Source organism: Echinicola salinicaeni, from assembly GCF_014280965.1.
In the GTDB taxonomy this organism is placed as follows: Bacteria; Bacteroidota; Bacteroidia; order Cytophagales; family Cyclobacteriaceae; genus Echinicola; species Echinicola salinicaeni.
Map to the genome: position 1 here is coordinate 692,058 of NZ_JACODZ010000001.1, position 115,343 is coordinate 807,400.

105 protein-coding genes and 1 other RNA gene (2 of these 106 cut by a window edge) are annotated in these 115,343 nt (G+C 39.1%); 57 read left to right on the forward strand and 49 right to left on the reverse strand.

Going from position 1 to position 115,343, the window contains the following annotated elements:
* Window positions 1-1,034 carry the 5' portion of a beta-N-acetylhexosaminidase gene (locus H7U17_RS02900; RefSeq protein WP_186754627.1) on the reverse strand. Its footprint begins 886 nt before the window's first position, so only the first 1,034 of its 1,920 coding nucleotides appear in the window; it begins with the start codon at window positions 1,032-1,034; the stop codon falls past the left edge of the window.
* Between the two features lie 281 nt (window positions 1,035-1,315).
* Window positions 1,316-2,197, reverse strand: a complete 882-nt coding sequence (locus H7U17_RS02905) for a LysR substrate-binding domain-containing protein (RefSeq protein ID WP_186754629.1) — start codon at window positions 2,195-2,197, stop codon at window positions 1,316-1,318.
* A 112-nt stretch (window positions 2,198-2,309) separates the two neighbouring features.
* On the opposite strand from H7U17_RS02905, the gene hutH reads away from it, so the two are divergent.
* Genes hutH through H7U17_RS02925 form a run of 4 tightly spaced genes read left to right on the forward strand, consistent with a single transcriptional unit; the run spans window position 2,310 to window position 7,744 of the window.
* Window positions 2,310-3,839 carry a histidine ammonia-lyase gene (hutH, locus tag H7U17_RS02910; RefSeq protein WP_230981238.1) on the forward strand — a complete coding sequence of 510 codons (1,530 nt, stop codon included), beginning with the start codon at window positions 2,310-2,312 and terminating at the stop codon, window positions 3,837-3,839.
* An 11-nt stretch (window positions 3,840-3,850) separates the two neighbouring features.
* On the forward strand, window positions 3,851-5,524 hold the full coding sequence (hutU, locus tag H7U17_RS02915) for a urocanate hydratase (protein ID WP_222439128.1): 1,674 nt from the start codon (window positions 3,851-3,853) through the stop codon (window positions 5,522-5,524).
* Window positions 5,524-6,753, forward strand: coding sequence for an imidazolonepropionase (hutI, locus tag H7U17_RS02920; protein WP_186754633.1), 1,230 nt, complete (start codon window positions 5,524-5,526; stop codon window positions 6,751-6,753). The genes hutU and hutI overlap by 1 nt, the downstream gene beginning before the upstream one ends.
* A gap of 7 nt (window positions 6,754-6,760) precedes the next feature.
* On the forward strand, window positions 6,761-7,744 hold the full coding sequence (locus tag H7U17_RS02925) for a formimidoylglutamase (protein ID WP_186754635.1): 984 nt from the start codon (window positions 6,761-6,763) through the stop codon (window positions 7,742-7,744).
* Window positions 7,745-7,845: 101 nt separating this feature from the next.
* On the opposite strand, the gene ald is transcribed toward H7U17_RS02925, so the two are convergent.
* Window positions 7,846-8,964, reverse strand: coding sequence for an alanine dehydrogenase (gene ald, locus H7U17_RS02930; protein ID WP_186754637.1), 1,119 nt, complete (start codon window positions 8,962-8,964; stop codon window positions 7,846-7,848).
* Between the two features lie 430 nt (window positions 8,965-9,394).
* Between ald and H7U17_RS02935 the strand changes: the two genes are divergently transcribed.
* The gene (locus tag H7U17_RS02935; protein WP_186754640.1) at window positions 9,395-11,809 is read left to right on the forward strand and encodes an alpha-ketoacid dehydrogenase subunit alpha/beta; all 2,415 of its coding nucleotides are present in this window, start codon (window positions 9,395-9,397) and stop codon (window positions 11,807-11,809) included.
* A 53-nt stretch (window positions 11,810-11,862) separates the two neighbouring features.
* On the opposite strand, the gene H7U17_RS02940 is transcribed toward H7U17_RS02935, so the two are convergent.
* Window positions 11,863-12,534 carry a hypothetical protein gene (locus H7U17_RS02940; RefSeq protein ID WP_186754641.1) on the reverse strand — a complete coding sequence of 224 codons (672 nt, stop codon included), beginning with the start codon at window positions 12,532-12,534 and terminating at the stop codon, window positions 11,863-11,865.
* 75 nt (window positions 12,535-12,609) lie between these two features.
* Between H7U17_RS02940 and H7U17_RS02945 the strand changes: the two genes are divergently transcribed.
* On the forward strand, window positions 12,610-13,614 hold the full coding sequence (locus H7U17_RS02945; protein ID WP_186754643.1) for an acyl transferase: 1,005 nt from the start codon (window positions 12,610-12,612) through the stop codon (window positions 13,612-13,614).
* A 190-nt stretch (window positions 13,615-13,804) separates the two neighbouring features.
* Here H7U17_RS02945 and H7U17_RS02950 read toward each other — a convergent pair whose 3' ends face one another.
* Together H7U17_RS02950 and rnpB are read right to left on the reverse strand one after the other, a co-directional pair.
* Complete coding sequence (locus H7U17_RS02950) at window positions 13,805-14,962, reverse strand: sigma-54-dependent transcriptional regulator (protein ID WP_186754645.1); 1,158 nt, start codon at window positions 14,960-14,962, stop codon at window positions 13,805-13,807.
* Between the two features lie 22 nt (window positions 14,963-14,984).
* Window positions 14,985-15,398, reverse strand: an RNA gene (gene rnpB, locus H7U17_RS02955) — RNase P RNA component class A.
* 113 nt (window positions 15,399-15,511) lie between these two features.
* On the opposite strand from rnpB, the gene H7U17_RS02960 reads away from it, so the two are divergent.
* A complete protein-coding gene (locus H7U17_RS02960; protein WP_186754647.1) occupies window positions 15,512-16,084 on the forward strand; it encodes a DUF3109 family protein in 573 nt (190 codons plus the stop codon).
* Window positions 16,085-16,115: 31 nt separating this feature from the next.
* Here H7U17_RS02960 and H7U17_RS02965 read toward each other — a convergent pair whose 3' ends face one another.
* On the reverse strand, window positions 16,116-17,078 hold the full coding sequence (locus tag H7U17_RS02965) for an NAD-dependent epimerase/dehydratase family protein (protein WP_186754649.1): 963 nt from the start codon (window positions 17,076-17,078) through the stop codon (window positions 16,116-16,118).
* Window positions 17,079-17,676: 598 nt separating this feature from the next.
* Between H7U17_RS02965 and H7U17_RS02970 the strand changes: the two genes are divergently transcribed.
* Window positions 17,677-18,282 (forward strand): hypothetical protein, encoded by a 606-nt coding sequence (locus tag H7U17_RS02970; RefSeq protein WP_186754651.1) that lies wholly within the window; start codon window positions 17,677-17,679, stop codon window positions 18,280-18,282.
* Window positions 18,283-18,404: 122 nt separating this feature from the next.
* Here H7U17_RS02970 and accC read toward each other — a convergent pair whose 3' ends face one another.
* From accC to H7U17_RS03010, 8 genes are all read right to left on the reverse strand, one after another.
* Entirely contained in the window at window positions 18,405-19,754 is a 1,350-nt protein-coding gene (gene accC, locus H7U17_RS02975; RefSeq protein WP_186754653.1) for an acetyl-CoA carboxylase biotin carboxylase subunit, read from the reverse strand.
* A 30-nt stretch (window positions 19,755-19,784) separates the two neighbouring features.
* A complete protein-coding gene (gene accB / locus H7U17_RS02980) occupies window positions 19,785-20,255 on the reverse strand; it encodes an acetyl-CoA carboxylase biotin carboxyl carrier protein (RefSeq protein WP_186754654.1) in 471 nt (156 codons plus the stop codon).
* Between the two features lie 95 nt (window positions 20,256-20,350).
* The gene (gene efp, locus H7U17_RS02985) at window positions 20,351-20,914 is read right to left on the reverse strand and encodes an elongation factor P (protein WP_186754656.1); all 564 of its coding nucleotides are present in this window, start codon (window positions 20,912-20,914) and stop codon (window positions 20,351-20,353) included.
* 27 nt (window positions 20,915-20,941) lie between these two features.
* Window positions 20,942-21,940 carry a beta-ketoacyl-ACP synthase III gene (locus H7U17_RS02990; RefSeq protein ID WP_186754658.1) on the reverse strand — a complete coding sequence of 333 codons (999 nt, stop codon included), beginning with the start codon at window positions 21,938-21,940 and terminating at the stop codon, window positions 20,942-20,944.
* A gap of 307 nt (window positions 21,941-22,247) precedes the next feature.
* Window positions 22,248-22,439, reverse strand: coding sequence for a 50S ribosomal protein L32 (rpmF, locus tag H7U17_RS02995; RefSeq protein WP_015264052.1), 192 nt, complete (start codon window positions 22,437-22,439; stop codon window positions 22,248-22,250).
* Between the two features lie 18 nt (window positions 22,440-22,457).
* On the reverse strand, window positions 22,458-23,021 hold the full coding sequence (locus tag H7U17_RS03000) for a YceD family protein (RefSeq protein WP_186754660.1): 564 nt from the start codon (window positions 23,019-23,021) through the stop codon (window positions 22,458-22,460).
* Window positions 23,022-23,099: 78 nt separating this feature from the next.
* On the reverse strand, window positions 23,100-24,119 hold the full coding sequence (gene pdxA, locus H7U17_RS03005) for a 4-hydroxythreonine-4-phosphate dehydrogenase PdxA (protein ID WP_186754662.1): 1,020 nt from the start codon (window positions 24,117-24,119) through the stop codon (window positions 23,100-23,102).
* Window positions 24,120-24,125: 6 nt separating this feature from the next.
* On the reverse strand, window positions 24,126-25,562 hold the full coding sequence (locus H7U17_RS03010) for a leucyl aminopeptidase family protein (protein ID WP_186754664.1): 1,437 nt from the start codon (window positions 25,560-25,562) through the stop codon (window positions 24,126-24,128).
* 54 nt (window positions 25,563-25,616) lie between these two features.
* Between H7U17_RS03010 and rsmA the strand changes: the two genes are divergently transcribed.
* The 5 genes from rsmA (at window position 25,617) to H7U17_RS03035 (ending at window position 29,817) form a co-directional block, all read left to right on the forward strand.
* Entirely contained in the window at window positions 25,617-26,399 is a 783-nt protein-coding gene (gene rsmA / locus H7U17_RS03015; RefSeq protein WP_186754666.1) for a 16S rRNA (adenine(1518)-N(6)/adenine(1519)-N(6))-dimethyltransferase RsmA, read from the forward strand.
* Window positions 26,387-27,754, forward strand: coding sequence for a magnesium transporter (mgtE, locus tag H7U17_RS03020; protein WP_186754668.1), 1,368 nt, complete (start codon window positions 26,387-26,389; stop codon window positions 27,752-27,754). Before rsmA ends, mgtE begins: the two co-directional genes overlap by 13 nt.
* Window positions 27,755-27,804: 50 nt before the next feature.
* Window positions 27,805-28,740 carry a 2-hydroxyacid dehydrogenase gene (locus H7U17_RS03025; RefSeq protein ID WP_186754670.1) on the forward strand — a complete coding sequence of 312 codons (936 nt, stop codon included), beginning with the start codon at window positions 27,805-27,807 and terminating at the stop codon, window positions 28,738-28,740.
* A gap of 155 nt (window positions 28,741-28,895) precedes the next feature.
* Window positions 28,896-29,369 carry a transcription elongation factor GreA gene (greA, locus tag H7U17_RS03030; RefSeq protein WP_186754672.1) on the forward strand — a complete coding sequence of 158 codons (474 nt, stop codon included), beginning with the start codon at window positions 28,896-28,898 and terminating at the stop codon, window positions 29,367-29,369.
* 49 nt (window positions 29,370-29,418) lie between these two features.
* Window positions 29,419-29,817 carry an HIT family protein gene (locus tag H7U17_RS03035; protein WP_186754674.1) on the forward strand — a complete coding sequence of 133 codons (399 nt, stop codon included), beginning with the start codon at window positions 29,419-29,421 and terminating at the stop codon, window positions 29,815-29,817.
* Between the two features lie 62 nt (window positions 29,818-29,879).
* On the opposite strand, the gene H7U17_RS03040 is transcribed toward H7U17_RS03035, so the two are convergent.
* Together H7U17_RS03040 and rlmD are read right to left on the reverse strand one after the other, a co-directional pair.
* Window positions 29,880-30,257 carry a hypothetical protein gene (locus H7U17_RS03040; protein ID WP_186754676.1) on the reverse strand — a complete coding sequence of 126 codons (378 nt, stop codon included), beginning with the start codon at window positions 30,255-30,257 and terminating at the stop codon, window positions 29,880-29,882.
* Window positions 30,254-31,663 (reverse strand): 23S rRNA (uracil(1939)-C(5))-methyltransferase RlmD, encoded by a 1,410-nt coding sequence (rlmD, locus tag H7U17_RS03045; protein ID WP_186754677.1) that lies wholly within the window; start codon window positions 31,661-31,663, stop codon window positions 30,254-30,256. Before rlmD ends, H7U17_RS03040 begins: the two co-directional genes overlap by 4 nt.
* A 200-nt stretch (window positions 31,664-31,863) precedes the next feature.
* Here rlmD and H7U17_RS03050 point away from each other — a divergent pair, with 200 nt between their 5' ends.
* Both H7U17_RS03050 and H7U17_RS03055 read left to right on the forward strand, forming a co-directional pair.
* Window positions 31,864-32,676, forward strand: a complete 813-nt coding sequence (locus tag H7U17_RS03050; RefSeq protein WP_186754679.1) for an SDR family oxidoreductase — start codon at window positions 31,864-31,866, stop codon at window positions 32,674-32,676.
* Between the two features lie 6 nt (window positions 32,677-32,682).
* Window positions 32,683-36,663 (forward strand): AAA domain-containing protein, encoded by a 3,981-nt coding sequence (locus tag H7U17_RS03055; protein ID WP_186754681.1) that lies wholly within the window; start codon window positions 32,683-32,685, stop codon window positions 36,661-36,663.
* 6 nt (window positions 36,664-36,669) lie between these two features.
* Here the strand turns inward: H7U17_RS03055 and H7U17_RS03060 are convergent, their stop codons facing one another.
* From H7U17_RS03060 to recQ, 4 genes are all read right to left on the reverse strand, one after another.
* On the reverse strand, window positions 36,670-37,146 hold the full coding sequence (locus H7U17_RS03060) for a gliding motility lipoprotein GldH (RefSeq protein WP_186754683.1): 477 nt from the start codon (window positions 37,144-37,146) through the stop codon (window positions 36,670-36,672).
* Window positions 37,139-38,509 carry a PSP1 domain-containing protein gene (locus H7U17_RS03065; RefSeq protein ID WP_262891694.1) on the reverse strand — a complete coding sequence of 457 codons (1,371 nt, stop codon included), beginning with the start codon at window positions 38,507-38,509 and terminating at the stop codon, window positions 37,139-37,141. Before H7U17_RS03065 ends, H7U17_RS03060 begins: the two co-directional genes overlap by 8 nt.
* A 145-nt stretch (window positions 38,510-38,654) precedes the next feature.
* Window positions 38,655-39,947, reverse strand: coding sequence for a phosphoribosylamine--glycine ligase (gene purD / locus H7U17_RS03070; RefSeq protein WP_186754687.1), 1,293 nt, complete (start codon window positions 39,945-39,947; stop codon window positions 38,655-38,657).
* Window positions 39,948-39,962: 15 nt separating this feature from the next.
* On the reverse strand, window positions 39,963-42,140 hold the full coding sequence (gene recQ / locus H7U17_RS03075) for a DNA helicase RecQ (protein ID WP_186754689.1): 2,178 nt from the start codon (window positions 42,138-42,140) through the stop codon (window positions 39,963-39,965).
* A 99-nt stretch (window positions 42,141-42,239) separates the two neighbouring features.
* Between recQ and H7U17_RS03080 the strand changes: the two genes are divergently transcribed.
* Window positions 42,240-43,208: a KpsF/GutQ family sugar-phosphate isomerase gene (locus H7U17_RS03080; protein ID WP_186754690.1), complete on the forward strand. Its 969-nt coding sequence runs from the start codon at window positions 42,240-42,242 to the stop codon at window positions 43,206-43,208.
* An 8-nt stretch (window positions 43,209-43,216) separates the two neighbouring features.
* Window positions 43,217-44,293, forward strand: coding sequence for a mannose-1-phosphate guanylyltransferase (locus tag H7U17_RS03085; RefSeq protein ID WP_186754692.1), 1,077 nt, complete (start codon window positions 43,217-43,219; stop codon window positions 44,291-44,293).
* A gap of 171 nt (window positions 44,294-44,464) precedes the next feature.
* Here the strand turns inward: H7U17_RS03085 and H7U17_RS03090 are convergent, their stop codons facing one another.
* From H7U17_RS03090 to H7U17_RS03100, 3 genes are all read right to left on the reverse strand, one after another.
* Complete coding sequence (locus tag H7U17_RS03090; protein ID WP_186754694.1) at window positions 44,465-44,959, reverse strand: OsmC family protein; 495 nt, start codon at window positions 44,957-44,959, stop codon at window positions 44,465-44,467.
* Between the two features lie 128 nt (window positions 44,960-45,087).
* On the reverse strand, window positions 45,088-46,164 hold the full coding sequence (locus tag H7U17_RS03095) for an Ldh family oxidoreductase (RefSeq protein WP_186754698.1): 1,077 nt from the start codon (window positions 46,162-46,164) through the stop codon (window positions 45,088-45,090).
* A 64-nt stretch (window positions 46,165-46,228) separates the two neighbouring features.
* On the reverse strand, window positions 46,229-47,185 hold the full coding sequence (locus H7U17_RS03100) for a Ppx/GppA phosphatase family protein (protein WP_186754699.1): 957 nt from the start codon (window positions 47,183-47,185) through the stop codon (window positions 46,229-46,231).
* Between the two features lie 192 nt (window positions 47,186-47,377).
* Between H7U17_RS03100 and H7U17_RS03105 the strand changes: the two genes are divergently transcribed.
* The 12 genes from H7U17_RS03105 to hemL all read left to right on the forward strand — a co-directional run bounded on the left by H7U17_RS03105 (window position 47,378) and on the right by hemL (window position 62,210).
* Window positions 47,378-48,961 carry an acyl-CoA carboxylase subunit beta gene (locus H7U17_RS03105; protein WP_186754700.1) on the forward strand — a complete coding sequence of 528 codons (1,584 nt, stop codon included), beginning with the start codon at window positions 47,378-47,380 and terminating at the stop codon, window positions 48,959-48,961.
* Between the two features lie 56 nt (window positions 48,962-49,017).
* Window positions 49,018-49,401, forward strand: coding sequence for a four helix bundle protein (locus tag H7U17_RS03110; protein WP_186754701.1), 384 nt, complete (start codon window positions 49,018-49,020; stop codon window positions 49,399-49,401).
* A gap of 57 nt (window positions 49,402-49,458) precedes the next feature.
* Window positions 49,459-50,526: a zinc-binding metallopeptidase family protein gene (locus tag H7U17_RS03115; RefSeq protein ID WP_186754702.1), complete on the forward strand. Its 1,068-nt coding sequence runs from the start codon at window positions 49,459-49,461 to the stop codon at window positions 50,524-50,526.
* A gap of 473 nt (window positions 50,527-50,999) precedes the next feature.
* A complete protein-coding gene (locus tag H7U17_RS03120; RefSeq protein ID WP_186754704.1) occupies window positions 51,000-52,169 on the forward strand; it encodes an SIS domain-containing protein in 1,170 nt (389 codons plus the stop codon).
* Window positions 52,170-52,175: 6 nt separating this feature from the next.
* Window positions 52,176-53,099, forward strand: a complete 924-nt coding sequence (locus tag H7U17_RS03125) for a 1-phosphofructokinase family hexose kinase (RefSeq protein ID WP_186754706.1) — start codon at window positions 52,176-52,178, stop codon at window positions 53,097-53,099.
* Complete coding sequence (locus H7U17_RS03130) at window positions 53,092-54,036, forward strand: carbohydrate kinase family protein (RefSeq protein WP_186754708.1); 945 nt, start codon at window positions 53,092-53,094, stop codon at window positions 54,034-54,036. Before H7U17_RS03125 ends, H7U17_RS03130 begins: the two co-directional genes overlap by 8 nt.
* Window positions 54,037-54,044: 8 nt before the next feature.
* On the forward strand, window positions 54,045-54,869 hold the full coding sequence (locus H7U17_RS03135; protein ID WP_186754710.1) for a class II fructose-bisphosphate aldolase: 825 nt from the start codon (window positions 54,045-54,047) through the stop codon (window positions 54,867-54,869).
* Between the two features lie 57 nt (window positions 54,870-54,926).
* Window positions 54,927-55,856: an amidohydrolase family protein gene (locus H7U17_RS03140; RefSeq protein WP_230981240.1), complete on the forward strand. Its 930-nt coding sequence runs from the start codon at window positions 54,927-54,929 to the stop codon at window positions 55,854-55,856.
* A 75-nt stretch (window positions 55,857-55,931) separates the two neighbouring features.
* A complete protein-coding gene (locus H7U17_RS03145; RefSeq protein WP_186754714.1) occupies window positions 55,932-57,338 on the forward strand; it encodes a Gfo/Idh/MocA family protein in 1,407 nt (468 codons plus the stop codon).
* Between the two features lie 168 nt (window positions 57,339-57,506).
* Window positions 57,507-59,036 (forward strand): glutamine-hydrolyzing GMP synthase, encoded by a 1,530-nt coding sequence (gene guaA, locus H7U17_RS03150; protein ID WP_186754715.1) that lies wholly within the window; start codon window positions 57,507-57,509, stop codon window positions 59,034-59,036.
* 208 nt (window positions 59,037-59,244) lie between these two features.
* A complete protein-coding gene (locus tag H7U17_RS03155) occupies window positions 59,245-60,909 on the forward strand; it encodes an ABC transporter substrate-binding protein (RefSeq protein WP_186754717.1) in 1,665 nt (554 codons plus the stop codon).
* Between the two features lie 8 nt (window positions 60,910-60,917).
* A complete protein-coding gene (gene hemL / locus H7U17_RS03160) occupies window positions 60,918-62,210 on the forward strand; it encodes a glutamate-1-semialdehyde 2,1-aminomutase (protein ID WP_186754719.1) in 1,293 nt (430 codons plus the stop codon).
* 34 nt (window positions 62,211-62,244) lie between these two features.
* Here hemL and H7U17_RS03165 read toward each other — a convergent pair whose 3' ends face one another.
* Window positions 62,245-63,288, reverse strand: a complete 1,044-nt coding sequence (locus tag H7U17_RS03165) for a DUF3667 domain-containing protein (RefSeq protein WP_186754721.1) — start codon at window positions 63,286-63,288, stop codon at window positions 62,245-62,247.
* A gap of 143 nt (window positions 63,289-63,431) precedes the next feature.
* On the opposite strand from H7U17_RS03165, the gene H7U17_RS03170 reads away from it, so the two are divergent.
* The gene (locus H7U17_RS03170; protein ID WP_186754728.1) at window positions 63,432-63,788 is read left to right on the forward strand and encodes a Spx/MgsR family RNA polymerase-binding regulatory protein; all 357 of its coding nucleotides are present in this window, start codon (window positions 63,432-63,434) and stop codon (window positions 63,786-63,788) included.
* An 18-nt stretch (window positions 63,789-63,806) separates the two neighbouring features.
* Here H7U17_RS03170 and H7U17_RS03175 read toward each other — a convergent pair whose 3' ends face one another.
* Window positions 63,807-64,298 (reverse strand): copper resistance protein NlpE N-terminal domain-containing protein, encoded by a 492-nt coding sequence (locus tag H7U17_RS03175; protein WP_186754730.1) that lies wholly within the window; start codon window positions 64,296-64,298, stop codon window positions 63,807-63,809.
* Window positions 64,299-64,305: 7 nt separating this feature from the next.
* On the reverse strand, window positions 64,306-65,262 hold the full coding sequence (locus tag H7U17_RS03180) for an NAD-dependent epimerase/dehydratase family protein (RefSeq protein ID WP_186754732.1): 957 nt from the start codon (window positions 65,260-65,262) through the stop codon (window positions 64,306-64,308).
* A 168-nt stretch (window positions 65,263-65,430) separates the two neighbouring features.
* Here H7U17_RS03180 and kbl point away from each other — a divergent pair, with 168 nt between their 5' ends.
* Window positions 65,431-66,627: a glycine C-acetyltransferase gene (kbl, locus tag H7U17_RS03185; protein ID WP_186754734.1), complete on the forward strand. Its 1,197-nt coding sequence runs from the start codon at window positions 65,431-65,433 to the stop codon at window positions 66,625-66,627.
* A gap of 40 nt (window positions 66,628-66,667) precedes the next feature.
* Here the strand turns inward: kbl and cdaA are convergent, their stop codons facing one another.
* A complete protein-coding gene (gene cdaA / locus H7U17_RS03190; protein ID WP_186754736.1) occupies window positions 66,668-67,534 on the reverse strand; it encodes a diadenylate cyclase CdaA in 867 nt (288 codons plus the stop codon).
* The gene (gene folP, locus H7U17_RS03195) at window positions 67,531-68,415 is read right to left on the reverse strand and encodes a dihydropteroate synthase (RefSeq protein ID WP_186754738.1); all 885 of its coding nucleotides are present in this window, start codon (window positions 68,413-68,415) and stop codon (window positions 67,531-67,533) included. The genes cdaA and folP overlap by 4 nt, the downstream gene beginning before the upstream one ends.
* A gap of 15 nt (window positions 68,416-68,430) precedes the next feature.
* On the opposite strand from folP, the gene H7U17_RS03200 reads away from it, so the two are divergent.
* From H7U17_RS03200 to H7U17_RS03210, 3 genes are read left to right on the forward strand one after another with little or no spacing between them, the layout of a single operon-like run.
* Window positions 68,431-68,982, forward strand: coding sequence for a DUF1599 domain-containing protein (locus H7U17_RS03200; RefSeq protein WP_186754740.1), 552 nt, complete (start codon window positions 68,431-68,433; stop codon window positions 68,980-68,982).
* Complete coding sequence (locus H7U17_RS03205; RefSeq protein ID WP_186754742.1) at window positions 68,975-70,072, forward strand: BT_3928 family protein; 1,098 nt, start codon at window positions 68,975-68,977, stop codon at window positions 70,070-70,072. The genes H7U17_RS03200 and H7U17_RS03205 overlap by 8 nt, the downstream gene beginning before the upstream one ends.
* A complete protein-coding gene (locus H7U17_RS03210; RefSeq protein ID WP_186754744.1) occupies window positions 70,069-70,599 on the forward strand; it encodes a shikimate kinase in 531 nt (176 codons plus the stop codon). The genes H7U17_RS03205 and H7U17_RS03210 overlap by 4 nt, the downstream gene beginning before the upstream one ends.
* Here H7U17_RS03210 and H7U17_RS03215 read toward each other — a convergent pair.
* Together H7U17_RS03215 and H7U17_RS03220 are read right to left on the reverse strand one after the other, a co-directional pair.
* The gene (locus H7U17_RS03215; protein WP_186754746.1) at window positions 70,589-72,070 is read right to left on the reverse strand and encodes an OmpP1/FadL family transporter; all 1,482 of its coding nucleotides are present in this window, start codon (window positions 72,068-72,070) and stop codon (window positions 70,589-70,591) included. The genes H7U17_RS03210 and H7U17_RS03215 overlap by 11 nt on opposite strands.
* Before the next feature lie 112 nt (window positions 72,071-72,182).
* The gene (locus H7U17_RS03220) at window positions 72,183-73,475 is read right to left on the reverse strand and encodes a hypothetical protein (RefSeq protein ID WP_186754747.1); all 1,293 of its coding nucleotides are present in this window, start codon (window positions 73,473-73,475) and stop codon (window positions 72,183-72,185) included.
* A 132-nt stretch (window positions 73,476-73,607) separates the two neighbouring features.
* Here H7U17_RS03220 and proS point away from each other — a divergent pair, with 132 nt between their 5' ends.
* The 3 genes from proS to floA all read left to right on the forward strand — a co-directional run bounded on the left by proS (window position 73,608) and on the right by floA (window position 76,751).
* Entirely contained in the window at window positions 73,608-75,089 is a 1,482-nt protein-coding gene (proS, locus tag H7U17_RS03225) for a proline--tRNA ligase (RefSeq protein ID WP_186754748.1), read from the forward strand.
* A 189-nt stretch (window positions 75,090-75,278) separates the two neighbouring features.
* Entirely contained in the window at window positions 75,279-75,740 is a 462-nt protein-coding gene (locus H7U17_RS03230; protein ID WP_186754749.1) for an NfeD family protein, read from the forward strand.
* A 3-nt stretch (window positions 75,741-75,743) separates the two neighbouring features.
* Window positions 75,744-76,751, forward strand: a complete 1,008-nt coding sequence (floA, locus tag H7U17_RS03235; protein ID WP_186754750.1) for a flotillin-like protein FloA — start codon at window positions 75,744-75,746, stop codon at window positions 76,749-76,751.
* A 70-nt stretch (window positions 76,752-76,821) separates the two neighbouring features.
* Here floA and H7U17_RS03240 read toward each other — a convergent pair whose 3' ends face one another.
* Window positions 76,822-78,387, reverse strand: a complete 1,566-nt coding sequence (locus H7U17_RS03240; RefSeq protein WP_186754751.1) for a WG repeat-containing protein — start codon at window positions 78,385-78,387, stop codon at window positions 76,822-76,824.
* A gap of 157 nt (window positions 78,388-78,544) precedes the next feature.
* The gene (gene hemA, locus H7U17_RS03245) at window positions 78,545-79,816 is read right to left on the reverse strand and encodes a glutamyl-tRNA reductase (RefSeq protein ID WP_186754752.1); all 1,272 of its coding nucleotides are present in this window, start codon (window positions 79,814-79,816) and stop codon (window positions 78,545-78,547) included.
* A 250-nt stretch (window positions 79,817-80,066) separates the two neighbouring features.
* Between hemA and H7U17_RS03250 the strand changes: the two genes are divergently transcribed.
* Entirely contained in the window at window positions 80,067-80,783 is a 717-nt protein-coding gene (locus H7U17_RS03250; protein ID WP_186754753.1) for a ComEA family DNA-binding protein, read from the forward strand.
* 9 nt (window positions 80,784-80,792) lie between these two features.
* Here H7U17_RS03250 and H7U17_RS03255 read toward each other — a convergent pair whose 3' ends face one another.
* On the reverse strand, window positions 80,793-82,430 hold the full coding sequence (locus H7U17_RS03255; RefSeq protein ID WP_186754755.1) for an amidohydrolase: 1,638 nt from the start codon (window positions 82,428-82,430) through the stop codon (window positions 80,793-80,795).
* 92 nt (window positions 82,431-82,522) lie between these two features.
* On the opposite strand from H7U17_RS03255, the gene H7U17_RS03260 reads away from it, so the two are divergent.
* Together H7U17_RS03260 and H7U17_RS03265 are read left to right on the forward strand one after the other, a co-directional pair.
* The gene (locus H7U17_RS03260) at window positions 82,523-82,951 is read left to right on the forward strand and encodes a type I restriction enzyme HsdR N-terminal domain-containing protein (protein WP_394353710.1); all 429 of its coding nucleotides are present in this window, start codon (window positions 82,523-82,525) and stop codon (window positions 82,949-82,951) included.
* Window positions 82,952-83,465: 514 nt separating this feature from the next.
* Window positions 83,466-84,248 (forward strand): ABC transporter substrate-binding protein, encoded by a 783-nt coding sequence (locus H7U17_RS03265; RefSeq protein ID WP_186754759.1) that lies wholly within the window; start codon window positions 83,466-83,468, stop codon window positions 84,246-84,248.
* Here H7U17_RS03265 and H7U17_RS03270 read toward each other — a convergent pair.
* The 6 genes from H7U17_RS03270 to H7U17_RS03295 all read right to left on the reverse strand — a co-directional run bounded on the left by H7U17_RS03270 (window position 84,245) and on the right by H7U17_RS03295 (window position 90,651).
* Window positions 84,245-85,093, reverse strand: coding sequence for a prephenate dehydrogenase (locus H7U17_RS03270; protein ID WP_186754761.1), 849 nt, complete (start codon window positions 85,091-85,093; stop codon window positions 84,245-84,247). The two genes, H7U17_RS03265 and H7U17_RS03270, sit on opposite strands and share 4 nt — an antisense overlap.
* Before the next feature lie 10 nt (window positions 85,094-85,103).
* Window positions 85,104-86,264, reverse strand: a complete 1,161-nt coding sequence (locus tag H7U17_RS03275) for a pyridoxal phosphate-dependent aminotransferase (protein WP_186754763.1) — start codon at window positions 86,262-86,264, stop codon at window positions 85,104-85,106.
* A gap of 2 nt (window positions 86,265-86,266) precedes the next feature.
* Complete coding sequence (locus tag H7U17_RS03280; protein ID WP_186754765.1) at window positions 86,267-87,106, reverse strand: prephenate dehydratase; 840 nt, start codon at window positions 87,104-87,106, stop codon at window positions 86,267-86,269.
* Between the two features lie 159 nt (window positions 87,107-87,265).
* Window positions 87,266-88,483: a 3-phosphoshikimate 1-carboxyvinyltransferase gene (locus H7U17_RS03285; protein WP_186754767.1), complete on the reverse strand. Its 1,218-nt coding sequence runs from the start codon at window positions 88,481-88,483 to the stop codon at window positions 87,266-87,268.
* Complete coding sequence (aroB, locus tag H7U17_RS03290; RefSeq protein ID WP_186754769.1) at window positions 88,480-89,517, reverse strand: 3-dehydroquinate synthase; 1,038 nt, start codon at window positions 89,515-89,517, stop codon at window positions 88,480-88,482. The genes H7U17_RS03285 and aroB overlap by 4 nt, the downstream gene beginning before the upstream one ends.
* 30 nt (window positions 89,518-89,547) lie before the next feature.
* Entirely contained in the window at window positions 89,548-90,651 is a 1,104-nt protein-coding gene (locus H7U17_RS03295; RefSeq protein WP_186754771.1) for a chorismate mutase, read from the reverse strand.
* 545 nt (window positions 90,652-91,196) lie between these two features.
* Between H7U17_RS03295 and H7U17_RS03300 the strand changes: the two genes are divergently transcribed.
* The 3 genes from H7U17_RS03300 (at window position 91,197) to H7U17_RS03310 (ending at window position 95,576) form a co-directional block, all read left to right on the forward strand.
* Window positions 91,197-92,384, forward strand: a complete 1,188-nt coding sequence (locus tag H7U17_RS03300) for a proline dehydrogenase family protein (protein WP_186754930.1) — start codon at window positions 91,197-91,199, stop codon at window positions 92,382-92,384.
* 19 nt (window positions 92,385-92,403) lie between these two features.
* Window positions 92,404-94,122, forward strand: coding sequence for a lysine--tRNA ligase (gene lysS / locus H7U17_RS03305; RefSeq protein ID WP_186754773.1), 1,719 nt, complete (start codon window positions 92,404-92,406; stop codon window positions 94,120-94,122).
* A 239-nt stretch (window positions 94,123-94,361) separates the two neighbouring features.
* The gene (locus H7U17_RS03310; protein WP_186754932.1) at window positions 94,362-95,576 is read left to right on the forward strand and encodes an arginine deiminase; all 1,215 of its coding nucleotides are present in this window, start codon (window positions 94,362-94,364) and stop codon (window positions 95,574-95,576) included.
* Window positions 95,577-95,602: 26 nt separating this feature from the next.
* On the opposite strand, the gene H7U17_RS03315 is transcribed toward H7U17_RS03310, so the two are convergent.
* Window positions 95,603-98,359 carry a putative LPS assembly protein LptD gene (locus H7U17_RS03315; protein WP_186754775.1) on the reverse strand — a complete coding sequence of 919 codons (2,757 nt, stop codon included), beginning with the start codon at window positions 98,357-98,359 and terminating at the stop codon, window positions 95,603-95,605.
* A 64-nt stretch (window positions 98,360-98,423) separates the two neighbouring features.
* Here H7U17_RS03315 and H7U17_RS03320 point away from each other — a divergent pair, with 64 nt between their 5' ends.
* The 3 genes from H7U17_RS03320 (at window position 98,424) to H7U17_RS03330 (ending at window position 101,944) form a co-directional block, all read left to right on the forward strand.
* A complete protein-coding gene (locus H7U17_RS03320; RefSeq protein WP_186754777.1) occupies window positions 98,424-99,224 on the forward strand; it encodes an N-acetylmuramoyl-L-alanine amidase family protein in 801 nt (266 codons plus the stop codon).
* A gap of 181 nt (window positions 99,225-99,405) precedes the next feature.
* The gene (locus tag H7U17_RS03325; RefSeq protein WP_186754779.1) at window positions 99,406-101,031 is read left to right on the forward strand and encodes an acyl-CoA carboxylase subunit beta; all 1,626 of its coding nucleotides are present in this window, start codon (window positions 99,406-99,408) and stop codon (window positions 101,029-101,031) included.
* Between the two features lie 67 nt (window positions 101,032-101,098).
* Window positions 101,099-101,944 (forward strand): transglutaminase-like domain-containing protein, encoded by an 846-nt coding sequence (locus H7U17_RS03330; protein WP_186754781.1) that lies wholly within the window; start codon window positions 101,099-101,101, stop codon window positions 101,942-101,944.
* On the opposite strand, the gene H7U17_RS03335 is transcribed toward H7U17_RS03330, so the two are convergent.
* Together H7U17_RS03335 and H7U17_RS03340 are read right to left on the reverse strand one after the other, a co-directional pair.
* Window positions 101,941-102,525, reverse strand: coding sequence for a redoxin domain-containing protein (locus H7U17_RS03335; protein ID WP_186754783.1), 585 nt, complete (start codon window positions 102,523-102,525; stop codon window positions 101,941-101,943). The two genes, H7U17_RS03330 and H7U17_RS03335, sit on opposite strands and share 4 nt — an antisense overlap.
* Before the next feature lie 49 nt (window positions 102,526-102,574).
* The gene (locus tag H7U17_RS03340) at window positions 102,575-103,204 is read right to left on the reverse strand and encodes a 4'-phosphopantetheinyl transferase family protein (protein WP_186754789.1); all 630 of its coding nucleotides are present in this window, start codon (window positions 103,202-103,204) and stop codon (window positions 102,575-102,577) included.
* A gap of 39 nt (window positions 103,205-103,243) precedes the next feature.
* Between H7U17_RS03340 and H7U17_RS03345 the strand changes: the two genes are divergently transcribed.
* Genes H7U17_RS03345 through H7U17_RS03360 form a run of 4 tightly spaced genes read left to right on the forward strand, consistent with a single transcriptional unit; the run spans window position 103,244 to window position 105,917 of the window.
* On the forward strand, window positions 103,244-104,152 hold the full coding sequence (locus tag H7U17_RS03345) for a WD40 repeat domain-containing protein (RefSeq protein ID WP_186754792.1): 909 nt from the start codon (window positions 103,244-103,246) through the stop codon (window positions 104,150-104,152).
* A 2-nt stretch (window positions 104,153-104,154) separates the two neighbouring features.
* Window positions 104,155-105,090 carry a DivIVA domain-containing protein gene (locus H7U17_RS03350; RefSeq protein WP_230981241.1) on the forward strand — a complete coding sequence of 312 codons (936 nt, stop codon included), beginning with the start codon at window positions 104,155-104,157 and terminating at the stop codon, window positions 105,088-105,090.
* Entirely contained in the window at window positions 105,090-105,455 is a 366-nt protein-coding gene (gene folB, locus H7U17_RS03355) for a dihydroneopterin aldolase (RefSeq protein ID WP_186754794.1), read from the forward strand. Before H7U17_RS03350 ends, folB begins: the two co-directional genes overlap by 1 nt.
* Complete coding sequence (locus H7U17_RS03360; protein ID WP_186754796.1) at window positions 105,456-105,917, forward strand: DUF4268 domain-containing protein; 462 nt, start codon at window positions 105,456-105,458, stop codon at window positions 105,915-105,917.
* Here H7U17_RS03360 and H7U17_RS03365 read toward each other — a convergent pair.
* Both H7U17_RS03365 and H7U17_RS03370 read right to left on the reverse strand, forming a co-directional pair.
* Window positions 105,912-106,412 (reverse strand): DUF6265 family protein, encoded by a 501-nt coding sequence (locus H7U17_RS03365; RefSeq protein WP_230981242.1) that lies wholly within the window; start codon window positions 106,410-106,412, stop codon window positions 105,912-105,914. The genes H7U17_RS03360 and H7U17_RS03365 overlap by 6 nt on opposite strands.
* Window positions 106,413-106,421: 9 nt before the next feature.
* On the reverse strand, window positions 106,422-106,742 hold the full coding sequence (locus H7U17_RS03370; protein WP_186754798.1) for a HesB/IscA family protein: 321 nt from the start codon (window positions 106,740-106,742) through the stop codon (window positions 106,422-106,424).
* A 104-nt stretch (window positions 106,743-106,846) separates the two neighbouring features.
* On the opposite strand from H7U17_RS03370, the gene H7U17_RS03375 reads away from it, so the two are divergent.
* From H7U17_RS03375 to H7U17_RS03390, 4 genes are read left to right on the forward strand one after another with little or no spacing between them, the layout of a single operon-like run.
* On the forward strand, window positions 106,847-107,368 hold the full coding sequence (locus H7U17_RS03375; protein WP_186754799.1) for a DUF7935 family protein: 522 nt from the start codon (window positions 106,847-106,849) through the stop codon (window positions 107,366-107,368).
* An 8-nt stretch (window positions 107,369-107,376) separates the two neighbouring features.
* On the forward strand, window positions 107,377-107,796 hold the full coding sequence (locus H7U17_RS03380) for a YkvA family protein (protein WP_186754801.1): 420 nt from the start codon (window positions 107,377-107,379) through the stop codon (window positions 107,794-107,796).
* A gap of 36 nt (window positions 107,797-107,832) precedes the next feature.
* Window positions 107,833-108,441: a thioredoxin family protein gene (locus H7U17_RS03385; RefSeq protein WP_186754803.1), complete on the forward strand. Its 609-nt coding sequence runs from the start codon at window positions 107,833-107,835 to the stop codon at window positions 108,439-108,441.
* Between the two features lie 10 nt (window positions 108,442-108,451).
* Window positions 108,452-109,171 (forward strand): NAD-dependent epimerase/dehydratase family protein, encoded by a 720-nt coding sequence (locus H7U17_RS03390; RefSeq protein ID WP_186754805.1) that lies wholly within the window; start codon window positions 108,452-108,454, stop codon window positions 109,169-109,171.
* Between the two features lie 18 nt (window positions 109,172-109,189).
* Here H7U17_RS03390 and H7U17_RS03395 read toward each other — a convergent pair whose 3' ends face one another.
* The gene (locus H7U17_RS03395) at window positions 109,190-110,410 is read right to left on the reverse strand and encodes a hypothetical protein (protein WP_186754807.1); all 1,221 of its coding nucleotides are present in this window, start codon (window positions 110,408-110,410) and stop codon (window positions 109,190-109,192) included.
* 36 nt (window positions 110,411-110,446) lie between these two features.
* Here H7U17_RS03395 and dtd point away from each other — a divergent pair, with 36 nt between their 5' ends.
* The 3 genes from dtd to H7U17_RS03410 are packed head-to-tail and all read left to right on the forward strand — an operon-like array spanning window position 110,447 to window position 112,784.
* Window positions 110,447-110,899: a D-aminoacyl-tRNA deacylase gene (gene dtd, locus H7U17_RS03400; protein ID WP_186754809.1), complete on the forward strand. Its 453-nt coding sequence runs from the start codon at window positions 110,447-110,449 to the stop codon at window positions 110,897-110,899.
* A 4-nt stretch (window positions 110,900-110,903) separates the two neighbouring features.
* Window positions 110,904-112,409: an ATP-binding cassette domain-containing protein gene (locus H7U17_RS03405; RefSeq protein ID WP_186754816.1), complete on the forward strand. Its 1,506-nt coding sequence runs from the start codon at window positions 110,904-110,906 to the stop codon at window positions 112,407-112,409.
* A 48-nt stretch (window positions 112,410-112,457) separates the two neighbouring features.
* A complete protein-coding gene (locus tag H7U17_RS03410) occupies window positions 112,458-112,784 on the forward strand; it encodes a nucleotide pyrophosphohydrolase (RefSeq protein ID WP_186754817.1) in 327 nt (108 codons plus the stop codon).
* Window positions 112,785-112,869: 85 nt separating this feature from the next.
* Here the strand turns inward: H7U17_RS03410 and H7U17_RS03415 are convergent, their stop codons facing one another.
* The 3 genes in view from H7U17_RS03415 to H7U17_RS03425 are tightly spaced (at most 1 nt apart) and all read right to left on the reverse strand, a layout consistent with a single transcriptional unit that may run on beyond the window.
* Entirely contained in the window at window positions 112,870-114,030 is a 1,161-nt protein-coding gene (locus H7U17_RS03415) for a beta-ketoacyl-[acyl-carrier-protein] synthase family protein (RefSeq protein ID WP_186754818.1), read from the reverse strand.
* On the reverse strand, window positions 114,023-114,628 hold the full coding sequence (gene bioD / locus H7U17_RS03420) for a dethiobiotin synthase (RefSeq protein WP_186754819.1): 606 nt from the start codon (window positions 114,626-114,628) through the stop codon (window positions 114,023-114,025). Before bioD ends, H7U17_RS03415 begins: the two co-directional genes overlap by 8 nt.
* A 1-nt stretch (window position 114,629) precedes the next feature.
* Window positions 114,630-115,343 carry the 3' portion of an aminotransferase class I/II-fold pyridoxal phosphate-dependent enzyme gene (locus H7U17_RS03425; protein WP_186754820.1) on the reverse strand. It continues 408 nt past the right edge of the window, so 714 of the gene's 1,122 nt are visible here — the last part of the coding sequence; the start codon falls outside the window, past its right edge; its stop codon occupies window positions 114,630-114,632.

A 115,343-nucleotide genomic window follows, 5' to 3' on the forward strand; every position in this document is an offset into this window, starting at 1 on the left:
AATATTTCCATTACCTCTGTCAATACATCTTCAAGGAATTGGAATGTTTCATCTTTTACGCCGTATACATTATAGTGGACGCCCCAATAGCCAGGTACATTTGGGCTGAGGTCATTGTCATATGGTTCTCCATTTTCTTTCATAGCCATGACACTACCTGAAAGTGGTTTGTTGTCCTCTGGCTTGGAGTCCTCCATTTCAAAGCTTCCAAATTCAGGATAGGCTGCTAGTGCTGCTGAGCTGTGTCCAGGAAGTTCTATTTCAGGGATTACTGTAATCATTCTGTCAGCAGCGTATTTTACGATTTCCTTAGCTTCTTCTTGAGTGTAATAGCCGCCATGTTTTTCACCATCATAGATGAATGGTTGGAAGTCATAGTACTGTCCAATTATGGTAGAGTCTCTAAATGCAGCGATTTCTGTTAACTTAGGGTACTTTTTGATTTCCAGTCTCCATCCCTGGTCTTCGGTAAGGTGCCAATGCATCTTATTGAATTTGAAATAAGCCATCAAATCAATGATTTTTTTGATTTGGTCCACTGGGAAAAAGTGACGTCCTACGTCAAGCATAATTCCTCTATAGGCAAATTCTGGGTGGTCCTGGATGCTTACAGCTGGAATGGTTAAAAGTCCGGCATTTGGTTCGATTAACTGTAAGGTACTTTGAAGTCCGTAAAACAATCCTTTCTTTCCACCTGTAATTTTGATCTGTTTAGAGTCTGAATTCAGGGTATATGCTTCTGAAGCTTCAGCGTCTTCGTTTAGGATAAGTTCGATCGTGTTTCCCGGAAGGTCTAAAAGGGAAATGTTTAATTTTAATCCGTATTGTGCTTGAAGAAATTCGTTGAATAGTGTGGCTGAATTTCTGCTTTCATAATCTTTGGCGATGATGACAGTTTCTTCATTCAGAATAAACTGGCCAGGTTTGACCGTCATTTTAGCCGGTTTAGGTATTATGGATATGCTGCTTTCCTGTGCTTGCAGATTACCCATAAAAAGGAAGAGCAATAGTATTGCCCAGAATTGGTATTTCATAGTATTGATTATTTATTTTGGTAATTATTGATTTTACTCTTTCAGGTGCTGCTATGTGATATCTAGAATGAATTTGTTTAAATATTGAATTGTCAAGTTACTATTATCCGTCTGCATGGGGTGAAACCAAAGGATAAGTGGTGAAATGAATAATGCTTGTGAAAGATAATGAAAAAAAATCGAAGATTTATAAAAGGAAATTGATTTGCGTTACCAAGCTATACGCAGTGCGTAAATGGAGATTTTCATGGTTTTTTGTTGTTTTAATATTTGTGATACTATTAGGTTTTAGGGGTTTTGATATAGTTTAATAATTTTTCCAAACTGGGATTGGGATTTTCCTTATTCCATAAAGCGGTAATTTCTGCACGCTGGGAGATGTTTTTTAATTCAATGAATTTTACGGCAGCATTGGTGACATTCTGAAAGGAAGTGGGTAAAAAGGTGATCCCAAGTCCGTGTCCAACTAGGTTAAGAACAGTGTGTCCGTGAACGGTTTCGTGTGCTATTCGTGGTGAGAATCCACTGTCTTCGCAAATGCTAAGTTGGAGTCTATAATACAATTCCCCGTCTGATCTTGTAGGTAAAATGAATTCCTCCTTGGCCAGTTGATGAATACCTTCAAAATTATTTTCATTTAGGGGATGGTTTTCTGGGAGTACGAGTGCAAAAGACTCTCTAAATACGAGTCGGTGGTGAAAATGTGGTGAAGGTAAAGGGTTCCTTAAAAAGGCAATGTCCAATTCTCCATTTTGAATAGCTTCCAACTGGGTGGAAGAGGTCATTTCATTGAGGTAGGTTTGGATATAGGGATGAGCTTCATGAAGTTCGCTGAGCATGTCTGGAAGGAAAGTGTGGATGCAAGAGCCAACATAGCCAATTCTTATTTCTCCCTTTTCTCCTTCCTGTATCAATTTGGTATGGCTTTTTACCAACTCTAGTTGGTCAAGAATTGCTTTGGCTTCAGTTTTAAAGTATTTGCCAGCTTCAGTAAGCCTGACATTTCTTTTGTCTCTTTTGAGCAGTGCAATGCCTAATTCGTCTTCCAATAATTTTATTTGCTTTGAAAGTGCCGGTTGAACAATAAATAGCTTGTCAGCGGCACGATGAAAGTGTAATTCCTCTGCTAAAACCAAAAAATATCTAAGCTGACGTAATTCCATAATAATCACTTTTGGTTATTAAAAGGTGAATATAATACTATTTTTTATTATTAGTCTAATTGTGGAAATTTGTAATAGTAGAATATAAACCCTTTTAAAATCAAATACTTAAATGGTGGGAGTGGAACCTGTAAATATGCTTCATGAAATCAGTTCTGAGCAGATAAGTTTGGAGACAATTGCTGATGTAGTTACGAGTGGGAAAAAATTGTTCTTGTCCAAAGAGATGGAAAGGAAGATTCAGGAATGTAGGGCTTATTTGGATCTGAAGGTTTCTCAGGATGAAGAGGAACTTTTTTATGGTGTAAATACTGGTTTTGGCTATTTGCAGCAAGTAAGGATCGATCGTCAGGAGATAGAGCAGTTGCAGTACAATTTGCTTCAGTCTCATGCCTGTGGAGTGGGAGAGAAGGTGCCTAAGCATTTGGTGAAAATCATGCTGTTGACCAAAATCCAGTCCTTAGCCCAAGGGCATTCAGGAGTGCAGTTGGCGACTGTGCAACGTTTGGTGGATTTTTATAATCATGATGTTTTGCCAGTAGTGTATAATCAGGGTTCACTTGGAGCGTCAGGTGATTTGTCTCCACTTTCCCATTTGAGCTTGCCATTGATTGGTTTGGGAGAGGTTTATCACGAAGGAAAAATCAAAACAAGTAAAGAGGTGCTTGCTCAGTTTGGCTGGGAGCCAATTACCCTGAGGTCAAAGGAAGGGCTTTCTTTGATAAATGGGACCCAGTTTATGTTGAGTTATGGGGCCTTTGCAGTTTCTCGTGCTGAAGAATTATTTAAATGGGCTGACCTTATTTCAGTGATTTCCTTGGAGGCATTTAACGGAAATGTTCAGCCTTTTAATCATTTGATTCATGCAATTAGGCCTCATAAGGGGCAGTTGGAAACCGCAAAAGTCATCAGGGAATATTTGGAAGGAAGTGAGATTGCACAGGCAAAAGATAAGCAGGTGCAAGATCCTTATTCTTTCAGGTGTGTTCCTCAGGTGCATGGAGCATCAAAGGATAGCTTGGCATTTGTCAAGCACACTTTTAATGTGGAGGCTAATTCAGTTACGGATAACCCCAATATTTTTCCAGATGAGGATCAAATACTTTCGGGGGGCAATTTCCATGGCCAACCTTTGGCTTTAGGCTTTGATTACCTGTCGATTGCTATGGCTGAAATAGGGAGTATTTCTGAAAGGAGAACTTACCAATTGCTTTCAGGAGCAAGGGGCTTGCCGTTGTTCTTGGTCAATGATCCTGGTCTTCAGTCAGGTTTGATGATACCGCAGTATACCGCAGCAAGTGTCGTAAGTGAAAACAAACAATTATGTACTCCTTCGTCAGTTGATTCCATTGTTTCATCCAATGGGCAAGAAGACCATGTCAGTATGGGAGCCAATGGTGCTACCAAGTGTTTAAGGGTCTTAAATAATCTAGAGAAAATATTAGCTATTGAGTTGTTGACGGCAACCCAGGCTTTGGAATTTAGAAAACCGGTCAAGAGTTCTCCGATAGTTGAAAAGTTAATGGAGTTGTATAGGAAAGAGGTAAGCTTTAATACCCAGGATAGGGTGTTGGCTACTGATATTGAAAGCAGTATTCAGTTTATTAGGAGATGGAAGGTGGAGGAGATTAAATCACTTTAAAAATTGCGATGATGTCAAGTGTTATATCGAGATATTCCCAAGAGAAATATAAAACCCCAACAGGGGGAAAATTGAACTGTAAAGGTTGGGTCCAAGAGGCAGCTTTAAGGATGTTGTTAAATAATCTGGATCCTGAAGTGGCAGAGCGACCAGAAGATTTGATTGTCTATGGTGGAAGAGGAAAAGCAGCTAGGGATTTTGACGCCCTTGATAAGATAATCAAAGGACTAAAGGTTTTGGAGGAGGATGAGACTTTGCTGATTCAGTCAGGGAAGCCAGTAGCAATTGTTCCTACCCATTCCAATGCACCTAAAGTATTGATTTCTAATTCTCAATTGGTACCCAACTGGGCTACTTGGGAACATTTTGACAAGCTGGAAAAAGCTGGTTTGATGATGTACGGTCAAATGACAGCAGGTTCTTGGATATATATTGGATCCCAAGGAATTGTTCAGGGAACATTTGAAACTTATGCGGAACTGGCACGACAGCATTTTGGCGGAAGTCTCAAAGGCACTCTGAATGTAACGGCTGGCTTAGGAGGTATGGGAGGTGCGCAGCCTTTGGCCATCACCATGAATGAGGGTGTTTGTTTGGTGGCTGAAGCGGAAGAATGGCGTATCAAAAAGCGCCTGGAGACCAAGTACTTGGATTTGATGGTAAGGGATCTTGATGAGGCGATTGATACCGCTTTGGAAACCAAAAAAGAAAATAAAGCAGTTTCTATTGGAGTTCCAGTTAATGCAGTGAGTCTTTTAGAAAGGCTTATTGCTAGGGGAATTGTTCCTGATACTTTGACAGACCAAACTTCAGCCCATGATCCTTTGCTAGGTTACTATCCTCATTCAATTACGGTGGAGGAAGCGAATACATTGAGAGAAAAAGATGAAGAAAAATATATTGAGCTTGCTTATGACTCCATGTTTAGGCATGTTGAATTGATGCTGGATTTACAGGACAAGGGTGCGGTGACTTTTGATTATGGTAATAATCTGAGAGCTAGGGCCAAGGAAAAAGGTTTAGAGAATGCTTTTGATTTTCCTGGTTTTGTTCCTGCTTTTATACGTCCTCTTTTCTGTGAAGGGAAGGGGCCTTTTAGGTGGGCAGCATTATCTGGGGATCCAGAAGATATCAGAAAAACGGATGAGGTGATCCTTAAGCTGTTTCCGGAAAATGAATCATTAAAACGTTGGATTACCTTAGCTCAAGAAAAAATTTCCTTTCAGGGATTGCCTGCTAGAATTTGTTGGTTGGGCCAAGGGGAAAGAGAAAAGGCTGGCCTGGTATTTAACGAAATGGTTAAGAATGGAGAGCTTAAAGCTCCAATTGTCATAGGAAGGGATCATTTGGATACGGGTTCCGTGGCTTCTCCTAATAGAGAAACAGAAAGTATGATGGATGGTTCAGATGCAGTTGCGGACTGGCCAATTTTAAATGCCTTGATGAATACTGCCGGTGGTGCCAGCTGGGTTTCACTTCATCACGGAGGAGGGGTTGGAATGGGATATTCTATTCATGCAGGAATGGTGATTGTCGCGGATGGTACAGAAGCGGCTAATGGGCGATTGGCTAGGGTTTTGAGAAATGATCCGGGAATCGGTGTAATCCGTCATGCAGATGCTGGTTATGAAATAGCCAAGAATACAGCCAAAAAGCACGGTTTGGATTTAAATGAAAGAATTTAATGCTAATTACAAATATTAAAACCCTTTTTGGGGTCAGAGAGGAAACCAAATTTTTACGAGGCAAGGAAATGGCTAGCTTACCTGCCATTGATAATGCTTTCTTGCAAGTTGAAGAAGAGGAAATCATAAGATACGGCTCCATGGATCAGCTTGATTTGAGTGAATTTTCGGATCAGGAAAATATTGATGCTGCGGGTCAATTTGTGTTGCCAGCTTGGTGTGATTCTCATACGCATTTGGTATTTGCAGGAAGTAGGGAAAGTGAATTTGTCGATAAAATCAAAGGCTTAAGTTATGCTGAAATTGCGCAAAAGGGTGGGGGGATATTGAATTCTGCTGCCCTTCTGCGGGATACAGATGAAGAAGATTTGTTTCAGCAATCTTGGAGGAGGCTTGAAGCTGTAAGGGCTATGGGAACCGGGGCCATTGAGATAAAAAGTGGCTACGGATTAAGTGTAGAGGCAGAATTGAAAATGCTCAGGGTGGTGAAAAGGCTAAAAGAAACATCTCCTCTTCATATTAAGGCGACCTTTTTGGGAGCTCATGCCTATCCAATGGAGTATAAAGATGATCCTCAGGCTTATGTTGATTTAGTTTGCAACGAGATGTTGCCCAAAGTAGCTGAGGAAGACTTGGTCTCTTATGTGGATGTGTTTTTTGAAAAAGGTTTTTTTGATGCAAAAGCAACCAAGCAGGTAATGGATGCTGCTCAAAAGTACGGGCTTAAAGGGAAGTTGCATGCCAATCAGTTGAGTAATTCCGGCGGTGTGCAATTTGGCGTAGAAAATGGTTTGCTGTCTGTTGACCATCTAGAAACTATGGGTGAGGAGGAGATCAAGGCATTGTTGGGTAGTGAAACCATACCTACCTTATTGCCATCAGCGGCTTTTTTTCTAAGAATGGCATATCCTCCAGCCAGGGAGATGATAGATGCAGGGTTAGGAGTGGCTTTGGCTACTGATTATAATCCAGGCTCATCCCCAAGCGGAAATATACCCTTGTTGATTGCACTTTCTTGTATTCAGATGAAAATGACCCCTGAAGAAGCTATCAATGCCGTGACCATTAATGGTGCACATGCAATGGAGGTTCAGGAGGAATTGGGGAGTATTACTGTAGGTAAAAAGGCCAATTTAATATTTACTAAGCCTATGAATTCGTTGGCCTATTTACCTTATTCCTTTGGAGAGAATTTGATTGATAAAGTAATGGTTAAAGGACAGTTTTAATAAGCTTATGAATTATTTTAAGTTTTTTGATCGAAAAGATATTGATAAAAGAGTGGTAAAAAGGCCTGGGGAAACAAGGTTAGGTGAGTGTATTAAGCTTGGTTTTGAAGGTAAGTTGGGGGTGATCATTGGAATTCCTGAGTCTATTGGTGTACGAGCCAATTTAGGCAAGGGGGGGGCAGAAAGTCTCTGGCCTGCTTTTTTGAATAGTTTTTTGAATGTTCAGAGGCAGAGAAATCTACAAGGTGATGAGTTTTCCTTGCTGGGAGAATTTGATTTTTCCAGTTTGGTTCCTGAGGAAGGGGTTGGTATTGAGAAGTGGAGAAAAGCTGTTGAGCTAATTGATTCTGCTGTATTTGAGTTGATCAGGGAGGTTGTGCTTCAGGGAAAGTTACCAATAGTAATAGGTGGAGGACATAATAATTGCTATCCTATTATTAAGGGAGCAGCCAAAGGCTTAGGTACTGAAGGTGTAAATGTATTGAATTTAGATGCGCATGCTGATTTTAGAAAACTTGAAGGAAGGCACAGTGGGAATGGGTTTCGATACGCTTTTGAGGAAGGGTTTTTGGATAAATATGCGGTGGTTGGGTTGAGTGAGAATTATAATTCTCAGGAAATGCTAGCATTTATGCAAAGTCAGGATAGGGTTGATTTTGTTTTTTGGGAGGATATTTTTCTTAGGGGAAATATGAATTTTGAAGAGGCGGTCGATCGAGGTTTAGATTTTGTGGAGGGTAAGAAATTTGGGGTTGAGCTTGATTTGGATGTAGTGGGTAGGGTGTTGTCTAGTGCAATGGATCCTGTAGGTGTTTCGGGGATTCATGCGAGAAAATATGTTTTTCTCGTTGCTCAAAAGAGGTTAGAGAAGCTTGCTTATTTTCATATATGCGAGGGTGCGGTTAGGATGATAGATGGGAGAACAGACGAGGGGACGGCAAAGATGGTAAGTTATTTGGTGACGGATTTTATAAAGGAACTTGGGGCTTAACAATATTGTAAGTTCAATTCTAACTTAATTTTTACTTTTTCAGAGTATAAAAAAAGGCTGCAGATATTTCGGCAGCCTTTATCTATTTGGGTCGCTTATTCTTAAGAAACCAAATGTTTCTCAACGGGTACATATTCTAAGTCAAAAGCTTCAGCTACTGCCTTGTATACGATGTCTCCTTTGATGATATTTAGGCCTTTTGCCAATTCCTTGTTTTCTTGAGCAGCTTTTTGCCAGCCTTTTTCAGCTAACTGGATGGCATAGGGTAGGGTTGCATTTGTTAAGGCAACGGTACTTGTGTAAGGGACTGCTCCTGGCATGTTGGCTACACAGTAGTGTAAAACTTCATCAATGATATAGGTTGGATCCTCGTGTGTAGTTGGTTTGCAGGTTTCAATACATCCACCTTGGTCAACAGCCACGTCAACTAAAACAGTGCCTTTTTGCATGTCTTTAAGCATATCACGCGTGATAAGGTGTGGTGCTTTTGCTCCAGGTATAAGCACTGCTCCAATGATCAGATCAGCAGTTTTGATAAGTTCTCTGATATTAAATTCATTGGACATTCTGGTTTTTACATTGGCAGGCATCACGTCAGAAAGATAGCGCATTCTTGGAAGGGAAACGTCAAGGATAGTGACATCGGCTTTTAGTCCGGCAGCCATCCAAGCAGCCTGTGTTCCCACTATTCCTCCTCCTAGGATCAGTACTTTGGCAGGTAGTGTTCCTGGTACTCCCCCCATTAATATTCCTTTTCCACCCAAAGGTCTCTCCAGGTAATTGGCTCCCTTTTGGGTAGCCATTCTACCAGCAACTTCCGACATAGGTACTAAGAGAGGAAGTCCTCCTTCAGCTTTTTCTACTGTCTCGTAAGCCAAGCAAATGGATTTGCTTTTTGCCATTGCCTTGGTTAATGGTTCGTGTGAGGCAAAGTGGAAATAAGTAAATAATAATTGGTCTTCCCTGATTAGATCGTATTCAGGTTCAATTGGTTCCTTGACCTTTATGATCATTTCAGCAGTGGCGTATGTTTCTTCTATGCTCGGTAAGATTTTAGCGCCAGCTTGAATATACATTTCGTCAGGAAAGCCGCTACCTTCACCCGCGGTGTGTTGAATATAAACAGTATGACCTCTTTTTACGAGTTCTTGAGCTCCTGCAGGGGTAAGCGCTACCCTGTTCTCATTGTTTTTAATCTCTTTTGGAATCCCTATTATCATATTTGAAATGTTTGGGTGTGCTTTAATATTGGCAAATATAGTAAGGAGAAAGTAATTGGGTGTTAGATTCTTATAGTTTATTTGGGGTAGGTAATGAAATTAATTAAAAAACAGAATTATTATTTGTTAATAAATCAATATGTAAATATAATTCCAAAACAAGTGTTTTTTTATATTAATTATTTTGTTCGTTTTTTTAGATAAATTGATGTTTGTTTAATGATGTTGAGGGAGATTTTAAAATACGGTAATATTATTGCCTTTTTGTTATAATCGAAATATTGTTTTGTATAAATAATTTGTTAATGTTTTTTTAAAATTTTTGATGGGGTCAAAAGACTGATACTTATCAGGTATATTTGTTAAAACCCCAAAATTCTGTATTTTTGGAATACCTTGAAAAACCCAAAATTGCTTTTAATTATTAAATATGCTAGAAGTGGAGACTTTACCTAAAACAAAGGTTAATATCGGATTAGAAAAAGAACAGGTTTTATTTGACTATAGAATTGTCCAGGAGAGTCGTCAGGCTTCCTTAATGGGGAGAAAGGAGGTCTTTATGGGCAAGGCAAAATTTGGGATTTTTGGAGATGGAAAAGAGCTAGCCCAAGTGGTGATGGCGCATTATTTTAAGGATGGAGATTTTCGATCGGGATATTACCGCGATCAGACTTTTATGTTGGCGATCCAAGAGCTGAAAATTCAAGCTTATTTCGCTCAGTTGTATGCTCATGTAGATGTGGATGAAGAGCCTGCTTCAGGCGGAAGGTTGATGAATGGGCATTTTGCTACAAGGTCCTTAAATGATGATGGGACCTGGAAAGATCTGCGTAAAATGAAAAACTCTGCAGGGGATATTTCATCAACTGCGGCTCAAGTGCCTAAATTGGTAGGTTTAGGTTATGCAAGTAAGCTGTTTAAAGAAAACAAGGAGCTTCAAAAACTAGAAGAATTCAAAGGTCTTGGGAAAGAGGTTGCATGGGGGACGATTGGTAATGCATCGACTGCACAGGGTATGTTCTACGAAACTATCAATGCAGCAGGTGTTTTACAGATTCCTATGATCATGTCTGTTTGGGATGACGAGTATGGTATCTCAGTAACGAATAAATATCAAACTACAAAGGAGAGTATTTCGGAAGCTTTGGCCGGATTTCAGAGGGAAAAAGATAAGCCCGGTTTTGAAATTATAGTGGTTAAGGGCTGGGATTATGAAGCTTTGCATAAGGCATACCAAAAAGCAGAGCGTCTAGCGCGGGAGGAGTTTGTTCCATGTTTGGTGCATGTGGTGGAAATGACACAGCCCCAAGGACACTCGACTTCAGGTTCTCATGAAAGATATAAATCCAAAGAGCGATTGGAATGGGAGGCTCAGCATGACTGTAACCTCAAATTCAGGGAATATATCCTGGAAAATGAGCTTGCAACAGAAGAGGAGTTAGATGTAATCGATAGAGAGGCTGTGAAGTATGTGCGTGAGCAGAAGGATAAAGCTTGGAGGTCTTTTTCAGGGGGGATCAAAGAAGAGCTGAAGGAGGTTGTTGGCTTGCTTAAAAGTTCAGCTAAAGAAAGTTCTCAAGGAAAGGCTTTGTTATTGTTGGCTGAGGATTTGTCAAAAACACTGAATCCTATTCGGAAAGATGTGATTGGCGCTGTAAGGAGGGCCTTATTTCTTATGAGGTTTGATAGTTCTAGTTTGCGATCTGACCTTAAGTTATGGTATCAAGAACATCTTAAACTGAACCAAGAAAGATATAATAGTCATTTGTATAGTGAGTCAGCGGAAAGTAGTCTGAAAATTCCAGAGATAGCTGCTGAATACAATGAAGGCTCAGCTACAGTTGATGGAAGAGAGGTCCTACAGGCTTGCTTTGATCAAATGCTTAATAGAGATCCTAGGGTCTTTGCTATTGGAGAGGATGTGGGGAAAATAGGAGATGTTAACCAGGCTTTTGCTGGACTTCAGGCGAAGTATGGTGAGCTGCGTGTAACAGATACTGGAATTAGGGAAACTACCATTATTGGTCAGGGGATTGGTGCTGCCTTGAGAGGTTTGAGGCCAATCACTGAAATCCAGTATTTGGATTATTTTTACTATGCTTTGATGACATTGACCGATGATTTGGCTTGTTTGCATTATAGGACCAAAGGCGGGCAAAAAGCTCCTTTGATTGTTAGAACCAGAGGGCATCGCTTGGAAGGGGTATGGCATTCAGGTTCTCCTATGTCCGCGATTTTAGGTAGTCTCAGGGGGATGTTGGTTTGTGTTCCTCGAAATATGACACAGGCAGCTGGGATGTATAATACCTTGTTGAAAAGTGACGAGCCAGCTTTGATGATAGAATGTTTGAATGCCTATCGACAAAAGGAGAAAATGCCAACCAATGTTGGTGAATTTACTGTTCCTGTAGGTAAGCCTGAAATATTAAGAGAAGGTACAGATGTCACAATAGTTACCTATGGAGCAATGTGTAAAATCGTGTTAGAGGCAGCTGTCGAATTGGAAGAGTACGGGGTTTCTGTGGAGGTGATAGATGTTCAGACTTTATTGCCTTTTGATATCCATCATATAATTGCTGATTCTGTCAAAAAGACCAATAGGGTTATTTTTGCAGATGAAGATGTCCCTGGTGGAGCAACAGCTTATATGATGCAACAAGTATTAGAAGAACAAAATGCATATTTCTATTTGGATTCTGAGCCTGTGACTTTGCCAGCAAAAGCTCATAGGCCGGCCTATTCTACTGATGGGGATTATTTCTCTAAACCTAGTACTGATGATGTAGTAGAAATAGCTTATAAGATCATGAATGAGGTGGACCCGAAGAGTTATCCTCTTTGGTAAATCATTTGTGATTATAGATGAAATAAAAAAAGCTTCTATATAAGAATCTTTTTTTATTTCATTATTTGATTGAGTGTAAAGTCCGGGGTCGAAATCATATTACTTTTGTTCAATGCACGATCCTGAATTTGAATGTCTAGCCGGATGGTGTCATTTCTGAAAATAGATCTCCAGCCAAGAGATTGCATGGAATATTTTATAGTCCCTTCAATGGCTCTCGGATTATCGGAAGAAAGTATCAATGGAAACCTTCCATTAAAGGTGGTGTAGTAGGGAGGATCAGACCATTTGAATTCCTGATATTCATCATTTCTTTTGATAAAAAATTGTACAAAAATATTGTTGAAGTTAGGGTTTTGTTCAACCCATACGGTATCTTTAATTTCTACATTGTCCACAACGGGGTCTACCGCCCAATCTATTGGGTTGTAATCAGGAGCACTGGAAGGACGATTGGAGTAGGTGATTAAATTTCCTTGGTTGTCTCTTAGGAATTCCAAAGGGTGAAAGGGAGGATTGATGTCCCTGGCGTCTAAACCTAAATCACCTTCAGCATCTTTAAATTTTAATGCTATGATTAAAGAGTCAGCTCCACCGTCTGTTTCTATATAAGATATATCTGAAAAGTTGATTTCAGGAACTGTGGGGAAATTATCAGGAGGAGATACACAGGCTCCCAATAAAAAAGTTAATACCAAGACATATATATAGCCCTTTGCTTTCATATTTGCTTGTAATCGTTAATTAAATATACCTAATCTTAAATTTGCTTAAATTTGTCCACTATAGATAATAAAACGATGAATTATTTCAAAAGTTTTTCAGAGCAATTAGAAAGATTGGATGCTGCTAACTTTGATGAATTGGCTTTAAGTTTGTTTGGGTTTCAGGCAAAGGAAAATTCAGTATACAAAGCTTATTTGGATGCGAGAGGGGTGAAGCCTGAAAATGTCAAAAGTTTGAGAGAAATTCCATTTTTACCAATCGGTTTTTTTAAGTCTCACCAAGTAGTTTGTGGCAATCCTGTTATTTACAATGACTTTTACTCAAGTAGCGGGACTACAGGGCAAATAACCAGCAGGCATTATATATGGTCTAGTGACTTTTATTTATATCATGCGCAAACACTTTTTGAGTCTTTTTATGGGGCGTTAAATGATTTTCATGTGTTGGCGTTATTACCTGCTTACTTAGAGCGGAAGGGGAGTTCTTTAGTGGCCATGGCCGATCATTTTATTAAAAAATCCAATTCAGGACAATCTGGATTTTATTTGTATAATTATCAAGAACTCATTGATAAGCTTAGAAGTTTAAAGGCTGCAAATGACGGTAAAAAGGTATTACTTCTGGGAGTTACTTTTGCTTTATTGGATTTGGCTGAGCAGTATGCGGAGAGATTTCCTCAAATGGACAATTTGATCGTGATGGAAACAGGAGGGATGAAAGGCCGGAGAAAAGAGATGATTCGTGAAGAGGTGCATGACCTATACAAGAAAGCCTTCAAGGTTGATGCTATTCATTCTGAATACGGGATGACAGAACTGATGTCTCAGGCGTATTCAAAAGGAGAAGGGAAATATGTCCTTCCGCCATCCATGAAGGTTTTCCTCAGAGATGTTAATGATCCTTTATCTTGGAGTGCAAAGCAGCAGGGCGGGGTTAATATTATAGATTTGGCCAATTTTCATTCCTGTGCTTTTATCGAGACTCAAGATTTAGGGAGATATAGTGGAGAGGGGATGTTGGAAATCCTAGGCCGATTTGATAATAGTGAGGTGAGAGGCTGTAATTTAATGGTCAATTAATTTTGTATTCCTTACATAAATCATAATATTTGGTTTAGATCAAATATTATTATCATGAGAAAACTAGCAGCAGTTATTTTAGCTTCTTGCCTGTTGGCATTGGGAGCATGCGCCTCAAGTAAACCTTGTCCAGCCTATGCTAAGGCAATGGATAGTCAAGAAGTAAAAGGATAAAAAAAATACGCTGATTTTAATAGTCAGCGTATTTTTTTATGTCCTCTAAGGTGATTTTTTGGTTGCACAGTATCACCAATCTCTCTACGACATTTCTCAATTCCCTGATGTTTCCCGTCCAAGGGAATTGCTGAAGTTGTTCAATGGCCTCTTTTTCAATGGATTTTTTAGAGGTGCCGTATTCTTTGGCAATATCTCCAAGAAACCTGTCGACCAATAAGGGAATGTCTTCTTTTCTGTCTTTAAGTGCTGGGACTTGAATAAGAATAACACTTAGCCTATGGTAAAGGTCTTCTCTAAAATTGTTTTCTTCTATTTCCTTTTTGAGATCTTTATTGGTAGCTGCTAGTACTCTAACGTCTACTTTAATGTCTTTGTCTCCACCAACACGGGTGATTTTATGTTCTTGAAGTGCTCTGAGTACTTTGGCTTGTGCAGAAAGACTCATATCTCCTATTTCATCCAAGAAAATAGTGCCTCCATTGGCCTGCTCAAATTTACCTTGTCGTTGTTTGTTAGCAGAGGTAAAAGCGCCTTTTTCATGTCCAAATAATTCGCTTTCGATCAACTCGGAAGGAATGGCTGCACAGTTTACGGCGATGAAAGGGGCGCTGGATCGGTTGCTTTTTTGGTGGAGCCAATGTGCTACGAGCTCTTTTCCGGTTCCATTTGGACCTGTGATAAGTACTCTCGCATCAGTAGGAGCTACTTTTTCTATAGTTTCCTGTACTTGACTGATGGCTTCGGACTCACCCACCATATCTAGTTTTTTTGAAAGTTTTTTCTTAAGGACTTTGGTCTCTGTCACTAGATTATTCTTGTCAAGTGCATTTCGTACAGTCAGTAATAATCTGTTCAAATCCGGTGGTTTGGGGATGAAGTCAAATGCGCCTTTTTTGGTGGCTTCAACTGCAGACTCAATGGACCCGTGAGCGGAAATCATGATAAACTGGGGCTGTTTATCCATTTTACTGACCTTGTCAATTACTTCAAGGCCATCCATTTTGGGCATCTTGATGTCACATAATACAAGGTCAAAGTCTTGGCTTTCGATCATTTTGAGACCTTCGACTCCATCTTGAGCTTCAAAAATTTCATAATTTTCGTATTCTAAAATTTCCTTAAGGGTCGATCTGATGACTTTTTCATCATCAATAATCAAGATTTTCTGCATACAAATTATGTTTAATAAAAGGAAAAAGTGCAAGTCTATAAGCCGGGTTCTGTAACCATCAAAAGATGGTTCTTGTCATTTATCTGGTCCTGACTTCGCAATCAGGATCTATCGATCTACCCACCTCGGTTTCTGGAAATGACAAAAGTCATCCCGGATTGAACGAGCAGCTCTTGGACCGAGGCCTATTTGATCTTTCAACCCATAAGGTTTACCATGCAACTTCGATCACCCGAAGCCCGGTGGGCTCTTACTCCACCTTTTCACCCTTACCCCGAAAAGCATCTGGGCGGTTTGTTTTCTGTGGCACTATCTGTAACAAAGCCGTCTCCAACTTTGCCCCTTCCCGTTAGGAAGTATGGCGCTCTATGTTGCCCGGACTTTCCTCCCTAATTGCCCTTTAAAAAGCAATCATGGCGACAAGTTGACTTGCACGATGCAAATTACGCGATTTCCCGTGATATTTTTGAACTTATAGCAGTAATTGTACCAATTTGAATCATAATCCCTATTAGTTTTCCTAACTTTGCGGAAGGAAAAGAGAGAGTTATGATATTAGTAGGAAACGCAGTACTTAGTGATGATCTAAAAGAACATTTCTTTGTATGTAATTTGGAGAAATGTAAAGGAGCTTGTTGTGTAGAAGGTGATGCAGGTGCTCCACTAGATGATGAAGAAACAGCCATTCTGGATGAAATATATCCAAAGGTGAAAAAATATCTTACCGAGGAAGGAAGAAAGGTGATTGAAGAGCAAGGCACTTGGGTGTATGATATGGATGGGGACAAAGGTACTCCAACAGTTGGCGAAAATAAGGAGTGTGCTTATGCAATTAAAGATGATAAAGGTATTCTTAAATGTGGAATAGAAGAAGCGCATATTAATGGAGAGACAGATTATAAAAAACCTATCAGCTGTCATCTGTATCCAGTCAGAGTAACTAAATATGATGAATATGATGCTTTGAATTACGATAGATGGGATATCTGTAGTCCTGCTTGTGGCTTAGGAAAAGAGTTGAATGTTCCCATTTATAAATTCGTAAAAGATGCCTTGATCAGGAAATATGGAGAGGCATGGTATGAGGAGTTGATTATGGATATAGAAGGTGAGAAAAAATAAACTTTATCATAAGACGATCTATTTTATTTATTTAATAGAGTAGGTCGTCTTTTTGGCTAACCTTAGCGGTGTAATCTTGTTTTATTATTCGTCTTATTCCTTCTAGATAGGAAGTGGGTTTGAAAAAGAAGAGTTCTTCAAATTTTTTACTGTCAAATATATACGGCTGCTCGTATTGATAGAGCATTTCATTTAGCTCTTTCATAAATGGAACAAAGATTTCTGAGATATTGAAAATCCATTTAGGGATTATCTGGTAATTTGGGCTTACAGCCATTTCTTTTGCCACCATATGTATCCACTCTTTTCCTGAGGGTGGATTTGACGCAGTGGGTAGGTGCCAGACTTGATTAAAAGCATCCGGTGTATTGCCTAAAAGCGCTGTTGCTTTTCCAGCGTCTGGGGTGTAAGTAAAAGAATGGGGACTGTGACTGTTTCCTAGCCACTTGGCAGTTTTGCCTTTGGAGAGGGGCTTGAAAACCATCTCAGTAATAATACTTTTTAAGGGGGTTGATGGTCCATAGAAGTCTGCAGACCTAGCTATCAGTGCATTTAGTTTTTTCTTTGCTGTTGCTTCCATTAGCATGTCTGCAATCTGTGCCCTGACTTTTCCTTTTCTACTTATGGGGAGTATAGGGGTAGATTCCGTCATGTGTCCCATGTGGTGGGCGTCGTACATGTATACATTATCAAAAAATACGAGTTTAATATTTTGCTCGGAACAGACCTTCAAAACATTATTCATGACTTTTGGCCAAGCTTCCTGCCAAACCCTGCTTTTATAAGGAAAACCAATGGTTAAGTAAGCAATAGATGAGCCGTTCAAAGCATTTTGAGTTTGTTCCAAATCTAAAAGATTGGCAGGGAAAAGTTCATCATCGGAGTTGATCACTTTGGGCTGTCTACTCACCAAGCGGATTTTACTGGTATAGGTCCTGAGTTCCTGTGCCAATAAATTTCCGATTATTCCTCCTGATCCAAGTATAGTTTGCATAGGCGGTGAGTTTTAAAGCGATGATTACTCAATATACTTTAAATATGCCAAGATTCTTTAAGAGGGCTATAAAAATATAAAATTGGTGAGGAAGAGAATACCCTGGTTTTGTTAATTAGGTGAATTTTGCTTGTAAAATACAGGTATGAAAGACTTATATCGCGGAACAACTTGCATGTGATATGTTTTACTTGTTTTAAGCATAATTTATCGGGTTTTGATTGGTTTGTTTCAAGAGGAAAAGCGTGTATTGTTTAATGTTTTTCTTTAATAAGTTCTACAAACTAGTGAGTAAAAACTACCCAATTAAATAAATGAATTATAGGATAATGGTAATGAAATATGTCGATTGAATATTAGTTGCGTTGGGTTTGTCTATTAATGAGAAATATTAAAAGTTGTCTTTTATGCTTTGGGAGTTAGATCAAAGGTGGATAACAAGTAAAATTTTAGGTTATTGATTTATTAATATTGTTTATTGGTTTACAAATTATCACCATTTGTTTTAAGATTCTTTTAAATATATAAAAATGTATTTTAAATTATTTTTTATGTAGTTTGAATTATGTAAATTCAGTTGTAATAAACTCAACTAAAGATGGAAAATTTTTATACTGCTAAGATCCTAAACAAGGTTTGGGGTTTAGCTTTGCTCACATTGATTACTGCATTTACAGCTTGTAATGAAGTGGATTCTGATGATACCGTTCCTTCTACAGGGAAAGATAAATGCTATAGTCCAGAAAGTTCTTGGGCTATAGGATTAAGGTTTAATTCTGATGGTGAACGAGTCAAATATATTGAAGTACCGGCATTTGATGTAAATAATGTTAGTGGTGCTGAAATTAAATGGGTGTATTTAGAATCGTCAGTTAAAAACAAATACATTGGAGCCGTAAAAGTTAATGAGTTACTGGATGGAGAAATACCAGATGGAGCCATGCCTGGAGATTTTATCAAACTTCGCATTAGGATAGACGTTGATGAGTGGACATATGTGCCAGATATTACAAATATTAAAATTGGAGGGTTTGATCTAGCACCCTCTGAGGATCCTTTACCAGAGGCGTTAGATACACATACAGGAACGGCAACACAAAAGACTGGAGAAGATGAATGGGAGTATTATGAAGTAGTCCTTTCTAGATATCCTTATTATTCAGTTTTAGTGGAATCTCAATTTGAGGTTCCATGCTTAGAATAGAAAAATATTTTTTTCTCCGTCTTAGTGAGGTATCCAGTTGAATTTCGGCTGGGTAGAGTTTTATGCAAGAAAAAGGCTATTCTATATTTAGAATAGCCTTTCTTTATTTCAAGTTAAGTTCTTTAACCTTTAATTACTGAAAAATCAAAGGTCTCCAGGAACTTGGTGGTGAAGTTACCTGCCTTGAATTCTTCATCATCCAACAGGGCAAGGTGGAAAGGAATTGTAGTCTTGATACCGTCGATCACAAATTCTTCCAATGCTCTTTTCATTCTTACAATAACCTCTTCTCTTGACTGGCCGCTAACGATGAGCTTGGCAATCATGGAATCGTAATTTGGTGGGATGATATATCCAGCGTAAACGTGGCTGTCCACCCTTACTCCTCTACCACCTGGAAGGTGAAGGTTGTTGATTTTTCCTGGGCTAGGACGGAATCCATTGGCTGGATCTTCAGCATTGATTCGGCATTCCATGGCATATAACTTCGGGTAGTAGTTTTGGCCAGAGATAGGTATGCCTGCGGCAACTTTGATTTGTTCTTTGATTAGGTCAAAATCAGTAACCTCTTCAGTAATTGGATGTTCTACCTGAATCCTGGTATTCATCTCCATAAAGTAGAAATTTCTGTGCTTATCAACCAAAAATTCAATTGTACCTGCACCTTCATATCCAATGGCTTCTGCGCCTTTGATGGCTGCATTACCCATGGCTTCACGAAGTTCATCCGTGATAAAAGGAGAAGGTGTTTCCTCAACTAATTTTTGGTGTCTTCTTTGTATTGAACAATCTCTCTCGGAAAGATGGCAAGCTTTGCCTTTGCTATCTCCTACAACCTGAATTTCAATATGGCGAGGTTCTTCTACAAATTTTTCCAAATAAAGTCCGTCATTGCCAAAGGCAGCTCCTGATTCCTGACGGGCATCATCCCATGCTTTTTTGAACCCACTTTCCTCATGGACAATTCTCATTCCTCGTCCACCACCGCCAGCGGTTGCTTTTAGAATAACCGGGTAACCCATTTCTCCGGCAATCTTGATGCCTTGTTCCATGGTTTCCAAAAGACCTTCAGAACCAGGTATCGTGGGTACACCAGCTTCTTTCATGGTGGCTTTAGCAGTAGCTTTGTCCCCCATTTTGTCAATCATATCCGAGCTAGCACCGATAAACTTGATGTTGTACTCTTCACAGATTTTAGAAAATTCTGCATTTTCGGATAAGAACCCATATCCTGGGTGAATGGCGTCAGCGTTGGTGATTTCTGCTGCAGCAATGATTCTTGGTATATTCAGGTAAGATTCCCTACTTGGAGCCGCTCCGATACACACGGCTTCGTCAGCAAACCTAACATGCAGACTGTCTTTGTCAGCAATGGAGTAAACCGCAACAGTCTTGATTCCCATTTCCTTGCAGGTACGGATAATCCTTAGGGCGATTTCTCCTCTATTAGCAATTAGTATTTTATTAAACACGATTGATATCTAGTTTGTATAAAAAAAGAATTATCCAGCTGGATCTACCAAGAAAAGAGGTTGGTCGTATTCCACAGGAGAAGCGTTGTCTACCAATATTTTAACGATTTTACCAGAAACTTCTGATTCGATCTCATTGAATAGTTTCATGGCTTCAATGATGCAGACCGCTTGTCCTTGCTTCACGCTGTCACCAACGGAAACAAATGGGTCAGAATCTGGGTTAGGTGTAGTGTAAAAAGTACCGATCATTGGGGACTTGATCTCTACATAATTAGCATTGTCTGCTGGCGCAGGAGCACTTTCCGCTGCCGGTGTTGCAGCAGGGGCTGGAGCTGGAGTGGCAGGCGCAGCTGCCGCTTGTTCTACAACTTTTACAGGCTGAGCTTCTGGAGCATTCTTTTTGATTGATAACTTAAACTCGTCAGTTTCGATTTTTACCTCGGCTAAGCCCGAATTGGAAATAAAATCTATTAGTTCTTGGATTTCTTTCGCTTTCATAATTTTTAGTTTTCTAAAACTCTAATATACATAGAGTTATTAATGGCCAATTAAAAACGCTAAGATACTTGTTAATAAAGTAAGTATCTTAAAAATTATTTTACTCTTTCAGAATAGGATCCGTCCCTGGTATCCACTTTTATAAGGGTATCTTGATCTACAAATAAAGGCACCATTACCGTAGCACCAGTTTCCACGGTAGCAGGTTTTAGTGCATTTGTAGCGGTATCTCCTTTGATTCCAGGTTCAGTATAAGTGATCATTAACTCGACAAATGGAGGTAGTTCCACACCTAGAGGGGTTTCTGTTTCATCATGGATCAAAATATCAACCAACTGCCCTTCTTTCATTAGGTCAGCTCTTTCTATTAATTTTTCCTGAATAGGAATTTGTTCAAAAGTAGTGGTGTCCATGAAGTGATGCCCCATGTCATCTGCATACAAAAACTGGTGTTGCCTTCTTTCTACCCTTGCTGTAGTAATTTTCTCTCCAGCATTAAAGGTCTTGTCGAGTACCTTTCCGGTAGTTAGGCTTTTCAATTTGGTCCTGACAAAAGCAGCACCTTTACCAGGTTTTACGTGCTGAAATTCTACAATGGAATAGATGTCATTGTTGAATTCCATGCAAAGACCATTTTTGAAATCTGCAGTACTAGCCATTTTGATTGTTTGATTTGTTAAATATAATTATTTAGGATCGTAGCCCCACTTTAGGTACACTGAGCCCCATGTAAATCCTCCCCCAAAGGCGGCAAGGATCAAGTTGTCACCCTTCTTAAGTTTGGATTCATAATCCCATAAACAGAGTGGAATGGTTCCGGCTGTAGTGTTTCCGTAATTTTCTATATTGATCATTACCTTTTCAGGCCCCACGTTCATTCTGTTGGCTGTGGCGTCGATGATTCTTTTGTTTGCCTGGTGAGGTACTAACCAAGCTATATCATCTCCCTTAAGATTGTTTTTCTCCATAATCTCAGCACTCACTTCAGCCATGTTTGTAACCGCAAATTTAAATACGGTAGAGCCTTCTTGGTAAGCGTAATGCTGCTTGGCCTTTACAGATTCAATGCTGGCTGGTATTTGACTTCCTCCTGCTTTAATATGCAAGAAAGGAGCTCCAGATCCATCTGAGTGGTGAATAGAGTCCATAACCCCAAGTTCTTCTGTAGTGGGCTCTAAAAGAACTGCTCCGCCACCATCTCCAAAGATGATACAGGTGGTTCTGTCCTCATAATTTACAATGGAAGACATTTTATCAGCGCCTACCACAATGACTTTTTTGTGCATGCCAGTTTCGATGAACTGACTCCCCATTGTAAGTGCATATAGAAATCCAGAACAGGCTGCAGAAATATCAAAACTGTAACTGTTTTTTGCTCCTACCTTGTCTGCAATAAGGTTTGCACAGGACGGGAAGGGCATATCAGGTGTTACAGTGGCACAGATGATCAAGTCAATGTCCTCGGGGTTGGTGTTGGTTTTTTCCAACAAACCTTTGACTGCATTGGCGCCAATTACCGAAGTGCCTTGATTTTCTCCCTTAAGGATTCTTCTTTCTTTAATGCCGGTTCTGCTGGTGATCCATTCATCACTGGTCTCCACCATTGTTTCCAGCTCTTTATTGGTGAGGATATAGTCAGGAACCCATCCATTCACTCCGGTTATAACAGCTCTAGTTTTTTCCATTTAATTTATATTTTGGCAAATGCCTTTCCGCATGGCGTGGATAATGTTGGCAGTTGCTCTTTGGATATTCCTTTTGTGACAGGATTTTGCTTTGCTGATGTCACAAATTAAATTAGGCTTCCAAAATTATTTAAAATGTGCCTTACCACCAAGTAATTTTACAAGTAGAATCCTAAAAGCCATGTTTTTAAAGCAAGTGTTTAAAATAACTGCGGTTGACGCATAAAAAAATCCATTTAGGACCACGCCCAAATGGATTTAGTTTTTTGTAATTAGCGTATTCGCAACTTACTAAAATGTTTTTAGCTTATGCAAGCACTTCTTTCTCAATGATCACCTGTCCTTTGTAGTAAAGTTTACCGTCTAGCCAGTAAGCTCTGTGAGGAAGGTGGTATTCGCCAGTTGTAGGGCATTGAGCCAAACCAGGAGCGGTCAACTTGTAATGCGTTCTTCTCTTGTCTCTTCTGGTTTTCGAAATTTTTCGTTTAGGATGTGCCATCTCTATACAATTTTTAGATTAATCTTTTTTCTTAATACTTTTTAATGCTTCCCATCTGGGATCTATTGGGTCATCAGTTTTTTCAGGTTGAGCAGCTTTGTCTGTCTCTTCCTCTTCATCCTCTGACCAATATACAAACTCGCCTGGGCCATCTATTTCATCTTCATCGTCCCTGTAGTCAGGGTGAAGTTTCTTAGCGGGCAAAGCAAGAATAATAAACTCATAAATCAATTGTGCAACATTGATACTTGGAGTGTCTCTTGTGATCATGAATATGTCTTCATTGATCTCTTTCTCCTCAAGACCGTATTTGTAGATGATTTTCTGCTCAGCTTCAAGTGTTTGGTTGAATTTTTCCAAACTTCTATCGCAGACCAGTTCTACCGTTCCTTCTATCTTATATATTGCCTCAATTAAGTTTGCTTCCTTATTAAGCAAAACCGTGACTTTTAAGTCACCTTTTTCCACCATTTCATTATCCTTGAAATGGGAGAAGAAATCATCGTTTATATCGAAGGTAAATTCATGTTTTCCTTCATTTAATTTGATGATCTCGATATCAAAAGCTCTCCAGAATTTCACTATTCCTCCTGCTAATTTAAGACCGCAAATTTAGTGAACTATTTTAGAAATATAAAATCTGTCACTAATTTATTTTTTTTACTCTTCTTCCCAATCTTCTTTTTGGGAGATTATATCCATGGCTGTATAGATGGCAGCACGCATAGAACCTTCATCAGCAACGTTTTTTCCAGCAATATTATACGCTGTTCCATGATCAGGTGATGTCCTGATAACAGGCAATCCCGCAGTAAAGTTTACCCCAGACTCGAAAGCCAATGTTTTGAAAGGAACTAGGCCTTGGTCATGGTACATGGCCAGGATTCCATCGAATTTCATTTGGTGCATCATACCAAAGAATCCATCAGCAGCATAAGGGCCAAAGATCATGTGACCCTGATCTTTGAATTCACGGATCGCAGGCTTGATGACTTCTTCTTCTTCTTTGCCCAAAAGTCCGTCCTCACCTGCGTGAGGGTTAAGGCCCAGTACGGCAATTTTTGGTTTTTGTATGCCAAAGTCCTCTTTTAGGGACTTCAACATTATTTTTAATTTCTGATTGATTTTTTTGCCGGTTACATTATTGGCGACCTCAGCCAAAGGGACATGTCCGGATACCAGGCCTACTCGCATATCTTCTGCCACCATGAACATCATACTTTCCTTGGCATCAAAGGCATTGGTCAAGTATTCTGTATGTCCTACAAAATTCAATTCTTCGGAATTGATGTTGTTTTTATTTAGCGGGGCCGTAACGATACCGTTGATTTTTTCTGCCTTGATGTCTTCTATGGCTTTGTCCAAAGCAGCTAGAGCCATTTTTCCCGATTCTTGGGTCTCTACGCCAGGCATTACCTCTGGACAGTTTTCAGTTACATTAATGACATTGATCTTTTTGGGGTGGATCTCATCGATGTTTCGGATTTGCATGAAATTGAAATCCTCCATTTTGAGCAATTTTCTGTAAAAAGTAATTGCTTTCCCGTGAGCATAAATAACAGGAGTAATTTGCTTTAAAACCCTGTTGTCCATTAGTGCCTTCATGGTTACTTCAGCACCAATGCCATTGATGTCGCCTATAGTAATGCCAATAATGGGTTTATTTTGTTTCTGATTCATGAGTGATCAATTAGAAATGTTTTTTAAAAACTGGGTGATTAACCTCACGCCAAATCCAGTTCCACCGCTTGTCTTATAGTCCTCTCCTGATTTGATGTATGCAGGTCCTGCTATATCAATATGGATCCAATTATAATCAATAAAGTGCTCAAGGAATTTACCTGCAGTAATCGCACCAGCTGTCGGGCCGCCCAAGTTAGTGATGTCTGCGATTGAAGACTTCAGTTGGTCTCCATATTCTTCCCATAAGGGAAATTCTACTAATCGCTCAAATACTTCCTGTCCGGCAATTTTAAGGAAGCTTTTTTCCTCATCATAGGCTTTGCCCATCATTACAGCCCCTTCTTTGCCCAGTGCTCCAGCTGCCGATCCTGTTAAGGTAGCAAGGTCAATGACCAATTTAGGATCGTACTTTTTAGCGTAAATCAAGGCGTCCGCCAAGATTAACCGTCCTTCAGCATCAGTGTTAAGAATTTCTACAGTTTTTCCATTGGCAAAGGTAATGATATCTCCTGGAGTTACGGCATTAAAACCTGGTCTATTATCAGTTGCAGGAATCAATCCTATTACTTCCATGGGTAACTTTAATTGGGCCACGGCACAAAGCGCTCCAATTACTGATGCAGCGCCAGCCATATCGGCTTTCATGAAGTCCATGGAGTTAGTAGTAGGTTTTAAGCTTAAGCCACCAGTGTCATAAACTACTCCCTTGCCTACGAGAACAATGGGTTTTTTGAATTTTCTACCCGTTTTCGGTTTGTAATGCAAAATGGAAAACGTTGGAGGTATTTCACTGCCTGCGTTTACCGCAATAAGGCCTGCCATCTTCAAGGCGTTGATTTGAGACCTGTCCAAAACTTCCGTATCAAAGCCGTATTTTTCTCCCAGTCGTTTAATTTCCTCACCTAATTTGAGTGCATTTAGATAAATTACTGGTTCATTGATCAAATCCCGGGCTTCAAAAGTTCCTTTAATGGTTTGCAGCTGTTCTTCGAAATTAATGTCCTCAGCAATGGGAGAATGGATTTCCAAGGTGTTGGAATGCGTTTTTTTATTGCTTTTGTATTTGTCAAATTGATAGGATGCCAAGAAGAGTCCCTCGGTAAAAGCCAAGAATAATTTTTCTGATTTTCCTAAATAAAACACCTTTCTGAGGTCATTTTCTTTAAGAAAAGCCCAACCCTTTGCACCGCATTTTCTGGCAAATTCTAATTTGTAGGCAGCTTCATTATGTGTCTTTGGCCTGATAAATAGTAGATTGTATTTATCGTCCGCAAAATTTAATGCTTGTTTTTTATTTAGAAAAAGCTGTTTTTTTATATAGCTTATCTTATCATCAGCCAAAGGGAGATTTTGTATTTCGTCTTCTTGGGAGATAAAAATAACTCCTGATTCTGAAAGAAGATTTTTTGGAGAGTCTAATAATCTTATGGCGGTTAGCATATATTGTTTTAATTTTGGTTGGCAATTTAGTATAATTTTATCAGAGAACTAAAGATGGAGAGAGTCAGAGCAAAAAAGCATTTGGGGCAGCACTTCCTTACCGACCTGGGTATTGCGGAAAAAATTGCCAAGTCCGTAACTGGACATCAGGAAGTCAGGCAGGTGTTGGAGATTGGTCCAGGTATGGGCGTACTGACAGACTTTCTTTTGGAGGAGAACTGGGATTTATTTTTGGTTGATATTGATAAGGAATCAATTGCATATTTACATAAAAAATATCCGCAATTGGGAGATCATATAATTGATGCGGATTTTTTGCAGTTTGATTTTTCCAAGGTCATTGAAGGAGAATATATTATTGCAGGGAATTTTCCTTATAATATATCTTCTCAGATATTCTTTAAAGTCCTTGCTGAGCGGAACAAGGTGATAGAAGTAGTATGTATGCTTCAGAAAGAAGTGGCCAAAAGAATAGCCTCTCCACATGGTAATAAAGACTATGGCATATTAAGTGTGCTTTTACAGGCTTATTACGATATTGAGTATTTATTTACTGTACCGCCTACAGTTTTTGATCCCCCTCCTAAAGTAGATAGCGGAGTGATCAGGCTGAAAAGGAATGATGTAAAAGTCCTTGATTGCAATGAGAAATTATTCTTTAGAGTGGTGAAGCAAGGGTTCAGTACCCGGAGAAAGACATTGAGGAATGCACTGAAGTCAATGGGCTTATCGGATGAAATGAAACAAGACCCAATTTTAGACAAGAGGGCTGAGCAGCTAAGTGTGTCATCTTTTATTTCTTTAACCAATAAACTTGAAGCATCTTGGAAAAAATAAAAGAGTTTGAATTATCCAAAGAATACCTAGAGAGCTTAAAGGAAAGTATAGAGGCAGGGAATGCTGTGTCCATACGTGAGTCGATTCATGGTGCCAATGAGGCTGATGTAGCGTCTCTCTTGGACGAGCTGGACATGGAGGAGGCCCTGTATGTACTAAGAACCCTTGATAAGGAATTCTCTGCAGATGTGCTGATAGAATTGGATGAGGAGCCTCAGTTTAAGGTAGTCCAAGAGATGGATCCTGTGGAGTTGGCAGCTTTGTTGGACAATATGGAGTCGGATGATGCTGTAGATATTCTGAACCAATTGGTAGTCAAGGATAGGGAAGAGGTAATCAGTAATATTCAGGAAAAAGAAAAGTCAGGGTATATCCAGGAATTACTTCGATATGAAGAAGGAAGTGCTGGCGCCTTGATGGCCAAGGAATTCATAAAGGCAAACCTTAATTGGACCGTGGTTCAGACGATTGAAGAGATACGTCGGCAGGCTGAAAATGTAGAGAAAATTTACTCCATCTATGTGGTAGACAATAAAGAAAGTCTGATTGGCAGGGTCGCACTTAAAAAAATCATACTTTCCTCCTCTGATACGAAAATAAAGGATATCTATGAAGAGGATATTGTTTCTGTTCCTACCTATATGGAGGAGGAGGAAATCGCTGAAATCATGCGTAGGTATGATTTGGAAGCTCTTCCAGTGGTGAATGCTAAGAATAAGCTAGTAGGCAGGATTACGGTCGATGATGTCTTGGATGTGATCCGTGACCAAGCAGAGGAAGATATGCAGGCCATGACAGGTATTTCGGATGATGTGGAAGAATCCGATTCAGTTTTTAGGCTTTCAAAAGCGAGACTTCCTTGGCTAATGATCGGTATAATAGGAGGTCTGATGGGAGCCCGGATTATTGGGATTTTTGATGAAGGTTTGAGCAAATACATTGAACTTGCTTCCTTTATTCCATTGATTACAGCTACAGGAGGAAATGTGGGGATTCAGTCCTCGTCTTTAGTAGTACAGTCTTTGGCTGCAAAATCAGTTTTTGCTGAAAGTTTAGGGAAACGTTTTGCAAAAGTGCTTTTGGTAGCTGTTTTGAATGGGATTGTGTTAGGTTTGATCGTTTTTGGAACGGTGGTGTGGGTGTATGGACGTGAAGTGAAGTTTGGTATTGTAGTAGGGCTGGCTTTGTTTAGTGTTGTCCTTTTAGCTTCATTTATGGGCACTGTTACCCCCATCGTTTTGGACAAATTTGGAATTAATCCAGCAATGGCTTCTGGTCCATTTATTACCACGGCAAATGACCTTTTGGGCTTGGCAGTCTATTTTCTAGTAGCGATGATGCTATTAAATTTATAATCTGTTTGCCAATAGCGGTTAGTCAGCCTAATAGAAATTAAATTATAAATATGAGAATCTTAATTATTGATGATATGCATGAAAGCATTATGCCTCTTTTAGAAGAGGTAGGCTTTCACGTTGATTATAGACCGGATATTACAAGGCCGGAAATAGAAAAAATTGTAGGAGCTTATGAGGGGCTGATAATTCGTTCCAAAACACCTATGGATAAACCTTTATTGGAGAAGGCCAGTAAATTGAAATTCATAGGTAGGGCTGGTGCTGGATTGGATAAAATTGATCTGGATTATATTCAGGAAATTGGCGTCAAACTTTTTCATGCGCCAGAAGGGAATCGAGATGCCGTAGGGGAACATGCGATCGGAATGCTACTGGCTCTTTTCAACCACTTTGCTAAAGCGGACAAAGAGGTTAGAAATGGCATTTGGGACAGAGAAGGTAACCGGGGAGAGGAGTTGAAAGGAAAGACCGTAGGGGTTTTTGGCTATGGAAATATGGGTAGATCTTTTGCCAAAAAGCTTAAAGGGTTTGAGGTGAACGTTTTGGCCTATGACAAGTACAAGGAAGATTATGGTGATGAGTTTGCACAAGAGGCGAGTTTTGAGGAGATTCAAGAGAAGGCAGATGTACTCAGTATTCATGTTCCTTTGACACCTGAGACCAGAGATTTCTTTAGTGTGGAGGTTTTGATGGCCTTTAAAAAACCTTTTTACTTGATCAATACAGCTAGGGGAGAGGTGATTAGTTTCGATACATTGAATAAAGTATTGTCTAATGGGAAGTTGAAGGGGGCTTTATTGGATGTGTTGGAGAATGAGAAATTGGCTACTTTGACAGAGGATCAAAAGAAGTCTTTTGAAGCCCTTTGTGAGAGGGGTGATGTGATTTTTAGCCCTCATATAGCGGGTTGGACTTTCCAGTCCTACGAGAAAATCAATCAGGTTTTAGTGGGGAAAATTCAAAGGGCTTTCCCTACAAAATAGGATTTATAGCACTAACAATCTAAACCTTAAGATTGTATTATCGTTAGGTAATGATTATATTTGCCTTACACGTAAATAAAAGCAGGATTTGAACAACGGTCTTCAGCAATGAGACCGTTCTTTTATTTTTGAAGCTTTGATAAAATAATTTGACTATGGGAAAAGTACAATATTATACTGAAGAAGGTCTTAGAAAGTTAAAAGATGAACTTCAGCATTTGAAGACGAAGGGAAGGCAGGATATTGCCAAGCAGATTGCAGAAGCCAGAGATAAGGGAGACCTCAGTGAAAATGCGGAATATGATGCAGCAAAGGATGCTCAAGGCCTCTTGGAATTGAAAATATCCAAATTGGAAGAAGTGGTGGGAAATGCACGTGTGTTGGATAATTCAAAAATGGATACTTCCAAGGTTGGTATTTTAAGTACGGTGAAAATTAAGAATGTCAAGAATGGCATGGAAGTAGCCTATACTCTTGTGTCAGAAGAAGAGGCTGATTTGAAGGCAAATAAAATTTCATTGTCTTCGCCTTTTGGCAAAGGTCTTTTAGGCAAGAAAGTAGGTGAAATAGCTCAAATCAATGCTCCAGCAGGAGTCGTTGAGTTTGAAGTATTAGAGATTAATTACTAATTATACCAATCCCGATGGAATTCCAATCGGGATTTTTTATTTTTACCCCATGGCAAGTATTTTTACAAAGATCATTAATAGAGAAATTCCCGGTCATATTGTGGCTGAGGATGATAATTATATCGCCTTCCTTGATATTATGCCCTTGGTGAAAGGTCATGTTTTGGTAGTGCCCAAGAAGGAGGTGGACTATATCTTCGATTTGGAAGATGATATATTAGCTGGGTTGCATCTGTTTTCTAAAAAGGTCGCAAAAGCTATTGACAAAACGATCAAGTGTACTCGAGTAGGTGTAGCAGTGATTGGATTAGAGGTGCCTCATGTTCATGTTCATCTGGTGCCTTTGAACAGTATGGATGACATCAATTTTACTCGTCCAAAGTTGAAGTTGGAAAATGAAGAGATGATTGCTATAGCTGAAAAAATCAAGAAGGAAGTAAAGCTATAACTTTTTAACTATTAACTGTAGAAAAGCCTTGCTATTCATTTAGCAAGGCTTTTTGTTTTTTTTTATTCATTAGGATAAGGGATATATACGAAATTGGTGAATTCCTGATCTATGACAAATAAGCAGCAATACTCGTCAGGGTCTTTATAAGACTTTTTGAAATCTTCAATGGCTTTCTCATCAATCAGTTTTCTTTGTACAAATTCATCCAAGTAGGTGATATAGTAATTCCAATCAACCTTAATGTCTTTATTCCCAATGAGCAATTGACCAATTGCCTGCTCTGTTTTGCAAACAGGAAATATGGGGTGTTCAGAGAATTTTCTGGATCGAATTTGGTAGGAAGCTTCTTTTAGGGTTTCAGCTACCTTGACAAAGTCCTTAGTAATAGTTCCTAAGTATTTGCCATTCAATTCTGGGTCATTATCGTCTCTTATCATGATGATTTTTTAGTCAGTAAAACAACATTTTCTACATGGTAAGTTTGCGGGAACATATCAACAGGCTGTACCTTATCCACTTGGTACTTTTCTCCCAAAAGGGCTACATCCCTAGCCTGGGTAGCCGGGTTACAACTTACATAAACTATTTTTGGAGCTTCTAATTTTAGTAACATATTGACCACATCCTCATGCATACCAGCTCTAGGAGGATCAGTAATGATCACATCAGGAGCAGCATGCGCTGCAATAAATTCATCATTAAGGATGTCTTTCATGTCTCCTGCATAAAAGAGTGTATTGTCGAGTTTATTTACTTTTGCATTAAGCTTAGCATCTTCGATGGCGGCATCCACATATTCAATTCCTATGACCTGCTTTGCTTTTTTTGCGACAAAATTGGCAATAGTTCCTGTTCCGGTGTACAGATCATAAACTACTTCATCACCTTTAAGATCCGCAAATTCCCTCGTGACTTTATATAGTTCGTAAGCTTGCTCAGAATTGGTTTGGTAAAAGGATTTTGGCCCAATTCTAAATTCAAGACCTTCCATTTTTTCAATGATATAGTCTCTTCCTTTGAATGTATGGATTTCTTGGTCGTGGAAGGTTTCGTTTTTCTTTAGATTGATGATATATAGTAAGGAAGTTATTTCGGGGAACCTCTCTGCTAGGAATTCCATTGTTTTTTGGATTTCCTGTGGTTGGTCTTCGCCAAATTGAACAATTACCATGGTTTCACCGATGGAACTGGTGCGAATGATCAAGTTCCTTAGTAGTCCCACTTGCTGAATCATATCGAAGAAGGTAATGCCATTCTCCAATGCAAATTTTCTCAGTTCATTTCTTACATCATTAGAAATGCCTCCCTGAAGGTAGCAATGGTTAATATCTACGATCTTATCGAATCGCTTGGGGATATGAAATCCTAGGGCATTTCTTTCAAATTCTTGTCCTGAGTCAATTTCTTCACGCGTCAACCATCTATTATTGGAGAAGGTGAAATCAAGCTTGTTCCTGTAATATTGGGTGTCAGCCGAGCCAATGATGGGCATTACCTCAGGAATGGGCACTTTTGCAATTCTACTAAATTGATCCAATACTTGTTGCCTCTTGTAGGAGAGTTGGAGCTTGTAGTCGATGTGTTGCCATTTACACCCACCACATACTCCGAAATGGGAACAGAATGGTTCTACCCTGTCTTCAGAGTATTTGTGTATTTTAATGGCCTGTCCCTCCATGAAACTGCTTTTGCCTTTTGTAATGCGGACATCCACCACATCTCCAGGTGCTACTTGTTGGACGAAAACCACTTTTCCCTCATAGTGGGTCACACATTTGCCCTCTGAGGCAATCCGCTCAATAGTAAGGTTTTCTAGAACCTTATTTTTCATCTTTCTCGACATAGGCTGCAAAATTAATCATAATCTTTGAAAAGGGATAAGGTTTTGGAGGAAGAGAATTACTTGTGTTTGTTGAGTATAGTTGATAAATAATTAAGCCCTGTATCTTAGTTGTTTGTGATCTGAGTATTGAGAACTTCTATTTCAAGAAATTCCCAAATAAGTTGAAATGATTATATTTAGGTTTAAAGTAAAGTATAGAAATGAAATTTAAGGATAAAGTTGTGATTGTTACTGGTGCCACTTCAGGGATTGGCGAGGCATGTGCTTTGGCATTTGGGAACGAAGGAGCCAAAGTTGTTATTACCGGGAGGAACCAAGAGAAGCTCGATAAAAGCCTAAAGAGTTTGACTGATGCAGGGGTGAATGCGCTGGGAATTTTGGCTGATGCAGGAGTGGAGGTAGATAATAAGAAAATGGCCAAAGAAGTGATTAATCACTTTGGAAAGATCGATATCTTGATAAATAATGCGGGTATTTCAATGAGAGCGCTTTTTGAGGAACTGGATACTGAGGTATTTCATAAAGTGATGGATACCAATTTTTGGGGAACGGTATATGCTACCAAGTATTGTTTGCCGTCCATTCTTGAAAATAAGGGTTCAGTGGTTGGTGTGTCATCAATTAATGGTTACAGAGGGACACCGGCAAGGACGGCTTATACTGCCAGCAAATATGCTATGAATGGATTTATGGAATCCTTACGTACTGAAGTGATGAAAAGAGGAGTACATATTTTAGTGGCATGTCCAGGGTTTACCTCTTCAAATATAAGGAACAATGCACTGACTGGAAATGGAAACGCTCAGGGAGAATCGCCTAGAAATGAAAATGACATGATGAGTTCTGAGGAGGTTGCCAAGCATATTGTTCATGCTACCTACAAGCGAAAGAGGGATTTGGTATTGACCAGAGAAGGTAAACTGGCTGTGTTTTTGAACAAATGGATTCCGGGTATCATGGATGGAATTGTTTATAATCATATGGCAAAGGAAAAGGATTCCCCATTTAAATAATTATATATGATTCAGGATGTCTTTAAGGTTTATATGAACAGGTTGATGGATTTATCTGCTAAAAACAGATCCATCTACCTTTCAAGGGTGATCAATTCCCAAATGATAGACCTGAAGGACCTTGAATTCTTAGAGCATAACAATGCCTTCGATTATATCCAAGAATTGCTGGGTAGGAAGAAAAAAATCCCTTTGGTTAAAATAGCAGATGCAAGGGATAAAAATACTAATCAGATATCAAGGCGTCTGAAACAAATCAGCCAATATGCAAAGCTGACAGAGGAGGAGAGCGGTGAGAAAAGCCTTTTTGTGGCTTGGCCATTTGTAGAAGGGAAATTGCCTAATGATCAGGTTATTCGATGTCCTTTACTTTTTTTTCCTGTAAAATTGATCCAAGAGGGGAATTATTGGTGCTTGCAAAAGAAATCTGGAGATCAACCTTTTATCAATAAATCATTTTTATTGGCATACGCTCATGCCCATGAGATTGGGTTTAAAAAGGAATGGTGGGAAAATGCCATAGAGAACTTTCCAAAAGATCCCAGGTCATTTTTAACTGAGCTCTATCATTATCTTAAAAAGGAACTCACGCTTAATTTTAATCAAGATTTATTTGAAGGAAAGTTGGATGTTTTAGGAGAGAGCAGCCCTAATGAAAGTGAAAGGGATTTTAAAACCGGTCTATTGAAATTAAAGCCTAATGCGGTTTTGGGACAGTTTTCCCAAAAGAGTTCTTTTCTGATTCGCGATTATGAGGAGCTAAGCGAAAAATATACTTCAGAAAATCTGGAGGCACTTTTTATGGATTGGTTTGTACAGGATGAGGAACAGACCTTGTCATTGAAGGAGGGGAATTTGTTTAATACATTTCCTATGGATGCCAGTCAGGAGGAAGTGCTCAAAACGGTCAGAGAGGGAGGTTCTTGTGTTGTGCAAGGTCCCCCAGGAACAGGCAAGTCCCAATTGATATGTAACTTGGTTACTGATTTTATATCAAGAGGGAAAAAAGTGTTGGTAGTTTCTCAAAAAAGAGCAGCCCTTGAAGTGGTGAATTCAAGGTTGGCACAGCAAGGATTTTCCGCATTTTTAGCATTGGTACATGATTTTAGAGCGGATAGAAACCGGCTCTTTAAAAAAATAAGTGATCAAATACAGTCTCTGGAGCGGTATAAAGAACTTAATAGAAGTTTGGATGCCATTCAGTTGGAACGCAATTTCAGCCAGACTGTAAGGACGATAGAAACCCATTCAGAATTTTTGGAAGATTATAGACATGCGCTTTTCAATACGGAAGAATGTGGGGTTCCCATCAAAGAATTATACATCAGTTCAAGTTTTCAGGAGGAACACTTTAATCTAACCCAATATTATAAAAATTACCATTGGAATTCACTGGATGAGTTTCTTCGTGATTTTAAAGAGTATTTTTACTATCAGCCCAGGTATGAGAGTCCTGATTCATTTTGGTTGCATAGGGTGGATTTTGCTCAGTTTACACCGAATGTAATCCATCGCTTCAAAGAAAATTTAGAAGAAATAAAAGAGTTAAAGAAAACAGCTGAAAATATTCTAGGCAACCTTCTTTATCAGCCTTTTGAGTTTCCATTGGTTTACCAGTCTTTTGAGCATCGGAATAGATTGGAGGAACTGCAGGAAATCGTTTCAAACGAAGAAATTTTTCTGACTCTCAAAAAATTAATGAATTACCCCAAAGGGGATCTTGACAGGTTATGGCTGGAGAATAAGGTGGATGTAGTGAAGAAATTGCTTTCAGAAGAGGGGATCGAATGGACGGTAAATGACAAGTATGTCGAGACAGTGTATGAAAAAGTGCTTCATGTTCTTCAGATGAAGGAATCCTGGTGGAAGTCAATTAGCCTTATTTTTTATAGAAAAGAGTATAAAGGTGTTTGGGAATTATTGAAAAGAAATGGACTTAATCGCGATAAAGAAGGCTTGAACCTACTGGTGAAAATGTTGGAAAATCGTTTGAACCTAAATCACCAATATACTTTATTAAACCGTAAGGAATGGGTAGAAATGCCCAACAAGCCATTTGACTTTACCTCATTTAATCATCAGTCGCACATTTTAAAGGAGGCCTTGAAGGCCAAATTTATATTAGAAGATCTAGGAATGCTTTCTCCTTATTTGGTTTTTGAAAAGGTAGATTTTGACCAATATAGACTGGTTCTTCAGGAATTGATAGGTATCAATGGTTTGATTGAAATGAAAACTTCCCAATGGAAGAATTATTTCAGCACCATTCAGATAAAGCATTTGCTTACTGCTTCCAATGATGAAAAGTTGGAAATGGTGAGACGTACTATCACGCAGGATTTTTCCGAAATAGTCGCCTTGGACAGGTTAAAGAGAAAATTGCGGACAGTAGATGTGGAGGTGATCAATAAGCTTATCGATACCTATCCAGACAGAAGTTTTGAAGAAATACAAGAGGTGTTTCTGAAAGGGTTGAGATTCAGTTGGATAGAGCATATTGAAGCGAAGTACCCTGTTTTGCAGGAGGTGGGGCTTCAAAAAGTGAAAAATATTCTGGAGGAATTCACTTCTTCCGTGGAGGAGAAGATCAAAATAAGCCGGTTTATCGCCGAGTTAAGATTAAGGGAGAATACTTTCAAGAAACTCGAATATAATAGACTCAATAATTTGATTACCTATCGGGACCTTTTGCATCAGGTTAGCAAGAAAAAGAGACTTTGGACCATCAAAAAACTGATAGAAGAATTCGAAACAGAAGTTTTTAAATTGGTGCCTTGCTGGTTGGCTTCACCGGAAACTGTTTCAGCGCTCTTTCCTTTGGAAAGCAGGTTTGACCTGGTAGTTTTTGATGAGTCTTCTCAGTGTTTTGCAGAGAGAGGGCTTCCTGCTATGCTCCGGGGGAAGCAAGTAGTTGTGGCTGGAGATAGCCAACAGTTACAGCCTTTTGATCTCTATAAAGTTCGTTTGGAAACAGAAGAGGAAGGAATAGAATTGGATTCCAATTCTCTTTTGGACTTGGCTTCCAATTACTTTAAAAAATATGCATTGGATGGTCATTATAGAAGTAGGAACTTATCCTTGATAGAGTTTTCCAATCGGTACTTTTATAATAATAAACTTACCATGTTGCCTGAAATGAATTCTTTAAATGAAACAGTACAGGCCTATAAGTGGATAAAAGTGGATGGTATTTGGGATAAACAATCCAATAAGGCTGAGGCTGAAACTGTCTTAAAAGAGGTAAAAGGAATTTTAAAAGATAAACCAGCGGTGGAAATAGGTGTGATTACTTTTAATTATTTCCAAATGGAGTTGATCACAGAGTATATTTCTCAGGACAATTCATTGTCTTCGGCCAAGATAAGGGTGAAGAATATAGAAAATGTCCAAGGGGACGAGTTTGATGAAGTGATTTTTTCTATAGGTTATGCCAAGAACAAAGCCGGGAAATTTACAGCGAATTTTGGTTTGCTGTCCAAAGAAGGGGGGATCAATAGGTTAAATGTGGCCGTGACTCGAGCTAGAAATAGGGTGGTGGTGGTAAGTAGTATTACTTCTAAGGACTTTAGGGATAAGCAATTACTGAATCCAGGAGTTAAAATGCTCCGTGATTATTTGGCTTATGCAGAGCAAGTTGCTGCTGGTGGAGAAGTAGAGATTCAGGAAAGTGACACTGCGGGTTTTGAAAGTTCTTGGTATTTGAAGGATAAATTACTGGGGCTTTATGGGAATCATGAATTAAAGAATAATTCCATTTCTCGATTAATGGACTTGGAGCTACTTGAGAAGGATAGATATATTGGGGCTGTGCTGACAGATGATAACCGCCTTTTTGCTTCCAAAACGGCTAAGGAGGCTTTTGTGTACCATCCACAATTGCTGAGGCAAAAAGGATGGAATGTGGTATTCATTTTTAGTAGACAATATTGGCTTGATCATGAAGATGTGTTGGAGACCAAGTTGTTGATGACAAATAAAAAGGAGTGATCAAAATCACTCCTTTTCTATTTTTAACCCTATGGATTCAATTCCTTTTAGCTCCTTGCTTCTCATATATTGGATCAACTGAACTTTTAGAGGTATCAGTTCTTCTATGTTTTTGAGAGGAAGGGTGTCCTGTTGGGTGTAAGTATTTCCAAAGCCCTCTCCCAAAGGTTTGCCCGTCTTTGGGTCAAAAAGGTTGATGTCCAATAATTGATTCTCCAAAAGACTATCAAGACTGTCTTTGAGGATATACCTGACATAGATATTATAATAATCGTAACTGTCATTGTATTTTATCCTCAAGGTAGATCTTAGGTTTTTGGCAGTTCCAGAAGGCACCTCAAATGTTAAGGTGTCCGCGACTGACCAAGAATACCCAGAAAGTCCTTGATATTCTTCATAGACCCTGTTGGAATCACAGGAAAATATTCCAGAGGTCAACAATCCTAATAAAATAAAAGGGAGAAACGAAGGTTTCTTATTCATTGTTCTTAGGACCTTTGTTTTGATTATTTCTGTTATTTTTTTTTCTTGGGGCATTTTTCCTTCTGTTGCCTCTAGATTTTTGAGCCGAACTGGCTGGGTCTTTACCCTCGTTTTTTTGGGGGGCTACAGTAGGTTTTGGATTAGCTTTGTTTTGAGCTGCACCTTTTGGTTCATTCCTTCTTTTCGCTTGACCTTGACCAGTACTTTGACCCTGCCCTTGGTTATTCCTTCTACTGTTTCGGCCTCTTGGAGGACCTTGTTTTTCTGCTGGTTTACCAGTGTTATTGCCAGGTTTGCGACCTTCTGCTTGTTTGGCGGCCTGGTTTGTATTAGGACCTTTGGCTTTGGGTTTGCGTCTTTTCTTTTTCTTGGTTTTGCTTTTGAACTTTTGATCTAGCATTTCCAGGTCCATATTGGATTTATTACGATCGTCCTCCAGATCCATCATGTCATCCATTTCAAGGCTAAATGGTTTTTTGCCTTGCTCATTCATTTCGATGATTTCCTGGACACGCTCGCAATCAATGGAATGCCAGTTGTTCTCATTATTGTAACTGAACCACATCAACTTCCTAAAGATATCCGTCTTTTGGAGTTTAGCCTGGCCAGCTTCTGTCAATAATGGTTTTTCAATATTGGGAATATCCTCCAAAGCTGACATATAAGTATCCAGCTCATAGTTTAGGCAACACTTGAGTCTCCCGCATTGCCCTGAAAGTTTGGTAGGATTGAGAGAAAGGTTTTGGTACCTGGCAGCAGAGGTGCTTACACTCTTGAATTCATGTATCCAGGTGGAGCAACATAATTCTCTGCCACACACACCTATTCCTCCAAGTCGACCTGCTTCCTGACGGAGACTGATTTGTCTCATCTCAACCCTGATTTTGAATTCAGAGGCCAATATTTTGATCAACTCTCTGAAGTCTACTCGATCATCAGCTGAGTAATAAAAGGTAGCTTTTGAATTATCTGCCTGAAATTCCACATCAGATAATTTCATATCCAATTTTACCTCATCGATGATTTGTTTGGTTCGATAAAGGGTGGGAACTTCGCGGTTTTTGGCTTCTTCCCATTTTTCGAGGTCTTTTTGATTGGCAAGTCTATAAATCTTGAGGATGTTGTCATCATTTTTGATTTTCCTCTTTTGCATTTGCAAACGTACAAGTTCACCCTGCAAAGAAACATATCCTATATGATGGCCATTGGGTACATCCAATACTACTGGGTCACCAGTAGTTAATTTGAGGTGATTGACATTGCGGTAGTAATCTTTCCTTCCCCCCTTGAACTTTATTTCTACTATATCGAAATTATCAATTGTTGGTATTCCCATATGAGATAACCAATCAAATGAATTCATTTTATTACAATCGCTCGTACCACAAGTGCCATTGTTTTGACACCCTCCGCTTTCTGAAGTGGTAGAGCAGCTACTACATCCTGCCATAAAGCTAGCTATTATTTAGGGAGACTGTAGACAGTCTCCTCGTGAATAGGTTATGGTATCATTTACCATAATTTAAAATGTCTTGACCGATATCCTTTCGGAAATAGACATCTTTCCAGGTAATTTCTTTAACTCTGGAATAGGCATTTGAAAGTGCTTCTTCTACACTGTTTCCTTTGCCGGTAATCCCCATTACTCTTCCTCCATTAGTAACTACATCACCTTGTTCATTATTAGTGGTTCCTGCATGGAAAGTGATGCTGCTTCCATTCTCAAGTTCGAGGCCGTTGATTTTATCCCCTTTGGGATAACTACCAGGGTATCCTCCAGCAACCATCACCACTGTAGTAGCAGTGAAGTCTTCCAATGCCAACTTATACTCGGATAGTTTACCTGTTCCGATGGCATATAACAAGTCTACGAAATCACTTTTGATTCGAGGAAGTACAGCTTGGGTTTCTGGGTCACCCATTCGTACATTATACTCAATTACATAAGGCTCTCCATTAGTATTCATCAAACCTATAAAGATGAAACCTTTGTAATCAATGTTTTCCTTATCTAGGCCTGCGATAGTAGGTTTAACTACCTTTTCCTCTACCTTATGCATGAAAGCATCATCCGCAAATGGTACAGGACTAACGGCTCCCATTCCACCTGTATTCAAGCCTGTGTCTTTTTCACCAATACGTTTGTAATCTTTGGCTTCAGGAAGAATTTTATAGCTTTTTCCATCAGTGGCCACAAATACAGATAGTTCTATTCCTGTAAGGAATTCTTCAATGACAACCATATCAGATGCTGCTCCAAATTTGCTCTCAAGCAACATTTCCTTGAAAGAGTTTTCTGCGTCTTCTAAAGTCTCGCAAATCAAAACTCCCTTGCCCGCAGCAAGTCCATCGGCTTTTAATACGATTGGTAGGCTTTGTGATTTTAAGTATTGCAAACCTTCTTCAACAGTTTCTTTGGTGAAGGTTGCTGAAGCAGCGGTAGGGACATTGTTTCGCTGCATGAATTGTTTAGAGAAATCTTTGCTCCCCTCAAGTGTAGCACCAAGTTTTTTAGGCCCCACGACAGGGATGTTCTTGGTCTCATCTTGATCGGCAAAATAATCTGCTACACCCTTTACCAAAGGCTCTTCTGGTCCAACAACGATCATTTCGATCTTGTTGGACAAAACAAATTCCTTAAGCGCTGGGAAGTCTGTTATGCTCAAAGCAACATTATTGGCAATAGCTGCTGTTCCTGCATTTCCAGGGGCTACGAATAATTGGTCACACTTTGGGCTGTTAACAATCTTATAAGCAAAGGCATGTTCTCTGCCTCCGCTTCCTAATAATAATATGTTCATGAAATTAAATCTATTTTAATTGGCATGGTCTGAAATAAACTTGATTCTGTACACCCGAATTTCCTCTTCGCCGAAGTCTTCGTCTTCAAGTTCGTGCAATGCCTCTCTGATATTGTCTGTTTCTGCATTCATGAAATAGTCGTGAAGGGTGTCTTCACGGTCTTCATCCATGATGTTATTTATATAATAATTGATATTTAATTTTGTGCCACTATAAATAATTTGTTCTATTTCCTGTAATAATTCCGTCATCCCAATGTTAAGATTGGAGGCAATTTCATCAAGATCCACTTTTCTGTCTACTTGTTGGATAATGGATATTTTTACCTTAGATCTGGTTCCCGCAGTTTTGACTACTACGTCAGAAGCAGTAATGATTTCATTCTCCTCAACATAATTTTCAATTAGTTTTAGGAACGGAGCTCCAAATTTAGCGACTTTTCCCATACCAACCCCATTAATTTGCGCGAGTTCTTCACGTGTGGTTGGATAAACGGTGGCCATCTCTTCCAAAGAAGGATCTTGGAAGATCACATAGGGGGGGAGCCCTTTTGATTTTGCGACTCTTTTTCTTTCTACTTTTAGTAACTCAAAGAGTTTTTCGTCATAGGCTTTTTTGGCGTTGTTAAATTCATCAGACGCCTCATTTTCTATCATTTCTTCAAAGTCATGATCCTTGCTCAAGGTTACTGTATGAGGGTTTTTGAGAAAATCTTCACTTATTGATGAAAGCTTGATGACGCCGTAATTCTCAATGTCCTTGTCCAAGAAATGTAAGATCATGGCTTGTCTGATCACAGATTTCCAATGTCGCTCATCCTTGTCCTTTCCTTGCCCGAATACGGTGAGTCCATCATGTTTATAACTCTCCATGTATTCGTTCTGTTCACCTTGGATGACTTTGACCACATGGTCGAGGTTAAATCGTTGGTTGGTTTCTTTTACAGCTTCAATAGCTATTTGTATATCCTTCTGTCCATCATATGAGTCTTTCTTTTTCTTGCAGTTATCGCAATATCCGCAGTCTTCATTAAGGCTTTCACCAAAATAGTGGAGCAATACCCTTCTACGACATACAGAACTTTCTGCATAGGCTGCCATTTCTTGCAATAAGACTTTGGCATTTTCCCTCTCATTGACTGGTTTGTCCTTGTTGAATTTTTCCAACTTGAGAATGTCGTCGAATTTGTAGAACATCAAGCAATGACCTTCCAGACCATCTCTTCCTGCTCTTCCTGTTTCTTGATAGTAACCTTCAAGGGATTTTGGTACATCATAGTGGATGACATAGCGAACATCTGGCTTGTCTATACCCATTCCGAAAGCAATGGTGGCTACGACTACCTCAATTTCTTCATTAAGGAAATCGTCTTGGTTTTTGACCCTAGTAGCTGCCTCCAAGCCAGCATGATAAGGCACGGCATTGATGCCGTTGACCCTGAGCAGTTCGGCAATTTCCTGTACCTTTTTTCTGCTTAGGCAATAGATGATTCCAGACTTACCCTTATGGGATTTTACATATTTGATGAGCTGTTTTTTGGTCTCCGTCTTGACCTTTGGGCGGACTTCATAGAAAAGATTGGTCCTGTTAAAGGAAGATTTGAAAAGATCAGCATCTTCCATGTTGAGGTTTCTCTGTATGTCTTGCTGGACCTTTGGAGTAGCTGTAGCAGTCAAAGCTATGATGGGCAGGTTTTCTCCTATCTGGCCTATGATCGACTTTATTTTTCGATATTCAGGTCTGAAATCATGTCCCCATTCTGAAATACAATGGGCTTCATCAATGGCTACAAAGCTGAGTTTGGCTGATTTCAGGAATTCTATATTCTCTTCCTTGGTAAGTGACTCAGGGGCTACATAAAGTAGTTTGGTATCACCACTTAGGACTTGCTTTTTGACTTTGTTAGTTTCAGATTTACTGAGGGTCGAATTGAGGAAGTAAGCATTTATTCCAAATGCATTCAACTGATCAACTTGATTTTTCATCAAAGCGATCAATGGAGAAATGACTATGGCTGTTCCTTCGTTTGTTACAGCGGGAAGCTGATAACAAAGCGATTTTCCCGCCCCAGTGGGCATGATGACAAAGGTATTGTTACCTTGTGAAATATTGTCAACTATTGCTTCTTGGTTCCCTCTGAATTGGTTGAAGCCAAAAATTTTCTTGAGGTTCTCTTTAATTTTTATATCCACTCCATTCTGTCTTTTTAATGATTTGCCGAATGCTTTTCATTAAATATTTAAAGTAAATAATTTTACCTTTGTACAAATTTAATAATAACCTCGGTAAAATTGAATATAATAAAAAATATTAAAAACAGTGCCATTCGTGTCCTCAAAATAGAGGCTGAAGCAGTTCAAAATTTAATTGGCCAAATTGATGATGAATTTGAAGCTTGTGTAAATGAAATATTGCTTTCTAGAGGACGAGTGGTAATTACTGGGGTTGGGAAAAGTGCTATCGTGGCAACCAAAATAGTGGCCACACTTAACTCCACAGGTACGCCGGCTTTATTTATGCATGCAGCGGATGCCATTCATGGAGATTTAGGTATGATTCAAAAGGAAGATTTTGTAATTTGTATTTCCAAAAGTGGTAATACCCCAGAAGTAAAAGTTTTAGTGCCTATGCTCAAAAAAATGGGGTCTAAGCTGGCCGCCTTGGTTAGTAATAAGGATAGTTATTTGGCCAAGCATGCAGATTTTGTTTTGGATGCCACGATTGAAAATGAAGCTTGCCCACTTAATTTAGCTCCTACCACCAGTACCACAGCTCATATGGCGCTTGGAGATGCGCTGGCTGTATGCTTGTTGGAAGCAAAGGGATTTGGAAGTGATGATTTTGCAAAGTTCCATCCTGGAGGTTCATTGGGTAAACAGTTATATCTTACAGTTGAAGATTTAGTGGTTAAGGATGCACTTCCTCTCGTTTCGGAAAATGATGACTTGGCCAAGGTGATTTTAGAAATTAGTGGAAAAAGGCTAGGCGCGACTGCTGTGCAAAATGAGGAGGGAAAGTTGGTCGGGATTGTGACTGATGGTGATTTGAGACGGATGTTGGAACAAAAGCAGGATCTGTCTACAGTTAAGGCGATGGATATTATGACCAAAGGGCCTAAGACCATAGAGGTGGGGGAATATGCCATTCGTGCCTTGAATAAGATGAAAGAATACAACATAACCCAATTGGTCGTTATGAATAATGAGAAGATCATAGGCTTTATCCATATTCATGACTTGATGAAAGAGGGGATTGTTTAAAACGAATCATGCAAAAACAACCATATATTGTAGTACTCGCTGGAGGAATTGGATCCAAATTTTGGCCATACAGTAGAAATAACTATCCAAAACAATTTTTGGATATTTTAGGCACTGGAAGAACCTTGCTCCAAATGACTTTTGATCGGTTTGTGAAATTATCAGACCCTAAAAACTTTTTGGTCGTCACCAATCAAATGTATGTTGATATTGTAAGGGAGCAGCTTCCTGAAATTTCAGCATGCCAGATTCTTGCAGAGCCACTGAGAAGAAATACAGCAACTTGCGTCGCTTATGCCAGCTATAGAATTCAAAGTGAAGATCCAAATGCAAGGGTGATTTTGACTCCTTCGGATCATTTGATATTGGATGAATTAGCTTTTCAGAAAAAAATCAATGAGGGTTTAAAAGAAGCTGAGAATCATCACCGATTGATTGCTATTGGTATTGAACCTAACCGTCCAGAAACGGGATATGGATATATACAGTACAAGGAAAACCCAAGTGGAGGGGCTTTAAAAAAGGTAAAGACGTTTACTGAAAAGCCGGATGAAAAACTGGCAGAGACTTTTTTGGAAAGCGGTGATTTCCTTTGGAACAGCGGTATGTTCGTCTGGAAAAACTCCTCCATTATTCAAGCATTTGAAAAGCAAATGCCTGAGGTTGCCGAAGTATTTGAAGAGGGGGATGGTTTTTATGGTTCTGAGAATGAATATGATTTTGTTAAAAAGGCTTATTCTCTAGTGAAAAACGTCTCTTTGGATTATGGTATCATGGAGAAATCTGAGGATGTATTTGTACTTAAAAGTAACTTCGGTTGGTCTGATTTGGGGTCATGGATGAGTGTGCATCAGATAAAAGAAAGGGATGCAGATAATAACGTAGTTGATGCTAACGCGGTGCTTTACGATACCACCAATAGTTATATCAAGGTTTCTCCTAAAAAACTGGTTGTTGTCCATGGTTTGGATAATTACCTTATTAATGAGACTGAAAACGTTATTCTTATTTGTAAGCTAGATGCGGAGAAAAAATTCAAAGAATTTGTTTCCGATGCGAAGAATAAAGGAGAAGGTTTTATTTAAGGTTTTCAGGCTGTCCATCTTCTTGCCAAAAAAAAGGATGGACATAGGAGGTTAGTAATTACTGAATTGATTTTTTTTCAGAATTTGAATTTGCAGAGACTTAAGGTCTCTTTTTGAAAGAGATGTACCAAAAAATAAAATTATTCAAAACAATAGAAACATGGCCTTGAGCTAATATTGTGCTGAAGCATTTTTTTTGGATAACCTTATTACCGGTTTGTGTCTGATAGGAAAGTTACAGCTGTTGGCTATGAAGCAATGCTTCCTTGCTTCTTCATGTAATTGCATGGCCTTTGTTTTCATAGCTTCTGTTTCAACAGTTACCACAGGATAAAGAATAACTTCGTTGAACTGCCCTGATCCATTTTTGTTTTCATGCATAATACCCTCTGCATGGTCTTCGTAGGCCACTACACTTACGCCTGCTTCTGCACAGAGATGGAGATACCATAACATATGGCAAGAGCTGATGCTTGCCAAGAACATCTCTTCGGGATTGTGACGGGTTTTGTCTCCCCTGAAACAGGGGTCTGCACTTCCAAGCAGGTGAGGTTTTCCCTCAGTGATGATTTCAAAGTTTCTTTGATAGGCAAGATAGCCACGAGTTCCCATGCCGGAATTTCCGGTCCACTCTAAGACGGTTTGGTAATGATGGAATTTTGACATGAGAATAAGATAAAAAAAATAGCTTGAAATTTCTACGGATCAGAAGGTCTTGTCAGAAAAATTCTGAAAAATCAATAAAAAACCCAAGCCAAAAGATGGATTGGGTTTGGGATAATTTTTTGGTGAAATTATATATTGAAAGGAACTTCTAGTTTCTTTCCGAGTTCTCGAAGATCATCTTGAACTGGTTTTAGTAAAGGAATACCATTTTTGATTCTTTCCTTTTCAAGTTCCCTTTCTGGATCACCGGGAATCAATACTTTTTCATTACCAGGGGTGGTTTGGGCTTCTCGGAATCTGCCGATCCAATTGTCCATATGGTCTTTGAATTCATCCGCAGGCCTAAAAGCATCCACTCTCATGGCCCCGAAGAAGTGCCCAATTCCTTCTCCAACGGGGTTTGGGTCTGGCTGTAAAAATGCTACAAAAGGCGGTACCCATGGGCCGTAATTGGCCCCAGAAAGTACGGCAGAGAAGATATCAACGATAGATCCCAGTGCATAACCTTTGTGTGAGCCGTGTTCCCTGTCTCCTCCCAAAGGAAGCAAAGCTCCGCCTTCTTTCACTCCATAAGGATTTGTGGTGGGCTTGCCTTCTTTATCTTGGATCCAGCCAGAAGGAGCTTCTTCTTCTTTTCTTTGTAAAATTTCCAGTTTTCCATTTGCAGCGGTAGTGGTAGCCATATCGGCAACAAAAGCAGGTTGTTTATTGGCTGGGATAGCTACAGCGATAGGGTTGGTACCCAACAGTCTTTCTTTGGAAAATGTGGGGCTAACCAGTGGGCTGGCATTGGTCATAGACATGCCAATCATATCGTCCTTTAATGCTTGCATGGCGTGATGTCCTGCAATTCCATAATGGTTGGAGTTCTTGACCGAAACCCAGCCTGTACCTGCATTTTTTGCTTTCTTAATAGCGACTTTCATGGCAAAAGGAGCGACGACCAAACCAAGGCCTCCATCTCCATCTATCACCGCTGTGCTGGGGCTTTCATGGACAATCTTAATGTTTGGTTTGGTGTTGATTCTTCCTGCTTCCCAGAGCCTTACATAGCCGGAAAGACGTGCTACTCCATGTGAATCTACTCCTCTAAGATCGGCGGATAGTAAAACTTCTGTGGCTGTTTGGGCATCTTCCTCAGTACAGCCCATTTTGATGAAAATACTTTTTGTAAAGGCGAATAGCCCTTCAAAGTTAAAGTTCATGCTGATTTTATTTGAAGGTCTGAGACCTGCTGGTCTATTAGTTGAAATTATTTGGTCTGGTGTTTTACATGCCTGTACATGGCAGCATTTCGTTCTTGTTGATCAATCTGGAAATTACACCTTCCTTTAAAGCATAATTTGAACAAACTAGTTCAGATGCATCCACATATTGAAGGATAAATTCTATCAAGCAGGAAGCTACCACGATCATGTCCACTCTCATGGGGATCATGCCAGGTATTTGAAGTCTTTCTTCTTTATTCAATGTGACCAGCTTCTGGGCCAATATTTCGAATTCTGCCCTAGGGAGGTGAAATACACTTTGTCCTTGGATCTTTGAAAGCTTGGAAGAGGCATAATACATATCCGTAAGGGTGTCAAAGGTCCCGGAAGCCCCTACCAACCTTTTGGGGGTGAATTTTTCAAGGGCTGCAATTAGGTCTCCTAATTTTTCTTTGAGGTATTGGGTGAGTTTGACCACTTCTTCACCGAGGATTGGGTCATGATAATGGAAAAGGTCAAGCATTCTTTGGCCGCCAATTTCAAAGCTTTGTTTCCATAGTGCTTCTTTTTCATTGCCAATAATAAATTCAACGGAACCTCCCCCTATATCCATCATTAGGCTGTTTTCAGCATTCAAGGATCCACTAAAGTTAATCCCTTCGTAGATCAACTGAGCTTCTTGGTCTCCATCAATGACATTGACTTTAATATCAACCTGTTCTTTAATTTTCTTTACAAGTTGGCTGCCATTTCGGGCATTTCTGACTGCGCTGGTTGCAAAAGCATAAACCTGTTGGATGTCATTAGCGTCAATTTGCTTTCTGAAATGGCTCAAGGTGTCTAGGGCTCTCTTTTCAGCATCCGGATGGATATTGTTTTCACTGATTCCCTGCTGTCCAATTTTCACTGGAACCTTTTCCTTGTAGATGGTTTTGAAACCGCCTTGGTCAAATTCTACCAACAACAAATGGAATGTGTTGGTGCCCATATCAATGATGGCTGCCTTTGCATCTGTCATTACGCCCGTCTTTTAGTTGTGCGAATATAAAAAGTTTATTTAAAAAGCTTAGTGATTGCCGGACTTTATGAAAGAAAGAGTGTAAATGCCTTTTAGAGAGATGTGAATTATTCTATTGGGATAATGAAGGGGGAAATTTCATCCATAAGGCCCTGCTGATTATATTTGGTTAAAGCTACTAAACATAAACCCATGAAAAGTTCAACTAAAGGAGTATACACCCTTCCGGGAAATCAAGAGAAATTGGATTTATTGAAAAAGAAAAATGAGGAAGCCCTTGAAGGAGGAGGTAAGGATCGTATTGCTATTCAGCATAAAAAGGGCAAGTTGACTGCAAGGGAAAGAGTGGATCTATTGATGGATGAAGGGACTTTTCAAGAGATTGATAAATTTAAGATGCACCGTTGCAAGGATTTTGGGTTGGATAAGGAATATTATTTGGGTGACGGAGTGATTACAGGTTATGGAGAAGTAAACGGCAGACTAGTTTATGTGTTTTCTCAAGACTTTACAGTCTTTGGGGGCTCTTTGTCTGAAACACATGCCGAGAAAATTTGTAAAATAATGGACATGGCCATGAAGAATGGTGCTCCAGTAATAGGCTTAAATGACTCTGGTGGTGCTAGGATTCAAGAAGGGGTGAGTTCACTAGGTGGCTATGCAGATATTTTTTACAGGAATACTTTGGCTTCAGGAGTGATACCGCAGATTTCAGCTATAATGGGTCCATGTGCAGGAGGAGCGGTTTATTCTCCGGCTATAACTGATTTTATCATGATGGTGGAGGAAACTTCTTATATGTTTGTTACAGGTCCTAATGTTGTAAAAACAGTTACTCAGGAAAATGTCACTGCAGAGGAACTTGGAGGGGCAAGTGCACATAGTGTTAAAAGTGGTGTGACACATTTTTCCTGTGCAAATGAAGTGGATTGTATAAAAAACATAAAGCTTCTTTTAGGTTATGTCCCCCAAAACTGTGAGGATGACGCTCCAGTTTATCCATATGAATTGAAAAAGGATGAAACAAGAAAAATTTTGGATAATATTGTGCCGGAAAATCCGAATCATCCATATGATATGCGTGAGGTAGTTAGGGGTATAGTGGATGAAAACAGTTTTTTGGAAGTACACAAAAATTATGCAGATAATATGGTGGTTGGATTTGCCAGGATAGCAGGTAGGAGTATTGGAATAGTGGGGAATCAACCACAATCACTGGCTGGAGTTTTGGATAATCATGCTTCTATAAAGGCAGCTAGGTTTGTTCGTTTTTGTGATTGCTTTAATGTGCCTTTGCTGGTGTTGGTTGATGTGCCTGGCTTTTTGCCGGGTACGGATCAGGAATGGAATGGTATTATTTCTAATGGTGCAAAACTGCTATATGCCTTTTCAGAGGCAACAGTGCCACGAATCACTGTGATTACCCGAAAAGCTTATGGAGGAGCTTATGATGTAATGAATTCCAAGCATATCGGAGCAGACCTGAATTTTGCTTGGCCAACGGCAGAAATTGCAGTGATGGGAGCTAAGGGAGCTGCGGAAATTATTTTTAAAAAGGAAATTGCCAATTCGGAAAATCCAGAAGAAAAGCTTCAGGAAAAAATCGATGAATACACCAAAAAATTCGCTAATCCTTACAGGGCTGCACATAGGGGGTATGTGGATGAGGTGATATTGCCCTCAAATACTAGGATTAAATTAATTAAGGGTTTTAAAATGTTAGAAAACAAAGTGGATGTTCTACCTAAAAAGAAGCACGGGAATATTCCTTTATAAAATGAAGTGAATGAGGCATGGGTCATGGTTTAAGTAGTTTTTACATATTTTAATTTATGAATAGTTTTGAAGAGCTCGAAGTGTGGGAAAAAGCTAGGGACTTAAGGGTTTTTGTTTCTAGCATGATAAGTGATTTTCCAGTTGAAGAGAGATTTGTACTAATTAGTCAGGTAAAAAAGTCTTCGAGGTCTATAGGAAATAATATTGCGGAGGGTTTCGGTAGGTCCCACTTTGAGGAGAATATACAATTTTGTAGGCAAGCTAGAGGGGCGCTATTTGAAACATTGGATCATATGATTGTCGCTTATGATGAGGGTTGGATTACTTTGGAAAACTTAAAGGGTTATAGAGAGTATCATTATGATTGCCTGAAACTTTTAAATGGATATATCTCTTCATTAAAAAGGAACAAAAAAGTTGTGACAAATTCACCTAATTAACGGAGCAGTCAAAAAAATTGAATAACGAAATAATCAAATATCATTTAATTTAGTTTTATGACAAAGGAAGAACAATTTCTTTATAAATACTTGAATAATGCCTCTCCAACGGGATTTGAGGCTTCTGGCCAGCAAATTTGGTTGGATTATCTGAAACCTTTTGTAGATAAATATTTTACTGATTCTTATGGTACAGCGGTAGGGGTTATCAATCCAGAAGCATCTTTTAAGGTTGTAATAGAGGCCCATGCTGATGAAATCAGTTGGTTTGTAAACTATATTACTCCTGAGGGATATCTTTATGTGCGAAGAAATGGAGGCTCAGACCATATGATTGCTCCTTCCATGAGAGTCAATATCCATACTGATGATAAAATGATTCCAGGTGTGTTTGGTTGGCCTGCCATTCATGTCCGAAAGGGTGATAAGGAAGACAAACCAAGCTTGGAGAATATTTTTATTGATGTTGGGGCCAGGTCAAAAGATGAGGTAGAGGAGTTGGGAATTCATGTGGGTTGTGTAGTGACTTTTAGAGATGAGTTGATGGATCTCAATGGAAAATTTTATGCTGGCAGGGCATTAGATAACCGCATTGGAGGTTATATGATTGCGCAAGTGGCCAAAAAAATAAAGGATAGCGGAAAAGAATTGCCGTTTGGTTTGTACATAGTAAATGCAGTACAAGAAGAGATAGGGCTCAGAGGTGCTGAGATGATTGCTGCCAAGATCAAGCCTAATGTGGCTGTTATTACGGATGTCTGTCATGATACTACCGCTCCCATGTACAATAAAGTTAAAAGTGGAGAACAGGTAGCGGGTAATGGGCCTGTACTGACTTATGGCGCCTCTGTACATAAGAAGCTGTTGGATTTAATTATTGATTCAGCTAAGAAAAGAGATTTGCCTTTCCAAAGGGCAGCAGCTTCCAGAGGTACAGGTACTGATACGGATGCTTTTGCCTATTCCAATGATGGGGTTCCCTCGGCATTGATTTCCCTTCCTTTAAAATACATGCATACTACTGTGGAAACAGCAAGTAAAAAGGATATTGAGTCAGTGATTGATTTGATTATGGCATTTTTAGACGATCTGGATCCCGAATTCAACTTTAAATATATCGATTAATATACCATGCTTTTGTAAATAGTATGCAGGGCAGCGAATAGCTGCCTTTTTTTTTAGCATAGATACGTTTTGTCCTGATATATTATTGCTACGTAAGAAAATGAAAATAAATTATTCCAAAAAATGGTTTTTTTATTGGTTTTTGGCCGCTTAATAAAAAAGGATGAATTGAAGTGATTTTGTCTTGCTTTAAGCAATAGCGCAGGTGAATCCCCGTTTTGATTCCTTAAGTATATGGCTGGGAGGGAAGTGTAGGGGCTTGTGTCAATATTTTAAGCTTTGTTAAAAACGTATTGAAATTTTTTTGTTTCATTTTATTTCGTTTAATTTGAAGTAGTTATGAAACGAAAGCAAAATTAAATAGGGATTAATTTCTGATAGGTTTTGTAACCCAAAGATAATTAGTAGGTTCCTGTTGAAGGTATTGCTTATGTGAGGTTGCCGATTAATTTGATTTTATAGAAAAAATAGATATGATACAAACCACTTATTTGACCCTTAATACTGAGTTAGCAGAGAAAAAAGGGGCATTTCACACAGCAAAGGAAATAGCTGGGCAGCCAGAGCTATGGAGCCAAGTTTATGAACAAGTGGATCAAATGAAGGAGAAGATCCAGGATTTTGTTGATCCAATTTTTGAAAATGGTAATGCAAGGATAATATTGACTGGGGCAGGTTCATCAGCGTTTATCGGAGAATCAGCTCAGGGAATCGTTCAGCAAAAAACCGGAGTATTGACCCAGGCCATTGCGACTACCGATTTGGTGACGCATCCGGAATTATTTTTCATGGCTGGTACACCAACAGTTCTAGTTTCTTTTGCAAGGTCAGGAAATAGTCCAGAGAGTGTGGAAGCGGTAAGATTGGCAGATAAGTTTTGTGATCAAATATATCATTTGGTCATTACATGTAATGCTGAGGGGCAATTGGCGGCTTATGCAAATGAGTGTGAAGGGAATTGTTTGGCAATTGTATTGCCTGAAGCAGCAAATGACAATAGTCTTGCAATGACAGGAAGTTTTACTTCTATGTTATTGACGGTGTTGATGGTTGCGGGAATTAAAGAATTGGATAAGTTAAAACCAGCTTTTGATAATGCTGTTGCTACTGCTAATCATATTCTTCATAATCAATTGGAAGATTTTGAGGCTTTGGCAGAACGTGATTTCAAAAGAGTGATTTTCCTTGGATCGGGTTCAATGCTAGGTGTGTCAAGAGAGTGTCATTTGAAATTACAGGAGCTTACAGATGGTCAAGTGGTTTGTAAGCATGATTCTTTCTTAGGTTTCAGGCATGGACCTAGGGCAGTGGCCAATGAGGATTCTTTGGTAGTGTATTTATTTGCAAAAGATGCCCATGTCGCCAAATATGAAAATGATTTGGCTTTGAGTATCGGACAGGATAAAAGAGATATTAAAACCGTTTGTTTCGGTGGCGAAAATGTAGAAGAGTATAATTCTATTTTGAATATACCTGTTGAAGGAGCTGGTGAGGATGCCGTATTCAATGTGTTGCCTGCTACCATGGTAGGGCAGTTATTAGGTTTTTATAAATGTCTTCAATTAGGCTTGCAACCTGATAATCCTTCTGTAAGTGGAGCGATCAGCAGGGTAGTTCAAGGAGTAATTATATACAAAAAGTAAATTGACATGATCCTTTCAGTTTGTCCTAATCCTTCAGTCGATACTTATGCATGGTTGAATACGATGGAACTGGGTGTTGCCAATAGGATAACGAAACTACAGGAGTTTGCAGGAGGAAAAGGTGTTCATGTAGCCATGGCCCTTAATGAGTTTGGTGCAAAAACTGATTTATTGGGTAGTTGGGCTGGACATTCAGGTAAATGGATAAGGGAGTTTTGTGAAGAATTGGGAATGAAAAGCTTTGGGCCTGAATTGGCAGGAGCAAATAGAAAGTGTTATACCTTTCTTTCAGAGGATGAGGATTTGCATCATACAGAATTGTTGGAGCCAGGTCCTGAGTTAAATGAGGGGCAGTATCTTGCATTTATAAAAAACTTCAGCGAGCATTTGGATAATGCCGGTCTTGCAGTCCTTTCTGGGTCTTGGCCTAAAGGAAGCCCGGCATTTGCTTATGCGGAAATGACAGCTATAGCAGAAGAAAAAGGCAAAAAAGTCATTTTGGACTGTAGTGGTATACAACTTGCCAATGCGCTGGAAAGAGGTTTTTTTGGATTGCATCTCAATGAACATGAAGCAAAGGAGCTTTGTGGAAAGGATGATCCTTTGGAGGCCATGCAGGTTTTAAGTGAGAAAGTAGATTTGGTAGCACTTACCCGGGGAAAGGAAGGACTTTATCTTGGCTATTTAGGAAAGATAATTCATGCCAATGTAGTGATTGATAAGGTGGTAAGTACTGTTGGAAGTGGAGATTGTTTAACTGCTGGGATAGCCTATGGGGTGAATCAAGGGCTTTCTGTTGAGGAGATTGCTCGGCATGGAGTTGCTTTTGGAGCTGCTAATTGTCTCAGAAAGGATTTAGGAATGTTATATAGCTCTGATGTAGAGGCTTTACTTCCTAAGGTGTCAATTAAAGAATTAAGCTATGCATAAAAAAGATCTTTTAGTAGTAGGTGAATTGAATATAGATTTGATCCTAAATCAAATCAAAGGATTTCCTGAAATGGGTTCAGAAAAGGTAGCAGAAAAGATGGATGTTACTTTAGGGAGTTCTTCCGCGATATTTGCTTCCAATATTGCTACGCTTGGAATCCAAACATCCTTTTGTGGAAAAGTGGGGAATGATGATTTTGGACAATTCGTTTGTGAAACCTTAAGAAACAAGAAGGTAGGAGTTGATCATATTTCAGTGTCCAAAGCGTTCAAGACAGGCTTGACAGTAGTGATGAATTATGATCAGGACAGAGCGAATGTGACTTATTGTGGGGCTATGGAAGACTTGACCATAGAAGATATTCCTTGGGAAAAGGTATCGGAGTACAAGCATTTTCATTTGTCCAACTATTTTCTTCAAAAAGGAATTCAAAAAGATATCACGGAAATATTTAAAAAAGCAAAGGCCTCTGGGATGAGCACTTCACTGGATCTTCAAGTAGATCCGGATGACCAGTGGGATTTTGACTATAAGTCCTGTTTGCCTTATGTGGATATATTTCTACCGAATGAATCAGAGTTACTTTCTCTTACTGGAAAAACTGAGGTAGATGAAGCTTTGGAAGAACTGAAAGACCACGCCAATATTATAGCCCTAAAGATGGGGATAAAAGGCGGGTTGGTATATCATAAAGGAGAGATTATCAAGGCAGAACCTTATATCAATGATCAATTTGTTGATGCTATTGGAGCTGGAGATAGTTTCAATGCAGGTTTTATCTGTAAGTTTTTACAGGGAAATGATTGGGGAGAATGCTTGAAGTTTGCCAATCTGACCGGAGCGCTTAATACAACTGCGGCGGGAGGAACCGGTGCTTTTGATAATATGGAAAACTTAAAAAGTAGGGCCAAGAGTATTTTAAATCAAGAAATTTAATCGTCAAAATGAAAATAAAAGATCAATTAAGAGAGTTCACCACGCAGAAACGTGGGCTTTTAGCAACAAACTTCTACAACCTTGAAACGCTTCAGGGTGTTTTAAAAGCAGCTTCAGCTTTGAATGAGCCTATCATTCTTCAATTGACCCAAAGTTCAATTGACTATATGGGCTTAAATACTGCTGTAGCTATGGGTAGAGCGGCATTGGAGCAATATGGAGTGAAAGGATGGATTCACCTTGACCATGGTGGATCAGTTGATTTGGCTCAGGCTTGCTTGGATGCTGGTTTTGATTCCGTCATGATAGATGGTAGTGAATTGCCATTTGATGAGAATGTTAAAATCACTCAAGAAGTAGTTAAAAGAGCCCATAAGTATGGAGCGCATGTGGAGGCAGAATTGGGCTATGTGGCTAAATTGGGTCAATCTCATGAGCATCAGGGTTTTACTACTGCTGAAGAAGCGAGTACATTCGTTGAGCAAACGGGAGTAGATGCTTTGGCCATTTCCATTGGTACTGCCCATGGTTTCTATAAAGAAGAGCCTAAATTACAATTTGATTTGTTGACAGAAATCGCTGCAGCGACACCTTCAACTTTGGTTTTGCATGGTAGTTCAGGAGTTCCAGAAGAGCAATTGCGTGAAGCAATTTCAAAAGGTATCTGTAAGGTAAACCTTGCTACAGAAATCAAAAATATCTTCATGAAAACGCTTCAGCAATTATTGAAAGAAAATGAGGAGATTGACCTTAGAAAAGTATTCCCTAAGGCGACTGAAGCAGTTACTGGTTTGGTGACGAAGAAGTTGGAAATAATGAAAAACGATAAGTAAATGATACGCCCCTTTATTGACGCCCACGTACATCTGAACACTACTTCCACCCAAAAAATGGAAAAAGCGTTAGCGCATGGGGTATCGTTTCTTTCCATTATTACCGAAATTCCCTTCTTTGATTCTATTGAGGGACAAGAGAAGGTGATAAAGGAATTGGATAAAAAGTATCCCAATCAGATCAAATATATTACTTCCTTCTCTACGGAGAATTGGGGAGAGCCTGATTGGGCTGATAAGGCCATTGCACAAATTCAAAGAGGTCTGGACAATGGTGCCGTAGGCGTAAAAATCTGGAAAAATATCGGGATGGACTTACAGGATAAAGATGGTAGGTTTATCATGATCGATGATGAAAGTTTAGCACCCATATTCAAGTATTTGGAAGAAAATGAGATCCTTTTGATTGGTCATCAGGGAGAGCCAAGGAACTGTTGGTTGCCTCTGGAGGAAATGACCGTTGATTCAGACAGAAATTATTTTCAGGGTCATCCAGAATATCACATGTACCTTCATCCAGAATATCCTTCTTATATGGCACAAATGGATGCCAGGGATAATATGCTGGAAAAGTATCCGAAGCTTAATTTTGTGGGGCTTCACTTGCTAAGCATGGAATACAGCATTGATGAAGTAAGTAAGCGAATGGATAAATATCCTAACTTGCTCACAGACTTGGCGGAAAGAGTTTGTCATTTGCAATTGCAATCCAAAGAGAGATGGGAGGACGTGAGGAACTTCATGATCAAGTACCAGGACAGGATCATTTACGGTACAGATGTAATCGACGATGGCTCTTTTGGAGAGCAAGGTGTGGCGGATAGGTTGGAGCATTTGTGGAAATTCCACTGGGACTTCTTTGCAACGGAAAAGGAATTGGAAGCTCCTGAATTTTCAGGGACTTTTAAAGGATTAGCTTTGCCAGAGGAAGTTTTGGAAAAGATATTTTATTCCAATGCAGCCAGGGTTTACAGGTTCAGTGAATAGGGTGTTTACAATATCCTATCAATCTGAGCAAGGAAGAATTAAAAAATGAAAAATTTACACTAACCATATTATAAAATGAGCAATAATAGAAGAGACTTTCTTAAGCTGTCTGGTTTGGCAGGCATGGGGTTGGTAGGAGCAGGCATGAGTGGCTTCACTCAAGCCGAAATGGATAATGTATTACAACAAAGCAAAAGAAAAGCTAACCAGCGCTTTAATATGTCTGGTTATGCAGCTCCAAAACTAGATGTAGTTCGAGTAGGGTTCATCGGTTTGGGGATGCGTGGTCCAGGTCACGTAGAGCGTATGAGCAAAATACAAGGTGTAGAAATAAAAGGTATTTGTGATCTTGTTCCTGAAAAGGTAGACAAGATGAAGGCAAAATTAAAAGGTACAGCTCACAATCCTGATACTTATTCTGGATCTGCATACGCATGGAAAGAAATGGTAGACAGAGATGATATTGATTTGATCTTCATCCTTACTCCATGGGATTGGCACGTACCAATGGCCGTATATGCAATGGAATCAGATAAGCACGTTGCTATCGAGGTTCCAGCTGCGACTACTTTGGAAGGATGCTGGGAATTGGTGGAGACTTCTGAGCGCACTAAGAAGCACTGCATGATGATGGAGAACTGCTGCTATGACTTCTTCGAAATGATGACTTTGAATATGGCCAGAGATGGTTTCTTCGGAGATATCGTTCATGGGGAAGGCGCTTACTTGCATGATTTGCTAGGTTTGAACTTCAGCAAAACTGGCTATGAAGATATGTGGAGATTAAAGGAAAACTTCCGAAATGGTAACCTTTATGCTACTCATGGATTGGGGCCAATCTGTCAGATCATGGATATCAACAGAGGTGACCAAATGGATTATTTGACTTCTTTGTCAAGTAATGACTTCATGATGAAAAAGCATGCTCAGGAACTAGCTGAAGAGGATAATTTCTTTGCTTCTTTTGCTGAAGAGGATTATAGAGGTAATATGAATACCACTATGGTGAAAACCAAGAAAGGTCGTTCTATTATGATCCAACATGACGTGACTTCTCCAAGACCTTATTCAAGAATCCATTTGGTTAGTGGTACCAAGGGAATTGCAAGGAAATGGCCTAAGGAAGGTGTAGCTACTGGACACAGATGGTTCACTGAAGAGCAAATGAATGATCTTAAGGAAAAGTACACTCCAGAAATCACCAAAAAAGTAGGTGAGATGGCCAAGAAAATCGGTGGTCACGGAGGCATGGACTTCATGATGACTTGGAGATTGGTAGATTGCCTTAGAAATGGACTTCCATTGGATCAAGATGTTTATGATGCAGCCCTTTGGAGTGCTATTTCTCCATTGTCTGAATGGTCTGTAGCGAATAGAGCTACCTCTATTGATGTCCCAGACTTTACCGGCGGAGCATGGAAAGATAATACACCAGTAGACATCACTCTTAAAGGTGGTGGAACTACTAAAGTGGTAGTATAATCAAAATATAAAATTTTCTTTTTGATAGAGTCCTGGCTGTGTAAGCTGGGACTTTTTTGATAATTGGGCTAGGGTTTGGGTAAGTTTTTTGTCAATATAAATCCAAATATTATTTCGAAATTTCATGAAACTATTTTTTCATTTCTTTAAGTGTGGTTAACTTTGCGCATGGCAGAACAGATATTAATCCTAGATTTTGGTTCCCAGTATACGCAGCTTATAGCCAGAAGAGTAAGAGAACTCGATGTTTACTGTGAAATTCATCCATTCAATAACATCCCAGAAATTACTTCAGACATAAAAGGAGTGATTTTGTCCGGCAGCCCTTGTTCGGTTAGGGATGAAGGGGCTCCAGATTTGGACCTCGATCAATTCCGTGGAAAACTTCCTTTATTGGGAGTGTGTTATGGCTCCCAGTTATTGGCTCAGAAATATGGAGGCTCAGTAGCTCCGTCTGAGATCAGGGAATATGGTCGTGCAAATCTTAGTTATATAGATAAGCATGTGGACTTATTCCATGAAGTATCCTATGATTCCCAAGTATGGATGTCTCATGGTGATACCATTAAGGAATTACCGGAAGGGTTTGATGTCATTTCGAGCACACCGTCTGTTAAGGTGGCTGCTTTTAAAGTACAGAATGAAGAGACATATGGTATTCAATTTCACCCTGAAGTAACCCATTCTTTGGAAGGTAAAAACCTATTGAGGAATTTTGTGGTTCAAATTTGCGGATGCAGTCAGGATTGGACTTCAGACATTTTTATTGACGCTACCATTGAGGGCTTGAAAGAGAAGTTGGGGAATGATAAAGTAGTGATGGGACTGTCTGGTGGCGTAGATTCTTCAGTAGCTGCCATCTTGATTCATAAAGCCATCGGTGACCACCTTACCTGTGTTTTTGTTGATAATGGTTTGCTCAGGAAAAATGAATATGAAGAAGTTCTTGAGTCCTATAAGGACTTGGGATTGAATGTGATTGGCGTAGATGCCAAGCAACGTTTTTATGATGCTTTGAAAGGGAAGACAGATCCTGAAGATAAGCGTAAAGCCATTGGGAATACCTTTATCGAAGTGTTTGATGATGAAGCACACAAAATTGACGGTGTGAAATGGTTAGGGCAAGGTACGATCTATCCAGATGTAATAGAGTCTGTGTCTGTAAATGGTCCATCAGCTACTATCAAATCTCACCACAACGTAGGAGGTTTGCCAGACTTTATGAAATTAAAGGTGGTAGAGCCCTTGAATACCTTGTTTAAGGATGGAGTAAGGGCTGTTGGAAGGGCGTTAGAAATCCCTGAAGCAATTATCGGGAGACACCCTTTTCCAGGGCCTGGTTTGGCAATTAGGATTTTAGGTGATATAACGGAAGAGAAAGTGGCAACGCTTCAAGAAGTGGATCATATTTTTATCCAAGGTTTGAAAGACCATGGTTTGTATGACGAGGTATGGCAAGCTGGTGCTATATTGCTACCTGTACAGTCTGTAGGGGTGATGGGAGATGAAAGAACCTATGAAAAGGTGGTTGCTTTAAGGGCAGTATCTTCTGTGGATGGAATGACTGCGGATTGGGTGCATTTGCCTTATGAATTTCTTGGTTTGATTTCCAATGAAATTATAAATAAAGTAAAAGGGGTGAACAGGGTTGTTTATGACATCAGTTCTAAGCCACCTGCCACCATTGAGTGGGAATAAAATTAAAAAGCCTGGTGTAAATCAGGCTTTTTTTATCTGGTTTTGTATCAAAATCAATTAAATTCGTAAACCTTCAAAAACAGGTATAAAATTTGATTCAAGCCGTTCAGGAACAGGGCTTATTATGAGCAGCCAATTGATTTCTGCTCAAACCTTTTAAGGGAGTTTTCCTTTGGTTCCGGCAAATCATTCTAAGTTTATCTTACCCATGAAAAAACATTATTTAATATTACTTTTAGGGCTTTTTTTGCAATTACCGGCAATGGCCCAACAAAAAGGAGAGGGATATAGTAGTGCCGTACGCTTAATCGATCTTGGAAACCAAGAAGAAGCAATGGAGCAGCTCAGACCATATTTGAATTATAAAGAATATGGGAATTTGTCCTTATATGCCCGCTACCATTTTGCTAGGTCTGCTTATAAAAATAATCAATACCAATTGGCTCAGGCCACTTTGGGTGATTTGCTGGGTAATTATAACTGGGAGCGTGAAGATGATGGGTTATATTTATTGGCATTGGTTTATTTTGCCCAAAATGAGGCTTATGCTGGATTAAGTGAAATCAATAAAATTGATGGCGAGCAGCTTAAAGAGGAGGGGTTTAAGGCTAGCTATGATTATTTAAGTAATAATGCTACCACTAGTTTTTTAGCGGCTCATTGGACGGCGTTTAAGCAAAATAAAGGCTATGTATTGGCACTTAAAGAAAAGTTGCTTAGCCAATCAGTGTTGACCGGGATTGAAAAAAAGATTCTCGCTGAAATGGAGAATATTGATATGGGTGGTGGAGAAGGTAATGCTGCCAAAATTGAGAATCAAACCTTAGACATTGCGATTATATTACCATTCAATTACCAAGGAGGAACTGGAGTAAGGAACCTTGAGGGAAACAATTTTATTTTTGAATTATATCAAGGTATCAATTTGGCAATAGAAAATGCTCGCTCACAAGGTGTGGATATAATGGTCAAAACTTTTGATACGGAAAGAAAAAATGAGGTTGTAAGGAAAATATTGACTGATCCATTTTTTTTAAAGGCTGATGTTATAATAGGTCCATTATATCCGGAAGAAACTGAGATTGTTGCTGGTTTTTCTCAGGTAAATAAAATTCCATTTATCAATCCTCTTTCAAATATTACTGATGGCTTTGACGGAATGGACTATGCCTATCTTTTTAGACCTTCCACGAAAGTGATAGTAGAAAAAATATTGAACTATGGAAAAACACATATAAGTGGAAACCGTATAGCTTTAGCTTATTCTGGTTCGACGAGAGATGAGATATTGGCGAGGGAATTTGCTGCAGAGGCTTCAAGAAGGGGATATAGAGTGGTGTTCAACCAAAAGGTCAACTCCAGTAATATAAGGGATTTTATGGAAGATGTTGGGATTAGGCCTGGAGAGACCCCTAGAGTGGATGAGATTGTTATTTTCTCAGATGATCCTTATATAGCCTCACCAACACTTTCGTTATTGGAATCCCAGAATACAGCGATTCCTATTATTGTTATGGATAGTTGGTTGTATTTTAATTTTGCCAATTTTGATATGTTGGAAGGTAATGAGCTGTACTTCGTAGGAAACAACACTATTGATTTATCCAAAAAGTCAGTTGAGGATTATAGGTTCCATTTTTTTGAGCGTTACCATGTCTACCCAGGCTCCAATGCATATGTGGGTTATGATTTGATGAATTGGGTAGCTAATACTATTAACGAGCAGAGGGGCTTTGATTTTAGGGGAAATTTGAACCGAAATGGTATGGTTAAAGGAAGTTTAAGTTTTGGCTTGAATTTTAGAAACAGCCAGTCTAACCTATACGTTCCTGTATTGAAATTGAATGAAGGAAAACTGGAAGAAATTAAATAATAGATTTGATGAATATCAATAATAGTAAGACGCTTTTTGCTAACGCGCAGAATTTTATTCCTGGAGGGGTAAACTCTCCTGTAAGAGCATTTAAAGCAGTAGGTGGTGACCCATTGTTTATAAAAAAAGCTGATGGCCCGTACCTTTTTGATGAAGATGGTAATCGATTTATTGAGTTGATCAATAGCTGGGGGCCAATGATTATAGGTCATAATCATCCATTGATCAAAGAGGCAATCATTAAGGCCATGGAGGATGGAACTTCTTTTGGGGCACCTACTTCCAAGGAAATTGAGATTGCTGAACTGATCACCAAGATGGTTCCGTCTGTGGATAAGGTCAGAATGGTTAATTCCGGAACTGAGGCCACGATGTCCGCAGTTAGGCTTGCAAGGGGATACACAGGCAGAGATAAGTTTATTAAGTTTGAAGGTAATTACCATGGACATGGTGATTCATTTTTGATTGCTGCCGGTTCTGGAGCGATTACAATGGGAGAACCAAATTCCCCCGGCGTCACCAAGGGTACTGCAAAAGATACTTTATTAGCACCTTATAATGACCTTGAAGCAGTTAAAGAATTGGTTGCGGCCAATAAAAATGAAGTGGCTGCAATTATTTTGGAACCTGTTCCCGGTAATATGGGGCTTGTATTGCCTAAAGAAGGTTTCTTGGAGGGCTTGAGAAAAGTCTGTGATGAAGAGGGGATTGTATTGATTTTTGATGAAGTTATGACCGGTTTCCGTCTTGCACAAGGTGGTGCTCAAGAAGTGTTCGGCGTTACTCCTGACTTAACTACCATGGGTAAGATTATCGGTGGAGGTATGCCAGTGGGAGCTTATGGCGGCAAGAAGGAAATCATGGAGTTTGTTTCTCCTACCGGGCCAGTTTATCAAGCAGGAACGCTATCTGGAAATCCTATCGCAATGGCAGCTGGAATGGCCATGTTGCAGTATTTGCATGATACACCATCTATTTATGATGATTTGCAGGCAACGGGAGATGCCATAGTTGCCGGTGTAAAGGGAAGTTTGGACAAGCTTGGATTAGATTATTCGGTTACCCATTTGGGTAGTATGTATAGTCTGTTTTTTACAAACAAAGAGATTACGGATTTTGAATCAGCCAAGGAGTCTGATACACCACTGTTTGGGAAATATTTTCAAGCAATGTTGAAAAGAGGAGTTTATTTAGCTCCTTCGCAGTTTGAAAGTTTATTTCTCTCGACTTCTTTGAAACATGAACATATTGAACATATTATTCAGGCCAATGAGGAATCACTCAAAGAGATACATTCGTAAGGAATTTAGGCCAGTTCAATTGAACTGGCTTTTTTTATACTAATAATAAGGAAAGATAGAGTTCAGCCAAAATAGCAATGAACAGGGTGATGAAATAGAATAGCCCTAATAACCAGAATTTCAACAAGGTTCTGAACCAACCTTGTTTTTGAGTTTTAAGTAGGGATATATATGTATAGGTACTTACTGCAATAAAGCAAAACCAAAAGGTTCCTTCGCCTATTCCAGAAGTGAATTTTATCAATAATAGACCAAGACCGTAAATTAGGTAGGCAAAACTGTGCAAATGGAGGCCTTGAACTAAATGTTCTACATAGAAATTAGGGCTCCTTATGTATAAAAGCTTCATGTATAATGCAAAAAAGGGAAGCAGCACAAACATCATTAAGGGAAGGTTTTTAGCTGATTCGATAAAGAAGAGGTTGGAGTTGGCAATGAAATTTCGAATAATTGTATTGTCCAGGTCAGTCATGAAATTGTATTTGTTATGAAGCATATCCATGAAAGCACTGTCTGAGATGTCTTCATCTTGCGCTGCTACTTTTAATTCTTGCCAAGCTGACTTGCTAGGTAGTGGAGAAGATGCTAATGAATCAGGTAGATTAAGTTCCTTCGTTAGGCTGTCAGTATCTACATCTCCAAAGGTTTTATTCAACTTCTGAATTTCTTTTTGCTTTATAGAGTCTGTGATATTGATTGCTGTTGATGTTGTAGAATCAGGAGGAGAGGAATTGAGGTTAATGGCCTTGTCCATCAGGTTTTTTGGGACTAGGCTGCTGATAATGAAAAAATAGAAAAGAGATAGTATGAGGTACATTCTGATGGGATGAATGTATTTTGTTCTTTTTCCCTCGTTGAATTCAATACTCAGTCTTCCTGGTTGGCTGATAAAAATGGGAATTGTTCTGAAAAGTTTGGTTTCGAAGCTGATATAATTGGAGAAAAAGTCCTTGATAAAAAGTCCGATAGAAACATTTTTGTCCATGTTCTCCTGACCACAATGAGGGCAGTAATTGTCCTCATTGCTTAACTTTTGATTACAATTTAGGCAATGGGTTAATTTTCTGTTCTTTTTCATTCAATACAAATAAGTGCTTTGCTCAGATATTTTGATAATGATTATTCTTCAACTTATATATTGGATATTTTAATCAAATAATTGCCCGGAAATAGCTGGTCTATTACTTTTGATTAAATAATTAGCATCAAAATAGAAAATATATGCAAGAAAAGATAAAAGTATATGGTATCAAGAATTGTGATACAATGAAGAAAACTTTTAAGTTGCTCGAAGAAAATGGGATGGAGTATGACTTTTATGATTATAAAAAGGAGCAACCAACAGCTGAACTTTTAGAATCCTTTCTTTCCAAGATTCCATTGGAAGTTTTGTTGAATAAACGAGGAACTACTTATAGAAAGTTGGGTGATGAAGAAAAGGTCCAAGCAGAATCAGCCTCAAGTGCTATCCCTTTATTGTCAAAAAATAGTAGCATGATAAAAAGACCGGTAATGGTTTTTCCTGATGGTGATATCCAAGCTGGTTTTAAAAAAGATGAAATATTAAGTAAAAAATAAAACCTGGCTAGCCAGGTTTTATTTTTGTGTCAAAGTATAGTTCAAATTCGAATCAATTTTATTTTTGTCTTTGTCCAAGAGGGTAAAGTGAATACCATCTTTTTCCTGAAGAAAAGTTTTGAATTGTTGGTCATTCTCATCAATTAAGCTTATCAGCATTGCTCCAGGATCACCTTTCATGCCGTAGCTTACTTCATAAGTACCACTGGTTTCAAAACTTCTGTCGCCATCTGTAGTGCCTAAATAAGTTTCCTTTAGCCTAAATTCCCTTGAAACCTCATCAGGATTATTTTCTAATTGAAGCACCATTTTGATGCCCACGCAGTCTGCACAGGGGATGGTTCCTTCATAGGTGTACCAAGTCGAGGTTTTTTTCTCCAGAATTTTATCGGCAGTAGAAGAACTTTCTGTTTCCAAGGTGGCTTGGTTAGCTGTTTCATTGGCTGGCTGATCACAGGCAATGGTCAAGCTAAATAGCGAAATTATACTTAGCAGATGGGAACCTTTCATCTAGTTGTTATTTGAAATTGACTAAATATTCTGGTAAGTTAGTCAAAATATCCTTTGCCATTTCTTCTAAACCATAAGAATGTTTCCAACCCCAGTCTCTTTGGGCTGCACTGTCATCAATGCTGTCAGGCCATGTGTCAGCTATATTTTGTCTAAAGTCAGGATTGTAGCTTATATCAAATTTTGGTCCTTGGCTGATGATACATTCATAAAGCTCTTTTGGATTAAAGCTGATTCCTCCGAGGTTGTAACTAGACCTGATTTTGATGTTTTCGGCAGGAGCATGCATTAAATCAAGGGTAGCCTTGATTGCGTCTGGCATATACATCATAGGAAGATAAGTGTCTTCTTTTAGGAAGCATTCAAAATCCTCGCCTTCTATGGCCTTGTGGAAGATGTCAACAGCATAGTCTGTCGTACCACCGCCTGGTAATGATTTGTAGCCAATCAGCCCCGGGTACCTAATACTTCTTACATCCACATTGTATTTTTGGAAGTAGTATTCGCACCATCTTTCTCCAGCTTGTTTTGAAATGCCATAGACTGTATTGGGGTCCATGACACAGTGTTGAGGAGTATTCTGAAGAGGAGTGTTTGGTCCAAAGACAGCAATAGATGATGGCCAATAAATTTTGTTCAACTTCTGCTCTTTGGCTAATTCTAGAATTGATAACAAGCTTTCCATATTAAGTTGCCAAGCAAAAAGAGGGTTCTTTTCACTGGTGGCAGAGAGGATGGCGGCAAGATGATAGATCTGTGTGATTTTCTCACTTTTGACAATTTTAGCAAGGCCATCTCTGTCCATTACATTTAGTGGAGCAAAGTTGCAATAATCAAATTTGAGTGCTGCTGATTCATTGATGTCTGTGGCAAAGATATTCTCTCCACCATAGATATCTGCTAGTGCTTGGGTAAGTTCTGATCCCAACTGTCCGGCTGCTCCGGTAATTAATATTCTTTCCATAATATTCCTGAGCGTAGCTAAATCATTTTAGCTCAATCTCTTTTAACGTTTAGGGTTTATATTTGTGTAAAATTAATAAATTCAATTTTACCATTTATGAATAATTTCAATTACATTTAGACGAAAGATTTCTCAAAGTAATAAATAGAATTTAAATCCAAATAAAAAATGTACGAAAGTTTGAAGGAGAAATTAGAAAAGGAACTGAAAGAAATTAAAGATTCAGGGCTCTATAAGACCGAAAGAATCATTACTTCCCCTCAGGGAGCTGAGATTTCCACTGAAGATGGAAAGCAGGTTTTGAATTTTTGTGCCAATAATTATCTGGGACTCTCCAGTCATCCAAAGGTGATTCAAGCTGCCAAGGATGCAATCGATAGTCATGGGTATGGTATGTCTTCTGTTCGTTTTATTTGTGGTACACAAGATATCCACAAGGAACTGGAGAAGAAGATCAGTGAGTTTTTGGGTACTGAAGATACCATTCTCTATGCTGCGGCATTTGATGCAAATGGCGGAGTGTTTGAACCCTTATTGGGACCTGAGGATGCCATTATTTCTGATGCCTTGAATCATGCTTCTATTATAGATGGTGTTAGGCTTTGTAAGGCCATGCGCTTTAGGTATAAGCATAATGATATGGCTGATTTGGAAGAGCAGCTTAAAGCAGCCAATGAAAAAGGAGCCAAGCAAAAGGTAATAGTGACTGACGGGGCTTTCTCTATGGATGGTACTATTGCCCAAATGGATAAAATTGTTGAATTGGCCGAGCAGTATGGTGCCATAGTGATGTCTGATGAATGTCACTCAACAGGTTTTATCGGTAAGACAGGTAGAGGTGTACATGAATTGAAGGGAGTGATGGGTAAGATGGATATCATTACTGGTACACTGGGCAAGGCTCTTGGAGGAGCTTCAGGTGGATTTACCTCAGGAAGAAAAGAAATCATAGATATTTTAAGACAGAGATCAAGACCTTATTTGTTTTCGAATACACTAGCACCATCGATTACAGGTGCTTCTATCGCTGTATTCGATTTGCTTAGCAGCACGACAGAATTAAGGGATAAATTGGAGGAGAATACGCAGTATTTTAGAGAGAAAATGACTGAGGCTGGTTTTGATATTAAGCCAGGTGTTCATCCAATTGTGCCTATCATGCTATATGATGCCGTATTGTCACAAAAGATGGCGGAAAAACTATTGGAAAGAGGCGTTTATGTAATAGGTTTCTACTATCCTGTAGTTCCAAAAGGTCAGGCTAGGATCAGGGTTCAGATTTCAGCAGCTCATGAGAGAGCGCATCTAGATAAGGCTATTGAAGCGTTTATCGCTGTTGGCAGAGAACTGGATGTGATTAAATAAGAAAAAATAAAGGCAGCCTAAATAAACTGGGCTGTCTTTTTTATGCTTCAGCGGTACGCTGCTTTAATTTTTTGCTTTCAAAAGGGCTGATGTATTCGAATTTATCATCAATATCGGTTCCTGTTAGGTAAGCATTGATCATTTCCCGTACTTCCTGAAAAGAAAGATTGTGAAGTATATTTCCATTTTTGGCCATTGAAACCTGGCCAGTTTCTTCGGATACGATCAAGACCAATGTGTCGGTAGCTTCTGACATGCCGATAGCTGCTCGGTGCCTTAACCCAAAATGGGCCGGAAGTTCTTTTTCTGTCACAGGCAAAATACAACGGGCAGCTTTTACCTTTCCATTATAAATGATTGCAGCTCCATCATGTAAAGGGCTGTATTTATTGAAAATGGATATCAATAATCGCTTGGATACTACGGCATCAATAAGGTCACCGCTATCTGCATAGAATTTTAATTCTGAATTTTTTGATATGACTATTAATGCTCCGGTGCTTGTGCCTGCCAAAGACTTGGAGGCTTCAATGATCGGGGTGATATTGAAGGCCATGGTTTCCTTTTTTCTCCAGAACAATAATTCTTGCAGGACATTTTCATTGGACAGAATGGAGGTTTTACCGATGATTAGGAGGAATTTTCTTATTTCGGGTGCAAAGAGGATAATTGCCGCTATAACACCCACTCCCATAAATTGTCCCAAGATAATGGAAAGCAGTTCCATTTTAGCTGCATTGACCACTAAGTATACCAAATAAAGCGACAGGAAACCTAAAAATATTTTAATTGCAACACTTCCCCGCATCAACTTATAGACTTGATAGATCAGAACACTGACCAAGGTGATGTCTATAATGTTGACGATTGATACGTCTAAAAAACCTATTTTAAATAGTAAATTCAAGGGTAAATGTTTTTATATAATCTTATCGTTTCTTTAGCTTCTTTTACATCGTGTACTCTTAGGATCTTAGCGCCGTTAATCAGAGCAGCCATATTAAGGGCTGTGGTTCCGTTTAAGGCTTCTTCAGGAGTAATATCTAAAGTTTTATAAATCATAGATTTTCTAGAGACTCCTGCTAATATAGGGCTTTTAATAGACTTAAAATAAGATAAGTTTTTAAGAATCCTATAATTTTGCTCGATAGTTTTGGCAAAGCCAAAGCCTGGATCAATGATGATGTCATGTATACCGGCTTCCTGGCATTGGCTTATCTTTTCAATGAAAAAAAGTAGAACTTCCTTCTCAATATTATTATACTCCGTTTTGGCCTGCATGGTTTCAGGATTTCCCCGCATATGCATGCAGATATAAGGAATTTTTAATTTTCCCACTGTTGGGATCATTTTTGGGTCCAGTTCTCCGCCAGAAATATCATTGATAATATCTGCACCTACTTCGGTAGCAGCTTTTGCCACCTCGTGTCTAAATGTATCAATGGATAATAATGTATCAGGGAACCGCTGCTTAATAGCATTTACGTAAGGGACGACTCTTTGGATTTCTTCTTCAGTGTGGATGTTTACCGCACCCGGTCTACTACTATATCCTCCGATATCAAGTATTTCAGCTCCTTCTTGAATCATCTTTTCTGCTCTTTCCAGGGCTTGGGATTCATTTTGAGAGATCCTACTTTTTGCATAGAAGGAGTCTGGAGTAATATTTAGGATTCCCATTACACAAGGATCTTCCAAGAATAGGAGCTTTCCTTTGATTTGAAGTGTTATTTTTGAGGGAAATAATTTATCTTCGATTTCTAAAGAAGACTTTGGAGTATCTTTCATTAAATCAATATTGCTTTGAAAACGCAAACAGTAGGCGAATATAATCAAGTTATCACCCTTTGTAAAGAACTTTTTAAGAAGAAAACCATTGATTATGGGACAGCTTGGAGGATCCTTCGCCTTCCTTCCATAACGGATCAGATATTTATTAAGGCCCAACGAATTCGTTCCATTCAGGAAAAAGGTACGCAGATGGTTAATGACCCCATTCAGGATGAATTTATTGGGATCATCAATTATTGCATCATTGCACTTATCCAGCTGGATTTAAAGGATGATGAAAGACTTGAGTTAAGTTATGAAGAGTTGCAGCCTCTATACGATAAGTGGATTGATGCTACTCGCTCTCTTTTGGAAAATAAGAACCATGATTACGGAGAAGCATGGAGAGACATGCGTATTTCTTCCATAACTGATATCATTTTGATGAAATTATATAGGGTTAAGCAAATTGAAGATAACCTAGGTAAGACATTGGCTTCCGAAGGGGTGGATGCTAATTATCAGGATATGATCAATTATGCTGTTTTTTGTATGATAAAGTTAAAGGAAGCACAAAATGCTTAAAAAGTTGATTCTAAACTTGTTCCGTTTTTTAGTCGGAGGATTATTTATCTTTTCTGGACTTATAAAGGTAAATGACCCTGTAGGGACCTCAATTAAGCTGAAGGAGTATTTCGAGGTTTTTTCTCATGATATAGCTGCTTTCTTTAAGGTTTTTATGCCTTATGCACTGCCAATTGCTGTTTTCTTGATAGTATTGGAAGTGGTTTTGGGAGTGATGCTGATTTTTAATTTTAAGAAAAACCTGACAATAAACTTGTTATTGCTGCTTATTGTATTCTTTACATTCCTTACGTTTTATTCCGCATATTTTAATAAAGTCACAGATTGTGGTTGTTTTGGGGATGCAATCAAATTAACTCCTTGGGAATCCTTTTATAAGGATATTGTCCTATTGGTGTTGATTGGGGTGTTGTTCTTTTTTAAGAAGGATCTTTCAGAAAGTAATGGAATGGGGGCAAGAGTAGCTGTCTTAATCAGCTTCTTAGGAGCTCTATTGATATCTATTTATGCGATCAGAAATCTGCCTATTATTGACTTTAGGGCATATAAGGAGGGCGTGAATATTCCTGAAGCGATGCAGCCCTCAGGGGTACTGGAATACCGATATATAATGAGCAAAGATGGTGAGGAAGTGATATTGGATGAATATCCTTCGGATGAAAGTTATGAGTTTGTGGATATGCAGCTTAAGAACCCTGAGTTTTTGCCTAAGATTTCTGATTTTGCTGTTTGGAATGATGATGGGGATTTTACTGATTTGATACTAGAGGGGAACAAAATATTGGTTTTATTCAATAGCCTTGAGAAAATCGACAGAAACAGGTTGGACAAGATTAGCCCTTTGGTTCAAGAGTTAAAGGAAGATATCGAGGTGGTAATCATTACTGCAAGCTCGGCAGAAGAGATGGAGCTTCTTATGAATGAAAAATCTTGGGATGTCCCTTATTATTATGGGGATGCTACGGTCGTAAAAACCATGATCCGTTCAAATCCTGGCATAATGCTGATCCAAGATGGAACCATAATAAGGAAATATCATATTAAAAACACTCCTCAACCAGAGGAAGTCAAAAGTTTATTCACCCAATGATGGAGCATTCTAAAATTGTTTTAATAGGTATGCCAGGCTCTGGTAAGTCTACTCTAGGTAAGCTACTGGCTAAACTATTAAATTTTGATTTTTATGATCTTGATGAAGAAATTGTCAAGGCAGAAGGCATGGAAATTCCTAAAATATTTCTAACCAAGGGAGAAGGTTATTTTCGAAAATTGGAGACGAAGGTATTGAATATGCTATTGGAAATGGAGTCTTCATTTTTGCTATCAACGGGTGGAGGAGCTCCATGTTATAATGAAAATATGGAGGTGATCAACCAAAGGGGAATTTCAGTTTATTTAGAAGTGAGTGTAAATGAACTTTTGAAGCGTTTGACTAAAAATGAAGCAGACAAACGTCCGATGTTTCAGGGATTGGATACGGCTGAAATTTCACAAAAGCTTCAGGATTTACTGACTGAGAGAGAAGAGTTTTATCAAAAAGCAAAAATAAAACTCAGCGGAGATGATATTACCACTGAGTTTCTAATTTCGGAGTTAATGACTTATTTTAGAAATTAAAGCCTAAAGTAAGCATTCCTTTATTGCTTTTATTATCAATAGACAGAATATCCGCTCCAGGATATGGTAAATAATAGGTGTTAAACTGGCTGTGGACAAAAGCAAAGTCAATATACATTTTAGCTAGTTTTACCCCAATCCCTCCAGTATATTGGGTTTTGGTCCTGTCAAACTCCGTGTCATTGTAAGGATCGCCATAAAATGCTGTGCCTGCTCTTAATCTCAGCATGTTAAATCTGTATTCACCTCCAATTCTGTAATTCAAAACATTTCCAGCGGAATCGTCAATTTCATTATTGGCACCGTCTAATCTATAATCAGGAGATGAAAGATGCATGGAGCCATAATTCAGATAATCAATATCAGCTGTAATAAAACCATTCTTATTGATAAAGAAGGCTGCTCCAGCACTCAATTTGGAAGGAGTTCTTAGGTTAATGGCCGAGTAATAGATGTCACTTTGTGCAAACTGTTCGTCTTCTTGGAATCCATCTAAATCATAAAAGATGGCGTTGATATCAGCGTCAAAGTCTTCATCATACCTATACCAAGTCGGAGAGCTATAGGAGAGTCCAAAATTGATTTGATCAATAGGTTTGTATATTAAGCCAGCATTTAAATTAATCCCTGTACCATTATGGTATAGATTTTCTCTCATGGAGTAGTATAAAGAAGTATTATCATTATTGTCGATAAATTCTTCATTATAGGTCTTGAATGAAGAGAAATTGAATGAAGTTACTCCAATGGAGCCACCAATGAAAAGCTTGTTTTTGTAATTGGTGCCGTAAGCGAAGGTTATTTGGCTTAAACTGCCCTCATTTTCAATGATTTCATCCTGGAAAGGGTAGATTGGGTCTACAAAATCATCGGGCTCATAAGTGTAGTCGGATCGGTAAAAGCTATTGCCACTTTGACCAATAATACCAACATCCAGCGGTAAGCCTAAAGGGTCTCCTACTGGTGGAGCACCGAATTGGTTGTAATCATCCACGTAATAATCTAAAAGTGAATTTAAACCTTGGATATTGGAGAAATAGCCATAGGTATTATTGAAATTACTGATCCTGTTGATACTGATACCAAAGGAATGTCCTCTCCAGCTATCACGGTTTAATGGATCTTTTGTAGTGCTAAGTACGATGCTTACATTGGGAAGGGCAAAATTCCCCGTATTATCAGATTGTTTTTGGTCTATGAAATTGGAATTGGATTGCCAATTCTCATAAGAAGGGGTGAAGCTAAATTCGGATTTTCTAAAGAAACCTAAACCGGCTGGGTTGCCGGAAATATTAGAAACATCACCACCAAGGGCAAACTGGCTGCCACCAATCCCCATAATTCTTGCTGATCCTGTCGCATTATAGTAACTATATCGCAAGGCATCATCAAAGGTTTGGGCTTTTGATAGAGTGATGGACAAAACGCCTAATAGGGCAGTGCCTAAAATTCTTTTAATACTAAATCTCATAAATTTTTCAAATACAAATCCCATTGGCTAATTAAAAAGCCATTAAGTTTTTATTGTCTGAATACTTGAATATTTAACGAAAGGGATAGGAAAAGTGGTAAAAAAAGGGGGATTAATTTCCCCCTCTTCTTGAACCTCCTGAGCTTCTGCTCACGCTTCCTGAGCTCCTGGAAGATGATGAGCTGCTTCTTGAAGGTGTATAGCTACTAGAACTTCTAGTTCGAGTAGGTGTTGAATATGAACTTCTAGATCTACTAGGGGTACTACTTCTGTTATAAGAAGGTGAAGAACTCCTGTTATATGAAGGAGAGGAACTTCTAGTTCTGCTGCTAGGAGTAGAATAAGAAGATCTTGATCTACTAGAAGGAGCTACGGAACGATTTGTAGTGCTTCTACGTGGACTATAAGCACTTCTATTGCTTTCGCTACTGCTTGGACGTGTCATCACAGCAGAGTTGGCGGTCCTTCTGCTTGGGTTGGCAGAGGTAATTCTACTTCTACCATTGGTATAATCGTTTTGAGATCTGTTGAAATCCGTCGCAGCTCTTCTGCTACTTGCATCTACTCTATTCACAACGTTTCTTCTTGCATCAGTTCTAGATGCAGCAGGAGATATAGCTCTTCGAGTGTTGGATGTGGTAACGGAACCACCTCTACGGCTACTTGCGGCTCTTACAATTCTTCTGCTTTCATTTGAATAGATATTGTTGATGATAACAGGTCTGCCATAATAACCGCCATAATATCCACCACCATAGGCATAACTTGGTCCCCAGAAAGGATCATAGAATGGACTGTAAAATGGTCTGTATCCCCAAGGCCTTCCAAAACCATAGCCGAATCCAAAACCAAAGGAAAGGTTGAACCCAGGTCTGAAACCAAAGCCAGGTCCCCAAAATGGATCATAGAATCCTCCGAAACCCATACTAGGATAAAGACCAAATGGGCCACCGTAGAAACCTAACGAGCTGTACATCCATGGATTAGAGTTCCATGAACTGGTAGATCCTTTCGGATTACTATAGCCATAAAAATTATTGTAAACATTGACATTACCATCACCACTTCCACTGGTGTTGTTTTCAGCAGGAGCGTCGTCAAAATAAACTATATCATCTGTTACAGTATCATCTTGAACTTGATATTTTGCAATGTATTCAGGATTGACATTTTTAGTAGAAAAACTTTCCTGAGCATATTGGTTTGAATCGTCCACCTCAGCATATTTGCTGAAATTATTAGGTGTATTGTTGGAGACTGCATTTGCTGTTACAACTGCATCGTCTGAAGCCATGAAATACATGTCATCTGATTCTCCATTCATAGCAGTATAACTGCTGCTACATCCAACCATTCCTATAGCGGCAATGAAACCAAGGTATCGATATGCGAAAATTTTGTTCATAATAGTTTAGTTTACAACACTCAACACTATATACGTGCTCATCGGAAGATGGTTATAATTTTTTAATTTATATTTGCTTCCCAAAATAGGAACTAAAGTTAAAGAGTTTTTTCAAAACAACAAATAATACAAATGAGCAAAGGTCTGCCAAAAAGAAGTGAGGATTACTCCCTGTGGTACAATGAACTAGTGAAAAGAGCTGATTTGGCGGAGAACTCCGCTGTGAGAGGTTGTATGGTCATTAAGCCCTATGGTTATTCGATCTGGGAAAAAATGCAACAGCAACTTGACCAGATGTTTAAGGATACTGGCCATAGCAATGCTTATTTTCCGCTCTTTATTCCTAAGTCATACTTATCCAAGGAGGCTAGTCATGTGGAAGGATTTGCCAAGGAATGTGCTGTAGTTACCCATTATAGGCTAAAGAATTCGGAGGACAATAAAAGTGTCATAGTAGATCCGGAGGCTAAGTTGGAGGAAGAGCTTATTGTTCGTCCTACATCTGAGACGGTGATCTGGAGTACTTATAAAAACTGGATACAGTCTTACAGAGATTTGCCTTTGAAGGTAAACCAATGGGCCAATGTGGTGAGATGGGAGATGAGGACTAGATTGTTTCTAAGAACTGCAGAGTTTTTATGGCAGGAGGGACATACAGCTCATGCTACCCGTGAAGAGGCCATTGAGGAAACTGAGCAAATGATGAATGTTTATGCCCAGTTTGCTGAAGAGTATATGGGAGTGCCTGTGGTCAAAGGACTAAAAACAGAAAATGAGCGATTTGCAGGTGCAGAGGAAACCTATTGTATTGAAGCGATGATGCAGGATGGTAAAGCCTTGCAAGCAGGGACGTCTCATTTCCTCGGCCAGAATTTTGCCAAAGCCTTTGATGTGAAATTTGCCACCAAGGAAGGGGGGCTTGAGCATGTCTGGGGAACTTCTTGGGGGGTTAGTACGCGTCTAATGGGCGCTTTGATTATGGCCCATTCAGATGATAAAGGGCTTGTTTTGCCTCCAAAATTGGCTCCGATCCAAGTCGTAATTGTTCCAATATTCAGAAGTGAGGAGGAATTACAGGCTATCGAAGAAAAGGCTCATGAAATCATGGATAAATTGAAGCCACTGGGGATATCAGTGAAGTTTGATCATAGAGATACCCATAAGCCAGGCTGGAAGTTTGCAGAGTATGAATTGAAAGGTGTGCCATTGAGAATAGCTATGGGGCCTAGAGACCTGGCCAATAACACTATTGAAGTGGCAAGAAGGGATACCCTGACCAAAGAAATGATCAATTTAGGTGAAGTGGAGATCGAAAAGTTATTGGTGGAATTATTGGATGATATCCAGGCTAATATTTATCAAAAGGCCCTAGATTTCCGCGAAGAAAAAACTACCAAAGTAGATACTTGGGAGGAATTCCAAGCAGTGTTGGAAGAAAAGGGAGGATTTATTTCTGCCCACTGGGATGGTAGTTCTGAGACGGAAGATAAGATCAAGGAGCTGACAAAAGCTACGATCAGGTGTATTCCATTGGATCAGGTGGAGGAAGAAGGAAAGTGTGTGCTCACAGGAGAGCCGTCAAAGGGTAGGGTGCTTTTTGCGAAGGCCTATTAAATACTGCTTTCAGAAATAAAGCTGCCTCAGAAAGTTCTTCAGGATGCCAATTTTGACTGATGGATGATTTGAGGCAGTTTTGTTTTTTAGGGATTTGATAAAATGATTTCGGACAGTTGTCAAACTTTTATTTTCATTTTATAATCCCAAAAAATCTCTCTATTTTCAACAAATCATTGTGGAATTTTTATGACTTTGGTAATTATTATTAGCCTTCTTTTGATAGGATTAGCATTGGTCCTAGTAGAAGTGATTTTTGTTCCTGGAACAACCCTGGTGGGTGTTTTGGGATTCTTGTTTAGTGGATTAGGTATTTTCTTTACTTTTCAAAATTATGACTCGCAAACTGCATTAATTGTATTGGGGCTTACCATATTGGCTAATGTAGTGGTGGTGTTTTATGGCTTCAAATCTGGTGTTTGGAAACGATTTTCTTTAAAAGATACCATTTCAAGTAGAACCTATGATGATCGATTGGAGGGCTTACAGGTGGGACAAAAGGGAAAGACCATCTCTGATATCAAGCCTTATGGAAAGGCTGAATTTGGAGATAAGATATATGAAGTCAAATCAAATGTGGGCTTTATCTCTGCCGGTGCAGAGGTGGAAATTCACCAACTTGAAAACAACAGAATTATTATAAAACAATAAACTATGGAATTTTCTAATTCAGTACTTATTTTAATAGCAGCCTTTGGAGGGCTGATATTACTGTTTATTTTTCTTTATTTCGTCCCTGTTAATCTTTGGATCACGGCGATTTTTGCCAACGTAAAGGTTGGCATTGGCGAATTGATCGGAATGCGGATTCGTAAGGTGCCGCCAAGTATTATCGTTAATTCTCTGATTACAGCTACCAAAGCAGGTCTTGCCTTGACTACGAATGAATTGGAGACCCATTATTTGGCTGGAGGGAATGTGCCAAATGTGATCCGAGCATTAATATCTGCGGATAAGGCTAATATTAACCTTTCATTTAAGCAGGCTACAGCAATAGACCTTGCTGGTAGGGATGTGTTTGAGGCGGTTCAAATTTCAGTAAACCCAAAAGTGATTAACACTCCAAGTGTGGCAGCTGTTGCGGCTGATGGGATTCAGTTGATTGCCAAAGCAAGGGTGACCGTTAGGGCAAATATTGCTCAGCTAGTAGGTGGTTCTGGAGAGGATACTATTCTAGCAAGGGTAGGAGAGGGAATTGTTACCTCTATAGGTTCTGCCAAGACCCATAAGAGTGTGCTTGAAAATCCAGATAAAATTTCAAAGTTAGTACTGGAAAGAGGCTTGGATGCAGGGACTGCTTTTGAAATCCTTTCCATTGATATTGCTGATATAGATGTAGGGACTAATATTGGTGCGAAGTTACAAATTGATCAAGCTTCAGCAGACCTTAAGGTGGCAGAGGCCAAGGCAGAGGAAAGAAGGGCGATGGCCGTAGCCCTTGAACAGGAAATGAAAGCCCGTAATGTAGAGATGAGAGCCAAAGTAGTAGAGGCGGAAGCAGAAGTGCCAAAGGCCATTTCTGAAGCTTTTAGAAGTGGAAATCTTGGGATAATGGATTATTATAAGATGGAGAATATCAAGTCAGATACAGATATGAGGGATTCCATTGCAAAACCTGAGGAAGGAAAGAAAGGAGATAATAAATCTAAAGGAGAAAAATAATTCCATAAATCGTACTTGAATGATAGTAAAAAGGCGCTGAAATCAATTTCAGCGCCTTTTTAATTATGTGTTATTTATTCCTTTTTTTCTTTTTTTTGCCATTAGTGTCCTCAATAACCGGTGGGATATATATGTCCTCAGCTAATATTTTATTAGTCGCATTGTCGACTAATATAGATTGATAGTAAATTGGTAAGGCCAATTCTCCGTCTTCTTTTAAGATTCCAAATTTTTTATTTCTTTCTACTATAATTCTGTCGTAGCCATCCCTTCTGATAGATTGGAAAGATGGAGTGCTAATTTCATTGCCAAGTGGGTCTATTATTCCAAATAGATTGTCGTCTTCTGTGATATAGTAATGGTCATCGGAAAGCGAGATAGTATTATAATAGTCCTGAAGGAGTATCTTTCCTGTTTTGTCAATTAAATTGGATTTTCCATTTTTCTTTACAATGGCCAAGCCTCTTTTAAATTCGCCAACTTGGTCATATTGATAAGGGATGACAAGTTCTCCAGTACGGTTAATAAATCCCCATTGGTCGCCAGTTTTTATTCCAGCTAAGCCTTCGGAAAATTTGTTGATTTCATCAAACTGAAAAGGGATGACCAAATTCCCACTCCTGTTTACAAAACCAAATTTTTGCTCTTTTACAGCCCCAAATAGGTCTTCATTGGCAGGGTAGATGGCAGTAACTCCCTCCATCGGAACCACTCTCCAAACACCTTTTTGGTCCAGCAGTCCCACTTTTCCATTTTTGAAGTAGACATTGTAGTGCTCTTGATCTTTACGGACAACTTCCTTCATGCCTACTATATCCAATAGGATGCCGTCTTTTTTCATGACCCTTCTTAGCTTCCCATGAATATATTCCAATATCACATCATCTTCCAAGCTGATTTTGTGGTAGCTGCTGTATCGAATATCTGCATCATCTTCCAGGGCCTTTATGAGCATGTATTGGTTTTCATTATAACCATAAAAATATTCTCCTTCTATGTGGTTTAGGCTATCGAGAATTGGCTCAAGGATATATTCCCCCTTTCGGTTGATCATACCGAAACCACTTGGTTCATGTGATATGATTGTTCCATTGGATACAGAAGTTAGATTTTGGTATACTTGCTGTGGATTGGGGGACAGAGGAAGTAAGTAACCTGAAGGGATTTGAGCTATTACCTGTCCATTTTGCGCTATAAAGGCTTCTTGAAAGTTGCCCAAGGTCTGGAAGGTTTGACTGCCAATATCATAATGGAAATAAACATTGCCTTTGTTGGCTAATAATTGGTTATAGTGCAAGTCAATATGGTCATATTCTGGTTTGAGGATTTGTTCCCCATATTCATGATAGGCACCAAACTTTCCTTCGTTGGTAACTATAATCCAAGGGGAGAGGTATTGATAGATTTCAGCACCTTCTAGTTCAATGAAAGGTTCATAGCTGTAATTTAGAAGTTTTAATTTTTTGTCTTTATCGCTTACCCTGATGGATTCACTCAAGAGGAAAATATGGTCATTGTTAATCTTCTGAACCATATTGTATTGCTGATCATATACTTCGTAAATCTGGGATTGACAAAGATTGATACTCATTAAAAACATTGAAATGACCAAGGCCCATTTCCCGAAAATGTTCATAGATACTTGCTTGTTAATATAGAATTCCTAAAAGTATTAGGAATGTGTGTATTTTCAAAAAATGTTTATTTGTGTGGTAAAAAAATCATGAAATAGGTGAATACGCTGGAGGTATTTTTAACCTTTTCAAAGGGAATTAATGCAACTGAGGAAGTGTTTATGAGTGCTTGGTATTTACCTTTTCAAGATCAAACAAATCGGAGATGATGTCAATCATCTCTTCAGCTTGGTCTTTTTTACATGCTGCTCTTAATTGTACCACCGGAACTTTGATTACTTTTTGCATCATGCTCTTGGTGATCTTGTCGATGATGGCATATTCTTTTTCACTCGCATTTTTCAAGTATCGTTCGAGTTCTTCTTTTCTGATTTGCTCAAGCGCATTTTTGAGCTTATTGATGGTTGGGGAAACCATCATTTCTTTTTTCCAGTCGTAGAATTCTTCAATACTTTGTTCAATTATATTTTCCACTTGAGGAACGGACGCTAAGCGTTTTTCAAGCGCTGCAGTGGCCTTGCTTTGGATATTGTCTACATTATAAAGCAATACGCCAGGAACATCCTCAATTGTCGTCTCAATGCTTCTTGGTACTGAAAGATCAACAAATAATTTATAGCTCTTGATGTCTAATTTTTTTGCCAGCTCCTTAGTGATGAAAGGATCTTTTGTGGAAATGGATGATACGATTACATCAGCAGACTCCATGGCTTCGTAGACTTTTTCAAATGGAATGACATTAAAGCCTAATTCTGCCCCCATATTCTGGGCTTTTTCGAATGTGCGGTTGGTTAAGGTTACTTCAGCTTCAGGAAGGTAAACCATGTTTTTGGCTACATCCTCACCAATTTCCCCTAAACCCATTAATAGAATTCTAGGGTTTCTAGTATTAGAAGTGAGTTCTTCTATTAGCTCTACAGCAGCATAAGAGACCGATGCTGCCCCATCACGGAAAGCGGTTTCCTGAACTACCCTTTTGTTGGTGAAAAAGATCGTGTGCATCAAACGGTGTAAAAATGGGCCGGCCATTTCTTCATCTGCAGCTGCTTGATAGGCCCTCTTTACCTGATTGGAAATCTGCATGTCTCCTACTACCTGAGCTTCAAGTCCCATAGACACCTTAAACAGATGTTCAATGGCCTTTTTATCATCATTGATGATTTTGAAGAATTCAAGATAAGAGACCACGTCGTGAACACACTTTTCTGAACCGATCAATTTTATGATTTCTACACTTAAGTCCAGTTCATGCGCATAATACACTTCTGTCCTGTTACAGGTAGATAAGATAAGGGTGTCTTTCACATTGAAGAACTCCTTTAATTTTATCAGAAGTGATTGTATCGCCGTATTGTCTAAAGCAATTATTTCCCTGATTTCTACAGGTGCATTTTTGTATGATAGACTTATGGCTCTAAACTTATGCTGCATTATATAAGTGTTATTAAACTGCAAATTTACTTATAGAATAGGAATGAAATGAATTATTTTGCCTTCCTCTGTGTAATTTAAAATCTGTCTAAATAATAAGTTGGCCATTTTTGTTCCTAATCCAATGCAATAATGCTAAATCTTTGAAAATAATTCCAATACATTTATATTATAGGTGATAGTCAAAACCTATCATTACTACAATTTATTGTTTTATAGGAGAATATCTATTCATTTTAATGTCATTTTTATGAAGAAGCGAATTTTTTATTTTCTGAAAAATTATTTAGGCTTTACGAAAAGGGAATCAAGAGGGTTTTTACTGGTTGTGCCTGTGTTGTTTCTGCTTGCTTGGATTCCCAAGGGGCTTGAGTGGTATTGGGCCCGTGATGCTGATAAAAAATATGAAAAATACATGAACATGGTAGCGGCCAAAATAGGGACGGCTGATGACGAGGACATTCTTTTGGAAGAAGGTCAGGTAAGTACCGATGTAACTTCCTCTATCGTTTTTGAATCCGACACAGCTAGATGGGAAAAGCCTAAGTCGGAGCATGAATTAATCAATAAAATTGATTTCTCGGAAGCAGATTCTTCATTGCTTCAGATTGTTCCAGGTATAGGAAAAACCTTGGCGGCAAGAATTGTTAAGTACAGAGAACAGCTAGGAGGAATGTATGCAAAGTCTCAGCTTTTAGAGGTTTATGGCTTAAAAGAGGAGGTAGCCAAGGGGATTTTTGAGTATTTCGTTTTTAATCCTGAAGTGACGAGTAAGATTGATATCAACCAAGTTTCAGTTAATGAGTTGGCAGGACATCCGTATGTGAAATATGGAGAGGCAAAGGTGATTATAGCCTATCGCGAGCAACATGGTGATTACCAGTCCTTGGATGATGTGTTGGATATTAAAATTTTTACCAAGGACTGGCTGGACAGGCTTAGGCCTTATTTGACTCTTTCAGAATAAAAGAACTGATCAATAAACTTTCTCTCCTCCAATATAGGTGGCCTTTACTTTCAGGTTTCTTAATGCTGTTTCAGGTGCGGTCATTAAATCTCTTTCAAGTACAACAAAATCTGCCAGTTTTCCCTTTTGAATACTCCCCTTTAAGTTTTCTTCAAAATTGGCATAAGCGGCCCAAATAGTCATGCCTCTTAAGGCATCCTCCCTGCTTAATTTGTTTTCTGCTTGGAATCCATTTTCCGGCCAATTATTAGCGTCTTGCCTAGCCACAGCTGCATGGAAGCCGAAAAGTGGATTGATGCTTTCTACTGGAAAATCACTGCCCAGTGCAATTTTGCCGTTTTGCTCTAGAAGGTCCTTGAAAATATAGGCCGTTTTTATTCTATTCGGTCCTAACCTGTCTTCTGCCCAATACATGTCAGAAGTGGCATGAGTAGGTTGTACCGATGGGATAATATTGTATTTCGCGAATTTAATAAGATCCTCAGGGCTGATCACTTGGGCATGTTCAATTCGCCACCTGAGGTCATTTTTTCCCTTCAGCACTTTTGCGTAGATATCCAATAAGGTTCTGTTGGCAGAATCTCCTATGCAATGGGTATTCATTTGGAATCCATGCTCATAAAGTTCTTCAGCAGTGCTTAAAAAGTTGTCATAGGTATTCAGCAAAAAGCCAATTTCCTCAGGCCTGTCATGATAGGGAGCCAAAAGAGCAGCTCCTCTTGATCCAAGTGCGCCATCTCCATAGATCTTAAAACTTCTAATGGTTATAGATTCGTTTTGATAGGGGCCTCTTTCGAAATAGTAAGCTTTATTCTCTTTTGTGGGGTTGATCATGGCATAAATTCTCATTTTAAGTTGCCCCGAATTTTGCATGGATTCCATTAAATCAATGGTTTCTTTGTCTATTCCAGCATCGACTACTGAAGTAAGGCCTACTTCAAAACAGTTCTTCTGGGCATCTAATAATGCTTGACGTGATTCTGCTTCACTAATGGCAGGGATTTTAGCACTAACCATTTCAATGGCATTGTCCACTAGAAGCCCCGTGGCCTTTCCGTTGTTTATGATTACCTTTCCTCCTAGGATTTGCTTGTTTGCATCGATACCTCCCATGTCCAAAGCTTTTTGATTGGCAAGTGCGGCATGTCCATCTATTCTCGTTAATAAGACAGGAGTGTTCGGAAAGGCTTTGTCAAGTGCAGATTTATTGGGGAAGATTTTTTCTTTCCATTGGTTTTGATCCCATCCTCTTCCTAGAATCCAAGCTTGGTTGGGATGGCTTTTTCTGTGTTCCTTTACCCTGTTGAACATTTCTTCTGGGGATTTTACACCGACGAGATTAACTACCTTTAGACTGGTTCCATATCGGTAGAAATGGGCATGGGCATCTATAAAACCGGGATAAATGAATTTTCCGTTGAGGTCATAGACTTTAGGAGCCTCATATCTTTCTAATACTTCATTATTGCTACCTAAATCCAGAAATTTTCCGTCTGAAATAGCCAAGGCTTCGACTTTTTCAAAATCCTGATCAACTGTATAAATGACCGCATTATGGATGATAAGGTCTACCTTTTGTTTTTCTTGGCATGCAAAAAGTAGAAAACAAAGGCTAGCCAATAAATATTTTAATTTAGATAAATTCATTTTTTGTTAGGATAGTTTTATTTCCATTTTGAAGCAGTGATATTTGCAGCATGACAGCAGCTGATTACCCCTTTTTGAATAAACCACTAAATTTGCCTACAACTGACTTTCAATTTTCCTCCGAAAATGGGAAGTTATGTATTTTTGATTCTTTAAGAAAGAAATATTTGGTTTTGACTCCTGAGGAATGGGTGAGACAACATATCGTTTTTTATTTAGTCGCTTATAAGAAATACCCTAAAAGTTTGTTTTCCCTTGAGAAGGGGCTTAAGTATAATAAGCTTAATAAGCGTTTTGATATTTTGGTGCTTAATAGGGAAGGGAAACCGTTTTTCTTGGTTGAATGCAAAGCACCAGAAGTGAAGTTAAACCAAAATGTGGTAGAACAGGTATGTGTGTACAATAAGACTATTGGGGCAGAGTTTATGGCCATTAGTAATGGGATACAACATATTTGCCTTCAGTATAACCGGGATATGGAATCTTATAAACAAATACAAGAATTTCCTGCATTTGTTTAATTAAGCTTAAGTTGTTTCATTCTGAATTAACATGATTTCTTTTTCTCCATTGGGGGATTTTGATGTTCTATTATTGACTTAATAATAATTGGGGGCATCTGTGAGATTTGTTTTTATTTGATTATTATTAAAAACAATAAAACGAAAATTTTTAATAAATATATTGAAAGATAATTTTAATCATATTCCTTTTTGTTGTAAATTGTGCCATAACTCCTTTCGATATGTTTGTTTTTTGAAAGCGTTAAATGTTACAAGCAAGTTTTTTAGGATTTCCTAATAGGATTTTCTGAAAATGAGGAGCGAACAAATTTCTTTATGCGGTTAATTGGTATTAAAAAAATCCCTGAATATTTCAGGGATTTTTTTTGCCCGGGTATTTTTGTCTTTTAATGTTTGAAGACTTGAGAAATAGACTTTGTTCTTTCTTAATTTTGTAGAGTAATGCTGTCTTCTATGATGCTGGTAGGTGTTAAATAAATGAATTTTTTAGGGCTAAGTAATTGGATAAGAAATGGAGAAAAAACTATATATAGATCAAATGGGGAGACAGGTAGAGCTCGATAAGATACCAAAGCGCATAGTTTCTTTGGTTCCTTCCCAGACAGAATTGCTGATCGATTTAGGCTTAATAGATCGGCTGGTCGGCATTACCAAATTTTGTATTCATCCTAAAGGGCTAAAGACAGAGAAGACGGTTATTGGAGGGACTAAGAATTTTAGGTTTGATGTTATCCGATCTTTGGAACCCGATTTAATCATTGGAAATAAAGAAGAAAACTATAAAGAAGGTATTGAAATTTTAGCGCAGGAGTTTCCAGTGTGGATGAGTGATATTTATGCATTAGAAGATGCATTTAACATGATGTCTGGTATTGGGGAAATTACTTCCACTGCAGTTGAAGCAAAAAAACTGATTGGAAAAATCAAAGCTTCTTGGTTGAATGACATTAGGCCTTTAGGTACTGCTTTGTACCTAATTTGGCAGGAGCCACTGATAGGGGTGGGGAGAAAGACCTTTATCAATGATATGTTGAAAATGCATGGGTTTAAAAATGTATTGAAAAGTGATAGGTATCCAAGTCTACAAACGCAGGATATTGAAGAGCTAGATCCGGATTTTATCTTCCTTAGTTCTGAACCTTATCCTTTTAAGGAAAAGCACTTGGATGTTTTCAGAAAGCAATTTCCTAGCGCTAAAGTAGTTTTGGTTGATGGGGAAATCTGCTCTTGGTATGGTAGTCGTTTGCTATATGCCCCCGCTTATTTTGCGTCATTGATAAACCGATTGGCTTAATTTTTCAAATCTAAAATTTCCCCAATCTGATTGGTCTTTTTCATTATTTTACGCAGGTCTTCAAATTGTTCATAAGCCAAATGATCCCTGAATTCTGTTAGGTTTCTTATATAGCCATTAAGGGCTTCTAGCACATTGTCTTTATTTTCCTGTAAAATGGGGGCCCACATGTCAGGAGAGCTTTTGGCCAGTCTTACTGTGGAAGCAAATCCACTTCCTGCCATATCTAGGATATTTTTATCATCCTGCATTTTATCAAGCACGGTTTTTCCCAGCATGAAAGAACTGATATGGGAAAGATGTGAAACAAATGCTAATTGATTGTCATGGTCGTGGGCTTCCATGAACCTGATCTTCATGTTGAGGGCTTCAAATGTCGTGTATGCTTTGGCTTTGAGGTGAATATCTGTTTTTTCCATCTCGCAGAGAATCATGATTTTCTCTTTTAGTAAATCTGGAAAAGCAGCCTTGGGACCTGAGTACTCTGTGCCTGCAATAGGGTGGGCAGCGAGGAAGTTTTTTCTGTTGGGATGGTCGGCCAGGCCAGCGCAGATGTTTTCTTTTGTTGAACCAAAATCCATTACCAGGGTTTGTTCACTGACCTTGTCCAATAAATCTTCTAGAACAGGAATGATTGTATGTACCGGTATGGCCACTACCACAATGTCAGTATCCCGGTCAGGAGTTGTTTTTGCTTCATCAATAATTCCTAATTGGAGTGCTTGCTCTAGGTGAGTTTGATTATGGTCCATACCCGTAATAGTCAGGTTAGGTAGCGCTGCTCTTAATCCCAATGAAAAAGAGCCGCCCAAAAGGCCAAGGCCTATTATGTGTATTTTCCTCATGATGATTAGTTTATTTGGTCCAAGCGCTATTTATTCTCTCAAATGCTTTTTGAATAATGTCTTCTGGCACGCAAAGTGAAAACCTGATATATCCATTGCCATTGCTGCCAAAGATGTCTCCGGGAGTAATGAATATTTCATTTTCGTAGAGTAATTTATCTACCAAGGCGTGTGGGTCTGATTTATCTGCAAGCTTTGCCCATACGAACATGCCAGAGCTTTTTTTGTCACATACGGCACCGATTCTTTCTGCCAGTTTCCATATCAATTCCCTTCTTTTTTGGTAGATGTTGTTCATCTGTTCAAACCAGGAATTGTCTAGGCTTAATGCGGCAATGGCCCCTTGTTGGATGCCTAAGAACATGCCAGAGTCCATATTACTTTTCACCTTTAAGACTTCTTTTATAAAATGGCTGTCTCCACATAGCATTCCCACTCTCCAGCCTGGCATATTAAAGGTTTTGCTCAATGAGTTTAATTCCAAGGCGATTTCCTTTGCTCCCTCAATGCTTAAAATACTGAGGTGTTCCTCCGTTAATATAAAGCTGTATGGATTGTCGTTAACCAAAAGGATTTGGTGCTTTATTGCAAAGTCAACCAGTTTTTTTAATGTTGCTTTTGTGGCATTGGCGCCCGTGGGCATATGGGGATAATTGATCCACATCAATTTAATTCCTTGGCTAGCGAATTCCTCCAGCTGAATCATATCAGGTAACCAGTGGCTTTCTCCCTTGAGATCATAATATATAGCTTCCGCCCCCACCAATTCTGTTACAGAAGTATAGGTAGGGTAGCCTGGGTTTGGGATAAGCACCTTGTCACCGGGATTCAGGTAAGCCATGGAAATGTGCATGATGGCTTCTTTGGATCCCATCATGGGTAGAATTTCATGGGCAGGATCAAGGCTGACCCCATAGTGATTTTGATAAAAAGCTGCAATGCTCTCTCTGAGGGCTGGAATTCCCTGATAGCTCTGGTAGCCATGGGAGCTGTTCAACTTACTGGTGTTATTTAATGCTTCTATTACTGAAGGATGTGGAGGAAGGTCAGGACTTCCTATTCCCATATTGATAATGTCATGACCTTCTGATTTTAACCTGGCCACTTCTCTTAATTTTTTGGAAAAATAATATTCCTTGACCTTGTTCAGGCGATTGGCTGCTTGGATCATGTTTAGGCAATTTTGGTGTTTTTGTACTCTCCCATGATTTTTATCTGATGACCTGCGCCTTGGATTTGCTGCATGGCCGATTGATAATCGGAAAGTTCCTCAAAAATTAAATCTATGAAGAAGGCATAATGCCATGGCTTATCAATAACTGGCAGGGATTGGATTTTTGTAAGGTCAAGATTGTTTTCGCTCATGATGTTGAGTACTTTGGCCAAGCTCCCCTTTTCATTTTGAATGATCAATTTAAGAGAAACTTTGTCAAATCCTTCTTCTGGAACCTGTTCCTTTTCCTTGGAGACTATGCAAAAACGTGTAATATTGTTTTTGATGGTTTGAATGTCAGAGGCCAAAATGTCCAGCTCATAAAATTCAGCAGCCGATTTACCGGCAATAGCCGCTACTCCTTTCAGCTGTTCTTCATGGATGGTCTTGGCTACTGAGGCAGTATCCAAATCTTCTACCAACTGAATATGTGGGTATTTTTCAAAGAAGGCTTTACACTGTAATAAGGCCATTGGATGGGAGCGAACTTCTCGGATTTCTTGGATGCCCTGTCCCGGCCATGCCATTAACTGATGGGAAATAGGTAGGTAAAACTCTCCGGTGATCCTAAGGTTGTTACGGTCCATAAGGTCATAATTCGGGAGGATGGCTCCTGCGATGGAGTTTTCCAATGCTAATACACCGATGGAGGCTTCCTCAGTGGTGATTTTCCTGACCAGTTCCGCGAAGGTCAGGCATTCCAGTATTTCTGCCTCTGGTCCAAAAGTAGTACGGGCCACCTGATAATGGTATGAACCTTTGATTCCTTGTATGGCTACTTTTTCTTGGGTTGCTTTCAATTTAGTAGTTGTTGTGGATTAGGCGGTGAACCGCTAATTTTTTTGTTGTGAAATTAGATGAAGGATGCCAGAAAGTCAAAAACAATCGATGTCTTTATTCCATAAAAAATGACATGAAAGAAAACTGCCTGACTTTTTAAGGTCAGGCAGCAATCAGTTTTATATGGTTTCCAGTCCGGCCAATTGGCAATGTTTCCAAAAGCTTGGGTAAGATTTGTTGACTACTTCCTTGTCATCGAAGCAAACCTTGGTTTTAGTAGCCAAAGGCATAAAGGCCATGGCCATGCGATGGTCATCGTAGGTGCTGATGTTGACTTCGGCAGGAATACCAGTGGAAGGAATAAGTGTGAATACCTCATTATCTCCTTCTACCAATTTGGCGTTGAATTTAGCCAGTTCCTGTTGTAGTGCAAAAATACGGTCTGTTTCCTTGATTCTTAGGCTTTCCAATCCGGTGAATTCACTTGTCTGTCCAATTAATGCGCAGGTTACAGCCACCGTTTGAGCTAAGTCAGGACAGTGGGTGAAATCAAAACTTTCTAAGCCACTTACTGCTTTCTTCGTCAATTGTATACCCTCTTCGTTAAATTCACTGTTGACTCCAAGGTGATCCATGATCTCCACTATTTTCGAGTCTCCTTGCAAGCTGTCCTTTTTAAGGCCTTTTAGGAAGAATTGTCCCTCTTCGGCACAGGCCAAAAGGCTGAACCAATAACTTGCTCCTGACCAATCACTTTCTACAGCAAAGTTGGTATTTTGGTAATCTTGGTGAGCAACTTTTATAATGTTTTCTTCGAAACTATATTGGATACCAAATTGCTCCATAAGTTTCAGGGTCATTTCTATATATGTTCTGGACCCTATTTTTCCTGTTAACTCTAAAGTTAAGCCATCAGGCAGGAGAGGAGCGTTCATGACTAATGCAGATATGTATTGGCTACTTACATCTCCTCTGATTTTGATGTGGTTGGTCAACTGTTTGGAGAAGCCTTTGGTTTCCATTGGAGGGTAGCCTTCTTTGCCCTTGTATTCTATCTCTGCTCCAAGGCTTCTCAATGCATCCACCAAAATGCCTATGGGACGCTCGCACATCCTAGGAGTACCGGTCAAAATTTTGTTTCTATTGGTAAGAGCAGCATAAGCCGTCAAGAATCTCATGGTAGTCCCTGCATCCAAGACATCCAGAGTTTCCGGATCCTCTTCCAATAATCGGATCATTGTTTGGGTGTCTCTGGCTTCGGCGAGGTTGGAAATATGATTGCCTCCCTTAGTCAAGGCATCAATAATCAAAACCCTGTTGCTTTCACTTTTTGAAGATGGCAATGGGATGTTTACTTCTCCAAAGCTGGCTTTGGTGCTTAGTGTGATTTTGTTCATGGGTGTTGTGAATTGTAAAAATTCAAGGAAGAGATGATGTCCTCAAGGCTCACTGCAATATTATAATCACATTCACCTATTTTGTTTAGCAAGGAACAGTTAATGGTTTTTCCATCATTTTTTTTATCCTGGAAGCATAGTTGCGCAATGGTATCAAGGTCTTCACTAGGGATTTCCACTTTGCCAAAAACCTTAATCAATGTTTCGGTAATGGTGTCCAAGTCTTCCTTGGGTAATCTGATGTGTTTATGAGAAAGGTATGCTTCGGCAATCATACCGATGGCAATGGCTTCTCCGTGCAGCAGGTGTCTTTCAGTATCCAGGTAAAATGACTCTACTGCATGTCCCACGGTATGACCAAAATTGAGGATTTTCCTTAAGCCTTCTTCCTTCGGGTCCTTGGTGACTACTTCTTTTTTAATTTGTACGGACTTTTCTATGATGTCCTTCCAGCTTTGGTTTTCCCAGTTGTCAATTTTCAGACTATTGAAATAATTGGCGTTTTGGATCAAACCGTGCTTGATGACTTCTGCATAACCAGATCTTAATTCTGGTAAGGGCAGTGTTTTCAAGAACATGTCTGAGATGATTACAGCCTCAGGTTCGTTAAAAACTCCGATATGGTTTTTGAAGCCATTAAAGTCCACTCCAAGTTTTCCGCCAACGCTGGCGTCCACCTGAGAAAGAAGAGAGGTGGGGATATTGATGAATTTTACACCACGCTTATAGGTGCTGGCGCAAAATCCACCCATATCTCCAGTTACTCCACCTCCTAAATTGATGATCAGTGATTTTCTGTCAAACCCACAATCAGTCATCCATTGCCATATTTCGGTGCATGTGGTCAATGTTTTGTTGACTTCTCCTGCTTTGAATTGGAAATGCTCATGTTCAGGGAGGATTTCCTGGATAAGTGGATAACAGGCTTGAAAGGTATTGCTATCAGCTATTAGGCCTAGTTTGGAAAAACTCTTCGTTTTTAGGTACCGCTCTAGGTCTGCAGCAATTTGAGTAGAGAAAATTATTGATTCCAAGGGATTGATACTTTATATATAAATAATTTTTTACGCTTCTTTTTTTACAGCGTCACCTTCTCTAAGTTGTTTTTCTTGTCTTTTTACAGACTCCTCATGGATAGTGAAAAGCAATTCTTTCATGAATTTTTCACTCATACCTTTTTTAACACCTTTTTCAGTTCTGGATTCCATTACGTTTTTCCATCTGTCAGACTGAAATACAGTTAGCTTGTGTTCTCTTTTGTGTGCGCCGATTTGATCGATTACAGAGAATCTTTCTGCAAATAAATCCAATAATTGATCGTCAAGGTGGTCAACGGCAGTCCTTAGGTCGTTTAGCTGCTCATCAGGATTTTGTGCATCCAATGTGTTTTTGAAATCAATCTTAGAAAGGATTTCTTTCAACTGAGCAGGAGTAACTTGTTGTTTTGCATCACTCCATGCATTGTCTGGATCGTGGTGAGTTTCGATCATCAAACCGTCCAGGCCGAAGTTGATAGCTCTTTGGGAAACTTCCAAGATACCATCTCTTTTGCCTACAATATGGCTTGGGTCATTGATCACTTCCATACCTTTCCATTCTCTTTTCAAGTGGATTGGCATTGACCAGTTTGGCTTATTTCTGAAACGCTTGTCGTAAGCATCGCTGAATCCCCTGTGGATGGCAGCTAGTTTATTGATACCTACTGCGTGAAGTCTTTCCAAAGCACCGATCCAAAGCTGAAGATCTGGGTTCATTGGGTTTTTAACCATCACTGGAATATCTGTGCCTCTAAGTGCTTCAGCAATTTCCTGTACGGCAAAAGGGTTAACTGTAGTTCTTGCCCCGATCCAAAGTACATCTACTTTGTGCTTAAGTGCTAGTTCCACGTGAGCAGTGTTACCTACTTCAGTAGTGATAGGGATGTTAAGGTGGTTTCTAACAATCTCCATCCACTTAAGGCCATCTTCACCGATTCCCTCGAAGCTTCCTGGTCTGGTTCTTGGTTTCCATATACCGGCACGGAACATTGAAGGAATGATGTTTTGATTTTTCATTTCCAGGCAAACTTTTTCAACTTGCTCAGGAGTTTCTGCACTACAAGGCCCCGCGATAATTACATGACCGTTAAGTCCTAAGCCCCATTCTGACGTTTTTAAGTGATCTTTCATTTGTTTGATTGATTGAAATAAAAAAGCCCGACTCTTTCGAATCGGGCTTTTTGGTTTATGTATGAATTTTATTTTTTATCCAGACAATAAGCAGCTCCGATTCGGCCTTGAGGTCGAAAGTAAAAAAAGAAAAAGATAAAATATGTAGCTGCTTGTTTAATCATTGGCCCAAAATTAAGAGCTGGATTTTAAATAACCAATAAAACATGAATTAATTTTTTATAATATTATACTTTTTCCTTCTTAGGATTATGGATACCTTAAAAAATGCCAATTATTTTAATGTAATCATATTAGTGTGTTTCAGTATTATCTATTGTTTTGGGTGGTTTTGATTTTGATTTTGTGAAATCCTGTTTTGGTTTTTGGTGAAATGCTTTGCTGGAATTCTAAAAGTGATAAGGAAAAGGACTTTTGGATATGTTATCTGATTTTATGAGATTATTCATAGCTTAGAATGGCAAGTTTCTTGCGACTTATTTATAAGATATAAAAATAAAGTCAATAGACGTTTTTTTAATATATTTGCACCTTGATTCAAAATGATGAATACAAAGCCCAATATTTCTTTTGAAAACACTGAAATAGCCTTTGCATCCAGGACGGATGTGGAGCTCAGAAAAATGTATCTTATTTTTGCCGTCATGGACAGTAATATGGCTGTGAAGCTGGGGACAAGCCTAGCAGATGTAGCATTTAAACTGAGGTTGCCGGTAAAAGGGATCATGAAAAAAACTATGTTCGGCCACTTCTGTGGAGGAGAGAGCATAGAAGATTGTAAAAAGTCCATCAAGGAGCTAGAGCACTACGGAATAGGAACTATTCTGGATTACTCTGTAGAGGGGAAAGGGACAGAAAAAAGTTATGACTTTACGCGTGATGAAATCCTCAGTACCATTAAAAGGTCTGCAGGAGCAAAGGAAATACCTTTCACGGTGTTTAAAGTAACTGGTTTAGGATCCTCCAAGATTATGACCAAGGTTCAGGAAGGGAAGAAACTTTCTGATAAGGAAGCTCTGGCTTTTGAAAAAACAAAGGCCAGAGTAGACAGTCTATGTAAGGCTGCCCATGAGTATGACGTAAGGATCATGGTTGATGGAGAGGAGAGTTGGTTCCAGGATGTGATAGATGATATGGTTTATGAGGCGATGGAAAAGTATAATCGTGAAAAAGCCATAGTCTATAATACCTATCAAATGTATCGAAAGGATATGTTGGGACTCTTAAAGCAGGCTTATGCAGAGGCAGAAGAGAAAGGATATTACGTAGGAGCCAAGCTTGTAAGGGGAGCTTATATGGAGAAAGAGAGAGACAGGGCAGAGGATAATGATTATCCAAGTCCTATCCATGATACCAAGGAGGATTCTGACAATGCCTATAATGATGCGCTTAAGTTCTGTATGGAAAATAAGCAGGGGATTTATCTGGTAAGTGGTTCCCATAATGAATTGAGTAATATCATTTTGACGGAACTCATGAATCTGTATGGTATAAATCCTTCTGATGATCGAGTGTTTTTCGCTCAGCTTTATGGTATGAGTGATAATATTTCGTATAACTTGGCTTTTGCAGGCTATAATGTGGCCAAATATGTTCCTTATGGTCCTGTGGAAAAGGTAATGCCTTATTTATACAGAAGAGCTGCAGAAAATACCAGTGTTTCTGGACAGAGTAGTAGAGAGTTTGAATTGATAAAGAAAGAGATGGCGCGAAGAGCCGCTATAAAAAAATAAAATAAATATATCCAAGTCTATGCAATTACTGAGCGAACAAGAGATAGAAAGAAGAAAAGACAGGGAGGCCTTGATAAAGTTGGGGATAGACCCATATCCTGCCATTAAGTTTCCTATTAATGTCACTTCTAAGGACATCCATAAAAATTATGAAAATAATAAAACTGACTATAAGGATGTTTCTATAGCTGGTCGTTTGATGAGCAGAAGAATTATGGGATCAGCATCATTTGCTGAGATCCAAGATGCTTCAGGGAGATTACAGATTTATGTCAGAAGGGATGATATTTGTCCAGGTGAAGACAAAACGTTTTATAATACGGTTTTCAAAAAGCTCTTGGGAATCGGTGATTTTATAGGTGTAAAAGGATATATTTTTACCACTCAGACAGGGGAAATTTCTCTGCATGTAACTGAACTGACTTTGCTTTCTAAATCTGTAAAGCCACTACCAGTGGTGAAGAGAGATGAGGAAGGAAATGTTTATGATGGATTTACTGACCCTGAACTCAGATACCGTCAACGATATGTGGATTTGACAGTTAATCCTGAAGTAAAGAACACTTTCATCACCAGAACAAAGATAATTTCCAATATGAGGAGGTACTTTGATGATCATGGTTGGTTAGAGGTAGAGACACCGATATTACAAGCTGTTCATGGTGGTGCTGCTGCAAGGCCATTTGAAACTCACCATAACTCATTGGATATGCCTTTGTATTTGAGGATTGCCAATGAACTTTATTTGAAGCGTTTGATCGTGGGAGGATTTGATGGTGTTTATGAGTTCGGGAAAATGTTCCGAAATGAAGGGATGGACAGGACTCATAATCCAGAGTTTACTTCCATGGAAATCTATGTGGCCTATAAGGACTATATATGGATGATGGAAATGGTGGAAGATCTTTTGGAGAAAGTAACCCTTTCTGTTCATGAGACTTCTAAAGTGCAAGTAGGAGAGAATGAAATTGATTTTGCGGGTCCTTATAGAAGGTTGTCTATGTTTGATTCCATTAAGGAATATGCTGGAATAGATGTGAGCAAAATGAATGAAACGGAATTACGTGAGGTTTGTGCTGATATGGGCATTGAGGTGGATGACACCATGGGTAAGGGTAAGTTGATTGATGAGATATTTGGAGAGAAGGTGGAAGCTAATTTGATCCAGCCTACTTATATTACTGATTATCCAATTGAGATGACTCCATTGGCTAAAAAGCACAGAACGGAAGAGGGATTGGTAGAGCGATTTGAGCTATTTGTTAACGGAAAGGAAATTGCCAATGCCTATACAGAGCTTAATGATCCTATTGATCAAAGAGAGCGGTTTGAAGATCAGTTGAAGTTAGCCGAAAGAGGAGATGATGAGGCCATGGCGATGGATGAAGATTTCTTGAGATCATTGGAATATGGAATGCCTCCTACTTCAGGTTTGGGAATTGGTATTGACCGACTGACTATGATGCTAACGAATAAATCTACCATTCAAGAGGTGCTGTTCTTCCCTCAAATGCGCCCGGAGAAGAAGGTGAAGATTGCCACAGATGAGGATTTCGTGGCACTGGGAATAGCTCCTGAATTGGTTCCAGCGATTCGTGATTTGAATATTCATACCATTGACCAATTAAAGGAACAGGAAGTTAATAAATTGTTCAATGATGTATGTGGAAGAAGGAAAAAGCTAAAACTAAAAGCCAATAACCCTAGTAAAGAGGATGTGGCAAGTTGGTTGGCATAATGGCTTATGCTTTGCAAACTAAAAAAAACCGAGCAACCAATGCTCGGTTTTTTTATGTCTAAATTTTAACCCTGCTTATATATATATAGGGTTCAAAGTTCTTTGTATTATTTTGAGTTGATTCTGTTTTTTGTGGCTTTTTGTTGTAGAATTAGTAAGAATAACGAATGGTGATTTCGGTTTTATTAAATTGGGTGTTATATTATTGATTGTTTTGTAATGAATGTCTTTTTGGAATGATCGATTTAAGAATAAATTCGGAATTTGGTACTTTGAAGGCGGTGTTGATGCACAGGCCCGGAAAGGAAATTGATAGGTTAACGCCCTATAATAAGGAGCTTTTATTATTTGAAGATGTGCCCTATTTGGAGGCGATGCAGTTAGAGCATGATTATTTTACCAATCTAATTAAGCAGACTACAGGGGCAAAGGTTTTAGGACTTCATGAGCTTTTGATGGAGACTATGGCTGATGAAAAGGTACTGTTTAATATGATGGAGGAGGCCTTGGGGTTCTCCAGACTCTCGCAGTATACGGAAAGTATTTTAGGCAGGCTTTCTACGTCTGAATGTGCCACAGCCCTCATAGCTGGGATCAAAGTTCATGAGCTTAAAAGAAAAATCACCAAATTACCTTTAGAGGACTTGATGGATTTTGCCTTTGTTATTCCACCTTGTCCAAATCTATATTTCCAGCGAGACCCTGCTGCTCTTACACCAGGAGGGATGATATTTTCTAGTATGAAGATGGAAGGCAGGCAGAGAGAGGCCAATGTCATCAGGGCTATTTTTGAAAATCACCCTGAGTTTAAAGATAAGGTCAATAAGATTTATCCTATTGATGGACATAATACCCCGGCCTGTATTGAGGGGGGGGACGTGATTGTTTTGTCCAAAAAAGCAGTAGCTATAGGTAACTCTGAACGAACGGATGAGAAAGCCATTTATCATGTTGCGAAGTCACTTTTGGCAGAGGGGACCGTCGAGAGGGTCTATGAGGTGCATCTCCCTAAACAAAGAAATTTCATGCATTTGGACACTGTGTTTACAGTTTTGGATGAAAACTTGGTACTTACTTATCCAGATGCATTGGAAGCAGTTCTTAAGACTTCATTGTATACATTGAAAAGTAATGATGGGGATCAGGTGCATATAAAGCGAACCGTTTTAAAAGAGTCTTTACTGACGGTTTTGGAGAAAGAAATCCCTTATTTGGAGATCATCCATATGGGCAATGGCAATAAGGATTATGCTTTGCGCGAACAGTGGTATGATGGTGCTAACGTCTTTGCTATTGGGCCTAGAAAAGTGATTTCCTACAGGCGGAATAAGCATACTAATAGGGCTTTGAGGGATGCAGGGGTGGAAGTATTGGATATTCCCTCTTCAGAACTTTCAAGAGGCCTAGGTGGTCCAAGATGTATGACCATGCCACTCAGCAGAGCAAAGATTTAAGCTAATTTAAGCTAATATTGAATTGTTTATCGATCAAAGAAGGACCTTCTTCTTGAGACTTTCAAGTCTTGAAGGATGCTGGCCTTCACTCTAATGTCAATACTATAGCTGGTAAATGTACCAAAAGGAATCCAGCTTACATTCATCTGCCAGCAGTGAAGATCCCTTGCAATTCCAATCATGGATTGCGTGATCTTACTGGTAGAAATATCGTAGCCTGTATTGAAATTTACTTTCCATTTTTCTGAAAAGCTGACATCGCCTGACAGGTTTATCGCTTGTGTGATATTGGTTTTTCCAGTTCTGTCGCTTTTGCTATAGCTAAGGTTATAGCTATAATTAATATTCCAAGGAATACTCCAGTCAATATATTGGCTAGGATCATTGGCGATCCTGTTGATTTCGTTCTCAACAAAGTCGTTCAATTGACCTCCTTGCTCAAGAAAATCATTGGTTAGCTCTTCCCTGGTGTCTGCTGGAGTTTTTTCTGCCCCTCTTGGATTATAGCTACCGTTAAGGTTTAAGTTAGCCCTACTGATGGATCCGATTCCTTGGCCATTATTCCATGCATATTCATTGATTTTACGGAAATAGGTGTTGCCGTCACTGTCTGTATAAGCCCTAGTAGCATAAGGGTTAAGAGTGGCTGAGAGTGCTACTGAAATTTTATTGTCGAAGAAAGAGGTCCTCGTGCTCATATTGATAGGAGCAAGCTGGAAGGAGTCAGCTACAAAGTTATAGCTTGTAGAAAGGTTTAATGATTGCAAAAGCGGGAATTTTTCGCTTTTTGCTTCCGTGCTGTCATTTTCTACCTTTTTCTTCCCTTCCAAGGTGTTTCTGATCGATATGTTTAATGATCTTGATTCTCCTCTTGGAGCTCCACCGTATAGGAAGCCTTGAAAACGACTGTACAATTGCTCCTTTCCCTCTTCGTCTACTTGAACACTTTGGTAATAACCATATCTTGGGTCAGAAAAATCTGGTGTAAAGGACATGCCTATAGTAGGCTGCACATGATGTCTAATTGCTTCTAGGTTTGATTTGTTTCCAAACGTATAAAAACCATAAATATTTGTAGCCAAATTGAAGGATGTACTGTAATGTCCGACACGGCTGAAACCTTTCTCCAAAATTCTGTCGACCCTTTCTTCTGGTGCATTATAGAAATAATTAATTCTGTCAAAGTACCAGAGTTCATTATAATTGAAACTGGCAGTACCTGTGAAATATTTAAATAAGGTAAAATTGGAAGATACTGGCACCGTATGTCTGAAGCCATTTTCGGCTTGTTTCAATAATTCAGGTAAATTGGCCCAATTGAAGGGGATAATGTCTGGGTTGGTATCTTCATCCAAAACCTCGCCTTGTAAAGATTCCTGTTCTACACCAAGTTGCTGTACTACCTTATTGTTGATGGAATTTTGTGCATTAAAATTCCATGCAAAATTCAGCGTTTTCAGGGGTTCAAAACTAGAATTTCTGAATGGGGTTTGACGGTTCATATTAACCGAAATATCGGGAAGAATTAATCGCACTTCTTCCGTTCGGACATTTTGGGAATGTCTCAAATTGGCAGACATACTAAATGGAGTGCCCGTAAAGGTTTTACTGTATGAGATATTTGAAGTGAATTCAGAGTTGGTATTTCTCATATAGTTATTAGGATTAACCACTAGGTTATTATAGTTGGTGGATCCTGCATTTACTGAAGCAGAGAACCTGGAATTTCCCCTAGATTCAGGACTATGACTCCAATTGACCCATAAAGTGGTATAATCCAAAGGCGTTTCATCTGTTTCAGGACTTCTGAACTGTTGGAAATCAACATTGAAGCCTCCATTGAAGCGATACCTTTTCTTATAGACTGTGGCAGCTTTTACCCCATAACCACCTTTCGAAAATATTTCCCCTGTAAGTCTGGAGTGGATATAATCATTAAATGCAAAATAGTAGCCAAAATCCCTGAGGAAGAAACCTCTTCTTTTTTCTTCCCCGTAAGAGGGAATAATAATCCCTGAAACCTGTTCTTCCTTTTGGTTGGGAATAAAGCCAAAGGGTAGGCCTGCTGGGGTAGGGATTCCATTAAAGTAAAAATTAAACGGCCCTGATATGGTCTGCTTTCCGCTAACCGATTTGATTTTATTGGAGGATATGTGCCAATGAGGTTCTGCTAAATTACAAGTGGTATAATAACCATGGCTAAGATAGACATTGCCCTCATCGTCCTTTTTGACTTTTTCTCCTCTTAATAGTCCATCCTGTTGCTCTGTTACTACATCCGAAATGATGGCTTTTCGTGTTTTAAAATTGTAGCGCATATCTTTTCGGATTTCATATGTGCTATTTCCTTCTTTGAACAAGGGGCTTCCTTGGACTGCTCCCGTGGAGTCTTCTACCCCAGAGGCATACAGTTCGTTAGTCTCCCAGTTGATTTCTATATAATCTGCATCCAATCGGATATTACCATATTCGAACCAAGCTTGTTTGTAGAGGTAAACCTTTTTTTCTTTAAAGTCCGAAAGAATGCTGTCTTGGGCAGCGTACTTAATGGTGGTTTCAATTTCTCCTTTGGGCACAACCTTTGTAGTGTCAGACAATGGAATAGTGTCATTCAGCGCAAGGCTATCAGGTAAAATAGGAGGGATGGTATCAGAAATTGGTGTAAGATCTGGAGCTGTAATTTCTATTTCTTTAGGTCTCTTTTGCTTCTTTTGTGCCAAAGAGCAGTGTAAAGAAATTACGATAAAGATGAAGGAAAGATAGGCTACCTTAATATTCTGCACCGATTTACTTCTATTTACTTCAAAAATTTATAAATTTTGCGTAAAGTTAACGTTATTAATCTTTATGAAACCAAGGACTGCTAAAAATGTTGTAATAATTTCTTTCTTGACCGTATTGTCATTCCTAACAGCCTTTTCTCCAGCTGGGGAGCGCGAGCGGGAGTTTAAGCTGAGAAGAATTGTAATTGATGCGGGGCATGGTGGAAAGGATCCTGGTACTAGTGGGAGAACCTCTAGAGAAAAGGATGTGGCATTATCAATAGCCCTTAAAGTCGGGGGGTATATAGAAAAGAACCTGCCTGATGTTGAGGTGATTTATACTCGGAAATCCGATGTTTTTATAGAGCTAAAGGAAAGGGCAAATATTGCTAATAGGAATAAAGCGGATTTGTTTGTGTCCATCCACTGTAATGCAGTGAGTGGTTCAAATGCTTACGGAACAGAAACCTATGTGATGGGGGCTAACCACTTTGAGCGTAATTTTGATGTGGTGAAGCGAGAAAATGCGGTGATCTTGATGGAGGATGGATATAAGGAAAATTATGAAGGATTTGAGCCAAATTCTCCTGAATCATATATGATGTTTAACCTGATGCAAAAAGCCTATTTTGCCAATAGTCTTTCCTTGGCGCAAAAGGTAGAGCGTGATTTTAAAACTCGTCTTAATCGTCATAGTAGGGGCGTGAAACAATTACCTCTTTATGTATTGTGGACTACCAGTATGCCCAGTATTTTGATTGAAACAGGCTTTTTGTCCAATTCCAATGAGGAAAGGTACTTGAATAGTAAAAATGGACAGGTTTATCTCGCTTCTGCGATTTACCGGTCAATTAAGGCATATAAGCAAGAAATAGAGGCCATTTAGATTAAGTTTATGGTCAGATATTATCTCAAAGACCGATCAGAAATGATCGGTCTTTTTTGTTTTACAATATTGACTCGCATATAAAATCTTACGATTTTTTCTATATTGAGATAAAGACTTTTGAGAAATCTCTTGAAGAATTTTGTACCATTTAGAATATTTAGAATCAGAATTTTAACCCATGGAGAAAACCAATAATAATCAGAAAAGGCATTTGTCGCTAGTGAAGGAGTTGCAGGAAAAAATCAAACAAGTAAAATTGGGGGGAGGAGAAAAGCGAATAGCCAAGGAACATGCAAAGGGAAAGTTGACAGCCAGGGAGCGAATTGAATATCTTTTGGATGATGGAGTCCATTTTTTGGAAATTGGGGCATTAGCTGCTGATGGAATGTATGAGGAAGAAGGCGGCTGTCCTTCAGCAGGTGTAATCACAGGGATAGGACAGGTGAGTGGGAGAATGTGTGTGGTAGTGGCCAATGACGCAACTGTCAAAGCGGGCGCCTGGTTTCCTATGACGGCTAAGAAGAACCTTAGGGCTCAGGAGATAGCCATGGAGAATAGATTGCCCATAATATATCTAGTGGATAGTGCAGGTGTGTTTTTGCCCAAGCAAAACGAAATTTTCCCAGATAAGGAGCATTTTGGAAGGCAGTTCAGAAATAATGCCAAGATGTCTTCCATGGGGATTGTTCAAATTGCCGCTATTATGGGAAGTTGTGTGGCAGGAGGGGCTTATTTGCCTATTATGTCTGACGAGGCGTTGATTGTTGATAAGACTGGTTCTATATTTTTGGCGGGCTCTTATTTGGTGAAAGCGGCGATAGGAGAGACCGTGGACAATGAAACCTTAGGTGGTGCCACGACACATTGTGAAATTTCTGGTGTCACCGATAATAAATATGAAAATGATAAGGACTGTCTGGATGCGATCAAAGGGATTTTCAAAACACTTGGGTCAAGTGATAAAGCAAGCTTTGACAAAATAGAATCCAAAGCACCTAGTAAGACTATTGATGAACTTTTTCAGCTTTTTCCAGCAGATAGGGTGAAACCTTATGATATGCATGAAGTTTTGAACTGTCTTGTAGATGCTGGCAGTTTTGATGAATACAAATCTGGGTTTGGTCAGACCTTAGTTTGCGGTACTGCGAGAATTGATGGTTGGGCTGTCGGTATCATTGCAAATCAGCGCAAAATGGTCAAGACCAAAAAGGGAGAAATGCAGATGGGTGGAGTGATCTATTCAGATTCTGCCGATAAAGCTGCTCGATTTATCATGAACTGTAACCAGCGAAAAATCCCTTTATTATTTGTTCAAGATGTGAGCGGGTTTATGGTGGGAAGCAGGGCCGAGCACGGTGGGATCATTAAGGATGGTGCCAAGATGGTCAATGCGATGGCCAATTCAGTAGTCCCTAAGTTTACTTTGATCATAGGGAATTCCTATGGGGCGGGAAATTATGCCATGTGTGGGAAAGCCTATGATCCAAGGTTGATCTTCAGCTGGCCTACTGCTCAGATGGCGGTGATGAGTGGGGCATCCGCTGCTAAAACCCTGTTACAAATTAAAGTAGCCTCTTTGAAAAAGGCAGGCAAGGAGATCACTGAAGAGGATGAAGCCAAATTACTAAAAGATATTACGGATAAGTATAATGAAGAATTAAGCCCTTATTATGCTGCCGCTAGATTATGGGTGGATGGGGTTGTTCATCCTGAAGATACAAGGTCCATCATATCCAAAGGAATTGAGGCCGCCAATCATGCCCCCATTACAGAGCGATTTAATGTAGGAGTTATTCAAACTTGATTGTAAATTTGGGCGTAAATAAAAGTGTTAACACCCCGGAAATATAACTTCCCACGATTGAGCGGCTATGGAAAAGCTAAGTAAAAAAGAATTGCATGCATTGGTTTCCTTATTGGATGATACAGACAGGGAGGTGAAAGAACATGTGAAGGACAAGATCATTTCTTTGGGTAATGATGTGATTCCCTTTTTGGAGGAAAAATGGGAGAGTAGTTTTAATCCTGACTTACAGAAAGAGATTGAGGAACTGGTACATGAGCTTCAGTTTTCACTTTTGAAGGAAAGGTTGCTTGAATGGAGAGATTCAGAGGATAAGGATTTACTGAAAGGCTTGTGGATAATCAATACTTATCAGTATCCGGATCTTGATTTTGAATCACTGAATTCAGAGATGCATCAAATCTATTTTGAAGTATGGACTTCTTTCAAAACTGATGTTTCTCCCTATGATCAAGTTCGACTAATCAATAATGTGCTTTTTAACCAATTGAAGTTTTCTGCTAATACCAAAAATTTCCATTCACCTGCAAATAGCATGATTAGTAATGTAATAGATGCTAGAAGAGGTAATCCCATCAGCCTTTGTTCTATCTATTATTTGGTGGCAAAAAAGCTTGGTTTGCCTGTTTATGGGGTAAACTTGCCCAATTTATTTGTTTTGACCTATAAGTCCGATGAGGCTACTTTTTATATCAATGCCTTTAATAAAGGGTTGATATTTAGTCGTCAAGACATCAATAATTATTTGGAGCATTTAAAGATAGAGCCTAAGGAGGAGTTTTTTGAGCCTTGTGGGCATGTAGATATTGTAAAGAGAAGCCTTAGGAACCTCATTGTCTCCTTTGAAAAATTGAGTGAGCCTGAAAAAGTGGAAGAGGTTCGGCAATTACTGGCAATTCTAGAGGAAAATTAATTATGCACTTTTATAGTGCAGCCTATAGCCCTTACAAAGTTGGGAATAGGGTTTTCTTTTTTCAGGATTTGATTGAGGGCGATTTCCAAATGTTTTTTTGTGACACTATTTGGGGCTTGAGGATTGTTGTCAATGGCTCCATGATAAGCTATTCCAAACCCTGTAGGGCTAGGGGTGAGGACGAATGCCTCGGGTACTTTTGTCGCTTTTAGTGCTTTGGTCAGAAGTTGTGAAGGATCTGTGAGATAGCTGAAGGTAATGTTTTTTTGATTGATTTTTGATTGAATTTGAGTAAGGCTTTCTCCTTCTGATTGGTCCGCATGGGGATTGACCAAGGCGAAAGTGATGCCCTTATCACTAAATTGTTTTTGGAGTTGAATGATCCGGTCTTCATAAAGTTTTGCATAAGGGCAGTCATTTGTGGTGAAAATAAGCACTAGTGCTTTGTCTTTTTGATGGTCCGCTATTCTGAAATTGGATGATGAGGCAATATCTTCCAGTTCAAGTTTTTCCAGTTGTTGGGCTTGAGATGAATAGCATGCGACTGCGAGAACAAAAATTAGTGTTAAGACGCCTTTCATACACAGACTTTTTCTTAATCTACTAAAAAGTTGGGAAAAATCATCCTGTTTACCAGATAGTATAAGTTAAAACCAGGTCGTTTTTTCGTTCTACTTTTACTGTATAGTAGTGGTTTGCAAAGTCTGTTCCGTGGATTTTCCCCTTGATAATATTGTCTTTATGGCTAAAGGGACTCAGCAGAATGTGTTGCCTTAAACTAATGCCTTTTCTTCCTTGGCATTTGAAAATGGATTCCTTGGCAGACCATGCGATTGTGTATAAGACAGGGTCGTTGTTAAGGAATTCGATTTCCGAAGGATCTAGAAATTTTGGTCCTAGTCGTACTACTTTTTCCTTTACATAATCCAAGTCTATACCCACGGGCATTTCTTTATGGAAAATAGCAGCGGCCAGGCCTTGTGTATGGGTAAGGGAAACATTTCCATAACCGTCCATTGGATAGGACTTGCCATGTTCATCTTTATAAAACCCAGGATAGCCCATATTGATGGTGTCCAAGGCTGTTTTGATGGCTAAGCGAGCACCTTTCCATTCTTTTTTCTTTTCTGGGTGACTGATATTGGCAAAAGAAAGCTTTTCCCTGAAGCTGAGAAAGTCTATGGGTTTGTTTTCCTGTTCGTCAATATTCTTGACAGCCAAGGCCGATAAAGGGTTAATTTTTTCTATTTTTGCTTGCATTGGGCTGGTGTGGTGAGTATGATGTTGAAAGTGCAATATATGTCAAAAATTCAAGTAAGTAAACTATATACCTTAACAGGTCATAATGATAGTATTTATGCCCTGGCAGAAGGTAAGGATCCTAGGTTTTTTTATACCGGAGCAGGAGATGGGATGGTCGTACAATGGGATCTAGATACACCCAAGGATGGGAAATTGATAGCCAAACTTCCCCATTCTGTGTACGCATTGGAGGTGGATAAGGAGCGTAACCTGCTCTTTATTGGTCATAATTTTGAGGGAATTCATGTAATTGACTTGAATACCAATAAGGAAATTTGGTCGCTTAAAATGACCGATCAATCCATTTTCGATATTAAGGTTTATAAGGATTGGGTTCTTGTGGGAACAGGAGACGGGGTGATTACCCTACTGGATATCAATGAGCGTTCAGTCTTTAAGCATATTAAAATAGGAGAAAAAAATATCCGAATAATGGATATTGATAAGGATAAGGAGCATTTGGCCGTAGGGGCAAGTGATAATTCTGTTAAGATTTTTGATCTGAAGGATTTCTCTCCGATCACAAAACTGGATGGGCACCAAAATTCAGTTTTTGCCTTATCCTATTCTCCAGATGGAGGGTTTTTAATAAGTGGGGGGCGTGATGCACATCTGAAAATCTGGGAAACGGAACAATACCAAGAACAGGAAAGTATTGTGGCGCATATGTATGCCATCAACTATTTGGACTTTCGTGAAGATGGCAAATATTTTGTAACTTGTAGTATGGACAAGTCCATTAAGCTCTGGGAGAGTGCTACATTTCAGTTGAAAAAAGTGATTGATAAATCACGGCATGCAGGGCATGGTACATCCGTAAATAAGGTACTATGGAGTAGATACAGTCAGCAAATCATTGCTATCAGTGATGATCGTACCATATCCATTTGGGAAGTAGAACTTTAATCATGCATATGAAAATAACACCATTAGAAATTCGGCAAAAATCCTTTGAGAAAAATTTTCGTGGATACGATAAAGATGAAGTGAGCTCTTTTTTGGTTTCCCTTTCCCAAGAATGGGAAAAAGAAATGGATGAGAAAAGAGAGTTGAAGATAAAGCTTGATCAGGTGGAAAAAGAGTCTGCCAAACTCAGGGAGGTGGAGGATTCTCTTTTTAAAACCTTAAAGGCCGCGGAAGACACAGGTGCTAGCATGATAGAACAGGCCAATAAAACGGCAGAACTGATTCTCAAAGAGGCACAGATGAATGCGGATGCCATGATAGCTGAAGCCAAATCAAAGGCCAGAAATATCATCGATGAGGCAGATGGAAGGGCTAAAAATATTGTAGAAGACTTGAAGGTGGAAGTTAACTCCTTGGTAGAAAGTTATGAAGACCTGCTGGCTCAAAGAGAGATTGTAATCCGAAATTTGAAAAATCTGTCTACGGATAGTCTTGAGAATGTAAAACAATCCCAAGAGGATATTAAGCGGATCAAGATGGAGGTGCATACCAAAGCTGTAAAGGAATTGAGTAGGCAAATGCCCAATTTTAAGGAAGATGAAGACAAGTCGCTCCCGAAGCCTAAGGAGAAGTCACATACTTTTGTCATTGAAACAAAAAAAGAAGCATTTCCAATAGCTGATCAAGAGCAGGAGCTATCCGTAGAGGTGGAAAGAGAAGATATAGAACCTGCTGAGCAAAAGCGGGAACCAAATAAAGAGGAAACGAAGGATTCTTCCTATCAAGAAACTGAGATTACAGCAGAGAATAAGGAAGCGTCACCGAAAGAAGAAACTGTAAATAACAAAACAAGTTCAGTATCAGAAAAGAAGGAAGAAAAGCCAAGGGATACTGAATACAAAAAGGCAAGCGGATCATTTTTTGACCAATTTGATTAATGGGAAAAGTATCATTAGAAGGGATTGAGTTTCATGCTTTTCATGGGGTTTTTACTGAAGAGAAAAAGCTAGGGAATAGGTTTACGGTAGATATTCATGTAGATACCGATTTTAAGAAGGCCATGTTGGAGGATGACCTGACTGAAACAGTGGACTATTCAAAACTTTATCAGATTGCCAAATCCCATATGGAGGAGCCTGTTAAATTATTGGAGCATCTTGGCCATTTAATGTTACAGGATATCCTAAAGGAATATTCCGATTTGAAGCGAGTGGATATAATTATCAAGAAGCATAACCCAGCCCTTGGAGGTGTTGTCAACTACTCCGTTGTAAAAGTTTCCTATCCAGAAGATTATCAATAAGTGTACAAGAGAGCAGAAATTACAAAAACCAAAAAGGATTTTTGGACAACATTTGGGCAGTATATGAAACCAGTTCCCTCAGCTGAGGGGGTGCGTGTCAATTGGCAAAATTATAAAACCCATATTAGCCAAGTGTTTTTCAGGATGAAGGCTGAAAGAGGCTTTTGCTCCATAGGTATTGAAATTAATCATAAGGATACGGAGTTACAGGAGTTGGTATTTGAGCAATTTGAATCTTTTAAGAAAATACTACATAGTACGCTTGGGGAAGAATGGGACTGGCAGCTACATGCAGTGGATGATTATGGGAAAGTCACCTCCAAAATCGAACAAAGACTTGAAGGCGTCAATGTAATGGATAAGGACCAATGGCCGGATATCATATCTTTTCTAAAGCCAAGAATCATTGCCTTGGATGAATTTTGGTCCAACGTCAAACCTGCCTTTGAAGGGCTTTCATAATTCTTGTTTCTCATATTCAAAAGTGGTAATGGAAGATTTTCCATCATGCTCCATGGACAGTTTTATGGTCATCTTATCACCTGATCTTTGAATGGTCAAGCCATTAAAATAAGCAGTTTGTCCTTCAATCTTTATCAGCGGAAAATTAACCCATTCGTTTTTTTCCTCCCATGGAGAGAAATCAGCATTAAAGTGTTTGACTTTTAGGTTAATCTTTCCTGCCTCTTCAGCAATTGCCATGTATTCTGTGAAGATAAGTTTCCCCTCTTCTATATAGCGAAATACTCCCGTCATGGTATTGCCCTGTTTTGGCATCCACAGTTCTTCACATTCTCCATTGAGTCCAGGGCCTTTCCAGAATCCCACCATCCAAGTCAAGTCAGTTACTTTACCCTTGGAGAACTCAAGATCATCTTGTTGATTAATCTCTTGGGCGGAGGAATTGTAATGGACGAAGGTTAAGAACAGTAATGATAACAGGAAATTTTTCATCATGATAATTTTTTATTCTTCTACATCATGCCTTTTAGGGATGTCAGGGTTGACAAAGGTAAAGCCCCTGGCTTCACTTCCTTCATAAAAATCAATTTCCATTCCCATAAGGAACATGACATGCCTCTTTTCAATGAGCACTTGGATGCCGTGAAGTTCGAACTGTTGGTCATCTTCCTTAGCTTTGTCAAATCCCAAAGCATAGGACATGCCACCGCAACCTCCGCCCTTTACGCCTACCCTAAGAGCGTAATCTGCAGGAATGTTTTTGTTATTGATGATATTTTTGATCTCTAATTGGGCCTTATCTGTAATGGTAATCGGTATTAACATGCCTGATTAATGTTCTAGATGATTCTTTAGTTCAAAAATAATCACAAATAATCAACTTCTCTTTGAAATATTTTAGATATTCGAGTATAAATCAAATTAAGTAAATGGAGTATTTTGTTGAACTAATGAAGATCATCATTCCTGCGGGGTTGGTGATTTATGGTATGTATTTGGTAGTTGTGTCTTTTTTATCCAAGGAGAGAGAAGCAAAATTAATTACTTTAAAAACCAAAAATACAGATGTTATACTTCCTTTGCGCTTACAGGCAGGTGAGCGGCTTTGCTTGTTGCTAGAAAGGCTGACTCCTAATAATCTGGTGAGAAGGGTGAATAATCAGCCCTATTCTGCCCGAGAACTTCATGGATTGCTGTTGAGTGAGATCAGAGAAGAGTTTAACCATAATATGGCCCAGCAAATTTATTTTTCTGATGAAACATGGGATAGTGTAAAGACGGCCGTGGAAGAGGTGGTTACCTTGGTTAATCGTTCCATGCAGGAGGTTAATCCTGATGAAAAGGGAGTAGAGTTAGCAAAAAAGGTCTTTCAGCATTCTTTGGAGCAAAAAAATGATGGCATCTCTTTTGCACTTAAACAAGTGAAATCTGAAATCAGGGTATATTTCTAAATAGCAATATGAATAGATACAGAAATCTGGAGCCAAGTAAGTTGTTAGACAAAGCCAAAGGGCTATACCAGTCTAAAGCTGACAAAATTGCCAGGAGCAAGGAGCAATTGGAAAACCTTGTCCATAAGGTCAGTGACAAACTACAAGTGGTTGCTGAAAACCCAACTGTCCAAGAAGCAAAAGTCTACATATCAGTATTAGTCAGAATGGTAAAAGCTTACTGTAATAATGAATACAGAAGTTTTTCCCCAAAGACCTTGGCACTACTGGTTATGGGTTTGCTGTATTTTATTATGCCTTTGGATTTAATTCCAGATTTTATTCTCGGACTAGGCTATTTGGATGATCTTTCTGTTTTGCTGGCGATTACTAAAAGCATACAGCATGATATCCAAAACTTTTTGGATTGGGAAAGAACCAAGATTTAATAATTATCGTTAAGTCCTGAAAATAAAAAGGACGATATGAGTATTTCAACTTCCGTAATTACTCCTGAAGTAATTGAAAACGCCATGAATTACTCCCAATATAGGGAATTGATTGAGCAACTATTATTAGAGAATAAAACCACCGGCGAGAATCATTCAGAAGGAATGTTAGATTTCACTCGACTGAATATACAGCGAATGAAAAGATGGGACAAGACAGCAAAGCTGAGTGAAGAGCTTATTGATGCTGTGAAGGGGATTGATAGAAAACAAATTTGGTTGGTCATCACGGAAGGTTGGTGTGGAGATGCCGCCCAAATTGTGCCTTATTTTGAAAAACTGGCAGAGAATACTGATAAAATTGAAGTACGGTATATTTTACGTGATCAGCATCTTGGGGTCATGGACCAATATTTGACCAATGGAGGAAGGTCCATACCAAAGTTGATAGTTTTGGATGCAGTGGACTTAGAAGAGCTGTTTGAGTGGGGACCGCGTCCAAGGGAATTACAGGAAATGATGTCAGAATATAAAAGTGATCCAAAAGGAGTTTCTCCAGAAGAATTTAAGAAGAAAATCCATCTTTGGTATGCCAAAAATAAAAACAAAGCGCTTGAGGAGGAGTTGATAGCGCTAATAAGTTAATACGATCCATATGAAATCCATAGCCTTAGTTTCTGGAGCCTCAGGCCTGATTGGTGTTCAGCTGTTACACCAGTTATTTAAAGCGAAAGAATACGATTATGTGCTCTCTATTGCACGTAGGGAATTGGCTTTTAAGCATCCCAAACTGGTACAGGTGCAAGTGGATTTTGACAAGATCGAACAAACTAGTTTACTTGATAAATTGAGGGAGGATGATTTTGGAGGTGAAAATCATGGTTTGATTGCTGCTTTGGAAGCTAAGGAGGTGAAGATACACGCCTTTTGTGCCTTGGGAACCACCATAAAAAAGGCAAAGACAAAAGAAAATTTTTATAGAATTGATCATGACTATGTGATTGATTTTGCTAAATGGGCGCATCGTTGGGGAGCAAGTAAGTTCCTTTATGTAAGCGCACTTGGGGCGGACCAGCTTTCCTCTATATTTTATAATAAGGTAAAAGGAGAGGTAGAAGAAGATTTAAAAGTGATTCCTTTTAAGTATTTGGGGATTTTTAGGCCATCCATTCTTCTGGGGCACAGGAAAGAAACCCGAATAGGAGAGTCGATTGGTAAAGTAGTGATGCAAGCAGTTACTTCAGTGGGGTTGCTTAAAAAGTATAAACCTATTTATGATCATCAAGTAGCAAAGGCCATGGTGCACCAAGCACTCAATGATGAGTTGGAAATGGTGAAGGTGATAGAATCAAAGCAAATGCAAATCTTTGAATAGTAATGTTGAGCCTCTTATTTAAGAGGATTTGTTATTTTTATGTTTAAGGCTTAAGTCGAAATTTTGAGGTTTTAGCCATATTTTACTTATCACTGCTACCAATAGAGTATATGCTCCAAAAATGATAAGCCAATTCGCTGGGGCGTATTCAGGATACCACTTTTTCCAATTTTCAAAATCCGCTCCTCCATCTGGAATAAATTCAAACAATCTCATTGCTGGAAGACTTATGCCCAAGAGTACGATCCACTGAAGGTAAGAAAGTTGAAGGTTTCGTAGGAAAAACAATAGGACAAATGGAGCACCTAAAAATGCAATCCTGGTAAAATCTCCTCCGGCGATAAGACTGAAAAAGCCATAGACCAAGATAATCGGCAAAAGTAACTTTTGCCGATTATCAGGCTTGGTCAAAAACGGTTTAGGGTGCCAAATTAATACCCAAAGGAAGGCCGCATAGGCTATAGTGAGAGAGCATATCCATCTTAGAAAAAGATGAGGATGTCCCAAAAGGCCAAGGGTATTATTAAATAAATTGACTAATGCGTTTTTCCCAGTATTGGCACCAGGGAAATACATGCTCGTGATTTTTAGGGTAATATAGCTTATTAGAAGTGCCATTAAAAGGCTTCCGAAAGCTTTTTTATCATGCTTTCGGTATAAGGAGATTCCAGGGTAGATACATAGGACCAATAAAATAGGTAAGATAGATTCTTTTTGTATGGTGGATATTGCTGCTATTAACCATAATAGCCACCACTTACTTTCAATTAAAGCCAATAGCAAAATTAGTTGGAACAAATAAAGAGGAAGGTCAACCGTGATAGGATCAGAAAAGTTGGCTTTCCAAATACCTACCCAGTGAAAATTAATCCAGAACCAACCAATCCATGTTTTGAATCTTCCGAGATTAAGTTTTTTTCCAAGATAAAACCAGAAGGGAATCCAAGCGATTCCAAAAAAGAGGTTTAAGATTTTAAAATTGGTGAATATGTTGTCGAATGGCAATTGGGCTGCGAGCCAAGGAACGAAAATTCTTACACTAAAGGGGTAATTGACCCTATAGGTTTCCAATTTTCCCCTAAAGAATTCATAGGCCTTTTGATATTGGTTGGCATCAAACAGTCCGTTCAATTCGTGCTGTAGAGGTTGCTGAAACCAATTGAAAACGATAAAGCCCATCAAGCTGATGAAAATGGCCAAAATGACATCCGGAAAACTGTAAATCTTAGCTGATTTCAATTAACTTCAAGGTTTTATTTTAAAAATAGTATTACAATGATAGCAGTTATTCAGCGGGTTTCGGAATCTTCGGTGAAAATTGATGGAGAAATTAAAGGAAAAATAGGACAAGGCTTAATGGTTTTGTTGGGGATTGAGGAGGCAGACAATGCTGAGGATATCACATGGCTAAGTAAGAAAATTGTCAATTTGAGGATTTTTGGGGATGAGAATGGTGTGATGAACAAAAGCTTGTTGGATGTGGATGGGGAGGTGCTTTTGATTAGCCAGTTTACCTTGCATGCCAGTACCAAGAAGGGAAATAGGCCATCTTATATCAAAGCAGCGAAACCGGATATTGCGATTCCACTATATGAATCATTTATCCAGCAAGTAGAAAATGACTTGGGCAAAACCATTGAAACAGGAGAGTTTGGTGCTGATATGAAAGTGGCTTTGGTAAATGATGGACCGGTAACCATCAGTATTGATTCAAAAAATAAAGTATAAAAGGATGAGTTCATTGTTTCTATCAATCGAAAATGCTCATGTAAGGTATTTGGACAGGAATATTTTTCAGGGCCTGAACTTCCAAATGCAGAAAGGGGAGAACTGGGCCATTCTGAGTGCATCAGGTTCGGAAAAAACTGCATTTTTAGATACCATTCTTGGTAAAACTGTACTTTCAGCGGGTAGGGTAACCAGAGATTTTGCAGTGGATTACCAAAAGGAAATGACTTCACAGGGTAAGATCAATAGCTTTAGGGATTTGATTGCTGTAGTTTCCCAGAAATATACTTTTACCAATAAGTCAAACCTTCAAAACTTTTATTACCAGCAGCGCTTCAATTCATCCGAATCTGAAGAGGCTGCTACAGTAATAGAGCATCTGCAGGAAGTGGAGGTGAAGCAGGATGGCCCTTGGACTGTTGAAAAGGTAATGGAATTACTGGATTTGGATGTTTTAAAGGATAAATCTCTGATCAAGTTGTCCAATGGAGAAAGCAGGAGATTGGCCATTGCAGGGGCGCTTTTACGTAATCCAAAGCTTTTCCTAATGGACCAACCGATGACCGGTTTGGATGTAGACACCAGAAAACATTTTGGAGAAGTGTTGGAGACCATGGTGAGGTCCGGGATTCAAATAATCATGACGACTTCTCCAGAGGAAATTCCCAATGCCATTACAGACGTCGCGATATTGGAGGGAGGTAGAATTGTGCAATTGGAAAAAAGGGAGAACTTTCACCAAAAGGATCTGGTCAACCATGCCGCCCTTTCACAATTTGATCATAAAAAACTGGATGAATTGATTCAGAATAATCCTGTTAAACAATTTGATACGCTGGTCAAGATGAGCCAAGTCCATATTCAATATAATGGCAAGGAGATTTTGGACCAGGTCAACTGGGAGATAAAACAGGGCGAATGTTGGGTGTTGAGAGGACATAATGGAGCTGGAAAGTCTACCTTGCTTAGTTTGATCAATGGAGAGAACCCTCAGGCTTATGCCAATGACATTGTGCTTTTTGGAAGAAAGCGGGGAACAGGAGAAACGATTTGGGATATTAAGCGTCCTATTGGTTTTGTGTCACCGGAACTGGCAAGGTATTTCCCTAGAAACCAGACTTGTTTGAAGGTGGTGCTTTCTGGTTTATTTGATTCCATTGGCTTGTTTAAAAAAGTAAGCGAGGAGCAGGAGCAACTTGCCATGGAGTGGCTGAAGCTATTTAGGATAGAGCATGTGGCCCGAATGCTTTTGCACCAGATCCCTTTGGAGAATCAACGTTTTTGTCTTTTGGCCAGGGCTTTGATAAAATCGCCAGCCCTACTGATCCTTGATGAGGCTGCCCAGGGCATGGATGATGAGCAAAGGATTTTGTTCCGTGAGACAATTGACCATATCGGAAGGCATCGCGATGTTTCGATGATCTATGTAAGCCACTATGAAGAAGATATCCCGAAAGTGGTGAAAAGAGAATTGGTGTTGGAAGAAGGGAAAATAGTGAAGACGGTTTGATGCTATCATATAAAAAACAAAAATTAGAAAAACCGAATAATTAGAAGTATGACCATAGAAGAAGCACAAGAAAAGGTTGATCACTGGATCAAGACGGTTGGGGTAAGGTATTTTAATGAACTGACCAATATGACCATTTTGATGGAAGAAGTCGGGGAGTTGGCGCGTATCATGGCCAGGAAATATGGCGAGCAGTCCTTTAAGGAAAGTGACAAGGGCAAGGACCTAGGTGATGAGATGGCTGATGTGCTATGGGTATTGATCTGCTTGGCCAACCAAACAGGGGTAGATCTTACCAAGGCCTTGGAGAAAAATTTTGAGAAGAAAAATATTAGGGATATTGACCGACACAAAAACAACGATAAGCTGAAGTGAAAATAGTCTAAAGTATTGAGTCTTGAGATAATAGATACTAGATATGAGATTTTTTGCCTCATGTCTAGCGTCTAATATCTAAAATCTATTTTTCAATTACCGCGCAAATAGCCTGTCCTCCAAACCCCAATGCTGTGATCATAATTTTATTGATCGTTTTAGGAGGATCACAGTCATTTTTGACGTAGTCTGGTAATACTGGAAGTTCCTGGTTTTGCAATATGGAGATGGCCATATCCAAATTTGCTGCTAAGCTAGCTCCCAGTGAGTGACCAATCTTCCATTTATTTGAAATGGTATAAGGGACTTTATCACCAAAGACGGTTTGGTAAGCATTTTTTTCAGCAATATCTCCCAGCTTGGTGCCAGGAAAGTGTCCGATTATTAAATCAATATCTGGAACGGATTCAGCATTAAAGGCCCTTTTTGCTGCAGTAACTATACATTTACCTTCAGAGGATAATTCGGTGGAATGGTGGATCTTTTCTACAGCTGAACCGACTCCATTCAGGTATGCCAAAACATTATAGTTGGTGTTCTTTAGTTCGAAGGTATAAGCTCCTTCACCCAGTACCATGGTATTTTGTTCCTTTTCAAAATCCATGGATCTGCAAGGGTAGCTTTCGTTCGCACCATTAGCATAGATTCTAATTGCCTTCATCTGATCTATGGTCAATTGACCAGTGGGGCATTCCACAGCTGATGCAATAAAGCTATCTGTCATACCACTATTCAGCCAAGCAAATGCATTTTGTAACGTGAGTCCAAAGCTGCTACAAGTGGAGGATTGAAAGAAAAGTGGCTTGTCTGATTTATGCAATAGGCTAGGCCAACTACTGGCAAAACCCAGGGTAGAATGCGGAGATGTCCAAACCGGCAGGTTTGGGTTTTCTTGCTGCATTCTGGATAGGAAATCAATACTTCCTCTTGAAGTGGCCGCATTGATCATTTGACCTTCCGAAGGCTGTAAATCCATTTTGTGGATCAGATAAGAAAGCAATTTGGCTTCCTCCGGAAAACGTTCTGGTTTATGGCCTAGGCCTTGGATATATCCGTTTATTTCATTCCATAAGCTAGTAGAAACACTTGCTTTCCAATTTCCGTTGGTGTTTAGGTCAAAATAATGCTCCTTTGTACTGTATCTCCGCCCTTCTTGGGATTCATATAGCCCCAAAGGATTTATTCCCATGGCTTTGGTAATGCCAATTCTATTCTTCTCCGATCTTATCTTTTCACTATTATTCATCTCTCCCTATTTGTTTAAGATGTGGCAATTCATTTTTTTCCATATCCCATTCATCCATTCTGTATTGCGCTACAGGTGAGAAGCGTTTCAAAATAGCACTTTCCGAAGAAGCGTTTTCTTCACCGTTCCAGATAATGGTGAAATTCTTTATCCCCGCATAGGCCAAAGCCTGAAGCGTTAGTAAACTGTGGTTAATACTGCCTAAATAATGCCTGATGACAATTACTGGATGTAGTTTGGATGTTAAGAGAAAGTCCAGATAGGTTTGGTTATCATTGAAAGGTACCATTAGGCCTCCAGCTCCTTCTACACATAATTTTTCGGAATCCTTTGGAATAAGTGATTCTGGTAGGGAAATTTCAATATCCTCCAGCTTTGCAGCCAAGTGAGGGGATTGGGGTGTTTTTAACCTGTAAGCCTCCTGATGAATATAGGTCTCTGGGGACTTTTTAGAAATAAAAATGGTGTCAGATTGGTCCAGATCACCACATTGCACAGGCTTCCAGTATGCATGACCAAATGTTTTGCAAAGGGCTGCTGAACAAACAGTTTTGCCTATTCCTGTTCCTATTCCCGTAACAAATACCTTATTATCCATATTATTTTTCCAACAAGTTGATCAGCTCTTGTATTTCTTTTTTAGTGTTAAATGCGTGTAATACGATTCGTATTCTTTCTTCACCTGGTTTTACAGTAGGGGAAAGAATAGCGTAGCAATTAAATCCAGACCCTTGAAGTAATTCTACTTTGTCCTTTAGTCTTGGAATATCAGCACATTGCCAATATTGTATTGGGCTTGGGTTTTGGGAAAAGTTATTAGGCAGGTCCTTTACAAAGTTTAAATAGCTCTGGATGGCCTTATCAAGCTCTTCAAAATTACTTTTCTTTTTAAATAGGTCTAATGTACTCCTAATGCTGTTCACCTGATCGATAGATGGTGCTGTGGTATAAATAAAGGCCCTGCTAAAATTAACCAGAAAATCCCTAAGCATACCTGAACCCAATACCATTGCTCCATGTCCTCCTGCTGCTTTGCCAAAAGTGATTACTCTGGCAAAAAGGTTGGGGTGATCGTGAAATTCAGTCGAAATCCCTTTATTGTCCAGTCCTAAGGTGCCCAAGGAATGTGCTTCATCTATGATCAAAGCAGCTTGGTGTTTTTGGCAAAGATTTAACATCCCTTGGATATCTGGGGTATCCCCATGCATGGAAAATAACCCTTCTGTGAGGACAAAAATTCTTTTGCCTTTTTCTGCCTGCGACTTGAGCTTTCTTTCCAGGTCTGGCAGATCATTATGTTTGAAGGCTATTTT

What these genes read in the sequence shown, in the direction of transcription:
- H7U17_RS02905 (WP_186754629.1), bottom strand. Translation starts at nt 2,197, where the DNA reads ATGGAATTACGTCAGCTTAGATATTTTTTGGTTTTAGCAGAGGAATTA.
- hutH (WP_230981238.1), top strand. Translation starts at nt 2,310, where the DNA reads ATGGTGGGAGTGGAACCTGTAAATATGCTTCATGAAATCAGTTCTGAG.
- hutU (WP_222439128.1), top strand. Translation starts at nt 3,851, where the DNA reads ATGTCAAGTGTTATATCGAGATATTCCCAAGAGAAATATAAAACCCCA.
- hutI (WP_186754633.1), top strand. Translation starts at nt 5,524, where the DNA reads ATGCTAATTACAAATATTAAAACCCTTTTTGGGGTCAGAGAGGAAACC.
- H7U17_RS02925 (WP_186754635.1), top strand. Translation starts at nt 6,761, where the DNA reads ATGAATTATTTTAAGTTTTTTGATCGAAAAGATATTGATAAAAGAGTG.
- ald (WP_186754637.1), bottom strand. Translation starts at nt 8,964, where the DNA reads ATGATAATAGGGATTCCAAAAGAGATTAAAAACAATGAGAACAGGGTA.
- H7U17_RS02935 (WP_186754640.1), top strand. Translation starts at nt 9,395, where the DNA reads ATGCTAGAAGTGGAGACTTTACCTAAAACAAAGGTTAATATCGGATTA.
- H7U17_RS02940 (WP_186754641.1), bottom strand. Translation starts at nt 12,534, where the DNA reads ATGAAAGCAAAGGGCTATATATATGTCTTGGTATTAACTTTTTTATTG.
- H7U17_RS02945 (WP_186754643.1), top strand. Translation starts at nt 12,610, where the DNA reads ATGAATTATTTCAAAAGTTTTTCAGAGCAATTAGAAAGATTGGATGCT.
- H7U17_RS02950 (WP_186754645.1), bottom strand. Translation starts at nt 14,962, where the DNA reads ATGCAGAAAATCTTGATTATTGATGATGAAAAAGTCATCAGATCGACC.
- H7U17_RS02960 (WP_186754647.1), top strand. Translation starts at nt 15,512, where the DNA reads ATGATATTAGTAGGAAACGCAGTACTTAGTGATGATCTAAAAGAACAT.
- H7U17_RS02965 (WP_186754649.1), bottom strand. Translation starts at nt 17,078, where the DNA reads ATGCAAACTATACTTGGATCAGGAGGAATAATCGGAAATTTATTGGCA.
- H7U17_RS02970 (WP_186754651.1), top strand. Translation starts at nt 17,677, where the DNA reads ATGGAAAATTTTTATACTGCTAAGATCCTAAACAAGGTTTGGGGTTTA.
- accB (WP_186754654.1), bottom strand. Translation starts at nt 20,255, where the DNA reads ATGAAAGCGAAAGAAATCCAAGAACTAATAGATTTTATTTCCAATTCG.
- efp (WP_186754656.1), bottom strand. Translation starts at nt 20,914, where the DNA reads ATGGCTAGTACTGCAGATTTCAAAAATGGTCTTTGCATGGAATTCAAC.
- H7U17_RS02990 (WP_186754658.1), bottom strand. Translation starts at nt 21,940, where the DNA reads ATGGAAAAAACTAGAGCTGTTATAACCGGAGTGAATGGATGGGTTCCT.
- rpmF (WP_015264052.1), bottom strand. Translation starts at nt 22,439, where the DNA reads ATGGCACATCCTAAACGAAAAATTTCGAAAACCAGAAGAGACAAGAGA.
- pdxA (WP_186754662.1), bottom strand. Translation starts at nt 24,119, where the DNA reads ATGAATCAGAAACAAAATAAACCCATTATTGGCATTACTATAGGCGAC.
- H7U17_RS03010 (WP_186754664.1), bottom strand. Translation starts at nt 25,562, where the DNA reads ATGCTAACCGCCATAAGATTATTAGACTCTCCAAAAAATCTTCTTTCA.
- rsmA (WP_186754666.1), top strand. Translation starts at nt 25,617, where the DNA reads ATGGAGAGAGTCAGAGCAAAAAAGCATTTGGGGCAGCACTTCCTTACC.
- H7U17_RS03025 (WP_186754670.1), top strand. Translation starts at nt 27,805, where the DNA reads ATGAGAATCTTAATTATTGATGATATGCATGAAAGCATTATGCCTCTT.
- greA (WP_186754672.1), top strand. Translation starts at nt 28,896, where the DNA reads ATGGGAAAAGTACAATATTATACTGAAGAAGGTCTTAGAAAGTTAAAA.
- H7U17_RS03035 (WP_186754674.1), top strand. Translation starts at nt 29,419, where the DNA reads ATGGCAAGTATTTTTACAAAGATCATTAATAGAGAAATTCCCGGTCAT.
- H7U17_RS03040 (WP_186754676.1), bottom strand. Translation starts at nt 30,257, where the DNA reads ATGATAAGAGACGATAATGACCCAGAATTGAATGGCAAATACTTAGGA.
- rlmD (WP_186754677.1), bottom strand. Translation starts at nt 31,663, where the DNA reads ATGTCGAGAAAGATGAAAAATAAGGTTCTAGAAAACCTTACTATTGAG.
- H7U17_RS03050 (WP_186754679.1), top strand. Translation starts at nt 31,864, where the DNA reads ATGAAATTTAAGGATAAAGTTGTGATTGTTACTGGTGCCACTTCAGGG.
- H7U17_RS03055 (WP_186754681.1), top strand. Translation starts at nt 32,683, where the DNA reads ATGATTCAGGATGTCTTTAAGGTTTATATGAACAGGTTGATGGATTTA.
- H7U17_RS03060 (WP_186754683.1), bottom strand. Translation starts at nt 37,146, where the DNA reads ATGAATAAGAAACCTTCGTTTCTCCCTTTTATTTTATTAGGATTGTTG.
- H7U17_RS03065 (WP_262891694.1), bottom strand. Translation starts at nt 38,509, where the DNA reads ATGAATTCATTTGATTGGTTATCTCATATGGGAATACCAACAATTGAT.
- purD (WP_186754687.1), bottom strand. Translation starts at nt 39,947, where the DNA reads ATGAACATATTATTATTAGGAAGCGGAGGCAGAGAACATGCCTTTGCT.
- H7U17_RS03085 (WP_186754692.1), top strand. Translation starts at nt 43,217, where the DNA reads ATGCAAAAACAACCATATATTGTAGTACTCGCTGGAGGAATTGGATCC.
- H7U17_RS03090 (WP_186754694.1), bottom strand. Translation starts at nt 44,959, where the DNA reads ATGTCAAAATTCCATCATTACCAAACCGTCTTAGAGTGGACCGGAAAT.
- H7U17_RS03095 (WP_186754698.1), bottom strand. Translation starts at nt 46,164, where the DNA reads ATGAACTTTAACTTTGAAGGGCTATTCGCCTTTACAAAAAGTATTTTC.
- H7U17_RS03100 (WP_186754699.1), bottom strand. Translation starts at nt 47,185, where the DNA reads ATGACAGATGCAAAGGCAGCCATCATTGATATGGGCACCAACACATTC.
- H7U17_RS03105 (WP_186754700.1), top strand. Translation starts at nt 47,378, where the DNA reads ATGAAAAGTTCAACTAAAGGAGTATACACCCTTCCGGGAAATCAAGAG.
- H7U17_RS03110 (WP_186754701.1), top strand. Translation starts at nt 49,018, where the DNA reads ATGAATAGTTTTGAAGAGCTCGAAGTGTGGGAAAAAGCTAGGGACTTA.
- H7U17_RS03115 (WP_186754702.1), top strand. Translation starts at nt 49,459, where the DNA reads ATGACAAAGGAAGAACAATTTCTTTATAAATACTTGAATAATGCCTCT.
- H7U17_RS03120 (WP_186754704.1), top strand. Translation starts at nt 51,000, where the DNA reads ATGATACAAACCACTTATTTGACCCTTAATACTGAGTTAGCAGAGAAA.
- H7U17_RS03125 (WP_186754706.1), top strand. Translation starts at nt 52,176, where the DNA reads ATGATCCTTTCAGTTTGTCCTAATCCTTCAGTCGATACTTATGCATGG.
- H7U17_RS03130 (WP_186754708.1), top strand. Translation starts at nt 53,092, where the DNA reads ATGCATAAAAAAGATCTTTTAGTAGTAGGTGAATTGAATATAGATTTG.
- H7U17_RS03135 (WP_186754710.1), top strand. Translation starts at nt 54,045, where the DNA reads ATGAAAATAAAAGATCAATTAAGAGAGTTCACCACGCAGAAACGTGGG.
- H7U17_RS03140 (WP_230981240.1), top strand. Translation starts at nt 54,927, where the DNA reads ATGGAAAAAGCGTTAGCGCATGGGGTATCGTTTCTTTCCATTATTACC.
- H7U17_RS03145 (WP_186754714.1), top strand. Translation starts at nt 55,932, where the DNA reads ATGAGCAATAATAGAAGAGACTTTCTTAAGCTGTCTGGTTTGGCAGGC.
- guaA (WP_186754715.1), top strand. Translation starts at nt 57,507, where the DNA reads ATGGCAGAACAGATATTAATCCTAGATTTTGGTTCCCAGTATACGCAG.
- H7U17_RS03155 (WP_186754717.1), top strand. Translation starts at nt 59,245, where the DNA reads ATGAAAAAACATTATTTAATATTACTTTTAGGGCTTTTTTTGCAATTA.
- hemL (WP_186754719.1), top strand. Translation starts at nt 60,918, where the DNA reads ATGAATATCAATAATAGTAAGACGCTTTTTGCTAACGCGCAGAATTTT.
- H7U17_RS03165 (WP_186754721.1), bottom strand. Translation starts at nt 63,288, where the DNA reads ATGAAAAAGAACAGAAAATTAACCCATTGCCTAAATTGTAATCAAAAG.
- H7U17_RS03170 (WP_186754728.1), top strand. Translation starts at nt 63,432, where the DNA reads ATGCAAGAAAAGATAAAAGTATATGGTATCAAGAATTGTGATACAATG.
- H7U17_RS03175 (WP_186754730.1), bottom strand. Translation starts at nt 64,298, where the DNA reads ATGAAAGGTTCCCATCTGCTAAGTATAATTTCGCTATTTAGCTTGACC.
- H7U17_RS03180 (WP_186754732.1), bottom strand. Translation starts at nt 65,262, where the DNA reads ATGGAAAGAATATTAATTACCGGAGCAGCCGGACAGTTGGGATCAGAA.
- kbl (WP_186754734.1), top strand. Translation starts at nt 65,431, where the DNA reads ATGTACGAAAGTTTGAAGGAGAAATTAGAAAAGGAACTGAAAGAAATT.
- folP (WP_186754738.1), bottom strand. Translation starts at nt 68,415, where the DNA reads ATGAAAGATACTCCAAAGTCTTCTTTAGAAATCGAAGATAAATTATTT.
- H7U17_RS03205 (WP_186754742.1), top strand. Translation starts at nt 68,975, where the DNA reads ATGCTTAAAAAGTTGATTCTAAACTTGTTCCGTTTTTTAGTCGGAGGA.
- H7U17_RS03210 (WP_186754744.1), top strand. Translation starts at nt 70,069, where the DNA reads ATGATGGAGCATTCTAAAATTGTTTTAATAGGTATGCCAGGCTCTGGT.
- H7U17_RS03215 (WP_186754746.1), bottom strand. Translation starts at nt 72,070, where the DNA reads ATGAGATTTAGTATTAAAAGAATTTTAGGCACTGCCCTATTAGGCGTT.
- H7U17_RS03220 (WP_186754747.1), bottom strand. Translation starts at nt 73,475, where the DNA reads ATGAACAAAATTTTCGCATATCGATACCTTGGTTTCATTGCCGCTATA.
- proS (WP_186754748.1), top strand. Translation starts at nt 73,608, where the DNA reads ATGAGCAAAGGTCTGCCAAAAAGAAGTGAGGATTACTCCCTGTGGTAC.
- H7U17_RS03230 (WP_186754749.1), top strand. Translation starts at nt 75,279, where the DNA reads ATGACTTTGGTAATTATTATTAGCCTTCTTTTGATAGGATTAGCATTG.
- floA (WP_186754750.1), top strand. Translation starts at nt 75,744, where the DNA reads ATGGAATTTTCTAATTCAGTACTTATTTTAATAGCAGCCTTTGGAGGG.
- H7U17_RS03240 (WP_186754751.1), bottom strand. Translation starts at nt 78,387, where the DNA reads ATGAACATTTTCGGGAAATGGGCCTTGGTCATTTCAATGTTTTTAATG.
- hemA (WP_186754752.1), bottom strand. Translation starts at nt 79,816, where the DNA reads ATGCAGCATAAGTTTAGAGCCATAAGTCTATCATACAAAAATGCACCT.
- H7U17_RS03250 (WP_186754753.1), top strand. Translation starts at nt 80,067, where the DNA reads ATGAAGAAGCGAATTTTTTATTTTCTGAAAAATTATTTAGGCTTTACG.
- H7U17_RS03255 (WP_186754755.1), bottom strand. Translation starts at nt 82,430, where the DNA reads ATGAATTTATCTAAATTAAAATATTTATTGGCTAGCCTTTGTTTTCTA.
- H7U17_RS03265 (WP_186754759.1), top strand. Translation starts at nt 83,466, where the DNA reads ATGGAGAAAAAACTATATATAGATCAAATGGGGAGACAGGTAGAGCTC.
- H7U17_RS03270 (WP_186754761.1), bottom strand. Translation starts at nt 85,093, where the DNA reads ATGAGGAAAATACACATAATAGGCCTTGGCCTTTTGGGCGGCTCTTTT.
- H7U17_RS03275 (WP_186754763.1), bottom strand. Translation starts at nt 86,264, where the DNA reads ATGATCCAAGCAGCCAATCGCCTGAACAAGGTCAAGGAATATTATTTT.
- H7U17_RS03285 (WP_186754767.1), bottom strand. Translation starts at nt 88,483, where the DNA reads ATGAACAAAATCACACTAAGCACCAAAGCCAGCTTTGGAGAAGTAAAC.
- H7U17_RS03295 (WP_186754771.1), bottom strand. Translation starts at nt 90,651, where the DNA reads ATGAAAGATCACTTAAAAACGTCAGAATGGGGCTTAGGACTTAACGGT.
- H7U17_RS03300 (WP_186754930.1), top strand. Translation starts at nt 91,197, where the DNA reads ATGAATACAAAGCCCAATATTTCTTTTGAAAACACTGAAATAGCCTTT.
- lysS (WP_186754773.1), top strand. Translation starts at nt 92,404, where the DNA reads ATGCAATTACTGAGCGAACAAGAGATAGAAAGAAGAAAAGACAGGGAG.
- H7U17_RS03320 (WP_186754777.1), top strand. Translation starts at nt 98,424, where the DNA reads ATGAAACCAAGGACTGCTAAAAATGTTGTAATAATTTCTTTCTTGACC.
- H7U17_RS03325 (WP_186754779.1), top strand. Translation starts at nt 99,406, where the DNA reads ATGGAGAAAACCAATAATAATCAGAAAAGGCATTTGTCGCTAGTGAAG.
- H7U17_RS03330 (WP_186754781.1), top strand. Translation starts at nt 101,099, where the DNA reads ATGGAAAAGCTAAGTAAAAAAGAATTGCATGCATTGGTTTCCTTATTG.
- H7U17_RS03335 (WP_186754783.1), bottom strand. Translation starts at nt 102,525, where the DNA reads ATGAAAGGCGTCTTAACACTAATTTTTGTTCTCGCAGTCGCATGCTAT.
- H7U17_RS03340 (WP_186754789.1), bottom strand. Translation starts at nt 103,204, where the DNA reads ATGCAAGCAAAAATAGAAAAAATTAACCCTTTATCGGCCTTGGCTGTC.
- H7U17_RS03345 (WP_186754792.1), top strand. Translation starts at nt 103,244, where the DNA reads ATGTCAAAAATTCAAGTAAGTAAACTATATACCTTAACAGGTCATAAT.
- H7U17_RS03350 (WP_230981241.1), top strand. Translation starts at nt 104,155, where the DNA reads ATGCATATGAAAATAACACCATTAGAAATTCGGCAAAAATCCTTTGAG.
- folB (WP_186754794.1), top strand. Translation starts at nt 105,090, where the DNA reads ATGGGAAAAGTATCATTAGAAGGGATTGAGTTTCATGCTTTTCATGGG.
- H7U17_RS03365 (WP_230981242.1), bottom strand. Translation starts at nt 106,412, where the DNA reads ATGATGAAAAATTTCCTGTTATCATTACTGTTCTTAACCTTCGTCCAT.
- H7U17_RS03370 (WP_186754798.1), bottom strand. Translation starts at nt 106,742, where the DNA reads ATGTTAATACCGATTACCATTACAGATAAGGCCCAATTAGAGATCAAA.
- H7U17_RS03375 (WP_186754799.1), top strand. Translation starts at nt 106,847, where the DNA reads ATGGAGTATTTTGTTGAACTAATGAAGATCATCATTCCTGCGGGGTTG.
- H7U17_RS03380 (WP_186754801.1), top strand. Translation starts at nt 107,377, where the DNA reads ATGAATAGATACAGAAATCTGGAGCCAAGTAAGTTGTTAGACAAAGCC.
- H7U17_RS03385 (WP_186754803.1), top strand. Translation starts at nt 107,833, where the DNA reads ATGAGTATTTCAACTTCCGTAATTACTCCTGAAGTAATTGAAAACGCC.
- H7U17_RS03390 (WP_186754805.1), top strand. Translation starts at nt 108,452, where the DNA reads ATGAAATCCATAGCCTTAGTTTCTGGAGCCTCAGGCCTGATTGGTGTT.
- dtd (WP_186754809.1), top strand. Translation starts at nt 110,447, where the DNA reads ATGATAGCAGTTATTCAGCGGGTTTCGGAATCTTCGGTGAAAATTGAT.
- H7U17_RS03405 (WP_186754816.1), top strand. Translation starts at nt 110,904, where the DNA reads ATGAGTTCATTGTTTCTATCAATCGAAAATGCTCATGTAAGGTATTTG.
- H7U17_RS03410 (WP_186754817.1), top strand. Translation starts at nt 112,458, where the DNA reads ATGACCATAGAAGAAGCACAAGAAAAGGTTGATCACTGGATCAAGACG.
- H7U17_RS03415 (WP_186754818.1), bottom strand. Translation starts at nt 114,030, where the DNA reads ATGAATAATAGTGAAAAGATAAGATCGGAGAAGAATAGAATTGGCATT.
- bioD (WP_186754819.1), bottom strand. Translation starts at nt 114,628, where the DNA reads ATGGATAATAAGGTATTTGTTACGGGAATAGGAACAGGAATAGGCAAA.